The following is an 81,327-nucleotide window of genomic DNA, read 5'->3' as shown; positions in this document are numbered from 1 at the left end:
AACCACATATCGGCCCCCCCCCCCCCCCCCCCCCGGCCCCCCCCGCCCCGCGCCCCCCCCCCCCCCCCCCGGGGGGGGGGGCGGCCCCCCCCCCCCCCCCCCCCCCCCGCCTCGGTCTTTTGACGGAGAAGGCCCCTTGACCCATGGTCCGAAGGGAAAGAAGGTGCACTTGCTGATAGCGTCTACCTGCAAGTTAATTGCAATAAGCAGTCGGAGGGCTCGGCATGGCCATCTACACACTTCCTGAACTTCCGTACGACTACGCGGCGCTCCAGCCGGTGATCGATGCGAAGATCATCGAGCTGCACCACGACAAGCACCACGCGGCGTACGTCAAGGGTGCCAACGACACGCTGGAGCAGCTCGCCGAGGCCCGGGACAAGGACCAGTGGGGCGCGGTCAACGGCCTGGAGAAGAACCTCGCGTTCCACCTCTCCGGCCACATCCTGCACAGCATCTACTGGCAGAACATGACCGGTGACGGCGGCGGCGAGCCCCTGGAGAAGGACGGCGTCGGCGAGCTGGCCGACGCCATCGCCGAGTCCTTCGGCTCCTTCGCCAAGTTCAAGGCGCAGCTGTCCAAGGCGTCGGCCACCACCCAGGGCTCCGGCTGGGGCGTCCTCGCCTACGAGCCGCTCAGCGGCAAGCTGATCGTCGAGCAGGTCTACGACCACCAGGGCAACGTGGGCCAGGGCTCCACCCCGATCCTGGTCTTCGACGCCTGGGAGCACGCCTTCTACCTGCAGTACAAGAACCAGAAGGTGGACTTCATCGAGGCCATGTGGCAGGTCGTCAACTGGCAGGACGTGGCGAAGCGTTACGCCGCCGCCAAGGAGCGCGTCAACGCGCTGCTGCTCGCCCCCTGAGCCCGGCCCTCCCGGAAAGGTCTCCCGGCAAGGCCCCCCGAACGGCCTGCTCGTGATCGTCTTCTCACCCGTGTCACGCGGCAGGCACGGGAAGGCCCCGCGCGGTCGATGCGCGCGGGGCCTTCCTCCATGCTCTCATCCCCGGGCACCCCTGAGGGCCGGTGCGGGGATCAGCCGTGCCCGAACGCCTCGCCCGTCACCGTGAACTCCCGGGCCAGACCCGTCTCATGAAGACGGGCGAACGGCGCGAACGGAACGCCGAGTTCCGATTTCCCGCGGTCGAAGTTCCATGCCTTGTGCACCGCGAAGCGGTAGTCGACGGCCGCCTCACCCGCCGCGTCCACCCGTACCGTGCCCGTCAGCCGGAACTCGACGCAGCGCAGGGCCAGCCACCAGTCGGGGTGCGTCCGACGGGTGATCAGCAGGTCGCGCCAGCCGCTGTCCGCCGGGTACGCGGCGGGCGTCCGCTCGCCCAACGGCCACCGGCCGTCCTCGGCCCACCGCTCGCCCCCGGCCCACCGGTCGAGCGCCTCCGCGCGCCAGCGGGCCAGCTGCTCGTCGACCGCGGCCCGGACGGGCGGCAGGGCCAGCAGCTCGTCGGCGTCGATCCGGCGGACGCCGCCCGTGCCGCGCACGTAGTGCCGCAGCATGCCCGCCGCCCGGCGCAGCCGCAGCGCGGACCACAGGGCCGCCAGCGCCCGGCAGACACCCAGCGTGAGCAGGTCGTACGGGCGTACGGGCAGCTCGGCGTAGGCGGCGTTGCGGCAGGGCGGCTCGGCTTCGGCCCAGCCGCCGTCGCGGCCCAGCGGCCGGGAGAGGTCGGTCTGGCCCATGGTTCGGACCCTAAGGGAGGGGAGGGACGGGCGCGCGCCGACCGGGTTCGGTCGGGGGACCGCCCCTCCGGGATCTCCCGAGGCGGCCCGTGGATCAGTCGAAGATCGGTCCCACCGTCCGCGTCCGCTTGATCTCGAAGAAACCGGGCGTCGAGGCGACCAGCAGGGTGCCGTCCCAGAGCCGCGCCGCCGCCTCGCCCTTGGGGGCGGGGGTGACGACCGGGCCGAAGAAGGCGACCTCCGAGCCGTCCGGGCCGGGTACGGCGATCACCGGGGTGCCGACGTCCTCGCCGACCTTTTCGATGCCGGTCCGGTGCGAGGCGCGCAGCTCCTCGTCGTACGCGTCCGTGTCGGCGGCGTCCGCCAGCGAGGCGGGCAGGCCGGCCTCCTCCAGCGCGGCGACGAGCGTCGCGCGCTCCTGCGGGAGGGCCTGGTGGTGGAAGCGGGTGCCGATCGCGGTGTAGAGGCGGCCGAGCACCTCCTCGCCGTGCTCCTTGGCGGCGGCGACGCACACCCGCACCGGGCCCCAGGCCCGGACCATCATCTCGCGGTACTTCTCGTCCACCTCGTCGAGGCGGTGCTCGTTGAGCACGGCCAGGCTCATCACGTGCCAGCGCACCTCGACGGGTCTGACCTTCTCGACCTCCAGCATCCAGCGGGACGTCATCCAGGCCCAGGGGCAGAGCGGGTCGAACCAGAAGTCGGCGGTGACCTTCTCGGCCTGGGTCTCGGTCTTGGTCTCGGTCATGCGGGGTCTCCTCGGGTCTCCGCGGGTCTCCACGGGAAGCGGGACGGTCTCGGTTGCAACGACGCCGTGCGTGCCATGATTCCTGATGTTCGAAACACGTCGGAGGACAGCCTCGAACGGTTTCGCACGCCGCATACGCAGAAGACGCAAACGCCGCAGAAGACACAGGCGCCGCAGACGAGACGAGGGAGCCCCGCCGTGCCCGGTGAGAACCTGACCCGTGAGGAGGCCCGGCGACGGGCCGAGCTGCTGACCGTGGACGCCTACGAGGTGGCGCTGGACCTGCGGTCCGCGGTGGGTCCGGAGAACCCGGCGGACGGCGGCCCGCGCACCTTCCGGTCGGTCTCCACCATCCGCTTCCGCTGCGCCGAGCCGGGCGCTTCCTCCTTCGCGGACCTCGTCGCCCCCTCCGTCGCCGCCGTGACGCTCAACGGCCGCGCGCTCGACCCCGCCGAGGTCTTCGACGGCACCCGGATCGCCCTGGACGGCCTGGCGGCCGAGAACGTCCTGACCGTCGACGCGCACTGCGCCTACAGCCGGACGGGCGAGGGCCTGCACCGCTTCGTCGACCCCGAGGACGGCGAGGTCTACCTCTACACGCACTACGAACCGGCCGACGCCCGCCGGGTGTTCGCCAACTTCGAACAGCCCGACCTGAAGGCCCCCTACACCTTCACCGTGACGGCCCCCGCCGAGTGGACGGTGATCAGCAACGGCGCCCAGGACGGTCCCGTGGAGCCGGCCGACGACACGGCGGCGACCTGGCGTTTCGTCCCGACGAAGCCGATCGGCACCTACATCACGGCGGTCGTCGCGGGTCCGTACCACGTCGTCCGCGACCACTACAGCCACAAGCTTCCCGACGGCACCACGCTGGAGATCCCGCTCTCCGCGCTCTGCCGCAAGGGGCTGGCCCCGCACTTCGACGCGGACGAGATCCTCACCGTCACCCGGCAGGGCCTGGACTTCTTCCACGAGCACTTCGACTTCCCGTACCCCTTCGGCAAGTACGACCAGGCGTTCGTGCCGGAGTACAACATCGGCGCGATGGAGAACCCGGGCTGCGTCACCTTCCGCGAGGAGTTCATCTACCGCGGCAAGGTGACGGAGGCGGCGTACGAGCGCCGGGCCAACGTGATCCTGCACGAGATGGCGCACATGTGGTTCGGCGACCTGGTGACCATGGAGTGGTGGGACGACCTGTGGCTCAAGGAGTCGTTCGCCGACTTCATGGGCTCGTTCTCGCAGGTCGAGGCCACCCGCTACACCAGCGCCTGGGTCACCTTCGCCAACCAGCGCAAGGCGTGGGCGTACCGGGCCGACCAGCTGCCCTCCACCCACCCCGTCACGGCGGACATCCACGACCTGGAGGACGCCAAGCTCAACTTCGACGGCATCACGTACGCGAAGGGCGCGTCGGTGCTGAAGCAGCTCGTGGCCTACGCCGGGCGGGACGCCTTCCTGGAGGGCGCGCGCCGCTACTTCAAGCGCCACGCGTACGGCAACACGCGCCTGACCGACCTGCTGTCCGTCCTGGAGGAGACCTCCGGGCGCGACATGACCGCCTGGTCGCGGTCCTGGCTGCAGACCGCGGGCGTCAACTCGCTGACGCCGCAGCTGACGTACGACGCCGCCGACCGCGTCACCGAGCTGGCCGTCCTCCAGGAGGCCCCGGCCGGCCACCCCGAGCTGCGTCCGCACCGGGTGGCCGTCGGCCTGTACCGCCGGCACGCCGGCGAGCTGGTCCGGTACGCGCGCGTCGAGGTGGACGTCACCGGGCCGCGCACGGTCGTCCCCGAGCTGCGGGGCGCGGAGCGGCCCGACCTCGTCCTCGTCAACGACGACGACCTGACGTACTGCAAGATGCGTTTCGACGAGCAGTCGCTCGCCACCCTCCGCGGCCACCTGGGCGAGCTCACCGACCCGCTGGCCCGGGCCCTGTGCTGGTCCGCGCTGTGGAACCTCACCCGGGACGGGCTGATGCCGGCCCGCGACTACCTGGACCTGGTGCTGCGCTTCGCGGGCGCCGAGACCGACATCGGCGTCCTCCAGATGCTCCAGCTCTGCGCCGGTACCGCGCTCGCGCACTACGCCGCGCCGGAGTGGCGCGAGCGGGGCGCCGCGGAGCTGGCCCGCGGCGCGCTGAGCGAGCTGCGGCTGGCCGAGCCGGGCAGCGGCCACCAGCTGGCCTGGGCCCGGTTCCTGGCCCGCACCGCCACCACCGAGGCCGACCTCCAGCTGCTGCGCGGGCTGCTCGACGGCACCGCCCGGATCGACGGCCTGGACGTGGACCAGGAGCTGCGCTGGTCCTTCCTGGCCGCCCTGGCCTCGGCGGGCGCGGCCGACAAGGCGCTGATCGACGCGGAACTCGCCCGCGACGACACCGCGTCCGGCCGCCGCCACCACGTCCGCTGCCTGGCCTCGCGCCCGGACCCGGAGGTCAAGGCGGAGGCGTGGGCGACCGTCGTCGAGTCCGACACGCTCTCCAACGCGCTCACCGAGGCCACCCTCGCGGGCTTCGACCAGCCGGGGCAGCGGGAGCTGTTCGCGCCGTACGTGGAGCCGTACTTCGCGGCGCTGGAGCGCGTCTGGCGGGAGCGGTCGATCGAGATCGGCATGGCGATCGTGCGCGGCCTGTTCCCGATGCTCCAGGACGACCGGCGGACCCTGGACCTCACCGACGCCTGGCTCGCGGAGCACGCCGACGCCCCGCCGGCCCTGCGCCGACTGGTGCTGGAGGCGCGGGACGACTTGGCGCGCGCCCTGAAGGCACAGCGGTGCGACGCGGCGGCGTGACCCCTCGCGATCACTTCGGCTCTTCGAACTCCCGTGCATCTGCCCGGAGTTGTCCCCACTTGTCGACGAGCCTGTAACAGGGGTTAAGGAGCGGGCGCGGGGCGGGAATGGGCGGGTCATGAGCTACGAGACCCCCCTCTCCCCGCGCCCGCTCCACCACCTCTCCGACGTCCGCCACCGCGTCCTCACCTCACGGCAGCTGCGCGAGCACGGCGTCCCCTCGTCCACGGTCAACGAGCGCTGCCGCCCCGGCGGTCCCTGGCAGCAGCTGCTGCCAGGCGTCTACCTGCTCCACACCGGGCCCGCCACCAGCGAGGAGCGGCTGCACGCCGCCCTGATGTACACCCGGGCCCGCACCCAGGGCATCCCGGCCCAGGAGCCGCGCGGCGCCCAGGCCGGCGCCCCCTACGGGGAGGCGATGATCACCGGCCTGGCGGCGCTGGCCCTCTACCGCTTCACCAGCGCTCCCCCGCTGCTGCGCATCGACCACATCGACGTCCTCGTCCCCGGCACCCGACGGCTCCGCGAGACCGGTTTCGTCCGTCCCGTGCGCACCCACGCCATCCCCCGGCCCCGGCTGGTGACCGGCGTCCCGGTGGCCCCGGTCGCCCGCGCCGTCACGGACGCCATCACCCGCCTCACCGACCCCGACCAGATCCGCCGGCTCCTCACCGAGGCCGTCCGCGGCGGCCACTGCGAGGCCGCCCGGCTGGTCCGCGAACTCTCCCGGGCCCGGCTGCTGAACCGCCCGCACATCGTGGACGCCGTCGACGTCCTCCTCGCCGAGGGCCGCTCCCTGGCCGAGGACCGCCTCTACGCCATGGTCACCGACCACGCCCTCCCGGCCCCGCTCTGGAACGTCGAACTCCGCCTCCCCGGCGGCCCGTCCCTCGGCCCGGTCGACGCCTACTGGCCCGACCACGGCGTCGTCGTCGAGATCGACGCCCGCGCCCCCCGCCAGGAACCCGACGCCACCTGGACCCGCCAGGCCCAGAAGCGCCACCACCTCGAACACCTCGGCCTCACCGTCGTCCACCTCACCCCCCGCAAACTCCGCGAATCCCCCGACCAGCAGGCCGCCGTCGTCCGCACGGCCCTGGCGACGTCGGTGGAGCGGGGGGCGCGGGGGTACGTGGTGGTGCTGCCGCGGTGACGGTTCGTGGCCGAATGTGATCGACGCCAACTCCCCCGGGGCTCAATTCCTTTGGCTGCCCGATCGAGCGCCTGATAGAGCTGTTCGAGACACCGTGTGCCATACGAGGGTGATGGGGGTGGGTTCGTGAAGTTCGACATGGGACAGGCGACACTGTCCGGCCTGGTCTCGCGGACGCATGGTTCGCACGGCGATCTGGGCCAGTTGATCCAGCAGTTGATCGTGGCTGCCCAGCCGCTGGAAGGGAAGTTCAACGGCGCCGGGCGAGCCGCGTTCGATCAATTCAAGTCACATTCCGAACAGGTCGCCGCGGAGCTCAACAGCGCGCTCAGCGCCATCCTGGGCGGCCAGGCGGGCATGGACACCTCGTTCGGCGAGGGCGACCAGGAGCACGCCGACAACGCGCGCCGGCAGATGGCCGCCGCGAACTTCGACGCGGCGCGGTTCGCGGGCCGCCAGGGAGGCTGACGATGTCGACCACCGACCGTCGAAGCTACGACCTGGGTGCCTCCACGCAGGTGCAGACGACGCTGCACGGGATCATCTCCCGGCTGGAAGCCGTGCTGAACGAGCGGGACACCGCGGTGAAGGCGGCCATGGCCGACTTCCAGGCCGACGGCGTCTCCGAGCAGTACCACGAGAAGGAACTGCGCTGGCAGCGCGCCGCCGCCGAAGTACGCCAGATCATCACACTGCTGCGCTCGACGATGGAGCAGAACGACGCCACGGCGCGGTCCACGCTGGCACGGGCGAAGGCCGCGGTGGACGGGATCGGGTGAGCGCGGCCGGGGGGAGGTGAACCATGTCCGGTTGGGACATCGACGTGAACGGCGTGGACGGCGCGCTGCGGAACACGGCCGAGGCGGCGGCCGCGCTGAAGGACGAACTGGCCGACTACGTCGCCGACATCCAGCATGCGGGAACCAGCGCCGGAACGCTCGCCTACGCCGGAACGCCGGAAAAGGGCGGCAACGGCGGCGCCGGGGGCAGCGCCACGGGCATCATCGCCGGGGCGCTCGGATACTTCGCCCAGCACACCGAGGAGGAGCTGCTGTTCGTCGCGGCCCGCGCGGGCCAGTCGATCAACGGCGCCCACCAGGCGATCTCGGAGTACATCAAGGGCGACCTGACCATGGCCGCCCGCGCCCAGCACGACGCCCTCCGGGCCCCGGACATCAAGGCGCTCATCGCCCGGGCCCGGAAGGGCGGAAGACCGTGAAGCTGCTCGATCCGGCCAACATCCCCGTCTTCACCGGCAACCTGGAACTCCTCGAAAGCTACATCGGCGCGCTGCGCAAGGACGCCGCCCGGCTGCGGGCCACCGGCTCGGACATCCACTCCCGCTTCCAGGGACTGGCGGCCCACTACCGGGCCCCGGAGGCGGAGCAGCTGTTCGCGACGACCCTGCCGGTACGGGAGCGCGCGCACGCCTTCGCCGCGAAGCTGGACAAGGTCGCGGGCGCGCTCTCCGACTACGCGGCGGAGGCCCGTCCGCTCGCCCACAAGCTGGCCGCCCTGTCCCTGGAGGCCGAGACGTTCCTGATGTCGGTCGAGGGCGACGACCGGTGGAAACACGACAGCAAGAAGACCGACCACCACAACCGCATCCTGGACGACATCACGGCCGCCCAAGCGGCCTTCCAGGACGCCGAACGCCGGTGCGCCAGCAAGATCACAGCCCTGGTGGGCGGCCCCCGCTTCGTCACCGACGACGGCACCCACAAGCCGAACATGTACGGCTACGACGCCGAGACGCTCGCACACGCCAAGCTGCCGTGGGGCGACCCGGTGGAGCGCGAGTACGACTGGTACGAGCCGCACTCGATCAAGAGCTTCGCCTGGGACGGCGTGGTCGTCGACGGCATCGGGGGCACCTTCAAGGGCCTGGGCACCCTCGTCGGCGTCGACGGCTGGGACAAGATGGGCCAGGCCTGGTCCGGCCTGGGAAAGACCGCCGTCGGCGCGTTCATGTACGGCTCGGGGGCGTATGAGATCCCCGACGACTACCTCCCCCAGTTCTTCAAGGACTCCAAAAGGGCCGCCCGCGACACGGCCAAGGCCCTCGTCGCCTACGACGAGTGGGACAAGGACCCCGCGCGGGCCGCGGGCGCCGCCTCCTTCAACATCCTCACGACCGCCACCGGCACGGGTGCCCTGGCCAAGGGAGGCGCCGGCGCCGCCGCGAAGGTCGTGAACGCCGTCGGCAAGGCCGGCAGGATCATCGACCCGATGACGTACGTAGCCAAGGGCACCGGCTTCGTCGTCGGCAAGTCCCTCGCCAAACTCTCCACCGCCCTCCCGGCGGCAGGCGACCTGGTCAACACCCTCCGCGACCACCTCCCCGGCACGGAACGCCTCCCCGACGGCTCGGTCCGCCTCCCCGACGCGAGCGTCCTCCCGGGCAGAGCCCGCTACCTCCGGCCGGACGGCGCTCTGGTGGACGTGCGGGGGCGGGGGGTGCGGGGGCACGTTCCAGTGCACACCGAGGCGGGCGGCGCGGAGCTGCGGGGAGCGCAAAAGCTCGAGGGGAAAGTGTCTGCCGACCACGGGCGGCGGATCAGCGCTGAGCACGCGTGGCATCCCGCAGAGAGCCGTCGCCCGACCGATCACGTCACAGCCGACCTCCGGCCGCGTGATCCGGTGCCGACTGGACGGGACCCGGTTCTCCGCGGCGACCACCCCGGCGGACTGGATATCGGGGCTGCAAGCCCAGGGACCCGAGACATTCTCCAGGACACGGGTCGTCACGCGCCTTCCCCTGACGAGCACTTCCCGCACGACGGTGAGCTACGCGACGACCAAGTCCACCCCGGGGCGGACCACCAGCCGGGCGACAATGGAGAGTACGGCCCCGAGGCGGATCAGGCCACACCTCATGACTGGAGTAATCTGGCCAGGAAGACGGATAAGATCGGGGAACCGGCCATCCACTTGGATTCCGTTCACCCCGAGATTGCCAAAGAATTCCTACAGGACCAGTACCCATGGCTGGCAGACCTGAATAATACGGGGCAACACGGATATGTCGACAACTGTTCGCATAACGTCATCACAGTCGACCGCCGCCTCGACGGCGCAGAGGTTTCGGCAGCCCCGCGCCTTCGTCCCGACTGGCCGGACCAAAAAGTTTTGGGCGCAGCAGACAAAGAATATCGCTTCGTTCATGACTATGAAACCCTCATCAAGGAGCTCGCATCTCGAGAAGTGGGGTCTCGCAGCGTTGTCTACATAGGACGCCGGGACGAAACCGCGCATGTCTTCAACGCGGTAAACACAGAACATGGAGTTGTTTTTCTCGACGGCCAGTCCGGAACCTTAGGCCGCCTGGAGCCCGGCGTCGAATACATCGGATATCTCGCTTACCCCAAGCATAAACCTTAGGAGCCATATGCTCTCTCGGAACGAAGCCTACAAGGCCGGCCGACGCTTCTTGCACGAGACACTCTCCGACACGTACGAAATCGTCATCGGCAACGATTCCCTGTCCGAATACCCGAACGCATGGACTATGGTCTTCGACACTCAAGAGCACATCGATACAGGAGATATCAGGAAGGCTCCTCTGTCGAGGATTGTGCTCATTCCGAAGGATGGATCCCCTCTGTGTTTCCGCCCCACCGCATGGTCGCGCGACGAGTGTGAGCACCGTCTGTCCTCCGGCTGGCCCTCCTCCGGAGAGCAGGCCACGTGACCCTCCCCGCCCGTCTCGCCAGCCAGTGGCTGAAATCAGCCTACGGGGGGCTAGTCGAGGTCAGCGCACAGGAACCCGTGTCCGAAAACTCGGCTGCCTGGGAACTTCCCTGCCGAATTAAGAGCCAAACAGAGCGTGGCCGTCCACTGATGCTCACGGCGTCCGTCATCGTCCCTAAAAACGGCGCCACCCCCTTCCATCCTTGCACCAGCAATCCGGCCGAAGATCTGAGAGAATTCGCACAGAACCCGGCCCCCCGAAGCACAGCGTTCCAAGCGACACGAACAAATGTCCGCGGAAGGCTTCTCGCTCTGGATGCAGCTCTGGACGGGGCCAGGGCGACAGCGTTGCCCTGGAACCCCTCCCATGAAGCCCCTGGCTGGTGGGAGAGGCTGCTGCACAAGCACTTTCCATCGGCGGAGGCATCGGCTTGCAAGGACTGGAACGAGGCGATTTCCGCAGTAGCAGGACTCGGCCCTGGAGCCCGCGGAATCGCATGGATCCGGCGCGAGACGAGCGGCATGGAGACGACAGGCCATCTCCTCTACCTGCACAACAATGACGGGCAGGTGATCCTGCTGGACCCAGCGCGCGGCGGTCTCGGAAGCCCTGAATCAGGCAACGTCCGCAACCTGACTCTTGCCCGGTTCAGGAAATCCCCACATGCCGGTTCCTTCCGACCTCGATCCGCAAACGATTTCCCCGCAGCCGTTCAAAAAGCGAAAGAATGGCTGAGGTTCACTTACGGGAACGAAGTCGATCTCGTCGACCCACACCCCGCAGACGAGACGACTCGTGGATGGCTATTCGCATGCAACACCAAACGCTACATCGCAGACAGAGATCCGAAAACAGCCATGCTGGACTCTGCCCTCGTCGTCCCCAAGAACTCCGGTGTACCATTCGGGCTTCCTAACGCCGATCCATGGCGGTGGCTTGACAATTGGGACGCCGGCGCCGGGGGATCTGGAGTCCCGAGTCCCGGAGAAGCGGCGTGGCTCCAACCGACGATGGGCAAGCTAGGCACAGTTCTGTCCTTCTCAGAACACACCCACCAGGCCGCGCTCCTGCGGGAGCTCCAGTCCTTCCCCGTCGGTTCTCGGGCCTTGGTCTGGCTTCGTCGAACCGACGGGCGCGGACGCGAATCGGTCGGGCTCCTGCTGAACGCGTACAAGACTCCGCAAGGCTTGCGGATCGCCGGGGACAGCGCGGGAGCCCTTGAACAGCTCGAAGTACAACGGGTCCATACGATCCACGTGATCAGATACCGTCCGCAGACGGAACCCTGAACACCCGGCTGGGCTGGACACATATATCTGCGGTGGAAATAGGACGGACTGTCCTCGTTCACACGGAAACGGGGCGCGGAACTCTTCATCTCGCTCGATGCCCTCGACGCCGAGGAACCACGCTGAGTCATCGCGGCCAAGCCGTGGCACAGGTCTGCGTGTGATCGTCTGAGGCGTAACAACTCCTACAGCGAAGGAGGCGGTGACAGTGAAGGACTACGACAGCCAGCTGCTCGAGTCCGTCTCCGTGCGGCGGCGGCGGTTGCGGGATGCGTTGTTGTTTGGCGCTCAGCGGGTGCGGCGGACCGCCGATGAGAAGTTCGGGCGGGTGTTCGCGGGGGTCGCGTTGGCCGCTGTGGTGTGTGCGGGGTGTGTGGGGTGGGGGTTTGTGCAGCATGTGATCGCCAAGCAGCGGGAGCAGCAGAGGCAGCAACAGCGGGAACGACCCTTGCCTCAGCCGACTGTGGCGCCGGTGGTACCCGTCGTGCCGACGCCGCCTGTCACGCCGTCCTCTCCGGTGTCACCGAGTGTGGGCCCGACCGTTCCGTCGGTCTCCGCCGTGCCGTCGCGGAGTTCCGGCCCGACGGTCTCCGCGAAGCCGTCGGCGACGACGAAGCCAAAGCCCACGCCCACGCCGACGGCCAAGTCGAAGAAGCCGCGGCCCTCCACGTCACCCTCGGTCAGACCCGTTGTCACACCCCGGTGATAGGTTCAGGCGAGTGGCGAACGTAGGGACGAAGACGAAACTTCGGGCCGCGCCGGGGCGGTTGAGCAGGGTGACGCTCGTCGCCGAGCATCGGCGGGTCGATATCGTTCTGCCCGCCGACGAGCCGATCGGGCGCCTGTTGCCGGACGTCTTACGTCTGTTGGGCGATCGGGTCGACGGTCCGCCCGCCGCGCGGCACTTGATGACCACGGACGGGGCCCTGCTGCCGCAGGAGGGGTCGCTCGCCGAGGCGGGTGTGGCCGACGGGGCGATCCTGCGGCTCGTGCGGATGGAGGACGCGCCGTCGGCGCCTGTCGTGCACGACGTCACGGACGAGGTCGCGGACGATCTCGGGGTGCGAGCGTGGCGTTGGGGGCCGGGCGCCCGGCAGTGGACGGCCGGGGTGGCGGCCGCGGTACTGGCCGCCGTGGCGGCGCTGTTCGCCTGGGGCTCCACGGGAGCCACCGTCGTCGCACCGCCCCTCGCCGGGGCGGCCGTAGTCACCGCACTGCTCGGAGCCGCGGCCGCCGCCCGAGGTGGCGGGCCGCTCGGCACCGCGCTGGTGCTGGTCGCCGGCGAGGTCGGCACGCTGGCCGTCTGGGCCGCCGCCGACGGGCAGGGGTGGTCCTGGGAGGTGCGGCTCGCCGCGGTCGCCGCCGTCTGGGCGTGGGCGCTCGTGCTCCTCGGGTTGCCCAAGGCCCCGTTGGGACGCGGCGGGCTGATCGGCGCGGGTGCCGTCGTCGTCACCACGGCGGTCTGGGAGGGCGTCGCCCTCCTGCAGCCGGACGCGGCCCGCGTGGGCTGCGTCATGGCCGTCGTCTCCGCCGTCGCGCTCGGCGCGCTGCCCCGGGCCGCCCTGATGGCGGCCGGGCTGACCGCGCTGGACGACCGCCGCGCCGGCGGCGCCTCGGTGAGCCGGTACGAGGTGCGGACCGCCCTGGCCGCCGCGCACCGGGGCCTGGTCCTCGCCACGGCGGTCACCGCCGTGTCCGTCACCGCCGGTGGCCTGGTGGCGGTGGCCGGCCGCTTCTCCCCGTGGAGCGTCGCGCTCACCGCCGTGGCCGCCCTCGTCCTGTTCTCCCGGTCCCGGGCCTTCCCGCTGATACCCGAAGTCGTGGCGCTGCTGGCCGGGGCCGGCGTACTGCTGGTGCGGCTGGTGCTGTTGTGGCGGGAGGAGGTCGGGAGTCCCCCGTACGGGCCCATCGCTGCCTTGGCCGCGCTCGCCCTGGTACCCCTCGGGGTGCTGGCGGTCCAGCCGCCGGAGCATGTGCGCGTACGGCTCCGCCGGGCCGCGGACGTGGCCGAGACGCTGGGTCTGGTCGCACTGTTCCCCCTCGCGGTCGGCGAGTTCGGGGTGTTCGAGCGTCTGCTCCACCAGTTCTAGGAGATGGGGATGCCGGCACAGGATTGGCAGAGTGATGTCCTGCGCGAGCTCGGTGGCGCAGTGCCGAGCCGGGCACCCGGCGTCCCCACGGCCCCAGGGCCTACACCCGGCGGCTCCGAAACCCCGGGGCTCACACCCGGCGCCCCCGTGTCCGCAGCCCCAGGGCCCGCGCCCGGCACGCCCGCGACAACCCCGGAACCCCCACCCGTAGGCCCTCCCCCCGCGGCCCCGATGTCCGCGAGCCCTACACCCATGCCCCCTACACCCATGCCCCCTCCGGCCGTCGGCCCCACACCCGCCGAGCCGGCGTTCACCAGCCCCTTCGCCACCGAATCCGTTCCGCCCGGCGCCCACCCCGCCGAGCCGCCACACTCTGCGAAGAGGGAGCCCTTCGCCCCCACCCCGCCCCCGCCACCGGTCCCCACCGCCCTGCTCAAGCCCCGCCCCCGGCACGGCGACCCGGCCGCCCGCCGCGTCGCCCGCGCGCTCCGCCGGCTGACCGGCGCCTCCGTCGCCCGCGAGGTGGAGCACACGGCGCGGATCGCGGAGGCGCTCCAGCAACCGGTCACCACCGGACGGCAGATCGCGGTGACGGGCATCCGGGGCGGCGCGGGCAAGACCACCGTCACGGCCCTCCTCGGCCGGACGTACGCGCACTTCCGGCAGGACCCCGTGCTGATGCTGGAGGCGGATGCCGCGCTCGGCACCCTGCCCGCCCGGCTCGGCGCGCCCGACGTGCGGTGGACCTGCGGCGACCTCGCGCAGATCATCACGCCGTCCATGCAGCTCACCGACCTCACCGGATACCTGGTACAACTGCCCGGCCGCGGCTGGCTGCTGCCCGGCAGCCAGGGCAGGGTGGGTGCCAGGCTGGAGCTGGCCGAGTACCGCGCCGTCATGCTCGCCCTGCGGCGGTACTTCGGGATCACCGTCGTCGACTGCGACTCACTGCCGAGCGAGCTGTCCCGTACGGCGCTGGTGGCCGCCCAGGCCCGGGTCCTCGTCACACCCGCCACCGCCGAGGGCGTGGTGGCCACCCGCGCCGTCCTCGACTGGATGGCGACGCTGCGCCGCGCCGGGCTGCTGCGGCGGACGGTGGTGGTCGTGACGGAAGTGACACCGCACACCGCCGTCGATCTCGATGCCGCCCGCGAGGCGTTGTGCCTCGACGAGGTGTCCGTGCGCGCGCTCCCCTACGACCGGCACCTGGCCGCGGGCGGAGCCGTCAGGACGGAATTGCTCGCCCGGCGCACCCACGACGAGGTCACGGCGCTCGCCGCGGACGTCCTGAGCCGCTCCCTGGACCGAGGCGGGCGACTCGCGTGACCACCCGGATCGTGCACCGCCCCGCCCGCACCACCCGGCCGCCGGCGCCGTTCACGGAACGGGTCGTGGAACCGCCGCCGAACCTCCCGGAGGGCAGGATCGGCGGAGCGCTGCACTCGTTGATGCCGGTGGCGGGCGTGATGAGTTCGGTCGTCATGATGACGGTGATCCGCAACAGCCAGTTCGCGGCGATCGGCGCGCTCGTCCTCGCCGTCACGGTCGTCGGTTCGGTGGGGCTGCTGCTGTCGCAGCGCGGGAAGGCCCAGCGCACCAGGAGGCGCCAGCGGGAGCGGTACCTGGAGTACCTGGAGGGGCTCCGGGAGGAGCTCGTCGCCGAGGAGCGGGCCCACCGGGCCGCCGCCCGGCTGCTCGACCCGGCCCCGGCCGCCCTCCACGACCTGGTGCGCGACCCGGCGCGGCTGTGGGAGCGGCGGCGTACGGATCCGGACTTCCTCAGGGTGCGCATGGGGACGGGGCGGATGCCGGTGCGCACGCTCGTGATCGGTGCTTCGGGGGGCGGCGTGCTGACGCCTCCGGACCCGTTCATGCTCAACGAGGCCGGTGCGCTGGCCCAACGGTTCGGGACCGCCGCGGACCTCCCGCTCACCGTGCCCCTGGACCGGGCCGGCAACGTCAGCGTCGTCGGGGAGCGCCGGGACGTCCTGCGCGTCACCCGCGCGCTGCTCGTCCAGACGGCCGCAGTCCACGCGCCGGACGACGTCGCCCTGGCCCTGGCCTGTCCCCCGGACCGGCTGCCCGACTGGGAGTGGCTCAAATGGCTGCCGCACGTCCTCGATCCGGGGACGCGGGACGGTCCGGTGCCCGCCCGCCGGATCGCCTCCGGACCCGCCGAGCTGGCCCGGCTGCTCCGGGACGAGCTGCGGGACCGCACGGCGTACGCCGCCGAGGCCCGGCGCGGCCTCGCGGGCGCGGACGCCCGGAACCTGCTCGGCCGGATGCTCGTCGTCAGCGACGGGCACGGCGCGGACGCCGTGGAACTCCCCCGGCCCGACGAGACGGTGCCCCTCGGCGAGCTGGGCGTCACCGTTCTGCATCTGGTGTCCGAGCGCGTACAGGAACCCGGGGAGGTTGCCCTGCGCATCACCGTGAACGGCGACCGGGTGCGGGTGGAGGATCTCCGGGCGCCGGGCGCGCCCGCCGGCACCGGCGGCGTCGATCCCGTGTCCGCCGCCGAGGCCGAGGGGCTCGCCCGGACGCTGGCCCCGATCCGCCTGTCCGCCGAGTCCGCCGTCGACGCGCCGCTCGCCGGGGCCGTCGACTTCACCGGCCTGCTGGGGCTCGACGATCCGGCCGCTCCCGACCCGCGCGTGCTGTGGCGGCCGCGGAGCGAACGGGCCTTCCTGCGCGTGCCCATCGGGGTCGACGACGCCGGCGAGCCCGTGCTGCTCGACCTCAAGGAGTCGTCGGAGTTCGGCATGGGCCCGCACGGGCTCTGCGTGGGGGCGACCGGTTCGGGCAAGAGCGAGCTGCTGCGCACCCTGGTGCTCGGGCTGGTCTCCTCCCATCCTCCGGAGGACCTGGCCCTGGTCCTCGTCGACTACAAGGGAGGCGCCACCTTCGCCCCGTTCGCCGGCCTGCCGCACGTCGCCGGGGTCATCACCAACCTGGAGCACCGCACGGGGCTGGTGGAGCGGGTGCACACCTCGCTCGCCGGTGAGGTGCGCCGCCGCCAGCAGGTGCTGCGGGACGCGGGCAACCTGGCCGACATCGGGCAGTACCGGGCGGCGCGGTGCTCCCGGACCGAACTGGAGCCGATGCCGCATCTCTTCGTGATCATCGACGAGTTCGGGGAGCTCCTCACCGAACGTCCGGACTTCGGCGACCTCTTCCTCTCCATCGGCCGCATCGGCCGGTCCATCGGCGTCCACTTGCTGCTCGCCAGCCAGCGCATCGAGAGCGGGAAGCTGAAGGGGCTGGAGACCTACCTCTCCTACCGGCTGGGCCTCCGCACGTTCTCCGCCGAGGAGAGCCGGACGGTGCTGGACACTCCCGACGCGTTCCGGCTGCCGCCCCTCCCCGGGTTCGGTTACCTCAAGGTCGACACGAGCGTGTACCGGCGGTTCAAGGCGGGCTTCGTCTCGGGTCCGTACCGGGGTCCGGCCGTCCTGGACGCGGACGAGGCCGGGCCGGTGGTCCGCCCCTACCCCGCTGTCAACGCCCCCGAGGAGCCACCGGCCGTGCCGGGCGAGCCTCCCGAGCGCCACCGCGCGCCCGGCCCCACGCCGATGTCGGTGCTGGTGGACCGCCTGCGAGACGCCGCGCCGCCCACCCGCGCGGTCTGGCTGCCGCCCCTGCCGGCCACCGTGCCGCTCGACGCCTGCGCCCCGCCGCCCGCCGACGGCCTCCGCCCTGATGCCCATGACGGGCCGATGAGGGTACCGCTCGGGCTGCTCGACGATCCGGCGCGGCAGCGGCAGGGCCGCTGGGTCCTCGATCTGACGGTCTCCGGCGGGCACGCCGCCGTCATCGGCGGCCCGCAGTCCGGCAAGACGACGCTGCTGCGCTCGCTGGTGCTGTCGCTGGCCCTGACACACACCCCGCGCGACGTCGCCGTGTACGGACTCGACCTGGCGGGCGGCGGCCTGTCGGCGCTCGCCGGACTCCCCCACGTGGGCGGTGTGGCGGGGCGCGCGGACACCGAGCGCGTCGCCCGTACGGTCGAGGAGGTGCGCCTGATGCTCGACGAACGGGCGGATCTCTTCCGCGCGCACGGCATCGACTCCGTGGAGCACCTGCGCGAACTCCGGGCCCAGGGCGCGCTGTCCGAGCTGTCCTCCACCGAGGTCTTGCTGGTCGTCGACGGATTCGGCACCCTGCGCGACGGATTCGGCGGCCCGTTCGACGCGCTTGAGGACGCGGTGACGGACATCCTCAAGCGCGGCGGCGGCTACGGCGTGCACGTCGTCGCGTCGATGCTCCGCTGGAACGATGTACGCATCGCCACCCAGGCGGCTTTCGGCACCCGGATCGAGCTGCGGCTGAACGATCCGGGCGACAGCGGAATCGACCGGAGGCTCGCCACGTCCCTGGTCCCGGACGAGCCGGGCCGGGCGCTCACCGACGGCAAGTTGTTCGCCCAGACCGCCCTGCCCCGCCTCGACGCTCGGGCCACGACGGCCGGCTTGGCGGCCGCCCTCGAACAGGCGGTGGCGACGATCCGGGCGGCGTGGCCCGGCGAGGGCGTACGGCGGGTGCGCGTCCTCCCCACCCGCCTCTCCGCGGCGGAACTCCCCTCCCCGGCGGAGGAGCCGTTCCGGATACCCCTCGGGATCGACCAGGCGGCGCTGCGCCCGATCTCCCTCGACCTGTTCGGGGCCGACCAGCACCTGCTCGTCCTCGGCGACGGCGAGTGCGGGAAGACGAACCTGCTGCGGCTGGTCGCCCAGGGGCTGATGGCACGCCGGAACGACGAGGAGATCGTCTTCGCGGTGATGGACCCGCGCCGCGGTCTGCACACCGTCGTCCCTGAGTCCTACCGCGGCGGATACGCGACGAACCCGCGCGTCTGCGAAGGGCTTTCGTCCGTCATCGCCACCGAGCTGGAGAAACGGATGCCCGACGGGACGCAGCCGGCCGAACCCGCCGGCGGGCACCCGGGGCCGAAGATCGTCGTCCTCGTGGACGACTACGACGCCCTCGCGGCGGCCGGGCAGCAGCCGCTCGCACCCTTCCTGCCGTTCGTCCCCGCCGCGGTGGACATCGGGCTGCACTTCGTCGTGGCCCGCCGGGTGGCCGGTGCCTCCCGCGCCCTGTACGAGCCGTTCCTGATGGCCCTCCGGGAGAGCGGCGCCACGGCCCTGGTGATGGCGGGCGACCGGCAGGAGGGTCAGCTGTTCCCCGGGGTCCACGCCGCTCCGCAGCCGCCGGGGCGGGGGTTCCTGGTGCGCCGGGGCGTGGCGGCCCAATTGGTCCAGACGGCCCTGGCGGACGGAGAACCCGCGTGACGAAGGACGTGATCGCCCTCACCGAGCGGATGCCGGACCCGTGGAGCCTGACGGCGGCCCTGCTGGCGGGCGGCCCGGAGCCCGGGGTGCGGACGGCCGGGCAGGGGGCGGTGCTCCAGCTCTGCGACCGGGACGGCGCCCCGCTGGTCTCGGTGGAGGCACCGCTGGAGATGCGGGTGCGGGGCGAGGCCGAGCGGCTGCTCGGGGTCCCCCTGGGCGACGGCACCGGCTGGTGGACCGAGATCCGGGCCGCCACGGGCGTCCCCGGGGCGGAGCGGCTGGCGGGCGCGGTGGCGGCCCGGCTCACCGGGCTGCTGGGCGGCGCGGTGTGGCCGCCGGACGTCCGGACGGAGGACGGCCTAGTCGACGTCTCGGACGTCGCCCCCACGGAGCCTCCGGAACTCCCGGCCGTGGACGTGCTGACCGAACAGGCCGCGGTGATCCTCCAGGACCGTCCACTGGTCGCCATGAGCAGCCGACTGTCCGAAGCGCTGCGCACCTCGGCTGACGCCGACCGGGGCCTCCAGATCGTCACTCCGGGCGAAAGCCGGCTCTCCCTGCCCACCCGCACGCTCCTCACCGGGCCGCCGATCCGCTGGGTGGTGCGGGACGAACGGTGTGGTTACTACGACGGGCTGTCCGGGGCGGTGCTCCAGTGGCGGGACGGCGCCTTCGCACCCGCCGCCGACGCCCAGGGGAGAACCCTGGTCGCCGAGGCGTTCCGGGAAGTCGGACACGGCGGTGAGCGGCAGCTCGTGGTCGCGTTCCGCACCGCCCTCCCCGCCACCGAGGACCTCGTCCTCGGCGGTGGTGTGGAGGCCGCCTGGCGGACGCTCACCGGCGCGCCCCCGGCTGGCTGGGGTTCCGCCGAACCGGCGGGCCTCCCGTGGTCCCGCGACGAGCTGACGTCGCTGGCGCGCCGCCGCACCCCGCGCCCCACCTGGCTCGTCGTGGTGGGCACGGCGGACCGCCCGGGCATCGCCACGCTGCGCGTGGACCGTACGCCGGAGGGCGTCGCGGAGGAGGTGACCCTGGCCCTCGGGTACGGGCCGGGCGAACGGCCGCCGGTGGACGCGCTGCCGGGACTGGCCGACACCCTGGCGTCCCGGCTGGGGCTGCGCTCCCTCCTCTGCCAACTGCGGTCGGCGCGACGGGACCTGAGCGTGCCGCCGCGGTTCGAAGCGCCGCCCGTGCCCCTCGCCTTCGCGCTCGGCCCCGAGGGCGTCCGCGACATCGGGCTCGCCCGCGCCGCCCGCCCGCCGCTGGCCGGCTCCCCGCTCCGCGTCGGCCCGGCCGGGCGGCCCGGCCTGTACTACCCGCTGGGCGACGGCTCGTCGCACGGGGACGGGTGGAGTGCCCTGGACCGGCTGACGCGGCACCTGCGGGGAGCCGCGCCCGTCACCGCTTGAGCAGCAACTCCGTGTTCCGGTCCGTCGCTTCGCCCACCAGGGTGGGGTCGTTGCCCGGGGCGTTGAAGGCGAGTTCGCGGTAGAGGGCGGCGAGGCCCGTCTGGGAGAGGTCGTGGTAGTCGGTGCGGTGGGGGGCCGCGGATTCGATGAGGGTGGTGTAGAGGGAGATCGTGCCGTCGCGGTTGTCGGTGATCTCGATGACGCGGGCGAGCTGCGGGTAGTCGACGTGGGAGGCGGTGGCGATCTCCCAGAAGGTGCCGCGGGGGCGGATGCGGTTGCGGTGGCTGTGGCCGTTGATCCAGGCGAGGACGTTCTTGTGGCGCTGGAGGAGGGCGATCATCTCGTCGCCGCCGTGCCGCTGCTCGTTGGGGCGGGCGGGGTCGGGGACGGTGTTGTTCATGCTCCAGCTGGGGTGGTGGCTGAAGACCAGGGCGTACTCGTCGCGGTGGGCCTTGAGGGTGCGGTCCAGCCAGTCGAGCTGGGCGGTGCCGATGGAGCCCTGGTAGTGGCCGCCGGGGTCGGTGGAGTCGAGGCTGATGCCGACGACCCGGTCCGAGACGCGGAAGCTGTAGTAGAGGTTGCCGGAGTCGAGGTTGTCCTTGGTGTAGCCGTGGCCGACCGGGCCGCGGCCGGTGTACCGGCGGTCCAGGTGCAGGGCGACGTACTGACGCTGCGTCAGGGGTACGCGCCGGGCGTCCGGGGTGACGCTGCGGAGCTCCTTCTTGTGCTTGCGCAGCAGTTCCTCTATGCGCTTGCCCTTGGGGTCGGCGCCGTGCAACTCCCCGTCCATCAGCCACTTCGCCTCGTCGGCGGAGATGGTGTACAGCTTCTTGCCGCCCACGGCGACATCGGTGATGAACGAGCCCGCCGCCGGGTAGCAACCGCCGGAGAGCAGGTCGTGGTTGCCGAAGGTGGAGTACCAGGGGATGTTCAGACCGGGGCTGTTGACGCTCCGCATGGCGGCGTCGAGGTAGCCGGGGATGCGCGGGTAGCCGACGGCCTTGTCCTGGTCGCGGAGGGAGCTCTCGGGGTGCCAGTAGAGCTTGAGGCCGCTGTTCTGGACGCCCTCGTAGCGGCGCGGGTCGCCGGTGTTGGGGTTCATCCGGCCGCCGCTGAGGGCGGTGAGGAACCACTCGGCCTCGATCTTGGCGTTTTCGTCGCCGTTGTCGCCGGTGGTGACGACGAAGCGGAGCGGGGTGCCGGTGGCCGGGCCGCGGCGCAGCTTGTTGACGCGTTCGACGAGCGAGGCCACGCCGGGCAGGGTGAGCGCCTCGTGCGGGCGCCAGGCGCCCTCGCCGCCTGCGCGGAAGAACTCGTAGCGCAGCGGGTGTTGGACGTCCGTCAGGTGCAGGTCGGTGAACTGCACGAACGACGCGAGCGTGGTGCGCCGCCGGGTGCGGTCGGCGCGCGCGGCGGCCAGCTCCGTACGGACGACGCGGGGCCAGCCGGGGCCGTCGCCGAGCCGCTTGTACTTTCCGGTGCCGCGCGGGGTGGCGACGGAGGCGAGCGTGGTGCCGGCGCCCGTCGGGGCGGCCGTCATGGTCTCGGCGCCGGCCGTTTCCGGGGCCTGACCGGGCGTTTCCGGGGTCTGGCCGGCCGTCCCGGGGGTGTGCGGGACGGGCTCGTCGGCGGCGGCCGAACCGGCGGCGCCCAGGGCGAGGCCGGTGCCGACGGCGCCCGCGGCGGCCAGGAACCCGCGGCGGTCGAAGTGCGAGGCTGATCTGCCGGATCTGCTGTGCATGGCGGTCTCCCCGAGTGCGAACGCGAATGCGAGCGGAGGTGCAGGCGGTCTGCGGCTGCTGTCACCGAGGATCGTTGGCAGCGCGCATGACCTGGGCGTGAACAGGACGGCAACGGTCGCCGCCGATCACCTCACATCGATCTTGGCTACTGCAAGCGACATAGAGGACTCGTCCCCTGGAACGCCGGACCTCACCCAGCGTTCACCCGACAGGGATAGCGTCCCCGAAAACCCTATGGCCCCGCCGGTCCCGCTGTACTCCGTTTGCCCTGAATGGCTGAACCGTGGACCCCCGTCCCTCGTCCCTCAGGGGAACCTCTGGGGAACGCCCTGCGAACGGTTCACGGCCTCCGTCCCACTTCCTCCCACTGTGCCCGCTGGCGGGTTTACGCCATCTTTATTTTCCCTCCCTGGCAACTCTCCCCAAAAGCCCGTCACTTCCATAAAAGTGAGCCCCCATCCGGTTCCGATATCCGGACCTGCCGTCGGCAGCCGTTCACTCACCAGCCAGGGATGTCCATGAACACCCCCACATCTCGCCACGCGTCCCGCGGCGGCGCGAGACGCGCGTCCCGAATAGCCGTCGCCGCCGCCGCGGCGGTGGCACTCGCCGCTACGGGCGCGGCACCCGCCTTCGCCGACGGGCCGCAGCCCCCGGCCGCGACGCCGGCCCCGGGTCCGGTCAAGCCGGCCGACCCCGAGAAGGACAAGCTCGGTTCGCACGGCGCGGACCTGCTCGCCAAGGCCAAGTCCGCGGGCGAGCGGACCGTCACCATGATGATCGCCACCGCCCCCGGCCAGACGGAGCAGATCGCCGGGAAGCTCGACTCCGTCCCGGGCGCCTCGGTGGGCAAGGAGTACGACAAGCTCGGCTACGTCCGGGCGACCGTGCCCACCGCCAAGGCCGACGCCGTGATCGCCGAGGCGCAGAAGCTGTCGTCGGTGCACGGCATCGACCTCAAGCAGGAGATCAAGCTTCCCGACCCGACGCCGCGCGGTGACGCGGTGGCGGGCGCCAAGGGGCCGAAGAGCCGCTCCTACCCGGCGCCCGGAAAGCGGACCCCGGCCAAGAACCCGTACCAGCCGGCCTTCGAGACCGGCGCCGTGGACTTCGTCGAGGACCACCCCAAGGCCGACGGCCGGGGCGTCACCATCGGCGTCCTGGACTCGGGCGTGGACCTGGCCCACCCCGCGCTGCAGAAGACCACCACCGGCGAGCGCAAGATCGTCGACTGGGTGACGTCCACCGACCCCCTGGCGGACGACGACGGCACCTGGCTGCCGATGACGCAGGACGTCTCCGGCCCGTCCTTCTCCTTCAACGGCCGCACCTACACCGCTCCCGCGGGCTCCTACCAGGTGGCCCTGTTCCGCGAGAGCGTGACCGCCGGCGGCGACATGAAGGGCGACCTCAACCGGGACGGCGACACCACCGACTCCTGGGCCGTCCTCTACGACAAGGCCAAGGGCACGGTCCGCGTCGACCTCGACGACGACGGTGACTTCCGGAACGACGCCGAGATGAAGCCGTACAAGGACGGCTACCAGGTCGGCTACTTCGGCAAGGACGACCCGAAGACCGCCATCGCCGAGCGCATCCCGTTCGTCGTGCAGGTCCGCAAGGACGTCCCGATGGACCCGAAGGGCGGGAGCTGGGTCGGCAAGAAGGCCGACTTCGTCAACATCGGCGTCATCGAGTCGGAGCACGGCACGCACGTCGCGGGCATCACCGCGGCCAACGGCCTGTTCGGCGGGAAGATGAGCGGCGCCGCCCCCGGCGCGAAGATCGTCTCCTCGCGCGCCTGCACCTGGAGCGGCGGCTGCACCAACGTCGCGCTCACCGAGGGCATGATCGACCTGGTCGTCAACCACGGCGTCGACATCGTCAACATGTCGATCGGCGGCCTGCCGGCCCTCAACGACGGCAACAACGCCCGCTCCGAGCTCTACACGCGCCTCATCGACACCTACGGCGTGCAGCTCGTCATCTCGGCGGGCAACAGCGGCCCCGGCGCCAACACCATCGGCGACCCCGGCCTGGCCGACAAGGTCCTCAGCGTCGGCGCCTCCGTCTCCAAGGAGACCTGGGCCGCCAACTACGGGTCCGAGGTGCGGACGAAGTACGCGATGATGCCGTTCTCCTCCCGCGGCCCGCGCGAGGACGGCGGTTTCGCGCCGATCATCACCGCCCCCGGCGCGTCGGTCAACACCACGCCGACCTGGGAGCCGGGCGCGCCCGTCGCCGAGTCCGGCTACGACCTGCCCCCGGGCTACGGCATGCTCCAGGGCACCTCGATGGCCTCCCCGCAGGCCGCGGGCGCTTCGGCACTGCTGATCTCGGCCGCCAAGCAGCAGGGGATGAAGCTCACCCCCGCCGACCTGCGCACGGCCCTCACCAGCACCGCCAAGAAGATCAAGGGCTTCCAGGCGTACGAGCAGGGCTCCGGCCTGATCGACATCAACGAGGCGTGGAGCGCGCTGCGCCACAAGGCCACCGCCCACGAGTACACGGTCAAGGCCCCGGTCTCCACCGCCCTCTCCGGCTCCCTGAAGACCCCGGGCTTCGGCACCGGCGTCTACGACCGCGAGGGCGGCCTCAAGGCGGGCGAGTCGAAGACGTACGACATCACCGTCACCCGCACCTCCGGCCCGGACAAGGACGTCTGGCACGAGCTGAAGTGGCGCAACAACGACGGAACGTTCAAGCTCGCGAGCCGTGACGAGGTCCGGCTGCCGCTGAACAAGCCCGTCACCGTCAAGGTCACGGCGAAGCCGAAGTCGGCGGGCATCCACAGCGCGATCCTCACCGTGGACGACGACCGCACCGAGGGCATCGACAAGCAGATCATGACGACGGTCGTGGTCTCGGAACCGCTGGCCGCCCCGGCCTACCGGGTCGCGAAGAGCGGTACGGCCCAGCGCAACGCCACCACCTCGTACTTCGTGACCGTGCCCAAGGGCGCCAAAACGCTGGAGATCGCGATGAGCGGTCTGGCGAAGGACAGCCAGACCCGGTTCATCGCCATCAACTCCTACGGCGTCCCGGTCGACCCGACCACCACGACCAACTGCTACCCCAACTACAACAACCCGGCCAACGCCTGCCGCCCGGACGTGCGCTCGTACGCCAACCCGCTGCCGGGCGTCTGGGAGATCGAGGTCGAATCGCGGCGCACCTCGCCGCTGCTGGACAACCCCTACACGGTGACCGCCACCGTGCTGGGCGCCTCCTTCGACCCGGCCGTGCAGAAGGTGAAGGAGGCGAAGGTCGGCACCCCGGCCACCGTCACCTGGAAGGCGAAGAACGACTTCGCCCAGATCGACGGCAAGCTCCAGGGCGGCCGCCTCGGCTCGTCCAAGGTCGCCCGCCAGCAGATCGGCAAGGGCCAGAAGCAGACGTCCAAGGTCACCATCGGTGAGGGCGTCACCCGCTTCGAGGCCGCCATCGGCGGCGCCGCCGACCCCAAGGCCGACCTCGACCTCACCGTCTACAAGGACGGCAAGCCGGTCGGCTCCTCCACCAGCGGCGGCTCCGACGAGCAGGTCGTCCTGACCAAGCCCGCCCCGGGCGAGTACACGGTCGAGGTCACCGGCTACGAGGTGCCCTCCGGCACCACGGCCTACGACTACCGGGACGTCTACTTCGCCCCCTCCCTGGGCGAGGTCAAGGTCCCGGCGGGCCAGAGCGTCAAGCTCGGCAACGGCCAGTCCGCCCAGGTCACGGCCGACGTCGTGGTCGCCGGCGCGGCCCCCGAGGGCCGGACGTTCTCCGGCGAGGTCCAGCTCGTCAACGAGCGCGGGACGGTCGCGGGGACCGGGAGCGTGACGATCGAGAAGGTCGTTTCCTGATCGGTCGGTGATGTTCTGGATGGGCGGGCGTCCGGTTTCCGGGCGCCCGCCCTGTTCTCTCCGGTTGCACGAGTACCGTCGGGACCCGGTACGGCAGACTGAAGTGACGCGTGGACGTCGAAGGAGACCAGGCTTCGTGAGCGCATACCCCGCACACCATCGCGACCCTGATGAACCGCTGTTCCCCATGCCTCCGCTCACCGAGGCAGCTCTCCGCGTGGCGGTCACCAGAGTAGATCTGAGCGCCGCCGTCCGTTTCGAGCAGGAGTTCCACGCCGCCTGGCAGGAAGCCGTCCAGACGGACAGCACCGTGCCCATGCACACCTTCCTGCACCGCTGGGGGGTGTTCGTCGCCCTGCGCCGGATCCCCACCCGCGCCGCCCGGCTGGACGAACTGGAAAGGGCGGTCGGCCGAGCCGCCACGCTCGAGGAAGCGCGGGCCGCGTCTTCGGAGATCGCGGCGCTTTTGGACGAGGCGGCTCGCGAGGCGACGGGGTGACCGACTGGACTTGGGAGTACCTGCCCGACGCCGAACATGTCGTCGGCGGGCTGGATCCGGCGCTCCGCCGCGACGTGGAAAAACTCGCCGCGCGACTGGCGGACGCGGCCTCGGTCAGGTACCTGGGCGACCCGCCGTCCCACGAGTCCGGTGTCTCCCGACTACTGGATCACGCCGAGGGTCGCCTGATGATCTGGTACCAGGAGCACCGACGGCAGTCGACGATCCTCGTCGTGCGCATCGCGCATCTGGGGTGAGCTCAAGTCGTCTCCCGCTCAGCGGCGAGGGCCCGATCCAAGCCGGCCCGAGCAGCGGCGAGCTCCCCCCGGGCTCCGCCCCTTCGGGAGCGGGCATCGCCTCGGTCCGGGCGATGTCGGCGTCGATCGCCGCGAAACGCTCCCGGACGCGCTGTGCCACGGCCTCGTCGGAACTGAGCCACGGATGGCGCTCCAGCGCCTCGGCACACACCCCACACCACGGCCGTCCCCTCATTTCCCGCCTCCCATCTGCCGGCGCGCCGGACATTCCGCGACCTCCGTTCCGCTCGGCGGAACGTACGGCCCGCCTCGTCTCCACGTACCTGTTACGGCGACCGGTCACTCGCCGGAGTGACGGCCGGAGGCCTTTCCGGCACGCCCGTCCCGTCCCACCCTCCGGACAATGGATTGGACTTTCGGGCCCCCCACTCCCGCATGATGGAACCGCGCCTACCGGTCCCACCGTCGTCCGGCAGTGACGCATATGTCCTAGACGAGCAATGGGAGCCCCCCTGTGAGAGTCGGAATCGTCGGAGCCACCGGACAGGTCGGCGGAGTCATGCGCAAGATCCTCGCGGAGCGCGACTTCCCGGTGACGGAGCTGCGCCTGTTCGCCTCGGCGCGGTCCGCCGGGTCCACGATCAACTGGCAGGGCACGGACGTCACCGTCGAGGACGCGGCCACGGCCGACTACACCGGGCTGGACATCGTCCTCTTCTCGGCCGGCGGCGCCACCTCCAAGGCGCTGGCGGAGAAGGTCGCCGGGCAGGGCGCCGTCGTGATCGACAACTCGTCCGCCTGGCGCCGCGACCCCCAGGTGCCGCTCGTCGTCTCCGAGGTCAACCCGCACGCCGTCGCCGACCGCCCCAAGGGCATCATCGCCAACCCCAACTGCACCACCATGGCCGCCATGCCGGCCCTGAAGGTGCTACACCGCGAGGCCGGGCTGCGCGGCCTCGTCGCCACCACCTACCAGGCCGTCTCCGGCTCCGGCCTGGCCGGCGTCGCCGAGCTCGACGGGCAGCTGCGCAAGGTCGCCGACCACGCGACCGAGCTGACGCACGACGGCGAGGCCGTCGAGTTCCCCGAGCCCGGCGTCTACAAGCGGCCCATCGCCTTCAACGTGCTGCCGATGGCCGGCTCGATCGTGGACGACGGTCTGTTCGAGACCGACGAGGAGCAGAAGCTCCGCCACGAATCCCGCAAGATCCTGGAGATCCCCGACCTCAAGGTCTCCGGCACCTGCGTCCGCGTCCCGGTCTTCACCGGCCACTCGGTGCAGGTCAACGCCTCCTTCGACGGCCCGCTGAGCGTCGAGCGCGCCTACGAGCTGCTCGCCGAGGCCCCGGGCGTCGAGCTGTCCGAGATCCCGACTCCGCTCCAGGCGGCGGGCAAGGACGCCACGTTCGTCGGCCGCGTCCGGGTCGACGAGACCGTCGAGCACGGCCTCGCCTTCTTCGTCGTCGGCGACAACCTGCGCAAGGGCGCGGCCCTGAACGCGGTGCAGATCGCGGAGCTGGTGGCCGCGGAGCTGCGCGGCTGAGCTTCGCGGACGGTATTCGGGCGGGACCTTCGGGTCCCGCCCGTCGTCGTTCCCGGGATCGGGGGCGGGCCCGGGGGGTCTTATTCGGGCCGTGATGTCAGACCCCCGTGGGAGAGTTCCGTTCATGAACCGGATAGCCAGAGGCGAACATCTGACCGTCCCGGCCGAGCCGTTGCACGCCGCGGTCACCTGGACCGCCGTGCCCGCACTCCCCGACGCCGGGGCTCTCACCGTCGCCGCCCTGCTCCTCGACGCGCGCGGAACGCTCCGCGCCGACGCCGACCTCGTCTCCTCCCAGCACGCCGGGCACCCCTCCGGGGCCGTGCACCACCTGGGCACCTCGGAGGGCGAGGCGGGCCTGGTGGCCGAGTGGCTGGTGATCGACCCCGCGCGGATCGAGCCGGACGTGACGCGGATCGTGGTGGCCGCCGCCACGAAGGGCCGCGCCCTCGGCCGCGTCCCCGGCCTCGGCCTGGCCGTCACGACGGCCGCGGGCGAGCCGGTAGCCCATGTCGCCGTCGAGGACGGGGTGCGGTTCGACGACGCGGACGGTCGGGGTGGGCCGGGTGGCGTCGGAGCCTCCGACGAGCTCGGCGGTCCCGGCGGACGGGACGGCGTGGACTCCGGGGCGGCTGCCGTGACGACCGCCACCGCGGCCGTCCTCGGCGAGTTCCGCCGGGCAGACGACGGTGGCGGCGACGGCTGGCGGTTCGCGGCCGTCCTCCGGGGCTACGCCTCCGGCCTCGGCGGCGTGGTCGAGGCGCACCGCGCGGGGGCGGGGGGCGATGGGACGTACGGGAACGGCATCGGTCCCGGGGACACCCTCGGGGGCGGTCTTGGGGACGGTGGGGCGTACGCGGCACAGGCGGACGGTGGTCACCGGGCGGGAGCGGAGCCGTACTCCGCCGTGGCCGATCACGCGTTCACCGGGGAGGCGGGGGGCCTCGTGCCGGGTCCGGGTGCCTACCTGCCCGAGGCGGCCGGGTCCGGGGGCGGTATCGGCGCGGCGGTGCCGGAAGGCTCGGGCGGCCACGCGCCCGGAGCCGAACCGTCGGAGCCGGCGGACGCGCGCTCCTACGCCTTCGGGCCGGGCGGTTCGTTGTCCGATGCCGGGGCCGGTATGGGCGCGCGGGTGCCTGAGGGCACGGGCGGGCACGCGCCCGAAGTCGCACCGCCGCACCCGGCGGACGCGGGGGCCTACGTGCCCGGAACGGGTGGTTCGCCGTCCGGTGCCGCCGGGGCGGACACGCCCGGGTACGGGGGGCACGGCGCCGACGCTTCCGTCCCCGGTGCTCCGGCACGGGTGCCGGAGATTCCCGCCTACCCTCCGCACGTGCCCGATCCGGGGCTTCACTCGGGCGCTCCGGCCGGTCAGGAAGCGCCCGTTCCGAGCGCTCTCGGTGACGTCGTCCTCGGTGAAGCCGTCCCGGGTGTTGCCGTCCCGGGTGATGCCGCCTCCGCGTACGCGGCCGGCGCGGCGGTGCCGCCCGAGCCCGCCCTGAGGCCGCCCGCCCCCGGGGCCGTCCCGGAGCCGCTGTTCGCCGGGGCGCCCGCTCGGGAACCCGGTCGGCTCGTCGACGACGCGCCGACCGTCGGTCTCGCCGTCGTCGGTACGCCCGCGACGCCAGCGCGGGAACCGGCCGAGGCGCCGGCGCCGGTGGAGGAACGGGTCGTGGAGGAGTGGGCCGTGGTCGGGCGGATCACCAACCGCCCGGTCCCGTCCGAGCCGGGCACCGAGAACTCGGCGGCGGAAGCGTCAGCGCAGGCGCAGGCTGAGGAGCCGACAACCGGCTCCCCGTCCACCGGCCGCACGGCCGACAGTCAGTCCTCCGCCGCCCTGCCGTTCACGGCCGGCCCGGCCGACGCCGCGGCGCTCGCCCTGGAACAGGCCCAATCCGTCGCGGAGGCCGCACCGCACACGGACGTCGCCTCCGCCTCACAGACCGCGCTCATCACCGACGCCGCCCCCGCCTCGCGAGCCGCCCCGACCGGCCCCGTCATCGACGCGGCTCCGGCCTCGGAACCCGTCCTCATCACCGACGTCATTCCGGCATCGGAAGCCGTCCCCGTCGCGGACGCCGATCCAAGCGACGTTCCGGACGCCGAGGCCACTCCCCGCGCGAAGACCACCCCCGCCTTCACCCCCTGGGAGCGGACCGGCACCGGCGACGAGGACGTCGTCCCCGAAGGGCCGCTGCCCGACGGGCCGGTGCTGGTCGAGTTCGCCAGTCCCGGCGGTCCGGCGGCGGTGGAGGTCGTGGAGTCGGTGGAGTCGGCCGACGGGGAGCAGCGGACGGCGAGTCCGCTGCTGTCCGGGACGGGCCGGTTCCGCGGACGGGCGGTGTTCTCGCCACGGGCCGGGCGGCCCGCGAGCCTGCGGGTGGCGGCGCGGCGGCAGTGGAGCCTGACGTTCCTGCCGCTCGCCGAGGCCCGCGTCCTGGAGCCGGCCGGCACGCTCCAGGGCACCGGCCCCGACGTGCTGCGCTACTCCGGGCCCGCCGCCGACCTGCGCGTCAACCACACGGGCGGCCGGGCCGACCGCGGCAGCCTCACGCTCCGCGCCGTCTACCCCGGGGGCGACCCGGCCGACCGCGACGGCGCCGACGTGCTCGCCCAGGGCCGGGGAGCGCTGATCGACGTGACGCCCGTCGCCGGCCCCTGCCTGCTCCTCGTCGACGCCGACGGCCCCTGGTCGCTCGCCGCCCTGCCCTCCGCCGCGCCCGAGCCGGACGCCGCGGACGCCGACGGGGTGCTCGCCGAGTACGCGGGCCAGGGGCGGAACCTGGAGGTCGTCGAGATCGCCCACCCGTGCCCCGGCTCGCCGGTGATCCTGGAGTACGACCTGGAGGGCTCCGACTTCTTCGCGGTCACCGAGATCGATCCGTACGGCGACACGCGCGAGCTGATCTCGAAGGACGAGGGGTTCCAGGGCCGCCGCCTCCTCTTCACCGGGCTCACGGAGGGCGAGACGGCCACCCGCCTGGAGCTCGGCGCCCTCACCCGCTGGCGCTTCCGCCTCCTCCCGCTCTCCGCCGCCCGCCCGCTGGCCGACGAGGCGCCGGCGGACGGGGTCACGGGCACCGGCTGCGACGTCCTCGTCCACCACGGCCCGCCCGCGGCGCTCACCCTGACCTCGGCGGAGGCGGGACCCGTGCACGTCACCAGCCTGGAGCCCGGCGGACTGGCCCGCGTTCGGGTGACCCGCGCGCACACCCCGCGCCCGGCGCACGGCCCGCTGCGCGCGCGGCCCGGCGCACCCACGTACCTCCTCGTCACGGCGGCGGGCGACCAGTCCTGGAAGCTGACGCTCCGCCCGCCGGAGGAGATCCGGTCGTTCGCCACCGCGATCGGCGGCCACGGCCATGACGTCGTCCGCTGGACCGGCGCGCCCGGGCCCGTCCGCTTCGACTACGACTTCGACGACGGCGAGCCGCTCCTCGACGAGATCCCCCGGCCGGAGCTGTGGGCGCTCGACGAGCACCTGTCGCCGCTGCACCGGGTGGCCGCCGGGATCGGCGTCCACCACGTCCCCACCGGCTGCCTCCAGGTCCGCGCGCACCGGGCCTGGCGGCTCACGGCGGGCGGCTCCCGGCAGGACGCACGGCCGGGCGCGCGGCAGGCGCCTGACGCCGCCTCCGTGGAAGGATGGCCGGGAACGTCATGACACGCGTGATGCGAAGGAGATGCCCAGGTGCCAGGCACGAATCTGACCCGCGAAGAGGCCGAGCGGCGGGCCACGCTGCTGACGGTGGAGGCGTACGAGATCGACCTCGACCTCTCCGGCGCGCAGGAGGGCGGGACGTTCCGCTCGGAGACGGTCGTGCGGTTCGACTCCGCCGAGGCCGGCGCCGAGACGTTCATCGACCTGGTGGCCCCGACCGTGCACGAGGTCGTGCTCAACGGCGAGGCGCTGGACCCGGCCGTGGTCTTCGCGGACAGCCGGATCACCCTGCCGTCGCTGCACGGCGGGGAGAACGAGCTGCGCGTCGTCGCCGACTGCGCGTACACCAACACGGGTGAGGGTCTGCACCGGTTCGTTGACCCGGTGGACGACCAGGCGTACCTGTACACGCAGTTCGAGGTGCCGGACGCCCGCCGTGTCTTCGCGTCGTTCGAACAGCCGGACCTGAAGGCGACGTTCCGGTTCACCGTGAAGGCCCCCGAGGGCTGGACGGTCATCTCCAACTCGCCCACGCCGGAGGTCCCGGCGGACCGGATCTGGCGCTTCGAGCCGACCCCGCGCATCTCCACGTACATCACCGCGCTGATCGCCGGCCCGTACCACAGCGTGCACAGCACCTACGAGAAGGACGGCCGGACGGTCCCGCTGGGCATCTACTGCCGGCCGTCGCTCGCCGAGTACCTGGACGCGGACGCCATCTTCGACGTCACGCGGCAGGGCTTCGACTGGTTCCAGGAGAAGTTCGACTACCACTACCCCTTCGCCAAGTACGACCAGCTGTTCGTGCCGGAGTTCAACGCGGGCGCGATGGAGAACGCGGGCGCGGTCACCATCCGCGACCAGTACGTCTTCCGGTCGAAGGTGACGGACGCGGCGTACGAGGTGCGGGCCGAGACGATCCTGCACGAGCTGGCCCACATGTGGTTCGGCGACCTCGTCACCATGAAGTGGTGGAACGACCTGTGGCTGAACGAGTCGTTCGCCACCTACACGTCGGTCGCCTGCCAGGCCGCCGCCCCCGGCTCCAAGTGGCCCCATTCCTGGACCACCTTCGCCAACTCCATGAAGACCTGGGCCTACCGGCAGGACCAGCTGCCCTCGACCCACCCGATCATGGCCGAGATCCGCGACCTGGACGACGTCCTCGTCAACTTCGACGGCATCACCTACGCCAAGGGCGCCTCGGTGCTCAAGCAGCTGGTGGCGTACGTCGGCGAGGACAAGTTCTTCCAGGGCGTGCAGGCGTACTTCAAGACCCACGCCTACGGCAACACCCGTCTGTCCGACCTGCTCGGCGCCCTGGAGCTGATGAGCGGCCGCGACCTGAAGACCTGGTCGAAGGCGTGGCTGGAGACGGCCGGCATCAACGTCCTGCGCCCCGAGATCACCACGGACGACAACGGCGTCATCACCTCCTTCGCCGTCCGCCAGGAGGCCACCCCGCTGCCCGAGGGCGCGCAGGGCGAGCCGACGCTGCGCCCGCACCGGATCGCGATCGGCGCGTACGACCTGAAGGACGGCAAGCTGGTCCGCACCGAGCGGATCGAGCTGGACGTGGACGGCGAGCTCACCGAGGTCCCCGCCCTCGTCGGGCAGCGGCGCCCGGCCGTCGTCCTGCTCAACGACGACGACCTGTCGTACGCGAAGGTGCGCCTCGACGAGGAGTCGCTGCGCGCCGTCACCGCCCACCTCGGCGACTTCGCCGAGTCGCTGCCGCGCGCCCTGTGCTGGGCCTCCGCCTGGGACATGACCCGCGACGGCGAGATGGCCACCCGCGACTACCTGGAGCTGGTGCTCTCGGGCATCGCCAAGGAGTCGGACATCGGCGTCGTCCAGTCGCTCCAGCGGCAGGTCAAGCTGGCCCTGGACCTGTACGCGGCGCCGGACTGGCGCGAGACCGGGCTCCGGAAGTGGACGGACGCGGCGCTCGAACAGCTCCGCGCGGCGGAGCCCGGCAGCGACCACCAGCTGGCCTGGGCCCGCGCGTTCGCGGCCACCGCCCGCACCGACGAGCACCTGGACTTCCTCGCCGGCCTGCTGGAGGGCACCGAGCTCGTCACCGGCCTCGCCGTCGACACCGACCTGCGCTGGGACCTGCTCACCCGCCTCGCCGCCACCGGCCGCGCCGACGAGAAGGCCATCGCCGCCGAGCTCGACCGCGACCGCACCTCGGCCGGCGAGCAGCACGCCGCGGCGGCCCGCTCGGCCCGCCCGACGGCCGGGGCCAAGGCGGAGGCGTGGGCGTCGGTCGTCGAGTCCGACAAGCTCACCAACGCCGTCCAGGAGGCCGTGATCAGCGGCTTCGTCGTCGCCGACCAGCGCGAGCTGCTGGCGCCCTACGCGGCGAAGTACTTCTCCGTCGTCAAGGGCATCTGGGAGACCCGCAGCCACGAGGTCGCCCAGCAGATCGCCGTCGGCCTCTACCCCGCACTCCAGATCTCCCGGGAGACCCTGGACGCGACGGACGCCTGGCTCGCCTCCGCGAACCCGAGCGCGGGCCTGCGCCGTCTCGTCCTGGAGTCCCGCGCGGGCGTCGAGCGGGCCCTGAGGGCTCAGGCGGCGGACGCGGCGGCCGCCTGACCGACGCGGCTCTAGGGTGCTCGGATGTTCGAAGAAACGGCGACGACCGAGCCCCCTAGGGCCGCCCTCCCCGCCGGGGGCACCACGGCCCTCCTGTACGACGCCGTGGTCGTGCTCGTCCGGAAGCGGACGCGCCGCCGCGTCCCGTTCGAGGCCGTCGAACGCGTCGACGGGCCGGGCGCGGACGGCCGCACCCTGCGGATCGAACTCACCTCGCCCCACGCCGGGGGCGAGGTCATCACGCTGCGGAGCGACGACGCGGCGGCCCTCGCGGCCTTCGCCACCGCCCTCACGTCGTCCCTGCCGCCCCGGGCCCCGCACCAGGCGCGGCGGGACGGCCGGCGGCTGACGAGCGTGGAGCGGATCGGCCTCGCGCCGGCGCGGGAGTTGCAGGCGGCGGGAGGAAGCCCGACGCTCCGGACCCTGACGGTCCTCTACGTGCTCGCCCTCCCCGTCGTCTTCCTGGCCTCGGAGGACCTCGGCCGCTCCCTCGCCTCCTTCGACGCCCTCGGCGACTGGCTCCGCGCGGGCGTGTTCCTGCTGCCCGGCGCGGCCCTCGCCCGCGTGACGGCGTCCACCGCCCGCACCGCCTGCCTCCTGCGCCTCCGAGGTGTCACCGTCACCGGCACACTCACCGACATCCGCCGGAACGGCGACGGCGAACCGGCCTTGTACCACTACGCGTTCACCGACCGGGACGGCGCGGTCCGCCACCACGAGGGCCGGGGCTGGCCTCTGTCCGAGGACGGCGGGACGACGCCGATCACCTACGACCCACGGGATCCGGAACGCGGCTACGCCCCCGGCGACCGGATGGGCCTCCCGGCACACGCCGTCCTCGCGGCCGCCGCCCTGACGCTCCTCTGGATGGGCCTGGACCTCGCGGTGCCGACTGCCCTCGACTCCCTGCGGGTGCTGCGCGACAGTTGGTGAGGCGTTACCGGCTCGCGCTCGCCGGCCTCCTGACCTGGGCGGAAACGCCCTGGCCGGAGGGCCGAAGACGCCCTAGTGTGAGCGGTGTGACGGACGAGTCGGCCATAACCGTTCCACCCGCCCTGGTACTGCGCGGAAGGGGCACCCGGGTGCAACTGCACCGGCAGGGCGTGCTGCTGGACCGCCGGGGCGTCCGCACCACCATCCCACCGGCCGCCGTCGCTCGCGCGGAGGCCGCCGGGCCCGGGGGCCGCACCCTGCGGATCGTCCTCACCGCCGACCGCGGCGACGGCAGGACGTACACGGTGCGGTGCCGCAGCGCGCCGGCGGTACGGGCCTTCGCGGCGGGCATCGTGGCCGCGGTACCGGTCGGGGACGGGGAAGCGCGACGGCTCGACGGACACGCCCTCGTCCGCACGGCCCCGGTTCCGACGGCCGGGCGGCGGGCGTTCTCCCGCACGGCGCGGATCACCTGGACGTCCGTGGCGCTCTACGCGACCGGGCTCGTGCTCATCGTGGCGACCGCGCGGGCCCCGGCTTTCGCGGTCCTCCTCTGGACGATCGCGCCGCTGTTCCTCGCGCCGTCCCTGTTCTGCCTGGTGAGGATCGGTGGTCTCGTCCGCGAGTGGTGGGGCCTGAAGGTCCGCGGGGTCACCGTCGTCGGCGACCTGACGGACACCACGTACGGGGAGGAAGGAACCACCTACTACACGTACCGGTACCAGGACGCCGACGGCGTCGAGCGCACCCATTTCAGCGGCGCCGGACCCTGGCCGGAGGGCTCCGCGACCGCGGAGCTCACCTACGACCCCGCGCACCCGGACCGCGTCGGCGTCCGGGGAGCCGGGTGGAGCGCGGTCGTGCAGGCGACCTTGGTCGGTGTCGTCCTGGCGGTGTTCGCGGCGACGGCTCTCCTCGGCCTCTGCTTCGCGGCGGCCGCTCTGGCCGGCCCTTGGCTGTAGGAGGGCGTACCGCCGACGCACGTACCGCCCGCCCCGGCGGCCGGGAGAACGGTACGCCGAAGGCCGGGCGGGCGAGGTGCCCGTCCGGCGTTCGTACCGTTGCCCAAGGGCGATGGGCGCACCCTCACCGGGCGCGCCCCCGCAAGGGACTAGCGCGACGTCCGCGGGTAGTGCGTGTCGTGCGTGCGCGCGTTGTCCGAGTTGCGGGCCAGCACCATCGTCAGGCCGGCGATCACGAGGAAGAGCACGATCGGCGCGGCGACGTAGAGGCCGAGCGTGTTGATCACGCTGAGGCCGGGGCCCGGGTCGTCGCCGTCGTCGCGGGTGAGCGCGAACGCGGGGGACGACATCAGCAGCATCAGCAGCGTGCCGGCGGACACGACCCCGGCGCGCTTGGCGTTCATCTTCTTATTGCTCACGGGCTCAAAATATCGGACCCCCGTGGACCGCGCGCGTCCGGGGTGGCCTTCGGGGTCACCGTCCGCGGGCGGGCCGTGAGCGAGCGGATCTCGTCCATCAGGGCATGCAGCCGGGGCGAGGAGGCCAGTTCCTCCAGGGAGAGCGGCCGGCCCGCGGGGTCGGCGACGGGCAGGCGCCAGTTGGGGTACTCGTCCGAGGTGCCGGGGAGGTTCTGCGGGCGGCGGTCGCCGACCGTGTCAGGCAGCCAGACGCCGACCATCCGCGCGGGGGTGCGCAGCAGGAAGCGGTGGACGGCGCGGACGGCCGCCTCCTCGTCGTCCGGCCCCTCGGGCAGCAGTCCGAGCCGGCCGAAGAGGGCCAGCCACTCGGCGACGCCCTTGGCGTCCTCGCGCTGCTCGACGGCGAGCGGGCGGCGCAGCAGGCCTAGGTGGTGGCGGATGGCGACGTGGTCGCCGGTGAGGCGGGCGGCCGTGCTGGGCAGGTCGTGGGTGGTGGCGGTGGCCAGACAGCCCTCGCGCCACCGCTCGGGCGGCAGCGGCCCGGCCCGCCGGGCTCCGCGCGACCAGTCGCGTTCGAACCAGAGGACGGACGTGCCGAGCACCCCGCGCTCGGCGAGCGCCTCGCGGACGCCCGGCTCGACGGTCCCCAGGTCCTCACCGATGACGGCGGCCCCCGCCCGATGCGCCTCCACGGCGAGGACGCCGAGCATGGCCTCGGCGTCGTACCGGACGTACGTCCCCTGCCCCGGATCGCGGCCCTCCGGCACCCACCACAGCCGGAACAGCCCCATCACGTGGTCGATCCGCAGCGCGCCCGCGTGCCGCAGCAGCCCGCGCAGCAGGTCGCGGTAGGGGGCGTAGCCGGTGGCGCGCAGGGCGTCGGGGCGCCAGGGCGGCAGCCCCCAGTCCTGGCCGCGGGAGTTGAACGCGTCGGGCGGCGCGCCGACGGACATCCCGGCGGCGAGCGACTCCTGCTGCGCCCACGCGTCGGAGCCGCCGGGGTGGACACCCACCGCCAGGTCGTGGACGAGTCCGACGCGCATCCCGGCGTCGCGCGCGGCGCGCTGGGCGGTGGCGAGCTGACGGTCGGTGAGCCAGGCGAGCCAGCAGTGGAAGTCGACGCGGTCGAGGAGTTCGCCGCGGGCGCGGGCCGTACGGGCGGAGCGGGGGTCCCTGAGGCCGGCGGGCCAGGAGTGCCAGTCGGGGCCGTGCGCCTCGGCGAGGGCGCACCAGGTGGCGTGGTCGTCGAGCGCCTGCCCCTGCTCGGCGAGGAACTCGCAGTAGGAGGCGCGCCGTCCGGGGCCGAGCGGCACCGCGCGGACGAGTTCGAGGGCGCGCAGTTTCAGGGCGCGGACGGCGTCGTGGTCGATGGGCTCGCCCCGGCGGAGGACGGCCACGTTCAGCTCCGCCGCCTCGGCGAGCAGCCGCTGGGCCTCCTCGCGGGCGGCCCCGGCGAGCCGGCCGAACTCGGTGATCTCCTCGACGCGCAGGTGCACCGGGTCGGGGAAGCGGCGGGAGGACGGCCGGTACGGGGACGGGTCGGCGGGCCGGCCGGGCGTGCCGGGGACGGCCGCGTGCAACGGGTTGACCTGGAGGAAGTCGGTGCCGAAGGCCCGGCCCGACCAGGCGGCGAGCTCGGCCAGGTCGCCCAGGTCGCCCATGCCCCAGGAGCGGGCGGACAGCACGGAGTAGAGCTGGACGAGGAAGCCGTGGCAGCGCTCGGGCGGCTGCGGCACCCGCTCGGGCGCGACGATCAGCGGGGCGGCGGCCGACCGCCCGTCGGGCGTCCGGGCGCGCAGCAGGTGCGTTCCGAGCGGCAGTGGATCGTCCCAGGTCAGGGACTGCCCGTCGGACGTCTCGACGCGGAGCGCGGTGTCCTCGGGCAGATCCGGCGGCCGGTGCGGGGCGGGGCCGCGCAGGACGACGGCCGGGGGCAGCAGCCGGTTGCGTCCGGTGCGGGCGTGGGCGTCCAGGGCGTCGCGGACGGCGCGCGGGGTGGAGGCGTCGACGCCGAGCGCGGCGAGAACGGCGACGACCGTGTCCTCGGGGACGGGGACGCTCTGCCCGGGAGCGGGTTCGTAGGACGTGGCCACACCGTGCAGCGCGGCGAGGCGCGCGCGGTCCGCGCCCGCCTCGGTACGACCCTCGCCATGGCCCTCGGTACGGCCCTCCACGCGGTCCATGCCTGCCTCCAGAGGACGGCGGGGACGGCGCCGCACCGGCCGGTGCGGGGTCGCTCGGCGGCCGGCACGGTGCTCCCCGGTGACGGCCGGGACGGTGTCAGCTTACTTACGGCGACGGCACGCTGACGGGGCTTTGGCACTTTCCGGCCGCCGGCCGGCCCCGCCGTCGTGCCGCCCCCGCCGCAACCCCCGGGCCGGGCATTACCGGCAGTTCGGTCACCCGCGTTGACACGTTCCGCCCCTGGTGATGGGCTCAGCGCTCACATCACCACCACGACGTACGGCAGCGGGGCGAGGAGAAGGCGTGCGGTTCCTGGGCGACGACCCCTCGTGCGGCGATCAGGGCCCCGAGCAGCACGTTCGGGGTGCCTCAGACCAGCCCGCAGACCAGCCCGCAGCCCGGCGCACAGACCGGCTCGCGGACCGGCTCGCGAGCCGGCCCGGGCGGGCGCTCGGCACCGGCCGGTTCGGCGGCCCGTACGCCGTCCGGCCGCGCCGCGCCGGGGTGACCGTGCTGGCCGTCGCGCTCCTCGGCGGGCTGCTCGGCAACGCCCCCGTGGCCGCCGCGCCCGCCGAACCCGCCGCCCCGGCGGCGGGCAGCCCGGACGCCGGCGACCCGGAGGGGGCCGACGCGCTGCAGCCGGTCTGGCCGCGCCCGCAGTCGGGCCGCGCCCAGGGCGCGCCGGTGCCGGTGGGCGCCGAGGTCACCCTGATGGCCGAGCCGGGCACGGACCCGTACGCCCTGACGGCGCTGCGGGAGATCCTGCGCGGCGCGGGGGCCCGGACGGTCGTGGACGCCCAGCCCGGCGGCACCCCGCCGCCGCGCGGACTGATCGTGTACGCGGGCGGGCGGCAGGCCGAGGACGCGTTGCGCACGCTCGGCGCCCCGGCCGCCGGCGACCTGCCCAAGGGCGGCTACCGGCTGGCGTCCGGGCAGCTCGACGGCCGGCCGGCGGTGGCACTGGCGGGCGTCGGCGACGACGGCCTGTTCCACGCGGCGCAGACGCTGCGTCAGCTCGTGGTGCGGCGGGACGGCGGGACGGCCTTCGCCGGGGCCGTGATCCGCGACTGGCCGGTGACGGCGGTGCGCGGGATCACCGAGGGGTTCTACGGGCAGCCGTGGTCGACGCCGCAGCGCCTCGCGCAGCTGGACTTCATGGGCCGGACGAAGCTGAACCGGTACCTGTACGCGCCCGGCGACGACCCGTACCGCCAGGCGAAGTGGCGCGATCCGTACCCCGCCGACCGCCGCGACGAGTTCCGCGCGCTGGCGGACCGGGCCCGTCGCAACCATGTGACGCTGGGCTGGGCGGTGGCGCCCGGGCAGGGCATGTGCTTCTCGTCGGAGGACGACCTGCGGGCGCTGAAGCGCAAGGTGGACGCGATGTGGGCGCTGGGCGTCCGGGCGTTCCAGCTCCAGTTCCAGGACGTCAGCTACAGCGAGTGGCACTGCGGGGCCGACCGGGACGCCTTCGGCTCGGGGCCGAAGGCCGCGGCGGAGGCGCAGGCGAAGGTGGCGGGGGCGCTGTCCCGGCACCTGGCGGCGAAGGGCGGCGAGGCGGTGCCGCTGTCCCTGCTGCCCACCGAGTACTTCCAGGATGGCCGGACGGCCTTCCGGCGGGCGCTCGCCGACCGGCTCGACCCGCGCGTCGAGGTGGCCTGGACGGGGGTGGGCGTGGTGCCGCGGACGATCACCGGCGGCGAACTGGCGGCCGCCCGCGCGGCGTTCGGCCACCAGCTCGTCACCATGGACAACTATCCGGTGAACGACTTCGCGCAGGACCGTATCTTCCTCGGCCCCTACACCGGGCGGGAGCCGGCCGTCGCCGTCGGCTCGGCCGCCCTGCTCGCCAACGCCTCGGCGCAGCCCACCGCGTCCCGCATCCCGCTGTTCACCACCGCCGACTACGCCTGGAACCCGCGCGGCTACCGCCCCGAGGAGTCCTGGAAGGCCGCGGTCGACGACCTCGCGGGCGCCGATCCGAAGTCCCGCGAGGCCCTGCGGGCGCTGGCCGGGAACGACGCGTCGTCCGTCCTCGGCGGCGAGGAGTCGGCGTATCTGCGGCCCCTGATGGACAACTTCTGGACGGCGCTCTCCGGCACGGACGCCGACCGGCTGAACACGGCGGCGGACCGGCTGCGCGCCGCCTTCCGCACCATGGCGGACGCCCCGGGCCGGCTGACGGACGCGTTGGGCACCGAGGTCCGGCCGTGGGTACGGCAGTTGGCGCGGCATGGGGAGGCCGGGCTGCGCGCCGTCGACATGCTCACCGCGCAGGCGCGCGGCGACGGCGCGGACGCCTGGCGCGCGGAGCTCGACGTACTGCGGCTACGCGATCAGATCACCTCCGAACGGGTGACCGTCGGCGCCGGCGTGCTGACGCCCTTCCTCCAGCAGGCCCTCGCCCGCGCCAACGGCTGGCTCGGCGTCGACCGCCCGCTGCGCACGTCCGGCGCGGCGACCGACGGCGACCCGGCGACGACCGTCCCCGCGCCGGCGGACGGCCCGCTGACCGTGAAGCTCCGCGAACCCCACCCGATGACCGCCGTCACCGTGCTCACGGCCGCCGCTCCCGGCGCGCGCGGCACGGTCGAGGCGCACACCCCCGACAAGGGCTGGCAGCCTCTGGGCCCCCTCGCGGCCGGCGGCTGGACGCAGCTGCCCGGCAAGGGCGTCCGGGCCGACGCCCTGCGGCTGGTCTGGTCGGGCCCCACCCGCCCGGCCGCGGTCCACGAGATCACCCCGTGGTTCGCGGACACCGCCGCCACCCACTTCGAGCTCACCCACGCGGAGGCGACGGCCGAGGCGGGCGGGGCGCCCGCGGTCGTCGAAGCGCGTGTGATCAACCAACGGCCGGGGACGGTCAAGCAGAAGCTGACGGTCCGCGCTCCCAAGGGCGTCACCGTCAAGGCCCCCGACGAGGTGACGGCCGTCCGCGGCGGCGTGACCACCCTGCGCGTCGAACTCTCCGTCCCGGCCGACGCGCCCTCCCGCGTCTTCACCGTCCCCATCCGCCTCGGCGACCAGGAGCGGACGGTCACCGTTCGCGCGTACCCCACCGCCGGCGGCCCCGACCTGGCCCGCACCGGCGAGGCCACTTCCTCCGGCGACGAAGCGTCCGACTTCCCGCCCTTCGCCGCCCTCGACGGCGACCCCAAGACCCGCTGGTCCTCCCCTCCCACCGACGACGCCTGGTGGCAACTCCAACTCCCCCGCCCCACCCGCCTCGGCCGCCTCGTCCTCCACTGGCAGGACGAACTCCACGCCGCCCGCTACCGCGTCCAGGTCTCCCCCGACGGCCGCACCTGGCGCGACGCGGCCACGGTCACGGACGGCAAGGGCGGCACCGAAACGGTCCGCTGCGACGCCCCGGGGACGCGCTTCGTCCGCGTCCAGGGGGTGAAGCGGGCGGCGGAGTCGGCGGGGTACTCGCTGGTGGACGTGGAGGCGTACGCGGTGCGGAAGTAACGCGCGGCGGCCCGCGTCGGCGCGAAGGGGCGCGCCAGGGGCTCCTCCTCCCCGGTCACCCCACCCGCGCGCCGACCCGCCCCGCCTGCTCCCTGCTCGGGCGGCGGTAGCCGCAGTTGCAGACCCAGTCGTCGTAGCGCGAGATGGTGCCGTCGTGGCCCATGTGAATTTCGCGCACCATGGTGCGGTCCATGCAGCGGGTGCACCGCACTCCCTCGCACATGGTCCTGGGGAACCTCTCCTGCTGCGCGGCTTTCTGGTTCATGTCCGCGATGATGCGCCCAAGTTGGACCGATGGCACCGGCATGTGCGACAGCCTCCCCCTAAGTGCGTACTCCCGAACTTCCTTGTCGGGCGAGGACTGTCCGTGATCACCCGCGGGGAGCGGACGGCGGGCCGACGCGGCGGCGCCGACGCCGGGCGGGGAAGGGGATGCGCCAGGGGTGGATGCACCCCAGGGGGCGCTGTGGCTCGGATTCCCGAACACGCTGACGATCCAGTGGTCAGTGGGCCGCTCGGAAGCGTGATGCCCGGGCCGGGGTTCGGGATGGGGCGGACGGCGGGCGGTGGGTGCCGCTATCGTGGAAGTGCTCAGCGGTTGGTCGCCGGGGCCTGATGGCCTTAGGCCCTGTAGGCCAGGCGCAAGAGGAAAGTCCGCCACGGGGGACTGAGGCCCCGTGACGGACAGGCTGACGGATGGATCGCCGGGGCCTAATGGGTTTAGGCCCCGTCGATCATCCCTTGCCGATCACCACCAGGATCAGCGTGGTCACGGCGACGAACAGTTCCACCCACGGTGTCACCGCCTTCGCCCCACTCCGCACCCGGCGCCAGTCGATCGCGCTTCTCAGCCTCCTGTGACGGGCCATGTAGCCCCTCTCCCTTGGATCGGAACCCCGCCGACTGCGAGGCTCCACGAGGGGACCTCGGACAGAACGGCACACGGGCCGACCCCGCCCGAGACCCCTGGGTGGGGCCCCGAACGCGGCGAGCGAGCCGACCCGGAGGAAGGCTCACGAAAGGCACGTCACGCGGCTGAGCCTAGCGCCAACCAGGCCGCTTTCCGGACGAGTTGGGGTGGTGGGGGTACATTCACCCTTTCGTGGCGGGTGCGAACATTCACGTGAATGACGGACGAAGCGTCACCCGCGCCCGAAGCTCGACGCTCGAACTCCGGGTCCGGCAGCCCCAACTCCCCTCGCCCGGCCCACCTGCGACGATCCGCGCACCGCACCCCCGAAGCCCGGGACCCGAGCTTCGGACCTCGGAACCCGAGCCCTCTTTCCAGGGAATGGGTGGTGTGGGATTCGACCCCACCCACCCTCCCAACCCCCGCCCGAGCACACGCGCTTCACTTTCCGCAACCGCGTCGCGACGCAGCGCCGCGACCGTGTACCGTGCCCCGCAGACAACGAAACGGCCCCCGCCGGTGCCGCAAACACCGAGCGAGGGCCTGACCACCCAGATCGAATGAGAGTCGATCCCATGGCTGTCGCCAATCCTAGCGCCGGCGCGCGCCTGTACACGCCTCCTTCACCCCTCCCGCCTCAGCAGCCGCCCATGGCCAGGCCCGGCTACGGCAAGCGCTCCGCACCCGACCAAGCCCCGCGCACCGCACGGGGCTTCGGGTATCTGCCCGCCCGCGAGGCGTACATCGCCGCGTACCTCGACCGCCTCCCCGACGGCGCGGCGATGGACCACAAGACGCTCGCCAAGGAACTCCCGTACGGCCAGCAGGCCGTGCGCACGGCGCTGCGCCTCCTCTCCGAGGCGGGCCACCTGCGCGTCTGCCGGGAACGGGTCAGCGCGGAGCGGACGCAGTGGGTCTCGCGGACGTACTTCTCCCGCACGGCGCGGGACGACGCCTGGTGGTCGGCGTTCCTGCGGGGCGACGTACCGCAGGCCACGGACGCGGCTACGGACGAGACCACGCGCGCGGCACCTTCCCCGGCACCTCCCTCCCGCCCCTCCCGCCACTCCTCCGCCCACGATGTCCTCGCCTCCGTCGGCCACACCGACCCCCGCATGGCCCTGTCGGCCCACGAGTGCGCGGCGCTGGAACCGCTGGCGGCGGAGTGGCTGGCGCGCGGTGCGAGCCCGGCGGCGATCAGGCACGCGCTGGTCAACGCGCTGCCGGACGTCATCGCCGCCCCGGGCGCGTTCGCCCGCAGGCGGCTGACCGACCGGATGCCCCCGGAAGGCACCGCACCCCGCCCGGAGCAGCCCGCACCCCGCCGGATCATGGAGTGCACGAACTGCCGCGTCCCCGGCCCGCCGGAGACCCTGCCGGGCGGCCTGTGCCGCGTCTGCCACGGGACGGCACCGCACCCCGACCCGTCCCACGAGGCCGAGGACGCCGTCCGCCGCCGGGTCGGCGAACTCCGCGCCGTCGTCCGCGACCGCCCCAGGCTCCCCGCCCGCCCGCCGAAGCCCCGCAGGGGCCGTGGGTGACGCCCCGACCGGACGCCGAAGCGCCGGGCCGGGGCCCGGTACGAGAAAGGCCCGGTCCTCTCAGGCGGAAATGCCGTCGATCCGGGCCATCGCGTCCTCCGCGCCGTATGCCTCCAGGTAAGGCAGCCAGCGCGGATCCCTATGCCCCGTGCCGATGATCCGCCAGGCGAGGCCGGACGGCGGGGCCGGTTGGTGCCGCAGCCGCCAGCCCAGCTCGGAGACGTGCCGGTCGGCCTTGACGTGATTGCAGCGGCGGCAGGCGGCCACCACGTTCTCCCAGGCGTGCTGCCCGCCCCGGCTGCGCGGGACGACGTGGTCGACGCTGGTTGCGACGCCACCGCAGTAGGCGCAGCGCCCGCCGTCACGGGCGAAGAGGGCCCGGCGGGTGAGCGGGACGGGGCCCCGAAAGGGGACCCGCACGAAGCGCTTGAGCCTGACGACGCTGGGTGCGGGGATGGTGCAGCTGGCGCTGTGCAGGTAGGCGCCCGTGTCCTCGAGGCTGATGGCCTTCTCGTTGAGGACGAGTATGAGCGCGCGGCGGAGCGGTACGACGCCGAGCGGCTCGTACGACGCGTTGAGGACCAGGACATGCGGCACGGGTGCCTCCTTGTACGCCGGCGGCGCGTGGCTCGCGCCGGGACGATCTCCTGCAAGTGTCCCCTGGCCCCTGGCCGGTGCGCCACCATCGGCGGGTAACGGGTCACAGGTGTTTTGGAACACACCTCGGTCAACTGCGCGCAGGACCCGTCCCTTCTCGAACACAACAACGGAATACCCGCTCTGCCCCGTTAGTGTGGTGATTCTGCCCCTGCCGATGTTCGGCGCCGGGCATGTCCATTACGAAGGGTTCCCGCTGTGTCCTGGTCCGCTGCCCTCGTCGCCGCTGACTCGACGCCTCGTCCCTCGTCCCTCGACGAGGCACAGAAGACCGCCAACGACGCCGCCGGCTGGCTGGAGGCGAACTGGTCCGTCTGGATCAGCAACGGTCTGCGCATCGTCCTGATCGTCACCATCGCGATCGTGCTGCGCTCGCTCGTCCGCCGGGGGATCACCAAGCTCATAGCCCGGATGAACCGCACGGCCCAGGCCATGGACAACGCCCTGGGCGGCATCCTCGTCAACGCGGAGCGCCGCCGCCAGCGCTCCGAGGCCATCGGCTCGGTGCTGCGCAGCGTCGCCTCGTTCCTGATCATGGGAACGGCGGCGCTGACGGTGCTGTCGGTCCTGAAGATCAACCTGGCCCCGCTGCTGGCCAGCGCCGGTGTGGCCGGTGTGGCCATCGGTTTCGGCGCCCGCAACCTGGTCACGGACTTCCTGTCCGGCGTCTTCATGATCCTGGAGGACCAGTACGGCGTGGGCGACGAGATCGACGCGGGCGTCGCGACGGGCACGGTCGTCGAGGTCGGGCTGCGCGTGACCAAGCTGCGGGGCGCGAACGGCGCCATCTGGTACGTCCGCAACGGTGAGGTCAAGCGGATCGGCAACCTGAGCCAGGGCTGGGCCATGGCCGAGGTGGACGTCACCCTGCGTTACGACGAGGACCTGGACCGCGCCCGCCAGGTGATAGGGGAGGTCGGCGAGGAGATGTCCAAGACCGCCCCCTGGGACGAGAAGCTCTGGGAACCCGTCGAGGTCATGGGACTGGACTCGGTCTCCCTCGACTCCGTCGTGGTGCGGGTCCAGGCGAAGGCCGCACCGGGTGAGGCGGCGGCCGTGGCGCGGGAGCTGCGCTGGCGGATCAAGCGGGCGCTGGACGCGGCGGGCATCCGGATGGGGCCGCCGCCGGCGGTGGCGGACGCGGCGGCGGACGCGGCCGATCCGACCGCCGTCGTGGCGCCGCCGTCCGTGCTCGCCAATCCGGCGTCGCCGCAGGCGCTGGCCACGGCGCCGATACCGCCCGTGCCGCCGGGGGCGACGTTGGGGAAGTGAGCCCCCCCCTGAAACCGCGCTGCGCGCGGTTGTCCTCAAACGCCGGACGGGCTGGAAACCCAGCCCGTCCGGCGTTTGAGGACGAGCGGCGAAGCCGCGACAAGGGGGGGTCTGGGGGCGCAGCCCCCAGGAATCGGCGAAGGGGCGGGACCGGGGCACCAGCCCGCCGCAGGCGCCCCCCTACTCCCCCCTCAGCCCACCCCCCACCTGAGCCGCCACCAACCCCCCGTCGATCACCAGATCCTGCCCGTTCACATACGAAGCCTCCTCCGACGCCAGGAACGCGACCGCGTCGGCGACGTCCTCGGCGGTCCCGACCCGCCCCGCCACCACCCGGCCGACAACCGCCGCCTCCTCGGCGGAGGAGACAGCCGCCCGGTACATGTCCGTTTCGATGTAACCGGGGCTCACCGAGTTCACCCGAATACGCCGCGCGGCGAGATCCGCCGCGAACGTCCGCGTCAGGCTGTGCACAGCCGCCTTCGTGGCGGAGTACAGGGACGCGGAGGGCAGCCCGCGATGCGCGGTCCAGGACGCGTTGACGACGACGGCGCCACCATCGGCCAGCAACGGCAGAACCCGCTGCACGGTGAAGTAGACGCCCTTCAGATTGATGCCGACGACACGGTCGAACTCCTCCTCGCTCACCTCGGGCAGGGCGGCGAACGAGGCGACGCCCGCGTTGGCGAAGACCACGTCCAGCCGCCCGTACCGCTCACGGATCGCCTCGGCCAACGCATCCGCGTCGCCGACGCGCGACACGTCACCCCGTACCGCCTGCACCCGCTCCGGACCCCCGAGCTCCCCGACCGCGGCGTCGAGCCGCGCGCCGTCACGGCCGGTGATGATCACCTGAGCGCCCTCGGACAGCAGCCGGCGGGCGACGGCGAGGCCCATGCCGCGGGCACCGCCGGTGACGAGGGCGACCTTGTCGTCGAAACGGAAAGGACTGTGGGAAGCGCTGCTGGTCATGGACCTCAGCCTGCTGCCCGGCGATCACCTCCGACAGTGCTCGTTCAACATGGGTCCACCACCACCAGCCCGGCGTCCGCCGGGGTGTGGAACCCGGCCGCCGCCAGCCGCTCCAGCCGCTCCGCCGTCCCGCTCCCGGGCCGGGGGTTCTGGAGCTCCACGTGCAGACCGGGCTGGTCCGGCAGCGCCAGCGTGGTGGTGTCGAAGACCAGCTCCCCCGCCTCCGGATGCCGCACCGCCTTCACCGCCTGCGCCGTCGTACCGACGTCGTGCCGCGCCCACAGCGTGTCGAACTCCGGGCTCTCCGCGCGCAGCCCATCGGCTATCCGGTCGAACCCGGGGTCGTCGGGATGCCGTGCCGCGGCGGCGCGGAACGCGGCGACCACGCCGGGCGCGACCGCCTCCCACCGGGTGTGGAGTGCCCGGTAGCGGGCGTTGGTGAAGAACGCGACCAGGCAGTTGCGGTCGGCGTCGGTGTAGCCGAACACCGCGCGGGCGGCGTCGTTGACGGCCACGAAGTTCTCGTAGTGGTCCAGCAGCACGGCCGGGCGGGGCGACCAGGCCCCGATCAGCCGCCGGAGCTCGGGCGTGGCCTCGGGGCGGGGGACGCCGGCCGGAGGCGGCGGATTGAGACCGGTCAGCAGGTACAGATGCTCGCGCTCCGGCTCATCCAGCCGCAGGGCCCGGGCTATCGCGTCCAGGACGCCGGCGGAGACGTTGATGGGCCGCCCTTGTTCGAGCCACGTGTACCAGGAGACGCCCACCCCGGCCAGCAGCGCGACCTCCTCGCGCCGCAGCCCGGGCGTACGGCGCCGGGCCGCCGGGGGCAGCCCCACGTCCTCGGGGGCGAGGCGGGCCCGGCGGCTGCGCAGGAAGCCGCGCAAGCGCTCGCGGCGACCGGAGACGGAAGGCGTGTCGGTGGCCATGCGGGCACCGTAACGGACGGGTCTGACAACGCCCTTCGGAGCGGCGCCCACCCCACGAACTCTCAGGCCGCGCCGACCTTCCGCAGGAACTCGTCCACGTTCCCGAGCATCCGCGCCACCTGCTCGTCCACGCTCAGCGACTCCTTGTACCGGGGGCCGCTGAACTCCGGCACCTTCTTGCCGCGCACGTACAGCGGGCAGGCCAGGTCGGCGCACATGTAGGCGCCCACGGTGTTGCCGTCGCGGCCGGAGGCGCCGACCTTGCGGGCGGCGAGCAGGGAGACACCGGATCCGGGGTGGCCGGTCAGGCAGAACGAGCAGATCGTCGTCTTGGCGAGGCTGCGCGGGCCGCCCTGGGGGACCCTCAGGGTGATCCCCTGGGGCTTGCCGTCGCGGACGACGACCAGGTAGCCGCGGTCGGGGGCGCCGGGATCGCGCCAGCCCAGGAAGTCGAGGTCCGCCCAGGGGAGTTCGGCCAGTCCCCGGGGCAGGCTGATCCTGCGTGCCTCACCTTTCGAGCAATTGATGAAAGAGGCTCGTATCTCGTTCTCGCCGAGTGGTTCCATGGGGCGAGAAGTTAACAGTGTGCCCGTTGTGACGTCATGCGAATTTCGTTCGCCCCGTTCCGCTTCCTGCTCACTCCCTCACCCGTGACGCGAAGAGGTCTGATCCCGTGAAACTCGCAGTGGTCGGCGGAGGCTCGACCTACACCCCCGAACTCGTCGACGGCTTCGCCCGGTTGCGGGCGGCCCTGCCCGTCGACGAGCTCGTGCTGATCGATCCGGCGGCCGACCGCCTGGAGCCGGTCGGCGGCCTGGCCCGCCGGATCTTCGCCCGTCAGGGACATCCCGGCCGGGTGACCTGGACCACCGACCTGGACGCGGGCGTGGACGGCGCCGCGGCCGTCCTGCTGCAGCTGCGGGTGGGCGGGCAGGCGGCCAGGGCGCAGGACGAGACCTGGCCGCTGGAGTGCGGCTGCGTCGGCCAGGAGACCACCGGCGCCGGGGGCCTGGCCAAGGCGCTGCGGACGGTCCCGGTCGTGCTGGACATCGCCGAACGGGTCAGGCGGCGCAGCCCGGACGCCTGGATCGTGGACTTCACCAACCCCGTCGGCATCGTGACCCGGGCCCTGCTCACCGCCGGCCACCGGGCCGTCGGGCTGTGCAACGTGGCCATCGGCTTCCAGCGGAAGTTCGCGGCCCTGCTCGGCGTCACCCCCCAGGACGTCACCCTCGGCCACGTGGGCCTCAACCACCTCACCTGGGAGCGCGAGGTGCGCGTCGGGGGCGTGGACGTCCTGCCCAAGCTGCTCGCCGAGCACGGCGACGCCATCGCGGCGGACCTGCGCCTCCCGCGCGAGCTGCCCGCCCGGCTGGGCGCCGTCCCCTCCTACTACCTGCGCTACTTCTACCGGCACGACGAGGTGGTGGAGGAGCTACGCACCAAGCCGTCGCGCGCGGAGGAAGTGGCCGCGATGGAACGTGAGTTGCTGGCGATGTACCGGAACCCGGCGCTCGACGAGAAACCGGCGCTGCTGGCGAAACGCGGGGGCGCGTACTACTCGGAGGCGGCCGTCGCCCTCACCTCGGCGCTGCTCGGGGACACCGGGGAGGTGCAGGTGGTCAACACGCTGAACAACGGCACCCTGCCGTTCCTGCCGGACGACGCGGTGATCGAGGTCCCGGCGGCGGTCGACGCGCGCGGCGCGCACCCGCTCCCCGTACGCCCCCTGGAACCCCTCTTCTCCGGCCTGGTCGCGGGTGTCACGGCGTACGAGCACCTGGCCCTGCGCGCGGCCCTGGAGGGCGGCCGGGACCGGGTGTTCCAGGCCCTGCTGGCCCATCCCCTGATCGGCCAGGACACGACCGCGGACCGGTTGACGGACACCCTGATCGCGCACAACCGCCGGTATCTGGCGTGGGCGTGACGGCGGGAGGGGGCGCGGCCGCGCGACGGCGCTCCGGCATGGGTACGGACGCGGGCCCGGACGGCGTGGGCCCGGACGCAGGCCCGTGCGCACCCGCCCGTACCGACGGCACCGCGCCTGGAAGCGCGGACGGAGGCGCACGCACGGCCCCGGGCGCCGGCCTGCGCCCCCGTACGGCGCTGGCGGTGGACGCGGGCAACAGCAAGACGGATGTGGCGCTGGTGGACACCGCCGGCCGGATCCTGGGCACGGCCCGAGGCGGCGGTTTCCGGCCGCACGCCGACGGCGTGGAAGCGGCCGTGGGCGGACTCGCCCGCCTGGTGGCCGCGGCGGGGGCGGGACCGGGCGCCGCGCCCGTGGACCACGTCCAGGCGTGCCTCGCCAACGCGGACCTCCCGGTGGAGGAGGAACGGCTGGCGGCGGCGATCGGGCGGTACGGCTGGGGCCGGACGGTCACCGTCGTCAACGACACCTTCGCCCTGCTGCGGGCCGGGCTGCCGGACGGTTCCGCGCCCATGGGCGTGGCCGTGGTGTGCGGGGCGGGCATCAACTGCGCCGGTCTGACGCCCGACGGCCGTACCGCCCGGTTCCCGTCCCTCGGCCGGATCTCGGGCGACTGGGGCGGCGGGGGCCACCTCGCGGGCGAGGCCCTGTGGTGGGCCGCCCGCGCCGCGGACGGCCGGGGCGAGCCGAGCGCCCTCGCGACCGCCCTGCCCGCCCACTTCGGGCTGCCGGGCATGCCGGAACTGATCGAGGCGCTGCACCTGGGCACCGTCGCGCGGGCGCGGACGCACGAGCTGGCCCCGGTCCTCTTCGCCGTCGCGGCGGCCGGCGACGCCGTCGCCCGGGCGATCGTCGCGCGGCAGGCCGAGGAGGTCGTGGTCATGGCCCGCACCGCGCTGACCAGGCTGGACCTGCTGGGCGAGCGGGTGCCCGTCGTCCTCGGCGGCAGCGTCCTGGCGGCCCGTCACCCGCTCCTCCACGACGACGTGCTCCAAGGGCTGGCCGCCTGCGCCCCCCGGGCCGAGCCGGTGACGGTCACGGCCCCGCCCGTCCTCGGCGCCGCCCTGCTCGCCCTGGACCTGCTGGGGGCGGAGGCGGGCGGGTACGCGGCGCTGCGGGCCCGGTGGGCTTGACGCGGGAGGCCTGCGGAGGCCGGAAGTCCGGTGGCCGAGGACCCGATGCGCACCGGCACCCCGCCCGCCCCGCCCGGAACCGCCCGGCACCCGCGTCGCGTGAACACCTGCACAGAGACCGGCCGACCGCGCCCCGCCCGGATCGCGATCCGAACAAGATCGCGAAGTACGTGGTGTCTTTGTCAGTCCCTGCCGCCATACTTCTGGCCAGGTGCCCGTCCCGCCCCACGCCGGGTGGCGGCGGCGCACCGGCGACCAAGGGGGAGGTCTCGTGTCACAACCGCTGAGGACGGCCGCGCCACCGGGGCCGACGCCGGATCCAGGGCAAGGACCGGGGCCGGGGCCGGCCGGGGTCCCGGCCCGCGGCTCGGAGCGCGCCGTCTGGCGCGCGCGGTTCGCCAGGGTACGGACGGCCGCGACGCGGACGGAGCCGGGCAGGCTCCGGGTGATCGGCGCCGCGCTGGCCGCGCTGCTGATCGTCTTCGGTGCGGTCACCGCCTGGCAGGTGACGGACCGGTCCCGGGCGGCCGACGCCGTCGTGGAGCGCAGCGAGCCCCTGAGCGCCGCCGCGGCGGACATCTACGCCTCGCTGGCCGACGCGGACACCACCGCCGCCACCGGCTTCCTCGCGGGCTCCAAGGAGACCCGCGCGGTCCGGCAGCGCTACGAGAAGGACATCGCCACCGCGTCCGAACTGCTGGTCAAGGCCGCGGCCAACACCGGCGGTTCCCCGGCCGAGCGCGAGCAGATAGCGACGCTGAACGAGCGGCTGCCCGTCTACACGGGCCTGGTCGAGCAGGCCCGGGCCGACAACCGGCAGGGCCTCCCGCTGGGCGGCGCCTACCTGCGCTACGCCAGCGACCGCATGCGCCAGGACCTGCTGCCCGCCGCCCGGCGCCTGTACGAGGCGGAGCGGGACCGGCTGGAGGCGGACTACGCGGACGCCGAGGGACTGCCCTGGGCGGCGATAGCCGTGGGCCTCCTCGCGCTCGGTGCGCTCGCGTGGTTCCAGCGCCGCGCGTACCTGCGGACCAACCGGGTGTTCGACCGCGGCCTGCTGGCCGCGACGGCGAGCACGCTGGTGGTGCTGGTGTGGCTGGGGGTGGGCCAGGGCCTGGCCCGGGCGGAGCTGGAGGACTCGTACGACCACGGCGCCAAGTCCCTCCAGGTGATCGGCATGGCCCGGATCAGCGCGCTCCAGGCGCACGGCGCCGAGAGCCTGTCCCTGGTGGCACGCGGCGCCGTTCTCACCGACGACGGCAAGGACGCCTACGAGGAGGGCTACGGGCGGGACATGCGCGACCTCTTCGGCGGCACGGGCGGCGCGCCGTCCGCCGGGAGCCTGCTGGGCAGGGCGGCGTCCCTCGCCGACGACGCGGACGGCCGCGCCCCGGTGACGGAGGCGATCGACGGGGTGCGCGACTGGAAGCGGCGGCACGACGCGGCCCGCGCGGCGGACGTCGCCGGCGACTACGACCGCGCGCTGCCCCAGGTGATCGGCGAACGGGACAGTACGGGCGAGGCGTTCGACCGCGTGGACACCGCGCTGCGGAAGGCGCTGGACCGCGAGAAGGACGACTTCCGGCGGGCCGCCGACGACGGGCGCGACGCGCTGACCGGGCTCGCCGTGGGCGCCGGCGTCCTGGCCGTGCTGGGCGCCGCCGCCGTGGTCCTGGGCATCGGCCGCAGGCTCTCGGAGTACCGATGAGCGGGCCGGCGCGGAAGAACGGTGTCGCACGGCGGAAGAACGGCATCGAGCAGAGGAACGGCATCGCGCGGACGGACGGGGGAGGGACCATGCGCGGAAACGGAAGAGCGGCCCCGGCAGCGGGAGCGGTGGCGACAACGGCAGCACGGCACCGGACCGCCCGGACGGTGTTCGGCGCCACCGTCGCCATGCTCGTGACCTGCGCCCTGGCCGCGGTCACGGCCCTGCTCCTCCCCGGCGGCGGCGCGCCGGAACGGAACGGCGGCCGGGGGACGACGACGGCGGTGCGCCCGGCCGCCGCCGCGGCGTCCGCCACCGACTGCACGGACCCGGAGGCCAGTCTGCGCCCGTCAACGGCCGACGGCCCGGCCGTGCGCCGGATCAAGGAGCGCGGCCGGCTGATCGCCGGCGTCGACCAGAACAGCTACCGCTGGGGCTACCGCGACCCGGCCACGGGCAAGCTGGACGGCTTCGACATCGCGTTGGTGCGGGCCATCGCCAAGGCCATCCTGGGCGACCCGGACAAAGTGACGTTCCTGGCCATCCCCACCAATCAGCGCATTCCCGCCCTCAAGTCGGGCAAGGTGGATATCGTCGCGCGTACGATGAGCATCAGCTGCGACAGGATCAAGGAAGTTGCCTTCTCCACGGCCTATTTCCAGGCCGGCCAGCAACTGCTGGTGCCCAAGGGATCGAAGGTCACCGGCCTCGACGACGCCTTGATGACCGGGCGGAAGATCTGCGCCGCCGCCGGCTCCACGGCCGAGGCCGAACTGACGAAGCGGGCGGCGTCCGCGAGCGTGACCACCGTTCCCAACCAACTCGACTGCCTGGTACGGCTCCAGCTCGGCCAGGTCGACGCCATCCTCACGGACAACGCGCTGGGCGCCGGACAGGCGGCGCAGGACCCGTCCGTGGTACTCGTCGGCAAACCGTTCACCACCGAGTACTACGGCGTGGCGATGAACCGCGGGGCGGAGGACCTGGTACGCCGGGTCAACGCGGTGCTGGACGACTACCGCGCCGGCGGCACGTCGAGTCCCTGGATGCAGGCGTACCGCCAGTGGCTGGCCCGCGCCGACCTCGGCATCACGGCGCCCCCGGAGCCCAAGTACCGGGACTGACGGGCGAAAGCGCGGCCCGGACCGGGTCCCGGGGCACCCGCGCACCCCGCGGGCGGCCCACCGGCACGCATCGGACGGGCCCCGGCGAGGAAGGCGGGAAAAGAGCGAGGGAAGCGAGGGAAAGCGAGGGGAAAGGCCCCGGGAAGCACGGGAACGAAGCGGGAGGCCGACCGGCGGACTCCCCGGAACAGCACCGGTACGAAGCGGCGCGGGCCGCGGACAGGAGAGGGGACCGATGGCGGTCGCGGGGCCCACCGGGCCGGTCTTGAGCCGCGAGGAGGTCGACCGCGCGCTGGCGCGGCTCGGCGCGGAGCACGAGGCCGTCGAGTCCTCCCTGCTCGCCCTGCAGGACCACGCCGGCCGCCGGCTGCTGGAGGGCGCCGACCTGTCCGGCGTCACCAGAGCCCGCTGGGCGGTCGCCGAGCAGCTCATCAACCGGCTCTGGACGTACTTCGACGCCTACACCGACGCCCTCACCCGGGCCCGCGAGCTGCGCTCCCGCCGCCGCTGGCCGCACCAGAGCGAGCTGTCGGAGCTGACCGACCTGCTGCGCGGCGCCCGCGTCACCCTGCCGGGCGGCGACCCGTCCGCCGGGCTGACGACGCTCGGCGGCGCGGCCAAGCTCAGCGAGCGGCTGACCCTCGAAGAGCTCGTCGACCGGATGAACGGCTGGTACGCGCAGGCCCTGGACGTGGTCGTGGTCGCCGACGCCGTCTGGTCCGCGCTCCCCGCCCGTATCGATATGCTCGCCGCCGAGCTGCGCCGCACCCGCTCGCTGGCCCACTCCGTCGGCGTCCGCCCCGGCGAACACCCGTCCGGCGACGACCTGGAGGAGATCACCCGCGAGCTGACCGCCCTGCGGGCCGAGGTGATATCCGATCCGCTGGCCTTCTGGACGGGCGCCTCCCCCAGCTCCGCGCCGGGCGGCGGCCGCACCGACACCGCACGCTACGACCGCGCCGCCCGCGCCCTGGAGGACGTCCGGCGGGAGATCGAGGCGGTGCTGACGGTCCGGCAGGACGCCGAGCAGCGGCTGATGCGGGTGCGCGACGTCCTCTCCCGGGCGGACCGCACCCTGGAGGAGGCTCGGCAGGCCCGCGCGGAGGTCCTGTCCAAGATCGCGGCCTCGGAGGTCCCGGCCGTCTCGGGTCCGCCGACCGCCCTCTACGAGCAGTTGTCCGCCGCCGCCGAGCACCGCAGACGCGCCCGCTGGCACCGGCTCTCGCCACTCCTGGAGAGCCTGGAGCAGCGCGCCGAGGAGGAGTTGCTGCGGGCCCGCGCCTCGCTGACCGCGGTCACCGCGCCCCTGGCCGTCCGGGCCGAACTGCGCGGCCGGCTGGACGCCTACCGGGCGAAGGCGGGCCGGCACGGCCTGGCGGAGGACCCGTTCCTCGGCGAGCGGTACGACGCCGCCCGCCGCATGCTCTGGAGCGCTCCCTGCGATCTGGTGGCCGCCGAGCAGGCCGTCCTGCGCTACCAGCAGGCGGTCTCCGGGGCCCTGGCCCCGCCGGGCAACGGAAGCCCGGGCCACAGCGTCCATGACCACAGGGGGGAAAGATGAGCGGAGACAACGGCACCACGGCCTGCCAGCGGCCGGGCTGCGCGGGCAGCTACGAGGACGTCGGCGGCGGCGAGACGTACTGCGACACCTGCGGCCTCGCGCCGGTCGTCTCGGCCGCGGGGACGCTCTCCTCGCCGGCCACCGGCATCGTCGCCGGCGGAGCCGGAGGGCGAGCCTCCGAAAGATCGCAGGGCTCGACGGGATCCGCCCGGTCGTCCTCTTCGTCCCGGTCCTCGCGCTCTTCCCGCTCCGCCCCCTCCCGCCGCTCCGTGTCCGGCCGCCTGTCCCGCTCCACCCTCGGGAACGGGAGCACGCCCTCCCGCCCGGTGTCCGTCCGCAGTTCGCGCTCCGGGACCGCCGCCTCCGCCCGGAACAAGCTCGGCGCCGGCCTGGTCAGCATGCCGGGCATGCCGCGTCCCGACCCCCGCGCCGCGGTCCTGGCCAACCCCGAGGTGCCCGAGCGCAAGCGTTTCTGCAGCAAGAGCGACTGCGGCGAGCCGGTGGGCCGCTCGCGCGGCGACCGCCCCGGCCGCACCGAGGGCTTCTGCACCAAGTGCGGCCACCCCTACTCGTTCGTCCCCAAGCTGCGCGCCGGCGACGTCGTGCACGGGCAGTACGAGGTGGCGGGCTGCCTGGCCCACGGCGGCCTGGGCTGGATCTACCTGGCCATGGACCGCGCGGTCTCCGACCGCTGGGTCGTCCTCAAGGGCCTGCTGGACACCGGCGACGAGGACGCGCTCGCCGTCGCCCTCGCCGAGCGCCGCTTCCTGGCCGAGATCGAGCACGCCAACATCGTCCGCATCTACAACTTCGTCGAGCACCTCGACCAGCGGACCGGCAGCCTCGACGGCTACATCGTCATGGAGTACGTCGGCGGCAAGTCCCTCAAGGACATCGCCAACGAGCGCCGGCTGCCGGACGGCCGGCGCGACCCGCTGCCCGTCGAGCAGGCCTGCGCCTACGGCATCGAGGCCCTGGAGGCCCTCGGCCACCTGCACAGCCGCAACCTGCTCTACTGCGACTTCAAGGTCGACAACGCGATACAGCAGCAGGATCAGCTCAAGCTGATCGACATGGGCGCGGTCCGGCGGATGGACGACGACGAGAGCGCCATCTACGGCACGGTCGGCTACCAGGCGCCCGAGGTCGCGGAGGTCGGCCCGTCCGTCGCCTCCGACCTGTACACGGTGGCCCGCACCCTCGCCGTCCTCACCTTCGACTTCCAGGGCTACACCAACGTCTTCGTCGACAGCCTGCCCGACCCGGACAACATCGAGGTCTTCAGCCGCTACGAGTCGTTCTACCGGCTGCTGGTCCGCGCCACGGACCCCGACCCGGCCCGCCGCTTCTCCTCGGCCGCGGAGATGGCCGACCAGCTCACGGGCGTCCTGCGGGAGGTGGTCTCGCTCCAGACGGGCACCCCGCGGCCCGCCCTGTCCACGCTGTTCGGGCCCGAGCCGCGCGTGGTGGACACCGTCCTCTTCGCGGACGAGGCCGGGGACCCGTCGGCGCTCGGCGCCCGCCCGTCCCGTTCCGTGCTGGCGCGGGCGCCCCGGCAGGCCCCGCCGCCCGTCGCCGCCGCGCCCCCGGCCGAGCCGCCCGCACTGGCGCCGCTCGACGTGCCGGCCGCCGCGTTCGCCCTGCCCGTCCCGATGGCCGACCCGTCCGACCCCAACGCCGGCTTCCTCGCCGGTCTGCTCTCCGCGCGCCCGGCGGAGATGTACGCGGCCCTCCAGGCGGCGCCCGTCAACTCGCTGGAGCTGCGGCTGCGCCGCTTCCGTGCCCAACTGGAGCTCGGCGAGCTCGTGCACGCCGGTAAGGCGATGGCCTCCCTGGAGGCCGAGTACCCCGACGACTGGCGGATCGTCTGGTACCGCGGCCTGCACGCCCTGGTGACCGGCGACAAGGAGACCGCCGCGCTCTCCTTCGACGCCGTCTACGACGCGTTCCCCGGCGAACCGGCCCCCAAGCTGGCCCTCGGGGTCTGCGCGGAGGTCCTGGGCCAGCTCGACAACGCCGCCGAGTACTACCGTCTGGTGTGGAGCACCGACCCCGGTTTCGTCAGCGCCGCCTTCGGGCTGGCCCGGGTGCGGCTGGCGGCCGGGGACCGCACGGGCGCGGTGGAGGTGCTGGAGTCCGTGCCGGAGGCGTCCATCCACTTCACGGCCGCCCGGGTCGCGGCGGTCCGCGCCCGGCTGCGCCGCCGGTCGCCGAACGAGCACCTGCTCGACGACCTGACGGCCGCCGCCGGGCAGGTCGAGCGGCTCTCCGAGGCCGGCCTGGACCAGGAGCGCCGCGAGCGGCTGGCCACAGAGGTGCTGGGCACCGCCCTGGACTGGGTGCTGACCGGCCGCGCGGGCGCGCCGGTCGCGGACGGCCGGCGGACCGCCCTGCTCGGCGCCGGCACGGACGAACGGAGCCTGCGCTTCGGGCTGGAACGCTCGTACCGCGTGCTCGCACGCCTCGCCCGGGACGGCGGGGAAAGGATCGAACTGGTGGAACGGGCCAACCGCTTCCGCCCCAGGACATGGGTGTGATCGATGTCGCAACTGCCGCAATCCGCACAGCTGACGGCCTGTCCCGTCTGCCATGAGCCGCTGGACCCCGCCGACAACTTCTGCGGCGGCTGCGGCGCGGACCTCTCGGCGGCGGCCCCTGCGGCGGTTCCCCCCGGCGGTACGGCCGGGGACCCCCGGCGGACCGCCCGCTACCGCGAGCCGGACGGCCACCGGCCGGCCCCGCCCGGGACGCCGGCCGTCCCGGGCCAGGCCGGACTCCCGCCGGCCGGCGCGTCCGCCACTCCCAGCACACCCGGCACTGCCGGCACATCCCACGCTCCCGGTGCGACAGGCCCGACAAGCACGACAGGCCGCCGGCGCGTCTGCGGGGCCTGCCGGTCCGGCATGATCGACGACGACGGGTACTGCGAGCACTGCGGGCATGCACAGCCGCGCGAACGGGATCACATGGAGCACGAGACGCCGGGCGTCGCCGCGGTCAGCGACCGCGGCCTGCGCCACCACCGCAACGAGGACGCCTTCGCGGTGTCCACCACGACCCAGCCGGACGGCGGCACGGCCGTGCTCGCCGTCGTCTGCGACGGCGTGTCGTCCGCCGCCCGGTCCGACGAGGCGTCGACCGCCGCGAGCACCGGCGCCCTGGCCTCCCTGGAGGCCGCCCTCGCGGCCGGCACCCCACCACGGGAGGCCACCCACCGGGCGATCCTGGACGCCGCGCGGGCGGTCGACGCCCTGGCCGCGTCCGGCCACCGGGCCCGCGAGCACCGCCACCACCAGCAGGAGAACGCCCCCGCCTGCACCATCGTCAGCGCCGTCGTCACCGGCGAGCTGCTGACCGTCGGCTGGGTCGGCGACAGCCGCGCCTACTGGGTCCCCGACGACCGCACCACCGAGCCGGCCCGGCTCACCGAGGACGACTCCTGGGCCGCCCAGATGGTGGCGGCCGGCCTGCTGTCGGAGGCGGAGGCGTACGCGGACGAGCGCGCCCACGCCATCACCGGCTGGCTGGGCGCGGACGCCTACGAAGTGGAGCCGCACACCGCGGCGTTCCAGCCGGACCGCCCCGGCGTCGTCATCGTCTGCACCGACGGCCTGTGGAACTACGCCGAGACCGCCGAGCGGATGGCCGCCGTCGTCCCCTCCGACGCCCGCGAGCGGCCCCTGGAGACCGCGCGCAGGCTGGTCGGTTACGCCCTTGACGGCGGGGGGCACGACAACGTAACCGTTGCGGTACTGCCGTTCCCCGCCCGCTCCGCGGAGCCGGGGGCGGCCTGACGCCCGAGCGTCACGGGGGGATCCGCACGCCGGTGCCGGGAGAGGCGCCGCGCGCGTCCGTCCGTCCGTCGGTCGCCATGTGACCAGGTGAGTGCGAAGGAGCGGATCGGATGTCGAACTTGTCCAAGCCGGACGTGCCGCGTTTCTCGGTCGACGTGTACCAGAACGAGTTCCTGCCGGAGGGCGGGCGCGAGGTGAACGCGATCGTCACCGTGACGTCCACCGGGGGCGGGACCGCCGCCGGCGCGTCGGCCGCGTCGGCGCCGGACACCGCCGTGGTGATCATGGTGGACTGCTCCGGCTCGATGGACTACCCGCCGGCCAAGATGCGCAACGCCCGGCAGGCCACGGCCGCGGCGATAGACGTGCTGCGCGAGGGCGTGTCCTTCGCGGTGGTGGCCGGCACCCACCAGGCCAAGGAGGTCTACCCCGGGCTGGGCCGGCTGGCGGTCGCCGACGCCACCACCCGCGCCCAGGCGAAGGAGGCGCTGCGCAAGCTCACCCCCGGCGGCGGCACGGCCATCGGCACCTGGCTGCGGCTCGCCGACCGGCTGCTCGCCTCGTCCGACGCCTCCATACGCCACGGCGTCCTGCTCACCGACGGCCGCAACGAGCACGAGGAGCCGGACGCCCTGCGGGCCTCCTTGGACGCGTGCGCCGGACGGTTCACCTGTGACGCGCGGGGCGTGGGAACGGACTGGGAGGTCAAGGAGGTCACCGGCATAGCCTCCGCCCTGCTGGGCAGCGCCGACATCGTCGCCGACCCATCGGGTCTGGCCGCCGACTTCACCGGGATGATGGAGAACGTCATGGGCAAGGAGCTCGCCGACGTCTCCCTCCGGCTGTGGACCCCGCAGGGATCGGAGGTGCAGTTCGTCAAGCAAGTGGCGCCCACGGTCCGCGATCTGACGGACCGTCGAACCGAGTCCGGACCCCGCGCGGGCGACTACCCCACCGGCTCCTGGGGCGACGAGTCCCGCGACTACCACGTGTGCGTCCGGGTGCCCGATGCCGGTGTGGGCCGGGAGATGCTGGCCGCCCGGGCGTCCCTGGTGCGGCCGACGCGCGACGGCTCGGCGGAGGTCCTCGCCCAGGGCTTGGTCCGGGCGGTATGGACGGACGACCTCGCCGCCTCGACCACGATCAACCCGCAGGTCGCGCACTACACGGGCCAGGCGGAGCTGGCGCAGGCCATCCAACAGGGCCTGGAACTGCGCAAGTCCGGTGACCTGGACGGCGCCACGGCCAAGCTCGGCCGGGCCGTGCAGCTCGCCAGCCGCTCCGGCAACGAGGACACCGCGAAACTGCTGGCCAAGGTGGTGGACGTGGTGGACGCCGTGAACGGTACTGTGCGGCTGAAGGCCAAGGTCTCGGCCGAGGCGGAGAAGACATTGGAGACACGCTCGACCAAAACGGTCCGCGTGAAGAAGTAGCACGCCGGCCGGGCGAACACCGCAAGGTCATGGGAACACCGGAAACGGCGCAAGAGGGGGAACGACCGACATGCCGACCTGCCCGAACGGTCACCAGTCGGTGGCCGACGACTGGTGCGAGGTGTGCGGCCACCGGATGACCGGGGTCTCCGCGCCCGCGGGTGCCGTCCCTCCGCCACCACCGCCCACAGCACCCCCTTCCTACACGGGGGGCACGGCCGAGGCCACCATGCAGGCGGAACTGTGCCCGCAGTGCCGCACTCCGCGCGAGGCCCAGGCACCGTTCTGCGAGGAGTGCGCGTACAACTTCCTGACCGGGACCGCCTCGCCGTACGTGACCCCGCCGCAGCCGCACGGGTTCCAGTCGGCCCCTCCCCCGCCGCCGCAGCCCACCCCGCCGCACACCTTCGATTACCACGGCTCCCGCCCGTCGCGGATCAACCGCGCCGCGGAACCGCTGACTCCGCAGCACACGTCGCCTGGCTCCGCCGGGGACGACGACTGGATGCTGCCCCCGCCGGCCCCCGTGCCCGACAACCCGTACGCGTACGAGCCGCCGGCGCCGCCGGCCGGCTGGGTCGCGGTGATAGCTCCCGACCGCGAGTACTTCCGGTCGATGATGAACCGCAGCGGCCCCGAGGCGGCCGCCCTCAACCTGCCCGCCTACTCACCCGAGCAGCAGTGCCGCCTCACCGGCCCCCAGGTCACCATCGGCCGCCGCCGGCACAGCACGGGCGAGTCCCCCGACATCGACCTCTCCCGTCCGCCGGAGGACCCGGGCGTCTCCCACCAGCACGCCGTGCTGGTGGAACAGCCGGACGGCGGCTGGGCCGTGGTCGACCAGGACTCCACCAACGGCACGACGATCAACGGCTCCGAGGAACCGATCCAGCCGTACGTGCCGGTGCCCCTCCACGACGGCGACCGGGTCCACGTCGGCGCCTGGACGACGATCACCATCCGACGCGGCTGAGGCGGCGGACGGCGGGCGCCCGCTTCCGGCCGAGGAGTCCTACGACGGGAGTCCTCGGCCGGGTCGTCTGCGACCATGGAAGGGTGAAAGAGATTCCGCGCGGCACGCTTCAGGAGCAGACCTTCTACGAGCAGGTCGGCGGCGAGGAGACCTTCCGGCGCCTGGCCCACCGCTTCTACGAGGGGGTGGCCGAGGACCCCCTGCTCCGGCCCATGTACCCCGAGGGCGACCTCGGTCCCGCCGAGGAGCGCATGGCCCTCTTCCTCATGCAGTACTGGGGCGGCCCCCGCACCTACAGCGAAAACCGCGGCCACCCCCGCCTCCGCATGCGCCACGCCCCCTTCACGGTGGACCGGGCCGCCCACGACGCCTGGCTGCGCCACATGCGGGACGCGGTGGACAGCCTGGACCTCTCACAGGCGCACAAGGACGAGATGTGGCGCTACCTGACGTACGCGGCGGCGTCGATGATCAACACACCGGAGTGACTTCCAGCCCGTACGGCTCCCACCCAGCCCGTCCGGCATTTGAGGACAGCGCGCGCAGCGTGCTGCTGCCGGGGTCCGGGGCCAGGCCCCGGGAAACGGCGAAAGGGAGGGACCGGGGCACCTCTCAAGCCGTCACGCGGGCGTGACGGTCAGCGCTCCGACCCCGAGCCCACCAGTCCGCACCGCGACGGACCCATAAGGCGTCCGCAACCGCAACCACCCGCCGGCGGCGAACAGCACCAAAGGCTCCACGTCGGCGGAACCCCCCACGCCCGCGGCGGCGCGCACCCGTGAGGGACGCAAGAACCCAAGAGCCTGAGCCGCGTGCACCACCCGCAACGGCACCCCCGTCTCCCCGAGCGTCCGCGACCAGATCTCCCGCCCGATGCGATCCCGCTCGGCCCGGTTCCGCCGCTGCGCGGGCAGCGCCTCGTCGCGGGCCCGGAACTCGCCGACGGCCGCCGCGACGGCACCGCGCACCTCCTCGACGGAAGGCAGTCCGGGGACCCGGCGCCAGCCGCCGCGCGGCGGCAGCACACCAGCCCACGGCGGCCCGGTGACGGTCTCGGGAACAGAGACATCAAGCCCGCCCCCGACCGGGGAACCGGCATCGATCTCATCGGCCAGCCGCCCGGCCGACACGGTCACGTCAAGCGCGCCCTCATCGCCCAACCGAGCGGTACGGATGGCGAGCACCTCGAACGACGGCGGGCGTCCGAAGACACCGAGCACCCCGCCACCCGCCTGCAGCCGCACCGCGGCCGCCCGGTCGTAGTGGATCAGCCGGGCCAGGAAGGCGGCCAGGTCGGCGGCCTCCCGGGCGTCGGCGAACCGCAGCCGCGGCCCCCGCGAAGAGGGGGCCGGAGGCGGAACCGGGGACGCCGTCATACGGCGACGGCCCCCTCGACGGTGTCGGCGTCCGACTCCGCGGCGGTCTCGTCCCGGTACCCCGCCAGCAGCTCCCGCTCCTCCTCGGAGATCCGCCGCGGCCGCCCGGTCTCCCGGTCGATCGGCACGACGACCGTGGACGCCCGGGCGTACACCCGCTCCTCGTCCTTGATCTCGTAGGAGATGGTCAGCGAGGCGCGGGAGACGTGCGTCACCCAGCTCTCGATGACCACCGGCTCGGGCCGGTGGACGAGCGGCCGCAGGTAGTCGATCTCGTGCCGGGCCACGACCGACCCGTCCGAGAACGAGTGGTTCCCTTTGCCGAACTCGGAGCTGAAGAGGAAGTCGATCCGGGCCTCCTCCAGGTAGCGGAGGAAGACCGCGTTGTTGACATGGCCGAAGGCGTCCATGTCCGACCAACGCAGCGGGCAGGCGTAAATATGGCGCGCCATATCAGCCCCGGGTGAGCTTCTTGTAGGAGGCACGGTGCGGACGCGCGGCGTCCGGGCCGAGCCGCTCGATCTTGTTCTTCTCGTAGGACTCGAAGTTGCCCTCGAACCAGAACCACTTGGAGTCGCCCTCGTACGCCAGGATGTGGGTGGCGACGCGGTCGAGGAACCAGCGGTCGTGGGAGACGACCACGGCCGCGCCGGGGAAGTCCAGCAGCGCGTTCTCCAGCGAGGACAGGGTCTCGACGTCGAGGTCGTTGGTCGGCTCGTCGAGGAGCAGCAGGTTGCCGCCCTGCTTGAGGGTGAGCGCCAGGTTGAGGCGGTTGCGCTCACCGCCGGAGAGCACACCGGCCGGCTTCTGCTGGTCCGGGCCCTTGAAGCCGAACGCGGAGACGTAGGCGCGGGACGGCATCTCGACCTGGCCGACGTTGATGTAGTCCAGCTCGTCGGAGACGACGGCCCACAGCGTCTTCTTGGGGTCGATGTTGGCGCGGCTCTGGTCGACGTAGGAGATCTTGACGGTCTCGCCGACCTTGATCGTGCCGGAGTCCGGCTTCTCCAGGCCCTGGATCATCTTGAACAGGGTCGTCTTGCCGGCGCCGTTCGGGCCGATGACGCCGACGATGCCGTTGCGCGGCAGGGTGAAGGACAGGTCGTCGATGAGGACCTTGTCGCCGAACGCCTTGGAGAGGTTGCTGACCTCGACGACGACGGAGCCCAGACGCGGGCCCGGCGGGATCTGGATCTCCTCGAAGTCCAGCTTCCGCATCTTGTCGGCCTCGGCGGCCATCTCCTCGTAGCGGGCCAGACGCGCCTTCGACTTGGCCTGGCGGCCCTTGGCGTTGGAGCGGACCCACTCCAGCTCTTCCTTGAGCCGCTTCTGACGCTTGGCGTCCTTCTGGCCCTCGACCTTCAGACGGGCGGCCTTGTTCTCCAGGTAGGTGGAGTAGTTGCCCTCGTAGGGGTGGGCGCGGCCGCGGTCGAGCTCCAGGATCCACTCGGCGACGTTGTCGAGGAAGTACCGGTCGTGGGTGATCGCCACGACGGTGCCCGCGTACTTGGCGAGGTGCTGCTCCAGCCAGTTCACCGACTCGGCGTCGAGGTGGTTGGTGGGCTCGTCGAGAAGCAGCAGGTCGGGGGCCTCCAGCAGCAGCTTGCAGAGGGCCACGCGGCGCTTCTCACCACCGGAGAGGTTGGTCACCGGCCAGTCGCCGGGGGGGCAGCCCAGGGCGTCCATGGCCTGCTCCAGCTGGGCGTCCAGGTCCCAGGCGTTGGCGTGGTCCAACTCCTCCTGGAGCTTGCCCATCTCCTCCAGCAGCGCGTCGGAGTAGTCGGTGGCCATCAGCTCGGCGATCTCGTTGAACCGGTCGAGCTTGCCCTTGGTCTCGGCGACGCCGTCCTGGACGTTCTCCAGCACCGTCTTGGACTCGTCGAGCTCCGGCTCCTGCATGAGGATGCCGACGCTGTAGCCGGGCGACAGGAAGGCATCGCCGTTGGAGGGCTGCTCCAGGCCGGCCATGATCTTCAGCACGGTGGACTTACCGGCGCCGTTCGGGCCGACCACACCGATCTTCGCGCCGGGCAGGAAGCTCAGCGTCACGTCATCGAGGATGACCTTGTCGCCGTGCGCCTTGCGCGTCTTGCGCATGGTGTAGATGTACTCAGCCAAGAGAAACCGTCCGGCATTCGAGAAGGGCCAATGTGCGGCTCCGCCGCGTGAGGGCAGACACACCCATCTTGCCGTACCGGCGGCCCGGGGCGAAAACGCGATTCGGCACGGCCGGGGCGGTGCGCCGGCCGCCCGCGCCGGGAGACGCGGCCGGTGCCCGCCGGCGGCCGGGCCGGCGACCGGCCCCACGCCCGTCCCGGCGTCACTCGCCGGCGGCCTCCGCCGCGGCGTTCCTGCGGCGTCGCAGGAGGAACACCGTCACCCCGCCGACCGCCACCAGAGCCGCCCCGACGCCCACGGCCGTCGGCGTGGTGCCGCTGCCGCCGGTGTCCGCGAGGTCACGGTTCGCGGCGGCCCCTCCGGAGCCACCGCCACCGGACCCGCTCCGGCCGGCGCCGCCGCTCCCGCCCGACGTGCCCGGCGTGCCGGACGGGGAGGGCGGCGGGCCGGCGGCCGTCGCGTCCTTCGTCCCCAGGCCGTCCCGGCCGGCGGTGTCACCGGTCCGGCAGTCGAGCACCCCCGAGACGGTCATGGACGATCCGTCGGGCCCGTCGACGCTGATCCGGTACGCCTGGTCCTCGGCGACCTTGACCAGGACCGTCTCGGACGTGTTCGGCTTCACCGTGTGCGGCGCGCCGGCTATCCGGAAGGCGTAGGGCGCGTCGCCCCGGTTGGTGACGGTGATCTCGACGCCGCCCTTGGCGCAGTTCTTCCGGGCGGACACCGCGGGGGCGGCGCCCTTGTCCGCCCACGCGGCGACGGCGCCGGCGGTGGCGGTGCTCCGGCTGGAACCGGCCAGGATCATCGTCTGGGTGCGGACCCGGTCGCCGGTGAACACCCGGCCGACGGGGACCTGGGTGTTGGCGGTGGCCATGACCCCGGCCAGCCCGGGCCGGGCGCCGGCGGGCACCCCGAAGTAGAGCTGTCCGCCGTTGCCCAGGGTGGTGACGGGCTTGCCCGCCTTGTCGACGATGCGTATGTTCCGGGCGATCGCCTCCGCGGTGGGCGTGAGGGTGACGCTGTCCGCGGTGGTCCGTACCGTGACCGGGCCGATCCGCCCGCCGGACCGGCCGGACACGGCGACCTCGTCCAGGGAGAGGGACGCCTTCGGCTCCGCCAGGTCCTCGGCGTTCTTGTAGAGGTAGTCGGCGAGCTTCGCGGCCGCGGGGTTGTCGGCCGTGACGTCGGTGCCACCCGAGTAGCGCCAGATGGCGACCTGGGTGCCGGCCGCGGCGAGGCCGGGGTCGAGGGTGCCGGTCCCGGCCTTCTCGGCGAGCGCGGCGAGGTCGTCGACCTGGGGATAGGAGTTCTGCAGGATCCACCGGATCCGGCCCGCGTTCCGGTTGCGCTGCAGCGAGGACTCGCTCCAGCTCACCTCCCGGTACTTGGCCCCGTTGACGGTCGCCGTCTCGGCGTCGACGCAGTAGGTCTGCACCGTTCCGCCGCCGTCGACCTTCATCTCGTACAGCCCGGCCGTGACGGGGGTCGACGTGCCGCCCTTTTTGACGTGCGCTCCGGACCTGGCGGGCATCTCGCCGCCCAGCACCGCGCTGACGCCCCCCGAGTGCTGCGGTGCCTCCGCCGCCACCGCCGCGTCGGCCGCGGACGCCGCTCCGGCCGCCGACACCGCACCGGTCAGGGCGAGGGCCCAGGCCAGGACGGCCGCGGCGGAGCGCGCGGGCCACCGCCTCGTTTCAGAGCTCATGGACTTCCTTTCGGGCGCGCGCGAGCCGTCGCAGGGCCTCACGCGACACGCCGGGCAATTCGAAAGCGGCAGCCCCCGTTGGTACGTGTGGGGGATCCTACGAAGCGCCCGCGACGCGAACGCCGCACTCGCCTGCCGGGCGGACGATCCGAATCGGAATCGTTATCGGAACCAGGTGTTCAGCCCGGGTTTATCGACAAATCACCCGACCGGACGCCGCACTTCAAGGCGCACTCGGCACCAACGAGCCGCCGACTTTTCCCCCGCCCTCACGATCCGAAATCTCGTCAGGTGGCCCGTCGGCAGATGACTCGACGGCGAACGACTCGACGGAAGAAGGCCCGCCGACAGATGCCCCGCGGGCAGAAGGCCTGCCGCCAGACGACCCGACGGCCTTCGCGATCCCGGTCGGCACCACTTCCGCGCCGCCCACGACCGCGCTCATCCGCGCCGCCTCCACATCCGTGACCGCCTTCCCCATGACACCCGCCATGCGCACCGGTTCGACCGGCAGCGGCCGCGCCGGCGACACCCTGCGGAACGCCGAGGTCCCGCGCGCGAGATCGTGCCCGATCGCCACCGCGTCGATCTCCGCGGACGTCCACCGTCTCCCGTCCCGCTCCTGGGTGTTGATGCGCAACTTCCCCTGGACCACGACGGGTTCGCCGATCGTCACCGAGGCGACCACGTTGCTCGCCAGCGAGCGCCACGCCCACACCGAGTAGAAGCTCGTGTAGGCGTCGGCCCACTCCTCCCGCCCCCGGTCCCAGCGGCGCACCGTCGCGGCGAGCCGGAAGCGGGCGAGGGCCGCGCCGTTCGCGGCCTCCCGGAAGTCGGGCTGGGTCGCCACATTGCCCACGACCGTCACCAGTGTCTCGTTCATCGCGCTGTCTCCCCCGTTTCACGACAGCCGGGACCTTGCGCGCGGCACGGCGCGCCCCCCGGCACGGACGGTGAAGCCGTCCGTGACCTCATCGTGCACGCGACGGGGAAGCCTCGTCGGGGCCTGTGGACAGCGAGCGAGCGCGTGGAAGAAACCCGTCACTCACAGGAGCACACAACCGCCCCTCCACTCCCCTCCCCCACCCTTCGCCTCACCATCAAGCGTCGGCCAACGGGTTTTCCACAAGCCGGGCACGCACCACCACGCCGCCCGAAATCCCCCTCCCCTGCATCCCCCTCCCCCCGCATCACCCTTCCCCCGCGGCCACCACGTACCGCCCCCGCAACTCCCGATACCGCAGCAACTCCGCCGCCACCGGCTCCAGCACCCGTTCCCGCCCGCAGGCCGCCGCGGCGTTCCGCAGCCGGCGTTCCGTCTCCAGTCCGTACCCCCGGGCCGGCCCCCGGGCGGCCATCCGGCAGCCCCAGGACAACAGCGGCGCGCCCGCCACAGACCCCGCCGTCAGTCCGCCGGGCACCCACCAGGGCACCTCCGTGCCACCGCAGAGCGCGGCCAGCAACCACACCAGTCCGCCCAGTTGCAACAGCACCAGCATCACCTGGGCAGCCGTGGCCAGGGCCCACCACCGGGGTCGCACCAGCCGGGGCGCGCCGCCCCCGCGCGTCCGCCCGGCGCCCGTACGCCCGCCCGTACGCCGGTCGCCGGTACGTCTGCCGCCGGTGCGCCCCCCGCCCGTACCCCGGCCGGAAGCACGCCGTCCGCCCGTCCTCGTACCCTCCGCCACGCCGGCCGCGGCCCCCGCCGCCCGCCGCCCGCCCGTCCACCGGACGCCGGACGCGCCGCGGCGCACGGCGGGCAGGGAGGCCGCCGCGCCGGCCTCGTCCAGGGCCTCGGGCAGCCCCTCGGCACCGTTGACGGCGGCCTCGCGGACGGCCAGCGCCCACGGTTCCGGCAGCCCGGCGGACGCCTCGTGCACCAGGGTGCGCACCGCCTGCTCGACCAGCGGCCGGGAGGCCGTGCGCCGCTGCGGCGGTGCCACGTCCGCACCACTGCTCGCACCGGCCTCACCCGTCCGCGCTTCCCGCGCCTTCCGGTGGTGCCGCCAGACGTGCCCCCAGACCGTCCCGCAGGCCCGTTCGGCGCCACGCAGCCAGGTCCGTTCGGCACGCAGCCCGGACGCGCGGGCGCCGACGGCCTCCGCCAGCCGGTCCTCGAAGTCCAGCCGGGCCCCGTCCGTCAGGCCGGGCCGGCCCTCGGCGACGTAGACGGGGCGCAGCCGTGCCGAGGCGCCGTCGACGTCGGCGGTGAGGCGGAGTTCGGCGGCCTTCCTGCGGGTGACGAACTGGCCGAGCACTTCCCGCAGTTCGCCGACGCCCTCGCCGGTCAGCGCGGACAGGGCCAGGACCGCCGCCCCGGGCTCGCCGTGCTCGCCGAGGGCCAGGCCATCCTCGTCGAGGAGCCGTCGCAGGTCGTCCAGGACCTGGTCCGCGGCGTCCCCGGAGAGCCGGTCGAGCTGGTTGAGGACGACGAAGGTGACCTCCGCGTAGCCGGCCAGCGGGCGGAGGTAGCGCTCGTGCAGCACCGCGTCGGCGTATTTCTCCGGGTCGACCACCCAGATCACCGCGTCCACCAGCTCCAGCAGCCGGTCCACCTGCTCGCGGTGGCCGGCCGCCGCCGAGTCGTGGTCCGGGAGGTCGAGGAGGACGAGCCCGGCGAACCCGGGGTCGCGGGGGCGCGGCGGCTTGCGGCGCGCCCCCTCCGGGATCCCGAGCCGGTCCAGCAGCCCGTCCGCGCGGTCGGTCCAGGCGCACGCGACGGGCGCGGAGGTGGTGGGACGGCGCACTCCGGCCTCGGAGAGCTGGGCGCGGACGAGGGCGTTGAAGAGGGTGGACTTGCCGCTTCCGGTCGATCCGGCGATGGCCACGACCGTCAGGTCGAGGGGGTGCCGCTGCCGGACGGCGGCCTCGTCCAGCACACGTCCGGCCTGGTCGAGCGTCCCGCCGTCGAGCCTCGCCCGGGAGAGTCCGACCAGTTCGCGGAGGGCGTCGAGGCGGGTGAGGAGGGTGCCGCCGAGGACGGTGGCGACGCTCGGCACCGGGCGCGCGGGCGCCGCCACGCGCTCCCGCTGTTCCTGACGCGCCTTGTCCGGTTGCGTACGCTCCGGGCGTGCGCGGCGGGCGATGAGTCCGTCGTCCCAGGAGCGGTCGACGGCGTCGGACGCGGGCGGCCTCCCCGGTCCGCTGCGGCTGTCGGCTGAGTGCACCGCGGTCACCTTTCCTTCTGCAACACGGACAGCGCGGCGATGAGTTCGACCTGATGGTCGGGGGTGACGTCGAGGGCTTCCAGGGGGGCGGTCCGACGGTCGCGCTCGGTCTCCAGGACCCGCTCCACGCATGCGTCGAGGAGCGCGCCACCGCGTTCGCGCAACCGGAGTGCGCTCCGGGCGCCGAGCGCCTCGGCGAGCGCCTCGCTCGCGGGCTGCGCCCGCCGCCCGCCCAGCAGCGTGGCGGCCAGCAGCGCGGTCACCCGGTCCGCGTCGGGAAGACCCCCGCGCTCGGGACCGTGCGAAGGGCGGACCTGCCTGACCTGGCGCACCTCCCGCGCCCCGCGAGCCTCACGCACCTCCTCCTCCGCATGTTCCTCCAGGCAGCGGCGCCAGTAGCGCACGGCCACCCCGATCCGGGCGGCGGCGCCCTCCGCGTCCCGCGGGGCCAGTGCGGTGGCGGCGGCCGGGTCGCCGGCGCAGGCGGTGGCGATCTCCTCGTCGGCGGCATCGACGGCACAGGTCAAGAGGGCGATGAAGGCGTTGGTGAGAGCGGTCAGCAGCTCGTCGGAGGTGCTGTCGCGCGGGTGGCCGCGCCAGTGCGTCAGCGCGTCGCCGGCCAGCGCCTCGCCGCCGGCCGCGTCCCGCCGGACCCGGTCCGCGGCCCGGGCGTACGCGTCCTCGACCCGCTGGAGCAGCCGCACCGCCGCCGAGTGCTGCCCGGCCGCGGCCCCGGCCAGCCCCGGCAGCCGCGAACCGAGCGACGCCAGCACACCGTTCGCGGTACGGGCCCGGGCCACCGTCCGCGAGGCGGGGTCCTGGGCCCGCTGGATCAGCCAGGCCCGCAGCCCCGCCACGGCCGTGACCGGCAGCAGCCCGCTCCCGCCGGCCACCGACTCGGGCAGCTCGGGAATGGTGAACCGGGGGACGTCCCCCAGCCCCGCCGCCTCCAGCAGCGCCCCGAACTGCCGCGCCACCTCCCCCGTCACCTGGTGCGGCACCCGGTCCACCACGGTGGCCAGCGTGACGTCGTACTCCTTCGCCGCCCGCAGCAGATGCCACGGCACCGCGTCCGCGTACCGGGTGGCCGTGGTGACCAGCACCCACACGTCCGCCGCGCAGATCAGCTGCGCGGCCAGCTCCCGGTTGCGCTCCACGAGGGAGTCGATGTCGGGCGCGTCCAGCAGCGCCAGCCCGCGGGGCAGCGCCCGGTCGGTCTCCAGCCGCAGCCCGGGCCGGTCGTCGTCCTCGTCACCCGTAGGGGTCACCTCTACGGGGACGTCCTCCAGCAGTCCGTCCCGCGCGGGCACCCGGACCCTCCGCAGCGCGGGCAGCACCCGCGGCCCGGCGAACCAGTGGTGATCGTCCGGATTGCAGACGAGCACCGGCACCCGCGTCGTCGGCCGCAGCACCCCCGCCTCCGTCACCCGCCGCCCCACCAGCGAGTTCACCAGCGTGGACTTCCCCGCCCCGGTGGATCCCCCGACCACCGCCAGCAACGGCGCTTCAGGGGCGCACAACCGGGGCACGAGGTAGTCGTCAAGCTGCGCCAGAAGCTCGGCACGGTTGCGACGGGCGCGAACGGCGCCGGGAAGGGTGAGCGGAAACCGAGCGGCCTCGACGCGGTCCCGCAGTGCGGACAGCGCGTCGATCAGCCGGGGCCGTACGTCCAAGGTCGCCACATGTGCAGAATGCCCAATTCTGAGGTGTTTTTGAAGCGTATAGACCATGCCGCGCGGGGCGTGGCGAGTGGGGCCCGGGCATAACGAGTACACAACACCCGCCGCAGGAGGTGTCAAAAACGGTGCACGATTCGCACTCGCCTGCGATTATCAGGACCGCTTCACCGAACCTCCACATCGTGTCACGGAGGTGAAGCAACCGGGACGAGGTACGCGGAGCCCTATCCTTGTCCCCGGCAAGGTCACGGCACCACCGAGCCCGGGGCTTCAGCCGTCCGCGACACCGCCGTACCACACCGGCCCCCGTAGCTCAGTGGATAGAGCAGGCGCCTTCTAAGCGCTTGGCCGCAGGTTCGAGTCCTGCCGGGGGCGCACGGTCAGACCCTCCCCTTGGGAGGGTCTTTTTGCTGGTCAGGGCGGGGGCGGTGGAGGTGGGGGGCGCTGCTGTCGGTGATCTGTGTCCGAACCGACGCGGACGACGGCCGCACGGAGGGCGGTCGCGGGCGCATACTGGGGGCAATGACAAAGCCTGCTGCATTGAAGCGTCATCTGCCCACCAGCCCCTTCGCGGCCAAGGTCACGCCGGCTCCCAAGGACTTCGCCGTGGGCGACCAGGTCACGCACGACATGTACGGACTCGGCCGCGTGACCGGCGTCGAGGACGGGATCGCGGTGCTCGTGGATTTCGGCTCTACGGAAGAGCGGATCCTGAGCCCGTACGCCAAGATGACCAAACTCTAGGACCTCTGTGCCGTGTTGCGGCACGCCGGCCCTTCGCCGGGCCGGCAACGTAAAGGGAGACCTCTCATCGACTCGACCTCACTGTTCTCCGCCCCGGAAGGGGCACCCCGCCGCTCGGCTCTCGAACTGCCGCCTCCGACGACGAACCCCTTCCAGGCCCCGGACTTCGGGGAGGACGAGGCCATCGCGTCCGAGGACCCGGTCGCGAGTACGTCCCTCTGACGTTGCGCCCCTTCTTTAAACAGGAGGGGCATTTTTCTGTCGCCTGGTCGGGCTGGTCGGGCCCGGCCAGGCCCAGTCGGGCCGGTTACTCCGGCAGCGCCTCCGTCTCCGCAGGGCGTCGTCCCGGCTGCCCATCAGGAAGCGCAGGACCGCCTGGAGTTCCGGCGGCGAGAAGTCGGACGCGAGGGCGCGGCTGCGGGTGTCGAGGTCCTTGCACTAGGCGGCGATGCGCTGGGGCCCTCCCCCGCGCAGTCGCAGTGGCCGCCGGCCGGTACACGCCGGCGTTCACGCTCGGCATCGTCACCGGGGCGCGCCTCGGCGATCTGTACGGGTACCGGCGGATGTCCCTCGTCGGTGTCGCCGGGTTCACCCTGGCCTCCGGGCTGTGCGCCGCCGCGCCCGGCGCCGGGGCGCTGGTGGCGGCCCCTGTGGTCCAGGGCGTCTTCGCCGCAGCGATGGTGCCGCAGGTGCTGTCGCAGATCCAGCTGACGTACGCGCCCTACGAGCGCGGCGGCGCGCCGGCCGCCTCCTCCTCGCTCAACGGCCTCGCCTCCGCCGTCGGCCCGATCCTCGGCGGCGCCGCTCTGCTGGAGGCCGATCCGTTCGGGCAGGGCCGGCGCGCGGTGTTCTGGCTCGATGTCCCGGTGGGCGTCGTGGCGCTCGTCGGCGCCTCCCGGGCGCTGCCCGAAGGCCGCGCCGGGACCGGGGCCCGGCTGGATCCGCTGGGCATGCTCCTCTCCGGCGCCGTGCTCGTCCTGCTGCTGTACCCGCTGATCGCCGGAAGCTTCGCCGTCCGCGCCCCCCACCCCGGCGGGCGCGCCCACAGCTACGGCTTCACCGCCACCATGGGAGCCGGCCTCGGCCTCATCGCCCTCCGCTTCGCCGTCAGCTTCCTGCTGCCCCGGAGATCCGCGCCCCGGTCCTGGTGATCCAGGTTCGAACGAAGCCTCCCGTCCCGGGCTTCCGGTGGGGCGGGAGGCTTCGGCGTCAGACCAGGCCAGGCCGGCTCGTCAGCTCGTCTACGGCAGCAGCGCCGCCCGCTGCTTGAGCGGTTCCCACCAGGCGCGGTTGTCCCGGTACCAGGCGACCGTCTCCGCCAGCGCCTCCTCGAAGCCGCGGACCGGCCGGTACCCCAGCTCGTCGCGGATCTTGCTCCAGTCGAGCGAGTAGCGGCGGTCGTGGGCCTTGCGGTCCTCGACGTGCCGGACGAGCGACGGCTTCGCACCGACCGCCTCCACCAGCATGTCGGTGAGCTCGCGGTTGGTCAGTTCGGCGCCACCGCCGATGTGGTAGATCTCGCCGGCCCGGCCACGGGTGCGGACGAGTTCGATGCCGCGGATGTGGTCGTCGATGTGCAGCCAGTCGCGGACGTTGCGCCCGTCCCCGTAGAGCGGCACCTCCAGGCCGTCCATCAGATTGGTGACGAACAGCGGTATCAGCTTCTCGGGGAAGTGGTGGTGGCCGTAGTTGTTGGAGCAGCGGGTGACGCGTACGTCGAGGTCGTGGGTGCGGTGGCAGGCGAGGGCGAACAGGTCGCCGGCCGCCTTGGCCGCCGCGTAGGGGGAGTTGGGGGACAGCGGCGCGTCCTCGGTCCAGGAGCCGTGGTCGATGGAGCCGTAGACCTCGTCGGTCGAAATGTGCACGAAGACCCGGACACCGTTGTGCAGCGCCGCGTCGAGGAGTCTCTGTGTGCCCAGCACATTGGTACGGACGAAGGCGTCCGCCTCCCGTACGGAACGGTCGACGTGGGACTCGGCCGCGAAGTGGACGATCTGGTCGTGTTCGGCGGCCAGCCGGTCGACCAGCTCGGTGTCACAGATGTCGCCCTGGACGAAGCGGAAGCGGTCGGAGTGACGTACGGCGTCGAGGTTGGCCGGGACGCCGGCGTAGGTGAGCTTGTCGAGGACGGTGAGGTACGGGCGCTCCGGTCCGTCCCCGGCCAGAAGGGTGCGGACGTAGTGGGAACCGATGAACCCGGCGCCGCCGGTGACGAGGATCCTGGGAACGGCGGCGGTCTCCTGCGCGGCGGTGCGCGTCTCCGTGGTGCGCGTCTCAGTGCTCATGGGGACAGCTCTACCGTGCCGTGATCGCCCAGTACCAGGCGGTGGGCGGACGCAGATTCGGGGCCAGGGCCTCCGGATCGCGGCGGTGATCTTCCGTTCGATGTGCCGGGAGGGGTGCGCACAGCGGCCGGAGGGAAAAGCGCGGCACGCTTGACGAAGCACGGAATTCATGTCCTCGGAATTTCCCGCCGGAACGATTTGACACTGCGGGAAAATGCGCTCTCATAATGCCTCCGCAGAAATTCCGGCCGAAAAAGGGCGGATGGCCGGATTTCGCCGGACGCCGCCCTCGCCGGGGCCCTGGATGCCGCATTGCCCAGTCGGCTCAGGATGGAGCCGGTCGCAGGACATTCCGTCCGGCCACCCCGGGGGCGCCCATCCGATACACGCGCGAACGCACGGGGAACAACCGTCGAAATACGGCCTCGACCAGCCTCATGTGAAATTCCCGCATTACCTGGTTATGCTGTCCGCTTCCTGAAGTCCGTATTACCGAACAGATGGGACCGCTGTATGGGCACGCCGGAGTTTCCCGGCCGCTTGCAGGCGACGTTCGTTCCGGATCCCGACGTGCCGGGAAACGGAGTCGTGGCCTTCTGGGGCACCCCCGAACCCGCGGTGGAGGCGGCGGCCCTGGGCCTGCCGGCCGGCGCCGCCGACACCATGGGCACCCGGCTCCCCGCTTCCCCCACTCCCCCCACGCTTCCCACCCTTCTGCCGCACGGCGGCTCCCTGGTGGACGTGGACGTCCCCGCGCTGCTGGTCCCGGTCCGCGAGGCGGTCGGCTCGCTGGCCGCCCTGACCGCAGCCGGAACCGGAACCGGAACCCACGTCGTCGCAGGCTCCGGAGACGACGCGCCGGAAGCCCCCGCCGCCGACCGCCCCTGGAGCCACTCCGTCCACGCCTGGGCCGTCGCCGCCCGCCTCGCCCTGGAGCACGTCACCGCCGGTCACCTCGTCCCCGTCCTGCGCGAGGCCGGCGAGGGCCGGGTCCGCGCCCACTGGCGGGCGGCGACCAACGGCGACCCCCGGCTGGCGGCCCTCGCCGCGGCACTGCCCGCCGCCGCCCACGCCCTGCGCGTCCCGACGCCGGACGCCACCACCCCGACGCCGTACGCCACCTCCACACCGGGCATCCCTCCCATACCGGACACCGCCTCCGCCCCGCAGATCACTTCCGCACCGAACGGCACCTCCACACCGGACGCCACCGACACGCCCCCCGCCCCCACGCGGGTCTGGTCCCCGCTCGCCCTTCTCACCGCCTTCTGTGACGCCGTCGCCGACACCTGCGCCCGCACCGGCGACGCCCCGACCACCACCCCACCCTCCTGGGTGGCCACCCTCACCACCTTCCCCAACTCCCCCGAAATCCCCGCCCCCACCGCCCCCACCCCCGGCCGACTCGCCGAATGGGCCCTGACCGGTGACGGCGAGCGGGCCGCCGTCCGGCTCCACCTCCGCCTCGGCACGCCCGCCGGGCCGGACGCGCTCTGGCCGCTGACCTTCCACCTGGAGGCGGTGGACGAATCGGGCACCCTCGTCTCCGCCCACCGCGTCTGGGACACCGACTCGGGCACCCTCTCCCTCGGCGACCGGCTCCTGGATGATCCACAGGAGGCGCTGACCGAGGGGCTGGGCCGCGCGGCCCGCGTCTTCCGGCCCCTCACCGCCTGTCTGGAGGAGAACCGGCCCACCCGGGCCCTGCTCAACCCCTTCCAGGCAGCCGAGTTGTTCGGCGACACCGCGACGGCCCTGCACACCGCCGGCATCGGACTCACCCTTCCGGACGAGCTGGACGGCGAGGACGGCCACGAACTCGGACCCCGCCTCCGCGTCGGCACCCGCCGGACCGCCCGCAAAAACACGGCCCAAACGACCGGCGCGACCGGCACAACCCGCGCACCCCACCCCCGTACCGTCACCTACCGCTGGGAAGCCGTCGTCGGCGACGAAGCGGCGACCCCCGACGAGGTCGCCCTCCTCGCCTCCCGCGGCGAGCCCCTCGCCCCCTGGCGGAACACCTGGATCCGGCTCGACCCCGACCGGATCGACGAACTGGCGGGGCTCGTCGGCACATCGGGGCGGCTCTCGACCGCCGAGGCGCTGGCCATCGCGCTGTGCGGCCGCCACCGCACCGAGGAGTTCGGCGATGTGCCGGCCGTCGCAGACGGCTCGGTCGCCGACCTCGTCGGGCGGCTGCGCGAGGCGGGCGGGCGCACCGAGCCCGACCTCACCGGCGTGCACGCCGACCTCCGCGACTACCAGCGGCGCGGCGTCGCCTGGCTGCGGTCCCTCACCGACCTGGGCTTCGGCGCGCTGCTCGCCGACGACATGGGCCTCGGCAAGACCCTCCAGACCATCGCGCTGCTCGCCGGCCGCGCCGGCGACCGGCCCCGGCTCGTCGTCTGCCCGACGTCCGTCGTGAGCAACTGGGAGCGCGAACTGGCCCGGTTCGCACCGGGCTTGCCCGTCATCCGTCATCACGGTGCCCGGCGGGCCACCACCCCCGACGCCTTCACCCCGGGCGCGGTCGTCGTCACCAGCTACGCCCTGCTGCGGCTGGACGCCGACCTGCTCGCCTCCGTCGACTGGGACCTCGTCGTCCTGGACGAGGCGCAGCAGATCAAGAACCACACCGCGCAGACGGCCCGCGCGGCCCTGCGCCTGGACGCCCGGGCCCGGGTCGCGCTGACCGGAACCCCGGTCGAGAACCGGCTGTCGGAGCTGTGGTCCATCGCGCACTTCGCCAACCCCGGGCTGCTCGGCTCGCACCGGCGGTTCAAGGAGCAGTTCGCCGGGCCGATCGAGCGCGACGGCGACCGGGAGGCGGCCGAGCGGCTGCGCGCCGTCGTCTCGCCGTTCGTGCTGCGGCGGATGAAGAGCGCGGTGGTGGACGAGCTGCCGGCCAAGATGGAGTCCACGGTCCCCTGCGACCTCACCGCCGAGCAGGCCCGGCTCTACCGGGCCGCCGTCGCGGACGCGCTCGACGGCGACGACGGGCTCGGCACCGGCATCCGGCGGCAGGGCAACGTGCTGCGGCTGCTCACCCACCTCAAGCAGATCTGCAACCACCCGGCCCAGTACCTGGGCGAGAACCCGGCGTCCGCGAACGCACTGGCGGGCCGGTCCGGGAAGCTGATGCGGGCGACCGAGATGCTGGGCGAGGCCGTCGCGGCGGGCGACCGGGCCCTCGTCTTCACCCAGTACCGCGTCATGGGCGAGCTGCTGGCCCGCCACCTCGCCGCCGAACTAGGCCTGGACGACGTACCGTTCCTGCACGGCGGCACCCCGGCCGAGCGGCGCGACGCGATGGTGGACGCGTTCCAGCACGGCGACGCGGCGTCCCCGCTGCTCGTCATCAGCCTCAAGGCGGGCGGCTTCGGCCTCAACCTCACCCGTGCCTCGCACGTCCTGCACTACGACCGCTGGTGGAACCCCGCCGTCGAGGACCAGGCCACCGACCGCGCCCACCGCATCGGCCAGACGAAGACCGTGCACGTGCACAAACTGGTCACCGCCGACACCTTCGAGGAACGCATCGACGCGCTCCTGGAGAGCAAGCGCTCCCTCGCGGATGCCGTCGTCGGTACGAGCGAGACCTGGCTGGCCGAGCTCGACGACGACGCCCTGCGCGCCCTCGTCCGCCTCGCCGGCTCGGAGGAGTCCACGAGCGCGGGCGGCCCGACCCCCTCGGCAGCCACAGGAGAGACGGCATGAGCACCGCGACCCGCCGCACCGCACCCGCCCGCGAGAAGCGGAACGCCCGCGAGAAGCCGGCCGCCCCGGGCGGCACCTGGTGGAGCAGGCGCTGGATCCGCGCCCTGGAGTCGCTGGGCGCCACCTACCCCAACCCCCGCCTCCCGCGCGGCCGTACGCTGGCCCGCCAGGGCGCGGTCCAGGGCCTGACGGTCCGCCCGGGCGAGGTCACCGCCCGGGTGGAACTGGCCAGGACCAGTTGCCGGGTGACGCTGCGGCTCCCGGTCCTCGACGACGCCGAGTGGTCGGCCGGCGTCCGGGTGCTGGCCGGCCAGCTCCGACAGGCGGCGTCCCTGCTCGAAGGCCGGATGCCGGAGGACATCGACGCCACCTTCGGCAAGGCCGGGATCGCCCTCTTCCCCCGGCGCGGCGAGCTCTCCTGCCACTGTGACTGCCGGGACGGCGGTGACCCGTGTTCCCACGGTGCCGCCGTCCACTACGCCTTCGCCGACGCCCTCCAGGACAACCCCTTCCTGCTGCCCGCCCTGCGCGGGCGCAGCAGGGAGAGGCTGCTGACCGCGCTGCGGGCCACCCGGTCCGGCGGCGCCGCCGACGCGTCCGCCGCCCCGGAGACCGTCGCCGTCGCCGAACTGGCCGCCACCGATGCCTACTTCACCGGCGGCGATCTCACCGCCGTCCCCCTGCACCCCCAGCCGCCCGCCGACCCCGCCCGCAGGCTGCGCCGGCTGGGGCCGCCGCCGGGCTGCTCACCGGCCGACGCCGAGCTGCTGGCCGGCGCGGTGGAACGGGCCGCGGCCCACGCGTGGCGCATGGCCGGAGGGAGCGCCTGAGCGGACGGAACCCCGGCCTCACTTCTCCTTGAGCTTGAGGTACCGCAGGACCTCCTTGTACAGCTTGTCGCCGTCGGCCCGCGCCTTGCCCTTCTCCGGCATCGTCACCTCCAGGTACCAGGCGGTGTCCTTCGCCTTGTTGACGATGACGCGGGTGCGGCGGACGGCCTTGGGGTCGTTGTCGCCGGAGCCGGACTTCCGGTAGACGGTCGTCATCTCCACCGACTCGCGGCCGTCGAAGGAGGGCGCGGAGCCGACCGAGACCCGGGCGTCGGCGACCTCGGAGATGTCGCCCTTCTCCAGTCTCGTCTTCCGCTTGGCGGCCTGGAAACGGGCCGAGTCGACCTGCTTCTCCTTGTCGGACGCGTCGGAGGAGCCGGGGGGCGGGTCGTTGTGGGTGAACAGGGAGATCCGGTAGACCCCGCCGGGGTCGTTGAAGAGCACCAGGTGCTCGTCGGGCTTGATCTCCTTGACGTAGTCCTCCGGCACCGCCAGCGACGCCTTGACGATCTCCGGCTCGTCGACGACCTTCCAGTGCAGCGGCGTCGCCGGACCGTAGCCGAACGGGTTGATGGCGAACAGCGCCACGGCCGCCCCCACCACCACGACCCCGACGCCCAACGACCACTGCGTCTTCCGCTTGTGGTGCAGCACCGGCGGGATCCACCGGCTGCCGGTCGCCGCCGGCGTCGGCGCCGCCGCCGCGGTCGCCACGGGGGCCGGCCGCGCGACCTCTTCCAGGGCCGCGCGCACCTCGGACGTCGTCGGCCGGGCGGACGGCTCCTTCCGCAGCAGGCGCATCACGATGTCGGTGAAGACGGCCGGGCCCCGGGTCGGGCGCGGCGGTTCCGCGGAGAGCACGGCCTGCATCGTCGCCTGCGTGTTGGAGCGGCGGAACGGGGACATGCCCTCGACGGCCGCGTACAGCACGACGCCCAGCGACCACAGGTCGGACGCGGGCCCGGGCCGCTGCCCCAACGCCCGTTCCGGCGCGACGAACTCGGGCGAGCCGATGAAGCCGCCGGTCTCGGTGAGGCCCTGCTCGCCCTCGATCTGCGCGATGCCGAAGTCGGTGAGCACGACCCGGTCGTGCCGCCCGAGCAGGACGTTGTCCGGCTTGACGTCCCGGTGCAGCACCCCCGCCTCATGCGCCGCCTCCAGCGCGCCCAGCACGGCGAGGCCGACGCGGGCGGCCTCGCGGGCGTCCAGGGTCCCCTCGCTCAGCCGGCCGCCCAGCGACTGCCCCTTGACCAGTTCCATGACGATCCAGGGGCGGCCCTCCTCCACCACCACATCGTGCACGGCGACGACGGAGGGGTGCGCGACGCGGGCCGCGGCACGGGCCTCGCGCTGCATCCGCAGGTGGATGGTCTGCCGCATGGACTCCGGCAGGTGGTCCGGGACGCGCGGCTCCTTGACGGCGACCTCGCGGTCCACGACCTCGTCGTGCGCCCGCCACACCGTTCCCATGCCGCCGTGGCCCAGC

The 81,327-nt window shown here is 73.2% G+C and carries 58 protein-coding genes, 1 tRNA gene and 1 pseudogene (1 of these 60 cut by a window edge); 39 read left to right on the top strand and 21 right to left on the bottom strand.

All coding sequences use genetic code 11. From position 1 onward, the window contains the following. Nucleotides 1-224: 224 nt before the first annotated feature. The gene (locus ACH4PU_RS29800) at nucleotides 225-866 is read left to right on the top strand and encodes a superoxide dismutase (RefSeq protein WP_185944951.1); all 642 of its coding nucleotides are present in this window, start codon (nucleotides 225-227) and stop codon (nucleotides 864-866) included. Nucleotides 867-1,036: 170 nt separating this feature from the next. On the opposite strand, the gene ACH4PU_RS29795 is transcribed toward ACH4PU_RS29800, so the two are convergent. Together ACH4PU_RS29795 and ACH4PU_RS29790 are read right to left on the bottom strand one after the other, a co-directional pair. Continuing rightward, complete coding sequence (locus tag ACH4PU_RS29795) at nucleotides 1,037-1,699, bottom strand: hypothetical protein (protein WP_398278712.1); 663 nt, start codon at nucleotides 1,697-1,699, stop codon at nucleotides 1,037-1,039. 94 nt (nucleotides 1,700-1,793) lie between these two features. Further along, entirely contained in the window at nucleotides 1,794-2,447 is a 654-nt protein-coding gene (locus tag ACH4PU_RS29790; RefSeq protein ID WP_398278709.1) for a DsbA family protein, read from the bottom strand. Nucleotides 2,448-2,645: 198 nt separating this feature from the next. Here ACH4PU_RS29790 and pepN (ACH4PU_RS29785) point away from each other — a divergent pair, with 198 nt between their 5' ends. The 8 genes and pseudogenes from pepN (ACH4PU_RS29785) to ACH4PU_RS29750 all read left to right on the top strand — a co-directional run. After that, nucleotides 2,646-5,243: an aminopeptidase N gene (pepN, locus tag ACH4PU_RS29785; protein ID WP_398278706.1), complete on the top strand. Its 2,598-nt coding sequence runs from the start codon at nucleotides 2,646-2,648 to the stop codon at nucleotides 5,241-5,243. A gap of 118 nt (nucleotides 5,244-5,361) precedes the next feature. Then, nucleotides 5,362-6,396 (top strand): hypothetical protein, encoded by a 1,035-nt coding sequence (locus tag ACH4PU_RS29780; protein ID WP_398278703.1) that lies wholly within the window; start codon nucleotides 5,362-5,364, stop codon nucleotides 6,394-6,396. Nucleotides 6,397-6,522: 126 nt separating this feature from the next. After that, entirely contained in the window at nucleotides 6,523-6,864 is a 342-nt protein-coding gene (locus tag ACH4PU_RS29775; protein WP_398278700.1) for a hypothetical protein, read from the top strand. A 2-nt stretch (nucleotides 6,865-6,866) separates the two neighbouring features. Then, nucleotides 6,867-7,175 carry a pore-forming ESAT-6 family protein gene (locus tag ACH4PU_RS29770; RefSeq protein ID WP_398278698.1) on the top strand — a complete coding sequence of 103 codons (309 nt, stop codon included), beginning with the start codon at nucleotides 6,867-6,869 and terminating at the stop codon, nucleotides 7,173-7,175. Between the two features lie 23 nt (nucleotides 7,176-7,198). Next, complete coding sequence (locus ACH4PU_RS29765; RefSeq protein ID WP_398278695.1) at nucleotides 7,199-7,615, top strand: DUF6507 family protein; 417 nt, start codon at nucleotides 7,199-7,201, stop codon at nucleotides 7,613-7,615. Further along, on the top strand, nucleotides 7,612-9,777 hold the full coding sequence (locus tag ACH4PU_RS29760; RefSeq protein ID WP_398278692.1) for a toxin glutamine deamidase domain-containing protein: 2,166 nt from the start codon (nucleotides 7,612-7,614) through the stop codon (nucleotides 9,775-9,777). Before ACH4PU_RS29765 ends, ACH4PU_RS29760 begins: the two co-directional genes overlap by 4 nt. A gap of 306 nt (nucleotides 9,778-10,083) precedes the next feature. Further along, nucleotides 10,084-11,376 carry a YrhB domain-containing protein gene (locus ACH4PU_RS29755; protein ID WP_398278689.1) on the top strand — a complete coding sequence of 431 codons (1,293 nt, stop codon included), beginning with the start codon at nucleotides 10,084-10,086 and terminating at the stop codon, nucleotides 11,374-11,376. Nucleotides 11,377-11,578: 202 nt separating this feature from the next. Then, a pseudogene (locus ACH4PU_RS29750) lies at nucleotides 11,579-11,836 on the top strand (hypothetical protein); the annotation flags it as partial. Here the strand turns inward: ACH4PU_RS29750 and ACH4PU_RS29745 are convergent. Continuing rightward, complete coding sequence (locus tag ACH4PU_RS29745) at nucleotides 11,830-12,072, bottom strand: hypothetical protein (protein WP_398278731.1); 243 nt, start codon at nucleotides 12,070-12,072, stop codon at nucleotides 11,830-11,832. The pseudogene ACH4PU_RS29750 and the gene ACH4PU_RS29745 sit on opposite strands and share 7 nt — an antisense overlap. A gap of 23 nt (nucleotides 12,073-12,095) precedes the next feature. Between ACH4PU_RS29745 and ACH4PU_RS29740 the strand changes: the two genes are divergently transcribed. The 4 genes from ACH4PU_RS29740 (at nucleotide 12,096) to ACH4PU_RS29725 (ending at nucleotide 20,166) form a co-directional block, all read left to right on the top strand. Further along, nucleotides 12,096-13,466: an EsaB/YukD family protein gene (locus tag ACH4PU_RS29740; RefSeq protein ID WP_398278686.1), complete on the top strand. Its 1,371-nt coding sequence runs from the start codon at nucleotides 12,096-12,098 to the stop codon at nucleotides 13,464-13,466. Between the two features lie 267 nt (nucleotides 13,467-13,733). Beyond that, a complete protein-coding gene (locus ACH4PU_RS29735; protein WP_398278683.1) occupies nucleotides 13,734-14,792 on the top strand; it encodes a type VII secretion protein in 1,059 nt (352 codons plus the stop codon). Next, a complete protein-coding gene (gene eccCa / locus ACH4PU_RS29730) occupies nucleotides 14,789-18,757 on the top strand; it encodes a type VII secretion protein EccCa (RefSeq protein WP_398278679.1) in 3,969 nt (1,322 codons plus the stop codon). Before ACH4PU_RS29735 ends, eccCa begins: the two co-directional genes overlap by 4 nt. Next, on the top strand, nucleotides 18,754-20,166 hold the full coding sequence (locus tag ACH4PU_RS29725) for a DUF6177 family protein (protein ID WP_398278676.1): 1,413 nt from the start codon (nucleotides 18,754-18,756) through the stop codon (nucleotides 20,164-20,166). Before eccCa ends, ACH4PU_RS29725 begins: the two co-directional genes overlap by 4 nt. On the opposite strand, the gene ACH4PU_RS29720 is transcribed toward ACH4PU_RS29725, so the two are convergent. Continuing rightward, nucleotides 20,156-21,907 (bottom strand): TIGR03767 family metallophosphoesterase, encoded by a 1,752-nt coding sequence (locus ACH4PU_RS29720; RefSeq protein ID WP_398278673.1) that lies wholly within the window; start codon nucleotides 21,905-21,907, stop codon nucleotides 20,156-20,158. The genes ACH4PU_RS29725 and ACH4PU_RS29720 overlap by 11 nt on opposite strands. A 519-nt stretch (nucleotides 21,908-22,426) precedes the next feature. On the opposite strand from ACH4PU_RS29720, the gene ACH4PU_RS29715 reads away from it, so the two are divergent. From ACH4PU_RS29715 to ACH4PU_RS29680, 8 genes are all read left to right on the top strand, one after another. Next, nucleotides 22,427-25,756 carry a S8 family serine peptidase gene (locus ACH4PU_RS29715; protein WP_398278670.1) on the top strand — a complete coding sequence of 1,110 codons (3,330 nt, stop codon included), beginning with the start codon at nucleotides 22,427-22,429 and terminating at the stop codon, nucleotides 25,754-25,756. A gap of 136 nt (nucleotides 25,757-25,892) precedes the next feature. Then, nucleotides 25,893-26,255: a hypothetical protein gene (locus ACH4PU_RS29710; protein WP_398278667.1), complete on the top strand. Its 363-nt coding sequence runs from the start codon at nucleotides 25,893-25,895 to the stop codon at nucleotides 26,253-26,255. Continuing rightward, complete coding sequence (locus ACH4PU_RS29705; protein WP_398278664.1) at nucleotides 26,252-26,512, top strand: hypothetical protein; 261 nt, start codon at nucleotides 26,252-26,254, stop codon at nucleotides 26,510-26,512. Before ACH4PU_RS29710 ends, ACH4PU_RS29705 begins: the two co-directional genes overlap by 4 nt. Nucleotides 26,513-27,026: 514 nt before the next feature. Further along, entirely contained in the window at nucleotides 27,027-28,055 is a 1,029-nt protein-coding gene (locus ACH4PU_RS29700) for an aspartate-semialdehyde dehydrogenase (RefSeq protein ID WP_398278661.1), read from the top strand. A 124-nt stretch (nucleotides 28,056-28,179) separates the two neighbouring features. After that, entirely contained in the window at nucleotides 28,180-31,719 is a 3,540-nt protein-coding gene (locus ACH4PU_RS29695) for a TerD family protein (protein WP_398278658.1), read from the top strand. A 27-nt stretch (nucleotides 31,720-31,746) separates the two neighbouring features. Beyond that, nucleotides 31,747-34,317: an aminopeptidase N gene (gene pepN, locus ACH4PU_RS29690; RefSeq protein WP_398278655.1), complete on the top strand. Its 2,571-nt coding sequence runs from the start codon at nucleotides 31,747-31,749 to the stop codon at nucleotides 34,315-34,317. A gap of 24 nt (nucleotides 34,318-34,341) precedes the next feature. Then, a complete protein-coding gene (locus ACH4PU_RS29685) occupies nucleotides 34,342-35,250 on the top strand; it encodes a DUF3592 domain-containing protein (RefSeq protein ID WP_398278652.1) in 909 nt (302 codons plus the stop codon). A gap of 86 nt (nucleotides 35,251-35,336) precedes the next feature. Then, nucleotides 35,337-36,212 carry a hypothetical protein gene (locus ACH4PU_RS29680; RefSeq protein ID WP_398278649.1) on the top strand — a complete coding sequence of 292 codons (876 nt, stop codon included), beginning with the start codon at nucleotides 35,337-35,339 and terminating at the stop codon, nucleotides 36,210-36,212. Nucleotides 36,213-36,361: 149 nt separating this feature from the next. Here ACH4PU_RS29680 and ACH4PU_RS29675 read toward each other — a convergent pair whose 3' ends face one another. Both ACH4PU_RS29675 and malQ read right to left on the bottom strand, forming a co-directional pair. Beyond that, complete coding sequence (locus ACH4PU_RS29675; RefSeq protein WP_398278728.1) at nucleotides 36,362-36,616, bottom strand: hypothetical protein; 255 nt, start codon at nucleotides 36,614-36,616, stop codon at nucleotides 36,362-36,364. A gap of 11 nt (nucleotides 36,617-36,627) precedes the next feature. Beyond that, a complete protein-coding gene (malQ, locus tag ACH4PU_RS29670) occupies nucleotides 36,628-38,814 on the bottom strand; it encodes a 4-alpha-glucanotransferase (protein WP_398278646.1) in 2,187 nt (728 codons plus the stop codon). A 304-nt stretch (nucleotides 38,815-39,118) separates the two neighbouring features. On the opposite strand from malQ, the gene ACH4PU_RS29665 reads away from it, so the two are divergent. Continuing rightward, nucleotides 39,119-42,283: a beta-N-acetylglucosaminidase domain-containing protein gene (locus tag ACH4PU_RS29665; protein WP_398278643.1), complete on the top strand. Its 3,165-nt coding sequence runs from the start codon at nucleotides 39,119-39,121 to the stop codon at nucleotides 42,281-42,283. A 55-nt stretch (nucleotides 42,284-42,338) separates the two neighbouring features. Here the strand turns inward: ACH4PU_RS29665 and ACH4PU_RS29660 are convergent, their stop codons facing one another. Together ACH4PU_RS29660 and ACH4PU_RS29655 are read right to left on the bottom strand one after the other, a co-directional pair. Further along, nucleotides 42,339-42,548: a hypothetical protein gene (locus tag ACH4PU_RS29660; RefSeq protein ID WP_398278640.1), complete on the bottom strand. Its 210-nt coding sequence runs from the start codon at nucleotides 42,546-42,548 to the stop codon at nucleotides 42,339-42,341. Between the two features lie 469 nt (nucleotides 42,549-43,017). After that, complete coding sequence (locus ACH4PU_RS29655; protein WP_398278637.1) at nucleotides 43,018-43,152, bottom strand: hypothetical protein; 135 nt, start codon at nucleotides 43,150-43,152, stop codon at nucleotides 43,018-43,020. A 691-nt stretch (nucleotides 43,153-43,843) separates the two neighbouring features. Between ACH4PU_RS29655 and ACH4PU_RS29650 the strand changes: the two genes are divergently transcribed. Beyond that, nucleotides 43,844-44,734: a hypothetical protein gene (locus ACH4PU_RS29650; RefSeq protein WP_398278634.1), complete on the top strand. Its 891-nt coding sequence runs from the start codon at nucleotides 43,844-43,846 to the stop codon at nucleotides 44,732-44,734. A gap of 60 nt (nucleotides 44,735-44,794) precedes the next feature. On the opposite strand, the gene ACH4PU_RS29645 is transcribed toward ACH4PU_RS29650, so the two are convergent. Next, nucleotides 44,795-45,331, bottom strand: a complete 537-nt coding sequence (locus ACH4PU_RS29645) for an HNH endonuclease (RefSeq protein ID WP_004950088.1) — start codon at nucleotides 45,329-45,331, stop codon at nucleotides 44,795-44,797. 258 nt (nucleotides 45,332-45,589) lie between these two features. On the opposite strand from ACH4PU_RS29645, the gene ACH4PU_RS29640 reads away from it, so the two are divergent. After that, on the top strand, nucleotides 45,590-46,663 hold the full coding sequence (locus ACH4PU_RS29640; RefSeq protein ID WP_398278630.1) for a mechanosensitive ion channel family protein: 1,074 nt from the start codon (nucleotides 45,590-45,592) through the stop codon (nucleotides 46,661-46,663). 180 nt (nucleotides 46,664-46,843) lie between these two features. Here ACH4PU_RS29640 and ACH4PU_RS29635 read toward each other — a convergent pair whose 3' ends face one another. From ACH4PU_RS29635 to ACH4PU_RS29625, 3 genes are all read right to left on the bottom strand, one after another. Continuing rightward, nucleotides 46,844-47,635: an SDR family NAD(P)-dependent oxidoreductase gene (locus ACH4PU_RS29635; RefSeq protein ID WP_398278627.1), complete on the bottom strand. Its 792-nt coding sequence runs from the start codon at nucleotides 47,633-47,635 to the stop codon at nucleotides 46,844-46,846. A 44-nt stretch (nucleotides 47,636-47,679) separates the two neighbouring features. Continuing rightward, complete coding sequence (locus ACH4PU_RS29630) at nucleotides 47,680-48,561, bottom strand: helix-turn-helix transcriptional regulator (protein WP_398278624.1); 882 nt, start codon at nucleotides 48,559-48,561, stop codon at nucleotides 47,680-47,682. A 62-nt stretch (nucleotides 48,562-48,623) separates the two neighbouring features. Continuing rightward, nucleotides 48,624-49,127: an FBP domain-containing protein gene (locus tag ACH4PU_RS29625; RefSeq protein ID WP_004950095.1), complete on the bottom strand. Its 504-nt coding sequence runs from the start codon at nucleotides 49,125-49,127 to the stop codon at nucleotides 48,624-48,626. A gap of 107 nt (nucleotides 49,128-49,234) precedes the next feature. On the opposite strand from ACH4PU_RS29625, the gene ACH4PU_RS29620 reads away from it, so the two are divergent. From ACH4PU_RS29620 to ACH4PU_RS29575, 10 genes are all read left to right on the top strand, one after another. After that, nucleotides 49,235-50,488, top strand: a complete 1,254-nt coding sequence (locus ACH4PU_RS29620; protein ID WP_398278620.1) for a 6-phospho-beta-glucosidase — start codon at nucleotides 49,235-49,237, stop codon at nucleotides 50,486-50,488. 38 nt (nucleotides 50,489-50,526) lie between these two features. After that, complete coding sequence (locus ACH4PU_RS29615) at nucleotides 50,527-51,624, top strand: N-acetylglucosamine kinase (RefSeq protein WP_398278617.1); 1,098 nt, start codon at nucleotides 50,527-50,529, stop codon at nucleotides 51,622-51,624. Nucleotides 51,625-51,895: 271 nt separating this feature from the next. Next, entirely contained in the window at nucleotides 51,896-53,332 is a 1,437-nt protein-coding gene (locus ACH4PU_RS29610; protein WP_398278614.1) for a hypothetical protein, read from the top strand. A gap of 89 nt (nucleotides 53,333-53,421) precedes the next feature. Then, nucleotides 53,422-54,456 carry a glutamate ABC transporter substrate-binding protein gene (locus ACH4PU_RS29605; RefSeq protein WP_398278611.1) on the top strand — a complete coding sequence of 345 codons (1,035 nt, stop codon included), beginning with the start codon at nucleotides 53,422-53,424 and terminating at the stop codon, nucleotides 54,454-54,456. A gap of 235 nt (nucleotides 54,457-54,691) precedes the next feature. Continuing rightward, on the top strand, nucleotides 54,692-56,017 hold the full coding sequence (locus tag ACH4PU_RS29600; protein WP_398278608.1) for a hypothetical protein: 1,326 nt from the start codon (nucleotides 54,692-54,694) through the stop codon (nucleotides 56,015-56,017). Continuing rightward, the gene (locus ACH4PU_RS29595) at nucleotides 56,014-58,554 is read left to right on the top strand and encodes a tetratricopeptide repeat protein (protein ID WP_398278605.1); all 2,541 of its coding nucleotides are present in this window, start codon (nucleotides 56,014-56,016) and stop codon (nucleotides 58,552-58,554) included. The genes ACH4PU_RS29600 and ACH4PU_RS29595 overlap by 4 nt, the downstream gene beginning before the upstream one ends. A gap of 3 nt (nucleotides 58,555-58,557) precedes the next feature. Next, nucleotides 58,558-59,811, top strand: a complete 1,254-nt coding sequence (locus ACH4PU_RS29590; protein ID WP_398278602.1) for a protein phosphatase 2C domain-containing protein — start codon at nucleotides 58,558-58,560, stop codon at nucleotides 59,809-59,811. A 110-nt stretch (nucleotides 59,812-59,921) separates the two neighbouring features. Beyond that, entirely contained in the window at nucleotides 59,922-61,244 is a 1,323-nt protein-coding gene (locus tag ACH4PU_RS29585; RefSeq protein ID WP_398278599.1) for a VWA domain-containing protein, read from the top strand. Between the two features lie 70 nt (nucleotides 61,245-61,314). Next, on the top strand, nucleotides 61,315-62,217 hold the full coding sequence (locus tag ACH4PU_RS29580) for an FHA domain-containing protein (RefSeq protein ID WP_398278596.1): 903 nt from the start codon (nucleotides 61,315-61,317) through the stop codon (nucleotides 62,215-62,217). Nucleotides 62,218-62,300: 83 nt separating this feature from the next. After that, a complete protein-coding gene (locus tag ACH4PU_RS29575; RefSeq protein WP_398278593.1) occupies nucleotides 62,301-62,705 on the top strand; it encodes a globin in 405 nt (134 codons plus the stop codon). 132 nt (nucleotides 62,706-62,837) lie between these two features. Here the strand turns inward: ACH4PU_RS29575 and ACH4PU_RS29570 are convergent, their stop codons facing one another. The 7 genes from ACH4PU_RS29570 to ACH4PU_RS29540 form a co-directional block, all read right to left on the bottom strand. Continuing rightward, a complete protein-coding gene (locus tag ACH4PU_RS29570) occupies nucleotides 62,838-63,593 on the bottom strand; it encodes a hypothetical protein (protein ID WP_398278590.1) in 756 nt (251 codons plus the stop codon). Beyond that, the gene (locus ACH4PU_RS29565) at nucleotides 63,590-64,045 is read right to left on the bottom strand and encodes an acyl-CoA thioesterase (RefSeq protein ID WP_398278587.1); all 456 of its coding nucleotides are present in this window, start codon (nucleotides 64,043-64,045) and stop codon (nucleotides 63,590-63,592) included. Before ACH4PU_RS29565 ends, ACH4PU_RS29570 begins: the two co-directional genes overlap by 4 nt. 1 nt (nucleotide 64,046) lies before the next feature. Then, complete coding sequence (gene ettA / locus ACH4PU_RS29560; RefSeq protein WP_185944918.1) at nucleotides 64,047-65,711, bottom strand: energy-dependent translational throttle protein EttA; 1,665 nt, start codon at nucleotides 65,709-65,711, stop codon at nucleotides 64,047-64,049. Between the two features lie 202 nt (nucleotides 65,712-65,913). Beyond that, nucleotides 65,914-67,416 (bottom strand): Cys-Gln thioester bond-forming surface protein, encoded by a 1,503-nt coding sequence (locus tag ACH4PU_RS29555; RefSeq protein WP_398278583.1) that lies wholly within the window; start codon nucleotides 67,414-67,416, stop codon nucleotides 65,914-65,916. A 223-nt stretch (nucleotides 67,417-67,639) separates the two neighbouring features. Beyond that, nucleotides 67,640-68,299 (bottom strand): single-stranded DNA-binding protein, encoded by a 660-nt coding sequence (locus tag ACH4PU_RS29550; RefSeq protein ID WP_398278580.1) that lies wholly within the window; start codon nucleotides 68,297-68,299, stop codon nucleotides 67,640-67,642. A gap of 307 nt (nucleotides 68,300-68,606) precedes the next feature. Next, nucleotides 68,607-70,592 carry a GTPase gene (locus tag ACH4PU_RS29545; RefSeq protein ID WP_398278577.1) on the bottom strand — a complete coding sequence of 662 codons (1,986 nt, stop codon included), beginning with the start codon at nucleotides 70,590-70,592 and terminating at the stop codon, nucleotides 68,607-68,609. Then, nucleotides 70,589-72,256, bottom strand: coding sequence for a dynamin family protein (locus ACH4PU_RS29540; protein ID WP_398278725.1), 1,668 nt, complete (start codon nucleotides 72,254-72,256; stop codon nucleotides 70,589-70,591). The genes ACH4PU_RS29545 and ACH4PU_RS29540 overlap by 4 nt, the downstream gene beginning before the upstream one ends. 308 nt (nucleotides 72,257-72,564) lie before the next feature. On the opposite strand from ACH4PU_RS29540, the gene ACH4PU_RS29535 reads away from it, so the two are divergent. The 3 genes from ACH4PU_RS29535 to ACH4PU_RS29525 all read left to right on the top strand — a co-directional run bounded on the left by ACH4PU_RS29535 (nucleotide 72,565) and on the right by ACH4PU_RS29525 (nucleotide 74,157). After that, nucleotides 72,565-72,637, top strand: a tRNA-Arg gene (locus ACH4PU_RS29535). Nucleotides 72,638-72,784: 147 nt separating this feature from the next. Next, nucleotides 72,785-73,006: a CarD family transcriptional regulator gene (locus ACH4PU_RS29530; RefSeq protein ID WP_224347147.1), complete on the top strand. Its 222-nt coding sequence runs from the start codon at nucleotides 72,785-72,787 to the stop codon at nucleotides 73,004-73,006. 479 nt (nucleotides 73,007-73,485) lie between these two features. Next, nucleotides 73,486-74,157, top strand: a complete 672-nt coding sequence (locus tag ACH4PU_RS29525) for an MFS transporter (protein ID WP_398278572.1) — start codon at nucleotides 73,486-73,488, stop codon at nucleotides 74,155-74,157. 90 nt (nucleotides 74,158-74,247) lie between these two features. Here the strand turns inward: ACH4PU_RS29525 and rfbB are convergent, their stop codons facing one another. Continuing rightward, nucleotides 74,248-75,291 (bottom strand): dTDP-glucose 4,6-dehydratase, encoded by a 1,044-nt coding sequence (gene rfbB, locus ACH4PU_RS29520; protein ID WP_398278569.1) that lies wholly within the window; start codon nucleotides 75,289-75,291, stop codon nucleotides 74,248-74,250. Nucleotides 75,292-75,861: 570 nt separating this feature from the next. Here rfbB and ACH4PU_RS29515 point away from each other — a divergent pair. Both ACH4PU_RS29515 and ACH4PU_RS29510 read left to right on the top strand, forming a co-directional pair. Further along, nucleotides 75,862-79,011 carry a DEAD/DEAH box helicase gene (locus ACH4PU_RS29515; RefSeq protein WP_398278566.1) on the top strand — a complete coding sequence of 1,050 codons (3,150 nt, stop codon included), beginning with the start codon at nucleotides 75,862-75,864 and terminating at the stop codon, nucleotides 79,009-79,011. Next, a complete protein-coding gene (locus ACH4PU_RS29510) occupies nucleotides 79,008-79,841 on the top strand; it encodes an SWIM zinc finger family protein (protein ID WP_398278563.1) in 834 nt (277 codons plus the stop codon). Before ACH4PU_RS29515 ends, ACH4PU_RS29510 begins: the two co-directional genes overlap by 4 nt. An 18-nt stretch (nucleotides 79,842-79,859) precedes the next feature. On the opposite strand, the gene ACH4PU_RS29505 is transcribed toward ACH4PU_RS29510, so the two are convergent. Beyond that, nucleotides 79,860-81,327: the 3' portion of a serine/threonine-protein kinase gene (locus tag ACH4PU_RS29505; RefSeq protein ID WP_398278560.1), read on the bottom strand. Its footprint extends 326 nt past the window's final position; only the last 1,468 of its 1,794 coding nucleotides appear in the window; its start codon lies off the right edge, out of view; it ends in the stop codon at nucleotides 79,860-79,862.

Origin of the sequence: Streptomyces sp. NPDC021100, assembly GCF_044333095.1 — a bacterium.
Classification (GTDB): Bacteria; Actinomycetota; Actinomycetes; order Streptomycetales; family Streptomycetaceae; genus Streptomyces.
Note: the sequence above shows the minus strand (reverse complement) of the source record. Positions and strands in the feature narration are given on the sequence as shown.

Excerpts from the sequence above, each read along its gene's own strand:
- ACH4PU_RS29685 (WP_398278652.1), top strand. The coding sequence starts at position 34,342 with ATGTTCGAAGAAACGGCGACGACCGAGCCCCCTAGGGCCGCCCTCCCC.
- ACH4PU_RS29590 (WP_398278602.1), top strand. The coding sequence starts at position 58,558 with ATGTCGCAACTGCCGCAATCCGCACAGCTGACGGCCTGTCCCGTCTGC.
- ACH4PU_RS29715 (WP_398278670.1), top strand. The coding sequence starts at position 22,427 with ATGAACACCCCCACATCTCGCCACGCGTCCCGCGGCGGCGCGAGACGC.
- ACH4PU_RS29800 (WP_185944951.1), top strand. The coding sequence starts at position 225 with ATGGCCATCTACACACTTCCTGAACTTCCGTACGACTACGCGGCGCTC.
- ACH4PU_RS29605 (WP_398278611.1), top strand. The coding sequence starts at position 53,422 with ATGCGCGGAAACGGAAGAGCGGCCCCGGCAGCGGGAGCGGTGGCGACA.
- ACH4PU_RS29625 (WP_004950095.1), bottom strand. The coding sequence starts at position 49,127 with ATGGAACCACTCGGCGAGAACGAGATACGAGCCTCTTTCATCAATTGC.
- malQ (WP_398278646.1), bottom strand. The coding sequence starts at position 38,814 with ATGGACCGCGTGGAGGGCCGTACCGAGGGCCATGGCGAGGGTCGTACC.
- ACH4PU_RS29770 (WP_398278698.1), top strand. The coding sequence starts at position 6,867 with ATGTCGACCACCGACCGTCGAAGCTACGACCTGGGTGCCTCCACGCAG.
- ACH4PU_RS29675 (WP_398278728.1), bottom strand. The coding sequence starts at position 36,616 with ATGAACGCCAAGCGCGCCGGGGTCGTGTCCGCCGGCACGCTGCTGATG.
- ACH4PU_RS29570 (WP_398278590.1), bottom strand. The coding sequence starts at position 63,593 with ATGACGGCGTCCCCGGTTCCGCCTCCGGCCCCCTCTTCGCGGGGGCCG.
- ACH4PU_RS29550 (WP_398278580.1), bottom strand. The coding sequence starts at position 68,299 with ATGAACGAGACACTGGTGACGGTCGTGGGCAATGTGGCGACCCAGCCC.
- ACH4PU_RS29790 (WP_398278709.1), bottom strand. The coding sequence starts at position 2,447 with ATGACCGAGACCAAGACCGAGACCCAGGCCGAGAAGGTCACCGCCGAC.
- ACH4PU_RS29780 (WP_398278703.1), top strand. The coding sequence starts at position 5,362 with ATGAGCTACGAGACCCCCCTCTCCCCGCGCCCGCTCCACCACCTCTCC.
- ACH4PU_RS29695 (WP_398278658.1), top strand. The coding sequence starts at position 28,180 with ATGAACCGGATAGCCAGAGGCGAACATCTGACCGTCCCGGCCGAGCCG.
- ACH4PU_RS29530 (WP_224347147.1), top strand. The coding sequence starts at position 72,785 with ATGACAAAGCCTGCTGCATTGAAGCGTCATCTGCCCACCAGCCCCTTC.
- ACH4PU_RS29555 (WP_398278583.1), bottom strand. The coding sequence starts at position 67,416 with ATGAGCTCTGAAACGAGGCGGTGGCCCGCGCGCTCCGCCGCGGCCGTC.
- ACH4PU_RS29615 (WP_398278617.1), top strand. The coding sequence starts at position 50,527 with ATGGGTACGGACGCGGGCCCGGACGGCGTGGGCCCGGACGCAGGCCCG.
- ACH4PU_RS29510 (WP_398278563.1), top strand. The coding sequence starts at position 79,008 with ATGAGCACCGCGACCCGCCGCACCGCACCCGCCCGCGAGAAGCGGAAC.
- ACH4PU_RS29600 (WP_398278608.1), top strand. The coding sequence starts at position 54,692 with ATGGCGGTCGCGGGGCCCACCGGGCCGGTCTTGAGCCGCGAGGAGGTC.
- ACH4PU_RS29720 (WP_398278673.1), bottom strand. The coding sequence starts at position 21,907 with ATGCACAGCAGATCCGGCAGATCAGCCTCGCACTTCGACCGCCGCGGG.
- ACH4PU_RS29650 (WP_398278634.1), top strand. The coding sequence starts at position 43,844 with ATGGCCAGGCCCGGCTACGGCAAGCGCTCCGCACCCGACCAAGCCCCG.
- ACH4PU_RS29795 (WP_398278712.1), bottom strand. The coding sequence starts at position 1,699 with ATGGGCCAGACCGACCTCTCCCGGCCGCTGGGCCGCGACGGCGGCTGG.
- ACH4PU_RS29765 (WP_398278695.1), top strand. The coding sequence starts at position 7,199 with ATGTCCGGTTGGGACATCGACGTGAACGGCGTGGACGGCGCGCTGCGG.
- ACH4PU_RS29565 (WP_398278587.1), bottom strand. The coding sequence starts at position 64,045 with ATGGCGCGCCATATTTACGCCTGCCCGCTGCGTTGGTCGGACATGGAC.
- ACH4PU_RS29660 (WP_398278640.1), bottom strand. The coding sequence starts at position 42,548 with ATGAACCAGAAAGCCGCGCAGCAGGAGAGGTTCCCCAGGACCATGTGC.
- ACH4PU_RS29735 (WP_398278683.1), top strand. The coding sequence starts at position 13,734 with ATGCCCCCTCCGGCCGTCGGCCCCACACCCGCCGAGCCGGCGTTCACC.
- ACH4PU_RS29630 (WP_398278624.1), bottom strand. The coding sequence starts at position 48,561 with ATGGCCACCGACACGCCTTCCGTCTCCGGTCGCCGCGAGCGCTTGCGC.
- rfbB (WP_398278569.1), bottom strand. The coding sequence starts at position 75,291 with ATGAGCACTGAGACGCGCACCACGGAGACGCGCACCGCCGCGCAGGAG.
- ACH4PU_RS29585 (WP_398278599.1), top strand. The coding sequence starts at position 59,922 with ATGTCGAACTTGTCCAAGCCGGACGTGCCGCGTTTCTCGGTCGACGTG.
- ACH4PU_RS29635 (WP_398278627.1), bottom strand. The coding sequence starts at position 47,635 with ATGACCAGCAGCGCTTCCCACAGTCCTTTCCGTTTCGACGACAAGGTC.
- ACH4PU_RS29655 (WP_398278637.1), bottom strand. The coding sequence starts at position 43,152 with ATGGCCCGTCACAGGAGGCTGAGAAGCGCGATCGACTGGCGCCGGGTG.
- ACH4PU_RS29595 (WP_398278605.1), top strand. The coding sequence starts at position 56,014 with ATGAGCGGAGACAACGGCACCACGGCCTGCCAGCGGCCGGGCTGCGCG.
- ACH4PU_RS29580 (WP_398278596.1), top strand. The coding sequence starts at position 61,315 with ATGCCGACCTGCCCGAACGGTCACCAGTCGGTGGCCGACGACTGGTGC.